The organism is Microbulbifer variabilis (assembly GCF_052467165.1).
The window spans coordinates 2,501-117,843 of the sequence record NZ_CP174301.1 but is presented as its reverse complement, the minus strand read 5'-3'; the positions used below and the strand labels follow the sequence as shown (position 1 = coordinate 117,843).

The window sequence follows — 115,343 nt, the reverse complement described above, 5'->3', positions numbered from 1 at the left end:
CAAAGTCACCAATTGGTTTTGCCGCAATCAGCATAACAATTACCGCTAAGACAATAGCAATTGCCATAATGGAGATTTCATCCACCAGCCCCACCGCAGTAATTACTGAGTCGAGAGAGAAAACTATATCAAGTATTGCAATCTGTAGCAGGACCATACCAAAACCGGCTGTGCCCAAGCTTGACGCATCGGTTTCGGCACCCTCCAAGCTATTGTGTATTTCATGGGTGGCCTTACCAATCAAGAACAATCCACCCCCAACCAGAATGATGTCACGCCCGGAAATTTCCACTCCAAACGCACTAAATAGTGGCTCCACCAAGCCCATAATCCAGACAATAGAAAATAACAACCCCAGGCGGGTCACCATAGCAAGGGTCAGACCAATAAAACGGGCTGGTTCCCGCTGTTTGGGCGGTAAGCGCCCGACAAGAATGGAAATAAAAATAATATTGTCGATGCCCAATACGATTTCCAACGCTGCCAGTGTAGCCAGCGCAACCCAGGCCTCCGGGTTACTTACCCACTCGAACATGAAGCAATCCTTATTTGTGATTATTGTTGTTCTGCAGTAACACCCTGAGAAAATATTAAACTGCACTGGTCTACCTGAACACGCATTCTGCTGCGTGATGCAAAAGCTATTTTATTCCCCCTCACGTAACCAAGCCATGGCATCGGCTTCATTTTCAAAGACCTTGTATTCCCCTCCGATAAACCAGCTTCCTACCTTGCCTGCTACCTTCATCCAGCGCTTGTCTGAAATCACTGCAATTCGATTGAACTGGCGCCCATGGGCCATTCCCAGCTTGAAGTCATCCCAGGCGGCTCGCGGTTCCCAACCCTGTAACTCACTGGCATCCATTAAGCAATCGATTTTTGGATGCTCAACCCCCTCAAGAGCCGAGTTGAGCATCGGCACCATCGTCTGGTAATCCTCGTGGGTCAGCTTTCCGCGCGCTCGTAGGGTAAGAAAAAAATGGTTGCCGTTCTGCTCCAGACCAATCGAAATACCATGGGGTTGGTCACTCATAAGCTCCCCTTCTCTGCTTGGAGTCAATTTTTAAATTACCAGAGTCAAGCCTAAGTAAATAATGGTAGTAGCCTCTAGAGACTGATTTCTTCATACCTCTTTTCCTGGAGATCCATTTCCAAGAAAATCACAGAGTGATCTTGCTCCGATAAAACGGGCACGCCCCTCTCCGGCCTTCAAATTCTCTAAAACTAAGTCCATTAACGGTTATGATGACGAGAGTAAGCTTGCTATTGGCAGGCGTGGTACCGGAATTTTTTTGCTAATAAATCGGAGTGATACATGAATATCAATAACACCATTCATTTCTACCGTCCCTCACCTAGTTTACGCCCCTCCAATAAACCAAAGGCTTCACGATAGAGGTTAATCGCTCTCTCCAGATCGTCTGTATCAATATTGACTTGTACTACTTAGGTGAATCCATCTCCCGGCCCAAATTCCGACAATTCAACCCGCTACCGGTCGGGTCTTGCCACATTGCCAGCAATAATCGAATGCCGCACCATTTTCCTCCCCACACTGTGGACAAGGCCAGCTTGTTTGTTCTGCCTCTGCATCCTTTAATAGCTGGCATGCACGCTCGTAATCTCGATCCCGCTCCAACCAGAGTTCTGGCCAGGCCTGATTTGGTGCCAACTCCCCAGATGCCCCCTGGGCATATTCATTTTTCAGCTTTACTGGAATACCTGCCACCTCAAGCCGACTCTTAGCCAGCTCCACCAGCAGGCGATTTTCATGGGTATAAATTAATTTCATAACAGTAGAGGCCGCTAAAACGGCCCCCAGAGTAACCCCGCCAGACGGCTGAGCCAAATTAAAATAACCTGCTACTCCACAACTTCAAATGCACAGTTCACGACCTGACAGTACTCTTCGTGGGGCACAGTAATAATTTCCAAAACAGAGCCCAGGGAATTTAGAGCAGCCCTACCATTCACCAAAACCCGGCCAGAGCGACTGGCAATATACTCAAGCACAGTGCGCCCCCTGGCATTCCTGTATACCGCCAGGCGCTGGCCCTTTTCCACCACATCACCATGTCTAACGAATAATTGTACCCAGTCATTCGCACGGACACGCATGGGGCCGGAACCTGCTTGGTTCGCATATACCCGCTCAATACTGACTAGCCCCGTAACTTCTCCAGCGAGAGGGGCCTCCGCTGCCCATAAATGTGTCAGTCCGCTAACAGCCAGAATAACGATCAACAGGCAGACTCTTTTCAATACGATGCTCCTACACCTAGTTAACTCCACGGGCTCTGACCCACGCTATTACGCATGTCGTCAAAGCCTTTTTGAAAAGGACGATAATTTAGGTATAGCTGACTGGATAATTCACGCCAGAGTTAGCGTGGATGGGAAAAAGAAGAAATAAAAAAGGGCCGCAGTTAGTGGCCCTTTTCAAAATCTGTGCTACTGGAACCCTGCCAGATGGAACCTAGCCCAGATCAATCCAAGTGGATTTCAGTTCACAGTACTTATCCAACGCATGCAGCGATTTGTCACGGCCATTACCTGACTGCTTAAAACCGCCGAAGGGCACGGTGATATCCCCGCCAAAGTAATTGTTGACCCACACAGAGCCCGCATAGATCTCACGGGCCATACGATGAGCCCGGCCCAGGTTATTGGTCCAGATTCCCGCTGCCAGACCGTAAATGGAGTCATTAGCAATAGCGAGCGCTTCCTCTTCGCTCTCAAACTCAATAACCGACAAAACCGGTCCAAAGATTTCCTCGCGGGCGATCGTCATATCGCCGGTCACACCGCGGAATACGGTGGGCTCGTAGTAATAACCACCGGCCACCTCGTCCACTGGTTTGCCGCCACATACCAGTTGGGCGCCCTGCTCCAAGCCTTTAGCGACATAAAATTCAACAGTATCGAACTGGCTGCGATCGATCAGTGCGCCCATTGCGGTATTTGGATCTTGAGGATGGCCAGGCTTAAAGCGTTCGGCGGCCTTACTCACTTTTTGAATGAACTCATCGGCGATGCTTTTTTCCACAAGCAGACGTGAGCCGGCGGTACAGGTTTCCCCCTGGTTGTAGAAAATAGCCAGCGCTGCAGCACCGGCAGCCTTATCCAGGTCTGCATCGGCGAAGACAATATTTGGGCTCTTTCCGCCCAGCTCCAAGAAAGTGCGCTTCAGGTTTGACTGACCGGAATATTCAGTGAGTGTCTTACCCACTTCAGTGGAACCAGTAAAGGTGAGGCAATCGATATCCATATGCAGGCCCAACGCCTTACCCAAGCTGCTGCCCGGCCCCGGCAACACATTCAGTACGCCATCAGGGAGACCCGCTTCCTTGGCCAGACAAGCCAATTTAATTGCAGTCAGCGGAGTATTGGAGGCCGGCTTCAGGATCACACTGTTACCGGTGGCCAGGGCTGGCCCCAACTTCCAAGCGGTCGTAGACAGTGGGAAATTCCAAGGCACAATTGCCGCCACCACCCCCAGGGGCATACGAGTTACCAGGCCAAGCTCGTCGGGGCCTGTGGGGGCGACTTCATCGTAGATCTTGTCGATAGCCTCACCACTCCAACGAATAGTGGTAGCTGCTCCGGGAACATCTACAGCTATGGTGTCGCCAATGGGTTTGCCTGCGTCCAGGCTTTCCAGCAAGGCAATTTCCAGCAAGTGCTCTTCGATCAATTCAGCGAAGCGCACCATGATTTTCTTGCGCTGCATCGGCGGCATTTTTGACCAGACACCGGAGCTAAACGCCTCGCGCGCCACACGCACCGCGTGGTCCGCATCTTCAGGGCCACAACTGGCTATCTGGGCAAGCTCTTCGCCATTAGCAGGGTTGTAGGTGGCACGGGTTTCACCGGAGAGGGCGTCTACATAATGCCCGTTGATAAAGGCTCGACCCTCGATCTTCAGTGAGGCCGCCAGGGCCTGCCATTCCTGCAGGTTTTCGGGGATTTTATTTTGCGCTGACATGGCACACCTCGTTTGGGACAGAAAATTTATCTGGGTTATATCGAAAATGTGATCACAAATCAAAGGGGATAATGGGCCTGGGGCCAGTCTTCCTTCAAATTGCGCTCACAGATCAGTGTGGTGAAGAGTAAAGCAGCTGAATGTAAGCAGCCTTTGGAGCTATGCCACCTGGGTTTCCACCTGCAGCCAGTCATCCTGTAACTGCATCATCAACTTGTCACCGTGCTGCAACTCACCAACTCCCGCGGGAGTACCAGTCAGAACGATATCGCCAGGTTCTAGGGTAAAGAAACTGCTGATATAGGCCACCAGATCGAGAATCGGAGTGAGCATATGCTCGGTCTTGCCCCGTTGGCGCAACTCACCATTTAGCCACAGGGAGTAACTGAGCTTGTCCCAATCCGGCAGCCAGTCCAGTTTTACAAATGGTGAAAGAGGACAGGAATTATCAAAGCCCTTGGCCTTCTCCCAGGGGTGTCCCGCCTTTTTGAGCGTCGCCTGCAAATCGCGCAGGGTTAGGTCCAATGAGAGGCCCAGCCCCGCGATTGCAGGCGATACTTCTACAGCATTGGCATTACACAACCTCTCACCAATCAGCAGCGACAACTCGCCTTCAAAATGACAGCTGCCACGCCCAACCGGCATATGAATAGGTTGGGTCATATCCACCGCTGCGGTAGCTGGCTTGATAAAAAGCAGCGGTTCATCTGGTACCGGATTATTGAGTTCTGCAGCGTGGTCTGCATAGTTACGCCCTATACAAACGATCTTTCCAAGCCGGAATGGGACATTGGTGCCACAGGTAAATTGGTGCTGATACATAAATAAACCAGATAGTTAGGATAGGTATTTCGAATAAAACGATATAACCAGCATGTGCTATGATCGCGCCTTCGCCTGTCTCCCGACACCCGAAGAAGTGACCCAACCGGAATAAACGCACCAGTTATTGCGTTACTCGCACTCAGTGAAGAGATAGTTTATGGCTCCGCACAATACCGATCAAAAAAAGTCCCTGCAAAAAGACAAAATTCGCATCCTGCTGCTGGAAGGCGTACATCAGTCGGCCATCGACCTGCTCGCCTCCCGTGGCTACACCAACGTGGAGTTCCTGAAAACTTCACTGCCCGAAGACCAGTTGGTTGAGAGGATCGCGGATGCCCACTTTATCGGTATTCGCTCGCGAACCCAGCTAACCCGTAAGGTACTGGAACATGCCTCCAAACTGATTGCGATCGGCTGCTTTTGTATCGGTACCAACCAAGTTGACTTAAAAGCGGCCACCGAGCTGGGTATCGCCGTATTTAATGCACCCTATTCCAACACCCGCAGTGTGGCAGAGCTGATCATCGCCGAGACGATCTTTATGCTACGCGGTATTCCAGAGAAAAATGCCATGTGCCATCGCGGCGGATGGCTCAAGTCCGCGGTTGGTTCCTTCGAAGCCCGTGGTAAAACCCTCGGGATTATCGGTTATGGTGCCATTGGCTCGCAGGTGTCGGTCATGGCAGAGGCCATCGGTATGCGAGTGAAATTTTATGATGTCGTCACCAAGTTGCCGTTGGGTAACGCCAGCCAGGTAGGCTCTTTGGGGGAATTGCTGCGCGAGTCCGATGTGGTTTCCCTGCATGTACCAGAGCTCCCCTCTACCAAAATGATGATGGGGGCTGCGCAAATCGCACAAATGAAGCCCGGCGCCATCCTGCTAAACGCCTCTCGCGGTACCGTGGTGGATATTGAAGCCCTGGCTGAAGCCCTCAACAGCAAGCACCTGGCCGGTGCCGCCATAGACGTATTCCCAGTAGAGCCCCGTGGCAATGACGATGAATTCCTCTCTCCGCTACGCGGTATCGACAATGCCCTGCTGACTCCCCACGTGGGCGGCTCCACCATGGAGGCCCAGGAGAATATCGGCACCGAGGTAGCGGAAAAGCTGGCACACTATTCCGATAACGGTACCACCACCAGCTCGGTCAACTTCCCTGAAGTGGCACTGCCGGGACATGTAGGCACTCACCGCCTACTGCATATTCATAAGAATGTGCCCGGTATAATGAGCGCGATCAACCAGGTATTTTCAGAGAATGCGATCAATATCTCCGCGCAGTTCCTGCAAACCAACGAAACCCTGGGCTACGTGGTTATCGACGTCGATGCAGAGTACTCCGACTTAGCCTTGGAAAAGCTGAAGAATATCCCCGGTACCCTGCGCTGCCGCGTACTCTTTTAACATCTGCCCCAGCCCCCACAGTTCCTGCGGGGGCTTGGTATCCGCATAGCTTGAACCCGCCTACCACCTGTCTCTCAACGCCTTCAATTGACCGATAAAGGGATTGATCCCCACTGGCGGACACTTCTACAATAGAAGCCTCTATTCTGTTGGTTCGGCCTCTCACGAAACCCCTCGTGTATCCAGGTCTAACCCGATTTTTCGTTCTTCCACAGCAGGTGTCCCCTTGCGCAACAACGATACCGCCACTACCGGCTTGCTTGCCGGCATTGCCGCCTTTCTCATTTGGGGGCTGGCCCCAATTTACTTCAACCAGCTGCAAGGTATTCCCGCGGCTGAAATCCTCGCGCACCGCAGTATCTGGTCCCTTGCACTGGCGCTGCTGATTATGCTGCTGCTAGGCAAGCTTCCCGATCTCGTCCACACTCTGCGCGATGGTAAGAAAATGCGGGGGTTAGCTCTCACCACAGCGCTGATTAGCGGTAACTGGCTGGTATTTATCTGGGCCATTAACAATGGACACCTGCTGGAAAGCAGCCTCGGCTACTATATCAACCCCTTGATCAATATTGTCCTGGGTGTCTTATTCTTGGGAGAAAAATTGCGACGGCTGCAGTGGTTGGCGGTAGCGCTTGCAGCCATGGGGATTGTCCATGAGCTTTGGCAGTTCGGCCGCGTGCCGGTTATCGCCTTATTCCTGGCTGGATCTTTCGCCCTCTATGGCCTTGCACGTAAACGTGCACCGGTGGAGAGCCTTACCGGACTAGCTATAGAGACCCTGTATATGTTGCCGGTAGCGCTGATCTACCTGCTTTGGAGTGCCAGTCCCACCAGCAACCTGTTAAATAACGGCTGGGAACTGAATAGTCTGCTGTTGTTAGCCGGCCCCGTCACCCTGGTGCCACTGCTGCTTTTCACTATTGCAGCACGCAGGCTGAATCTTTCCACTGTGGGGTTCCTGCAATATATTGGGCCGTCACTAATGCTGGTGGTCGCCACCCAAATACTTGGTGAGCCATTTAGCGAGGGCAAGCTGACTACCTTTATGTTTGTGTGGCTGGGCCTTGCACTTTACTCAATTGACGCACTGGCACAGAGGCGCAAACTCCATTTACAGGGCAAGGCCACACTCTAGAGAGTGAGTGCGAGCAAGTTTCCCCACCGAAGTGTGTGAAAATGGCGGCTACCGATAAGGACTAAATGCCGCCATACAGCAAAGCCCAAACCTTTCGGCCTGCAAGCTGCCTCTACCGAGCCGGCAGCAATTACTCACTGTACTGACTGCGACGCTGGTCTGGACCCTATTGCTTGGACTCTACTGGGGAAGTACTTATGGAGAGATACTTATGGAGAGATACTTATGGAGAGGCACTTATGCGGAGTTACTGGTGCGTGCCAGCAGCTCGGCACTGGCAACACTCCTGTTTTTTACCTGTTGGAATACTGACCCAAAAAGTTACCCCAATCACTGGCCCGCTGGGCCATTCAGGTTATTGGAGTTTATCCATTCCCTTAGCCCTGCTCGCGGTCTATATAGGCACTACTGAGGAAGAGGCCCTCATTTTGGCAAAACCACAACCAGCATCTGAGGTTTCTTGTCATTATGGTAACCAGCAAGCTGTTTGCTCTCTGGATCGCCATGTCGGCCTTACTGCGCCAGCAGGATATAAAACTACGTGAACAAGCCAGGCAATTTGAACGTGAGAGGGGCGCCCTGGAGCGATAGACATTGGATAGCCGGTTGCGATTGTTACAATCCCAGGTAACACTGCACTTTCTTTTTAATACTCTCGCCAATATTCGCAAGCTATAAGAGTCAGCTTCTCCCCGGGTACCGGCACTGCTAGATAGCTTGATCAGCTATCTGCGCGCAACTATTCCACAACTGGATTCAATCAAGAGCGGTCCCTACTACAGACTTGCTGGGCCCTTATGAAAATACGCATGCCCGATCGTCTGCAATTTTCCATAGTTACCGATAATAAGGTGCATCAACTACCCTGCCCGCCCCTGGCATTATTGGCCCTAGTAGAAAAAGAATAAAAGATTTCTGAAGTGCTTACTTAAATACCGTTAGAGAATATTGCGAATCCGCTGGATCCCAAACCATTCACACAGGTGCATCGCTCAGTGGTTAAGACACCCTGCCTGCCTGGCGGTGCGTACCAGCGGCAAATTGTTCTTAATTGATGCAGGAGAAGGCGCCGCTGCTCGTATAGGGCAGTTAGATTTAAATCTCGCCCAAGTAGACCCCATATTTATCACCCACTGGCACTCCGATCATTTTGGTGGGCTTGCAATGGTAATCAATGAGTCCTGGTTTGTAGGAGCTAATTCACCTATTAATGTATATGGCCCTTATGGTATCTATAATACTATGGAGGGCATCAGGAAAAGTTTTGGGCCCGATATATTATTCAGGTCATCCAATCGACAGGGAATTCTAGACCCCATATTAGCAGTCGCTACACCACATTTAGTAAACATTGCTGGGGAACAGACAGAAATTGTTCGGGATATTTGGCACCATGGAAATACTTACGTTTCTGTTTTCGCCGTACATCATGAACCGGTATTTCCCGCTTTCGGTTATGAAATCCGATTCGGCCCCTGCAAGGTAATTGTTACCGGGGATACCCATGTATTTGATACACTGGAATCAATCGAGCGCGATGCTGATCTTCTCATCTCCGAAGCGTTAAGTTATGAATAGTACATCAGTAAACTTAAGCAAACCGGGAATAATCGCAGGGCTCGCCTACGCTATGAGAAAGCCGATCAAATCATCCATTACCATTCTAATACACTGGATATTGCCAAAATGGCAACTAAATCCGGGGTTAAATCCATCGCTCTCACCCACCTTATACCTCCCCCAGTGACCGAAGAAGATAAAAAGGGGTTTGTCACCGGTATGAGCAAATACTACTCTGGTCTAATCAGGGTAATGGATGATCTGGACGAAATAGTACTATCCGATAGTGGCCGCGGCCAAGGCAGAGTAGAGTACCTTTCAGATGAAAATTAAATCAGGTCAACAAGAGCTCACCATCACTCGGGCAACCATTCCTCCGGGTGAAAGAATGCCTGTTCACAAGCACCCCATTCTAAATGGCGTCTATATTGAAAAAGGGACTCTTACCATAGGACTTCCAGGCCAAAAAGAAACACTTACCCTGGGAGATGGGAAGGCATTTATAGAGATAACAGATAAATGGCATTATGGTCGCAATGACGGAAATATACCGGTTACTATTATCTTATCTTATTCAGACCCTGAAGGTGAGCCCACAACTATCTTTAAAATTCCGGATGATAAGAGAGACTAAACCTGTAAATTCTAAACCAAGTAGAAGGGGGAGTTTCAGTCAATTTATTCACTTCGAAAATATCCATACTATAACCAACCGCTGCCATATTTAAGGTAAGCGATTGGTTATATCAGCTGGAAAGTTTCATTCTACCCGATGGATCGCACAAATCTTGTTACCATCTGGGTCACGCAAGTAGGCAATATAAAGCGTTCCTGCCACCCCCTCTCTTACTCCCGGTGGATCCTCACAACGAACACCCCCATTTTCGAGCCCAGCCGAATGCCAAGCATCAGTCTGCTCAACACTAGTAGCAGTAAAACCTATAGTCCCGCCATTTGCATGACTAGCCGACTCACCATTGATGGGCTTGGAGATAGCAAAAACCCCAGTCTTAGTGAAATAAAAGCAACGCCCCTTCTCATCAATGATCCCAGGCTTATGGCCTAGTACTCCCAAAATTGCATCATAAAAAGCCTTGGCTTTCTGCATATCATTGGTACCAACCATAACATGACTAAACATTGCGCCCTCCTGTTTCTTACTAAGTGGCAAAGTCTTAGGCCGTATATATTTACAATTTATGTGCTGGAAAACAATAACCAAATCTACCGAAAAAACCTAACCCCTAAGTAGAATTGTCATTTATTTCTACCAATTAGCGGCCAACGCTTTATCCCTGTATATCGCCATCCATACCCCTAAATTTAGCTTCCTTGCATCTACTTAATTCAAGCGGCTAGAGGCAAAGTTTTTACTTCCACCAGAACCAAACTGTAAAAAACATTTACCACCCTAATTTTTAACATCTTAAAATTATTAACGGACTAAATTTAACCCCTTGGAAATTAGACAGGAGAAAACTCCATACAACCACCATAAGCAAGGATTTTCCCTATAGCAAACATAGTCACCTTCACATTGAAATAATATTTCCCATCAAGCTCATACTCCACAGCAAATATTCTGGGACTAATTATTTTTGGCAGTGGAATACCAAAAATTCTTGTTTTTATAAATTCATAGGCCAATGTCCCACCTACCTCTACAGGGTAGAAATACATCCGTAAAGGCCCCATCTGTTCAACCAGCAAGTCTCCAGTGGATGCAAACTTAGAGTTCAATATTAATCCATCGAAATTACGCATCCACAAAATACCATCCGAAGTGTGGTGGCACTCTACACGAAGTGGACAACTGTGATTTTGTTTCGGAAACCTGAAAAGGGTGCAAATAAAATGCGCAAGTAGTCTCCCTCTCTCAACATTCACCTCCCCCTCAATTACTTTTTTTCCAGTATGAAGTTCTTTAATAAGTGGAGAAAGCCTATCGTAGGAAGGTCCCATTTTCTTTGAAAGAATATTTGTCATTACTATTACTTAGCAAGTCGATTAAAATTCTACTCAATAGAAAATTATTAGCTTTTTAAATACACAGTCGTGGCGGGTAATAATTGGCTAAAAATCTAAGCTAAAAGTCTCTAGAGTAATCTATTGATTCAACCAGTCATCCAGTGCCGCCAATATCTGGTGTCGATAAGGCTGGGTCTCATTGATCATTTGATGACGGGCCCCACGAATCAACACTCGATGGCAGTGGGGGAATCGGTCCCGGATTGCACGCATATCGTAGCGCCAATCAACAGTTCCATCTCCCGTACCCTGGACTACAAGAATCTTACGGGGGTTACGTGCAGTTTTGGGAAATGTTCTTATCCAGTCCACCATAGCACCAAGCCAACACATGGAGATCACCTGTGACTGCAGAGGATCGCGTAGTGCCTGGCGTCGAGAGAACTCCGCATCATGGGTATTGATATTAAACTCACGACTTGGCTCACTGATAAACAGGCGTCCTAAATAATACTTCCACTTTACAAAGTGCCAATTTGCAGGGCGCACAAGGGGAGCCAGCAGAAAAACTTTATCCAATGGCTGCCGACGACTGTACTGCAAATGTGCTAGTAAGGCCGCACCACCAGTGCTCTGCCCCAAGGCATGCCAAGGCTTGGGTAATTTCCCCTCAGCTACAGATAAAAGCTGATCAAATACCTGGCGATATTGTAAAAAAGTCTGGATAGCTACTCGCTCTCCGCTAGAGAGGCCATGGCCGGGAAAATCAAATATTACCACATTCAGATTTCGCTCAAGCCCGAAGCGAATGGCGGGCCCATAAATGCCAGTGTGATCAAAATAACCATGGCAAATAAATAAGGTGCCACGAGGGTTCTCAACTAACCAATACTGGGACACCAACTCAAAACCGGCGGCATTGAAAGTGCCAACTCCAGTTTTATGGGCAAGGGGAAAGTGTAAATCGTAAAAATTTCGGTAATCCTGCATTTCCGTCAGCAATGGTGCCGCATCATTGGCAAAGTCTAGGTGCGGCAACTTTTGACGCAGCGCCGTATAGTCCGGGCGCTTAATCACCGGGCTGCTTTCGTAGGTGCTGATGTCTTGCAAGGTTTCCATTGGACTAATGGTACTGCATTTTTGCCGGGGTGGAAGTGATGCTGTGAACGGACAGGGAGCTTAAATGCAAAAAGGCGGGCTTTAGGCCCGCCTTTCATCGCCTTCAGAGAGAGTAACTGCTTACTTAATTTGCGGTTCCAACTCACCGACAGCATAGCGTTGGCTCATAGCATCAAGGCTCAGCGGGCGAATCTTGCTTGCCTGGCCAGCGGTACCGAAAGCTTCATAACGCGCTACGCAAATGTCTTTCATCGCCTGCAAAGCGGCTTTGTAGAATTTACGTGGATCGAACTCGGATGGGTTCTCAGCCAGGAAGCGGCGGGTCGCACCGGTAGAAGCGAGACGTAAGTCGGTATCAATGTTGACCTTGCGTACGCCGTATTTGATGCCTTCACAAATCTGTTCAACCGGCACGCCGTAAGTTTCAGGGATTTCACCACCAAACTCATTGATCACCGCCAGCCATTCCTGGGGTACAGAAGAGGAGCCATGCATCACCAAATGGGTACCCGGGATACGCGCATGGATTTCCTTGATTCGATCGATAGCGAGAATATCCCCTGTGGGCGGACGAGTGAACTTATAAGCACCGTGGCTGGTACCACAGGCAATTGCCAGGGCATCCACTTTGGTTTTTTGCACAAAATCTGCCGCTTCTTCTGGATCAGTCAACAGCTGGTCATGAGACAGTTTACCTTCAGCACCGACACCGTCCTCTTCACCCGCCATACCGGTTTCCAGGGAACCCAGACAGCCCAACTCACCTTCAACAGAAACACCGCAAGCATGAGCCATATCAACCGCACGCTGTGTAACATCGACGTTGTATTCATATGAAGCTGGAGTTTTGCCATCTTCGCGCAGGGAACCGTCCATCATTACAGAGCTGAAGCCCAACTGGATAGAACGCTGACAAACTGCCGGGCTGGTACCGTGGTCTTGGTGCATTACCACCGGGATTTCCGGGAACTCTTCAATAGCGGCCAGGATCAAGTGGCGCAAGAAGGGTGCGCCAGCATATTTGCGCGCACCGGCAGAAGCCTGAACGATCACCGGAGAGTCGGTCTCTTTGGCCGCCTCCATAATCGCACGCATTTGCTCCAGGTTATTGACGTTAAATGCAGGTACGCCGTAACCGTGCTCAGCGGCATGGTCCAGCAATTGGCGCAGGCTGATAAGAGCCATAGTTAATTCCTTTCTCGTCTACTCGTAGTAATTTTAATTTTTTGCTTTTATCACCCACCGGTTAACTCAGGCAGGCATTATTCCGGTTTATCTCAGTCGTCAGCACGTGACTCAAGTATCGCCACTGCCGGAAGCTTCTTACCTTCTACATACTCCAGGAAGGCACCGCCGCCAGTGGAGATATAAGACACCTTATCGGCAATACCGTATTTATCCACTGCAGCCAATGTGTCACCACCACCGGCGATGGAGAAGGCACTGCTATCGGCGATGGCCTTGGACAAGTGCTCGGTACCAGCACCGAACTGGTCAAATTCGAACACACCTACGGGGCCGTTCCAAATAATCGTCTTGGCATCTTTAAGGATCTCTGCCAGCTTTCCAGAGGACTGGGGACCGATATCAAAGATCATATCGTCCTCAGCTACGGCATCGGCAGACTTCGTCTCAGCAGCAGCTGCTTCGCTAAACTCTTTGCCGGTGACAACATCCACAGGAACAGGGATATCGCACTTTTGCATCAGAGTTTTGGCTGTACCCACCAAATCATGCTCACATAGGGATTTACCTACTGGTTTACCGCTGGCAGCAAGGAAAGTATTGGCTATACCGCCACCAACAATCAGCTGGTCCACCTTGTCAGCCAAACTCTCCAGCACTGTGAGTTTGGTCGATACCTTGGAGCCACCAACGATTGCTACCAATGGGCGCGCCGGCTCGGCCAGGGTCTTTTCCAAGGCATCTAATTCAGCAGCAAGAAGGGGACCAGCGCATGCAATCGGGGCAAACTTGGCAACTCCGTGGGTAGAGGCTTGGGCACGGTGGGCAGTGCCAAATGCATCCATAACAAAGACATCGCACAAAGCAGCATAAGCTTTGGCCAGCTCTTCACTGTCTTTCTTTTCACCCTCGTTAAAACGCACATTTTCCAACAGTGCGACCTCACCATCAGCCAGCTCAACACCTTCCCGCCACTCCTTGATCAGGGCCACTTTACGATCCAGCAGTTGACCAAGATGGGCGGCAACCGGGGCCAGGGAAAACTCCTCTGCATACTCGCCCTCAGTCGGGCGTCCAAGGTGAGACATCAGTAACACTTTGGCGCCAGCATCAATAGCGGCCTGGATCGTCGGGAGTGCCGCACGGATCCGAGCATCAGAAGTCACCTGACCGTCTTTTACAGGTACATTCAAGTCCTCGCGTATAAGTAGGCGCTTACCCGCCAGGTCCAGATCTGTCATCAGTTTGACCGCCATTCGCCAATCCTCTCCTACTTCGATTAACTGAAAATATGGGCGCGGAGTATATCAACAGCACTCCACCGTTGCCGACAGGAAAACCCGTAAAAGCGCCGTTAATTCACCAAGAATTCTGGCTTGGAGAGGTGCTGGTACAGTCTCCCGGTTCATAACAGGTAAAGACTCAGCCCATATCGATGCAATCCAGGGCATAAAAAACTCAAAAGGCTCTCTGATGCAGACACCATACGCCAAATAGGGCCGCTCGAAACGATGAGCTTGATGCACAACCCATACTCCGAGGTGTATCTAGTCAGGGGAAGTCAGCCAGCCCATTTTACCCTGCTGATTTGCCAAATCCTTTGCTGAATGGCCAAACTCAACTCTCGACTAACTAGTCAGATCTAGGGTCAAAGAACTTGTCGAGCAGTAACTAAATTATTGATACATCAATACTTTTCGCTTGGTAACGGTCCCGCTAGAATCGCTGCCCCCTAAAGCACTACTACACAAGATCCAGCCTGTGGTACGCCACCGGCGGAGAAACTATGGAGATCCAATAGGTATGGAACGATCGGACAGTGATATTGTTTTCCAAAGTTATGGACGTTGCTGTAATAACGAACAATTCTTTGTCGACTTTTACGACCGCTTCATGGGTAGCTCTGCTGATATTCGCAATCTGTTTGTCAATACCGATATGAAGACGCAACGACACCTGCTACGCAATGGCATTATGCAGCTTGTCCTCTATTCCCGTGGAATGTCAGACACCAAACTGCGCGCACTGGGAAAAAGTCATGATCGCGATGGCTACAATATTCGCCCTGAGTGGTATCGGTTATGGCTGGATGCATTGATAGCTACACTGCGCCAACATGACAACGACTTTTCCCCGGAAGTTGAAGCCGCATGGAACCGGGCAATAACACCGGGTATCGATATCATCCGTCAAGCATACTAATACCGGTTTTCTAGCCAATCAAAGTATCTACTTTTCTACTACCAACCCACCAGGTTTGCCAACTCCCCCTCGAATAGATATAAAATCCTAATCGGAAGCCCCTTGCCATATGCAGGGGGTGGGGAGTGAACCAATTGGTTTGGCCCCTCCCAAAGATCATCACCAGAATAAAATATAAATAATAATTTCTGGTTTATTATTTCTAGAGCAGCCAATCTCACTAGTTCTCCACCATTGTTGGCAGCCACTTAGGATGATTCGACAAGGAAATTTCTATGAAAATTGTACGAAAGTACAGTGTGCCTTTAGCGTTATCACTTGCGATATCTGCTTGTGGTGAAGCCCCGAAAAATAATGAAAGTGCTCAATCCAAAGTTGAGTCAAGCATTACTGTGCCTAAGAGCACAATTACCCCCTTATATATCAAATATGAAAAATTTACCTTACCGAATGGCCTGCGCGTTATTGTTCATGAGGACCGAAAAGCACCGATTGTATCCGTGGGTGTCTGGTACCATGTAGGGTCTAAAGATGAAAAACCCGGGCGCACCGGTTTTGCCCACCTATTCGAACATTTAATGTTTAACGGCTCAGAAAATTACAACGACGAATACTTCAAACCTTTTGAGCTAGCAGGTGCTACCGGTATGAACGGTACCACTTGGCTAGACCGTACCAACTACTTTGAAACAGTACCAAGTAATGCCCTGGATATGGCTCTATGGATGGAGTCTGACCGTATGGGCCACTTGCTCGGAGTAATCACCCAGGAAAAACTTGACGAACAGCGCGGTGTGGTTCAAAACGAAAAACGCCAAGGGCAAAATCAACCTTATGGCAAAGTTTGGGAACGTATGCAAAAAGCAATATACCCAGCTGGCCACCCCTATTCCTGGACCACTATCGGCTCTATGGAAGACCTAAATGCGGCTACCCTGGATGATGTCCATGAATGGTTTAAGCAATATTACGGCGCAGCTAACACTGTACTGGTATTAGCCGGGGATATTGATGTCGAAACAGCTAAAGAAAAGGCCAGTAAATATTTTGGTGATATTCCTTCTGGCCCGCCATTAATCAAAAAGAAAGCGTGGATCGCTAAACGAGATCAGTCTAGCCGCGAGCAGATGTTTGATCGCGTTGCTCAACCGCGACTCTATAAGGTCTGGAATACACCTAACCTTGCTCATGAAGATGCCAATGCAATTGCACTTGCAGCAGCGGTACTTGGTGATGGGAAAAACTCACGGCTGTATAAACGATTGGTATACCAAGATCAAATTGCCACCGATGTCAGTGTTGGGGTACATGAGTTTGAACTGTCCTCAATTTTCCCAATTACTGCAAATGCAAAGCCCGGTATAGAGCTCTCAACAATTGAAAAAGCCATAGATGAAGAGTTGCAGCGCTTCCTAAAAGAGGGCCCGACTCCAGAAGAGCTGTCCCGCATTAATATGAGCGAGTACGCATCCTTCGCTCGCAACTTGGAACAGATAGGGGGCTGGAGTGGCAAAGGAGTTATTCTTGCACGCGGTGAACTCTATTTAAACAATCCCAATGCCTACCTAGAAGCACTGGGAGAAAAACAAAAAATCACTCCACAGCAGGTTCAGGTTGCCGCGCAAAAGTGGCTTTCTAGTGGCGACTACAATTTAGAAGTCCACCCATTCCCTGAATACACAACCGCAGAGACTGGCGCAGATAGGTCCAAGTTGCCTGAAACCGGCGACTTCCCCAGTGTCCCATTCCCCAAGTTGCAAACAGCCGAACTTCCCAACGGGCTCAAAATAGTGTTGGCTGAGCGTGACTCAGTACCAGTCGTAGACATGCGCCTTCAATTTGATGCCGGCTATGCCGCAGATCAAGGTAGTAAGCTTGGTACATCAAGTTATGCGATGTCTATGTTAAAAGAGGGTACAGGCAAACTAAACGCACTTGAAATCAGTGCAAAAGAGGAAATCCTTGGAGCACGTATTAGCTCATATGCAGCTATCGACACTTCAACTATTCGCTTGAATGCATTAAAAGTAAATATTGATGATTCCATGGATTTATTCGCCGACATAGTAATGAACCCAGCTTTCTCTGATGATGAAATTGAGAGAAAACGCACCCGCTGGATTGCTTCTATCCAGCAAGAGAAAACTCGCCCAATGGAAATGGCTCTACGTAGCCTGCCGCCGCTTCTCTATGGTAAAGATCACGCCTACAGCGCACCACTCACAGGCTCCGGTACAGAGGATTCGATCACGTCACTGAACCGGGATGACTTATTGAATTACCATCAAACCTGGTTACGCCCGGATAATGCCACTTTGATCGTTGTGGGTGATATTACTCTGGATGAATTAACCCAAAAGATGGAGCGGCACTTTGCTGATTGGCGCGCACCAGAAAACCCATTACCAGAGAAAAATCTATCTCAAACTGCACACCCAGAAAAATCTAGTATTTATATTATCGATAAACCTGGAGCCGAGCAGACAATTATCATTGGTGGCCTATTGGCCCCCTCTGAAAAAATAGCAGAACGCGAAGCGTTGCATGTGATGAATGATATCTTTGGTGGCACATTTACCGCACGTCTCAACATGAATTTGCGTGAAGACAAGCACTGGGCCTATGGTGCCTACTCCTTTATGACTGGCGCTAAGGGGCAGCAACCACTGATGGTTTACGCACCGGTCCAAACGGACAAAACCAGCGAGTCTCTCAAAGAACTTCAGAAGGAACTTTACGCTTATATCGGCGATAACCCTGCACGTGAGAAAGAACTTGAAAAGGTTAAAAGCAAGCGGGTAAATGAATTACCCGGGCGCTTTGAAACTATTAGAGCTGTATCTGGTGAGATTGTTAGTATAGTTACTTATGATCGCCCCTTGGATTACATGGATAGCTATGCAGCTAAAATTCGCGGTGTAGACCTTGAATCTGTACATAACCTTGCCAAGCAAACAATTAAACCAGATCAATTTACCTGGGTGATTGTTGGAGACAAGGAAAAGATAGAAAATGGTATTCGAGAACTTGACATTGGTCCAATTACCGAACTAGATAGTGATGGGATGCCTAAACTAAAGTAAGCAATTAGTATTAAAAATTAATTCAGACAGTCAGACTCCTGATTTAGAGGGGTCTGATTGCGTTAACAGCCCACCTCAAAGTAATCCATTCCCCCATAAGTTACCACTTCCTATAAGCCAATATACATAACGTTTTAGAACAAATAAATCTCAATGAATCTGGCGTCAAATCTCAATTTTTACTTTCAAGGAAAATTAAATTCAGAAAGTGTTGTTTTTTATTTCTCAAATAGGAAAAGGTTGTTATTTTCATAACTGGGAGGGGCGGGATTTACTTTCTTAAAGGATTTTACCCTTCCACTAAAAAAATAAATTCTGTTAAAGGAGTGACAAATGAAAAAACCCCTTCCAGCACTTGCCAGCAGCGTCCTGGCTTTATCCTTAGCAACCTCCGCTATAGCCGAAGAAAAACGCTATATCGTCACATTTAAAGACGGTAAAGAAGAAACGGTTAGGTCTCTGGTAAAAGAAAATGGCGGCCGTAAGGCTTTGGAATTAAACCGGCACAATGCCATGGCTGCTCATCTACCTGCCGAAGCTGTAATGGCCCTACGCAGAAATCCAAATATTGCATTTATTGAGGAAGACATGAAGCGTTATGCTTTATCCCAGGAAACCCCTTACGGTATTCCTATGGTACAAGCAGACCAGCTTACTGACCTACAGGCAGGTAATCGTACAGTCTGTATTATTGACTCAGGCTACGACCTGGTACACGAGGATCTCTCTGGCAACGCGGTGAATGGTACCAATGATCCCGAAGGTACAGGTAACTGGTACGAAGACCAGAGTGGTCACGGCACACATGTGGCAGGCACTATCGCCGCTATGAATAACGACTCAGGTGTTGTAGGTGTTTTACCTAGTAGTAATATCAATCTACATATCGTTAAAGTTTTTGGGGCTGATGGCTGGGCCTATTCCTCTTCACTAATCGCCGCCGCAGAGGTATGTGCAGAGAATGGTGCAAACGTTATTAATATGAGCCTAGGCGGCGATAGACCCAATTTCTTTGAAAGACGTGGCTTTGACAGCCTCAACAAACGCGGCATTTTGTCTGTTGCTGCTGCAGGTAATGATGGAAATACTCGTCATAGCTACCCGGCATCCTATAGCTCAGTAGTTTCTGTAGCTGCAATCGACAGTAACAAGCAAATTGCTGGTTTTTCCCAACAGACCAATCAAGTTGAGCTTGCTGGCCCAGGGGTACAGGTTTTATCCTCTATTCCTACAGGTAGCGGCCAGGCTGCCTCACTAGAAGTATCTGGTGTTGAAGTAGAAGCTGCAGCTATGACAGGCACTCCCATTGCCACTATCAGCGGCGCGCTAGAGAGTTGTGGCACTGCCGAATCAGCTTGCATCAGTGCAGCAGGTAAAATCTGTCTGATTCAGCGCGGCAATATTAGCTTTGCTGAAAAAGTCCTTAATTGCGAAGCTGGTGGAGGTATTGGAGCCGTCATCTACAACAATGAACCAGGGCTGCTATTTGGCACTCATGGAGGAGTTGAGACCCACATTCCTTCGGTGGGAATCTCTGACGCTGATGGGGCTGCACTGCTAACACAACTGGGGGCGAGCGCTACTATCGAAACCGAAGCGATGGACTATGCCTATTTTAATGGTACCTCCATGGCAACTCCCCATGTGGCCGGTGTTGCGGCTCTTGTTTGGAGCCACTTCCCAAGCTGTAGTAACTCCGAAATCCGTGCCGCGCTATGGGCAACAGCGGAGGATCTGGGTGAGTCCGGTCGGGACAATGCTTATGGCTATGGCTTGGTACAAGCCAAGGCAGCTTATAATTATTTACAAGCGAATGGTTGCGCTGGATCAATTTAATCTCGTCTAAAAATCTCAAAAAAAAAGAGGGGGACTACTTCCCCCTCTATTCCGATCGTTAAAATATTTTCTAGAGTTTAAGAATTTTAAAATTTGGAGATTAGCCACCTTCAAACAACCACATTAAAACGCAAAAACTTAGCAACCTATTTTCTTACATGCCAATAAGATACAGACGTAAAAATAAAAATGGTTTTTAGCAAAAAAATTAACACACCTCTATTCTTTGCATAAGTATATAAAATGCATTTATAACTGAAAGATATAGACACTTAACCAAGCTTTATATTTTATAGAAAAAACTTACGGACTGGAAAATAAGAATCAAAACATTGCTACGAATGAAAAACCGATATCCGCAACACCTAAAGATCTATCATGAGATTAATTATAAAAACAAGTAAGCACTTATTAACTCAACAGTAAAAGCTAGCGACTAGACGAATCAAACAGCAACTATCTCAATTATTTTTTCCAGAAAACCAAATTCAGTTTTTCACTTTGCAATACATTCATAAGCTGGCATACAATCACTTCACCAAAAACTAATATTTTTCTGAACCTCCAAAGATAAAAATAATTCTCACACAGATTAAATCATCGAGAAAATAACTAAAATAATTACTCATTCAGGAGCAAATAATGGAGAACATTGTATCACTGGTCGCTACAAGCGTACTGACTATAGCCATAGCAAATCACGCGAATGCCGAAGACAAACGCTATATTATTACCTTTAAGCAAGGTAAAGGTGAAACAGTAAAGTCCCAAATGCGTGCGCGAGGTGGACGCAAAGCCCTGGATATTCGCAGGCAAAATGCCATGGCAGCACACCTTCCTGAGAAAGCACTGCAAGCCTTGCGAAAAAACCCAAATATCGAATTCATCGAGGAAGATGTCAAACGGTACCCAATGTCCCAGCAAGTACCCTTTGGCATACCCATGGTACAAGCAGATCAGCTCGGGGATACCCAAGCCGGCAACCGAACCGTCTGTATCATTGACTCTGGCTACGATATAGCGCATGAAGACCTTTCCGGTAATGCGGTAACCGGTAGTAGCGATCCAAGTGGCGCCGGGAACTGGTATGAAGATCAAAGTGGTCACGGCACTCATGTCGCCGGCACTATTGCAGCAATGAATAATGACACGGGTGTTGTTGGTGTCATGCCAAGCAGTAACATCAATCTTCACATTGTCAAAGTGTTTGGTGGTGATGGCTGGGCCTATTCATCCTCCCTGATGGCTGCAGCGGAAGTTTGTGCGGACAACGGTGCTAACGTTATTAATATGAGCCTTGGTGGAGAGCGATTTAATTTCTTCGAAAGGCGTACATTCAATAGCCTGAACAGCCGTGGTATTTTATCTGTTGCAGCAGCGGGCAATGACGGAAATACGCAGCACTCCTACCCTGCCTCTTATGATTCTGTAGTTTCTGTTGGCGCACTCGACAGCAATAAAGAGATCTGGGCATCATCCCAGCAAACCAACCAGGTAGAGCTCTCCGCACCTGGAGTACAGGTCCTCTCTTCAGTTCCGACCGGCACCGGAAGAGCCTCCTCTTTGAACGTGGCAGGTGTTGAGATCGAGGCTGCACCTATTTCAGGCTCCCCCTTGGGCGATATTACAGGTGCACTCGAAAATTGCGACACCGGTGAATCTGCCTGTAATAGCGCTTCAGGTAAGATATGTTTGATTGAGCGCGGTAATATCAGTTTTGCAGACAAAGTATTGAACTGTGAGGCCGGCGGTGGTATTGCCGCGGTGATCTACAATAATGAAGCCGGTTTACTCTCCAGCGCAACTCTGGGTGAAACCGTCACCAACATCCCATCTATAGGCATCTCTGATAGCGATGGCAACGCCCTACTGGGACAACTCGGAGCCAGCGCTAGTTTGGCTAACCAAGCCAGTGATTACGAGTACTTCAATGGCACTTCTATGGCAACTCCTCACGTAGCGGGTGTTGCCGCTCTTGTTTGGAGCCACTTTCCCAGCTGTAGTAATACCGAGATACGTACAGCCCTGACTGCAACTGCAGAAGATCTGGGGGACTCCGGTCGCGATAATGCTTATGGCTATGGATTAGTACAAGCCAAGGCGGCTTACGACTACTTGGCAACGAATGGCTGTACTGGTGCAATCTAGCTTAAAGCAATAAGCTCAGGAAATTGGAGAGAGGGGCAGCCCTCTCTCTAACAGACCAACAATAATTTCAACTTTAGAAAAACCCTATTATTTAATACTTTGAATCTATATTTTTAACAGCCCCTTCCGATAGAATTTTTTTACTAACCAGCTGCAACAAAATCCCAATACATTTTTCCCGAATGGTGTCCCTAATAATACGAACTGCAGGTGTAATTGTTTGCCTGCCAGGGCAAACAAGCCATAATTCGGTAGACTTAGGTAAATAGTTGGCCATCAAAGGGACCACTTTTCCATCCAGTAAATCTGAAGACATATCCAGGCAGGATTTTATCGCCAGCCCCTTACCCGCTACACACCAGCGGCGAACCAAATCCCCATCATTGGAAGAGCAATTACCGCTCATTTGTACCTTGAATATCTTTTCTTTATGAGAAAATTCCCATTTATTATGAATGATCCCGTGTAATTGATAGAAAAGACCATTATGGCTAGTAAGATCCCGGGGATGCTTAGGGATACTCTGCCGATCCAAATAATTGGGAGCTGCACACAGTAAGCGCGGCACATCACAAATTTTGAAACCATAAAGGTTTGCATCCCCCGGTGGCCCATAACGCAGGGCGATATCCACAGGGTCACGATAAAAGTCCACTTGGCTATCGCTGATATTCACTTTCAAGTTTATCCCCGGGTGCCTGTCCTGAAATTCATCAAGCCAGGGCGAAACCAGATTACGCCCAAAATCCGAGGAAACACCAATGCGCAGGTCACCGCTAACTTCCGCACTGCCCTCCTTTAGATCTTGTTTGGCCAGATCAAGCATCAACAATGCTTCCTCACACTTCGGAATAAAGCGCTCTCCTGCGCCCGAAAGCCTCAGCTGCCGCGTCGTCCGAATAAACAAGTCTGCCCCCAGGGCATTCTCGACACGCTTAACTGCTGCGCTCGCCGTTGCCGTAAGCATATCGAGGCTTGCCGCAGCGGCAGTAATACTGCGAAATTCAGCTACTTTAAGTATGACTTTTAAGTCTTCAATCAGCATATTATCAATTATTTTTTGATAAAGATTCAAAGATTGTAGCGTTTTCAAAAAGTAAAGCTACTTCTAAAATACACTCACTTCATCAATACAGCCGTAGTAGTCCGAGGCAAAACAAGGCCTCTGAAGAGGTATTTGTATTGATATCAGGTAAAAACGATTGATAAAGATGGGGCTGCACTTAAGCAAGCAACCATTATAAACTTTTAATCAAGAGGATTTCGGAGCTACATCATGAGCAGACTAACAATAGTTGCCAATATTAAAGCCAAAGCTGATCAGGTTGACCTGGTAAAATCTGAGCTTTTAAAGCTGATCAATACCACACGAACAGAAGAAGGTTGTGTGAATTACAATTTACACCAGGATAACGACAATCCTGCTCATTTTCTTTTTTATGAAAACTGGCAAAGCCGCGATCTGTGGCAAACCCATATGAACAACACCCACTTACAGGAGTATATGGCTGCCACAAAAGGTGCTGTAGAAGAATTTACCCTGAATGAAATGACAGAAATAGATAATTAACAAAAAACTTCAGAATATATGGCACCGAGAATAACTTGGTGCCACTTTTACAATCTTTTATCTATACTCTTAGAGCAACTTTGAAGATTAACTCGTGCCAACTGATAGAGAGCCAATCATAATTAATTAGCTAATTACCAGATCACTTATTTCCTGCCACCCGCTTTACCTGATCACTAAATACAGCATGCTGTAACCCAATCGTTCCCAGGGCTTCAACCGGCAAGAAAACCTTGTTGTTGGATGCCGCCATCTTATCCAGGACCTCCAGGGTCCGATAGGAGAGATATTTGTCAGTCACTGACTTAGCCAATAAATCATTTACTTCTTTCTGTCCGATCGCCTTCTCGCGGGCAATAGCTCGATTCATTTTCTCTCGCTCCAAATCCCGCTCCATTTGTATCTTCTGGATCTCAAACTGAGCCTTCTCCTGCTCAATCAATTCACGTCGTTCTGCTGCTCGCTCCTTGGCTTGGGTAATCACTTTGGGAAACTGTACATCAGCAATACCTAGGCGTTTAACGACAATTGGAGTGCCCTCCAATGCTTTAGAGACTTCATTGAAAAGCTCGTGGCTGAGAGATTCCCGGCTGGAAGCGATCTCATTAATAGAGTACTTGGCTACAACTGCACGTATCACATCTCTAATTACCGGTTGGGCATAGGTACCATATACATGGTTAACTGAAATGTTGCCATTCACTGGTGGAATTCGATCAAAAACATGATCAATCGCTGCATTATTAATAGCCCCGGTCATGCGGATATCAAAGCTCATATTGAGTTGATCTTTGGGCATAAAAACCTTGAATTTTTCCACATGCCCAAAATCTGCAATTGTCATGGTGACAAGCCTGTCGCAGTAAAAAATGCAAATATCTAAGCGAAACTTGGAAGGGGGTACCACCTCTGGTTTATAACCATTCTTAGTAAGAATTTTACCCACATGTGCTGGAGGTACCTCAACTCGATCCGCGCATGCCGCCAGAAGCAGCAATGATGCTATTAGTCCCAGTACAGATAAGTAACGCATATTTATTCCAAAAACACATCAACAAAATAATTAAGATATTGCAATCAGATAAAAACAGCAAGACGCACTAGAAAACAAAAATATGATATTATCCATCAAAATAGAAATATGGGTCAGTCCCATTTTGATTTGGTACGCTATAAAATTACTGTTTACTTGGTGGGCAAATGCAGCTGGAATTTATCACTGCCACTTTTTTTAATCTTGGCATAAATCTGATCTACACCTTACTCGCGCTATTTATCGGCATTGCCGCGCTAATTACTATCGATAAGAAACTCTTGCGTACCGTAGATATAGAGGGTGAACTCAAGAATGGTAATATCGCTGTATCCATTTTCGCTTCTACAATTTTAATCTTTGTGGCCATCATCATCTCCTTTGGCCTGAAAGGGTAGGAGAAAGCTCCATGCGCAAGTGGATAGCTCCGCTATTGATTGTTTCAACACTGTTAATGTTGCCGGAGGTGTTACGCAATACAGTGCAGGGCCAGAAGATAAAAGGTGTTCCAGGTGAGCCACTTGCCTCTAATGGTAGAACTTATGGTGTAAATACCAGCCTTATTGAGGATCGCCAGTATGGGGTTGTAAAGGTTACTGGGACCAGCTACCCGCTGGCAGAAGAGACAATCCAGAAAGTAGTCGCCAGGCGAACACTGGAAGAAAGCGCCCATGTTTCCATTTGGAACTGGCAGGGACTCGAAGCGGTAACTGCATCAGCCAGGGGCCTGGATCAGCAACACCACTTTGCCAACAGTTACCTCGTGGGTTTTAAACCCTTTAAAACCCGACAACTATGGGTACCCCTGTATACGCTGGCTATGAATAAACAATACCAGTATGACCATCAACAATACGCCGGACTGTCTGATATCTGGCAGACATCCCGCCAGGCCTATTACCAGAAACGCGGAGACTGTGAAGACCATGCCATTTTACTCGCCGACTGGCTGATTGAATTGGGTGTGGATGCAAGGGTAGCGCTGGGTACCCACAATGGCCAGGGGCATGCCTGGGTGGTTGCCATCGTAGATGGCCAGGAGTATCTACTGGAGGCAACCAGCAAGCGCCGTCAGACCAGCTGGCAGGCAATGCCATTGGCTGCTTTGGCGGAAGGTTATGAAGTGGAATTTCAATTCAACCGCAACTTCTTCTGGGCAAAGAAAACCACAGCCCCCACCCGAAAATATCGCGGCAATCACTGGATCAGGAAATCTCAGTTTGTACGTAGTTGAGAAGTGAGAAATAAAAGCCCCCCAATGAGTATTGGGGGGCTTTTTCAAACACTTTTTTATTTCCCACTATCTCAATTAAATTGGCGAACCCGGTGGCATCGCCTTGATATCTTCAGCTTTTACTTCCAGCTCACCACGCATAAAAGCCTCGATACGTTTTGCCTGGAAATAGTAGTGGGCACTGTATCCTTGCGGATCCTCACCAAAGAGCTTTTTCTGACCCAGAGCCTGCTGAAAAGTGGCCAGCTCAAGCTGGGCCTTGGCTCGCACAGATTCGGCTGCTTTCCTGTCACTGGCAAGCAACATTAAGCGCTGTATATAGACATGGTTCACTCGCTGGTGAATAACTGCCTGCAGGCCCGAATACTGCTCACTCTGCAGTGCCATAGAAGTGAGCTGATTCAACACCTGTGTAAAGCCTGGAATTTCGCTGCTACGGGCGCTTTGCTGATTCATTCGCGCAGCCCGCTGAGGATCCATAAGAATTGAGAGGGTATGGCCAGCTGCCGCTTCACCGAGTGCCACCGTATCAAAGGCAACACCGGTATAAGAAGGGAAGCTCTCCGCAGTGCGCTCATAGCCATAAGATTTGGGCGGAATTAATTGTAATACCTGCTCCGGCAATGCCAGGAACTCAGGGGAGAGAGTCCCCAGTAAAGTATCAATAGCCTGCTGCTGACGCTCTGCCGGCACCAGGGTATAGCTATTTTGTTCAGCATCGTTATAGAGGTAATCGTAATCCAGGCCACCAATCAATTTACCCACGGCTTCTGCCTGATAGCGATGCCCGTAATAAACCGGCACCAGTGTTTCCTCCAGATCAGAGCGGGGAGCAGATTTCGGATTGGCTGCAGTAGAAAAGTTGTTCAGGGCATGGCGGCGCAACTCCACCATACGGTCAAACTCAACCAGTGGATCATTACCATTATCCCAAAGATGGGATACCGCATGCGCATTGTTGATTGCACGGGAATCCGGATCTGAAATAAAGCGCAATTTTTGCTCCTTCGCCTCTCGGATCACTGAATCCAGGAAATCCTGTTCATCTTTGCCAGTGCCATAACCATAGCGAACTGCCAGCTTATCCCAAACACCGATTCCAGTGGCATAAGCCTTATCCAAATCCATATCAGTGTGTACCAGAGACACCAATGGTGCCGGGTAGTCCATCACCGATGCACGCCCCTTAGTGCTGGCAGCAAAGTTGTGAGCCAAACCCAGCGTATGGCCAACCTCGTGGGCAGACAACTGACGTATACGCGCCAGAGCCATGGCCTTGAGGGCCTCCGTATCTGCAGATTCGCCGACATAGGGTTGCAGTAACCCCTGGGCTATCAGGAAGTCCTGGCGCACACGCAAAGAGCCCAGGGTGACATTGCCTTTGAGAATCTCTCCGCTACGAGGATCAAAAACCGAGTACCCATAAGACCAGCCTCGGGTAGAGCGGTGCACCCAATTGATGACGTTGTAGCGTACATCCAACGGATCTACATCCTCGGGCAAAATCTCGACCCGGAAAGCATCTTTATAGCCCGCCGCGGTAAAGGCCTGATTCCACCAGCTCGCACCTTCGACGAGAGCACTGCGCACGGGCTCTGGCACCCCCGAATCCACGTAGTACACAATCGGTTCGACTACCTCATTACTACCCGGCTTCTTCTCCAGGCGATGACGATAGATAAAGCGCTGGTCCAAGGGTTGGTCAATAGCGCTGGCGTAATCCCGATATGCAAAGGGAAAGTAGCCACTACGGCTATGGAATTGGCGAGGTTGGTATTTCTTGTCCGGCAATTCAATCAACGAAATATGTTGGCGCAGGGTTACCAGGGTTGGAGTTGGTACCACTTCGCGCAGATATTTACCTGGTTTGGCACCGGTAAAAGTCAGCTGCACTTCAAATTCGCTGTTTTTGGGAAAATTCTTTGTGCGCGGAAGGTAAACGGCGGACTTTGACTTATCCACAGAGTAATTACCCTGCTCAGCCTGCCGGAGGCGCACAGCAATACCATGCTGATCGCTCAGCAGGAAAGGGGTAAAGTCAATCAGAACACCATCACTGCCCTGTGCCATCACCTCAAAGCCCCACAGCACCGAGGAGGCAAAAGCCTCCTCCACTGCACGACGCTCGGCAGGATTACTAGAGGTGGCACGATAGCGGGCATTTAGCTGGTGCAGCAGCACCTTGTTGCCAACTCGCTGGAATTTTACCAGGCGGCTCTCGCCAATCTGGTTGCGATCCAGTCCTACCGGGTTCGAACCAAGCCCCTGGGCCAAGCCAGTGAGGAGTAAAAACTCGCGCTCAAACTCCTCCACTTGTAACAGTACACGACCAGTACTTACATCCCAATAGAAGTCATGATATCCACCGTATTTACGCATATCCGCTGTGTAATCGACAATATCCTTCGCCTGTACAGTTGTGCCACACAACACCAGATACAATGCCACCAAGAGCCTACCTAACGACATTTCCTACCCCCATTTTTATTGAATTTTATAGCGTGCCTCTGCGGCGACACAGCGGACACCTGGACCGCCGGCAAGGTTATCACTTAATTCCAAAGCGATAACTCCCAATATCGCTTGAAAATCAATCAGATAATTTTTTCAGCTTACCGCATCTGTTCCCCACAGAAGCAGCGTCAAAGGGTGAAAGGTTAAATAACAGAGGCACTTGATATGTGGAAACCGCTCGCAATCTCGGCTCTTATCGGTCTGGGCACAGCTGCCCAGGCGCATGACAAAATTGAAATCCATACCGATGACTGCAATGTATCACTGGACTACTCAGTAAGTGTCGGCCCAGATTTCTTTATAGTGACGCCGGAGGATGACGACCAGCAGCTGGTGTACTTCAACTCTCCAGATCGGCTTCTGGTGGATGGCAATCAAACCTCTCTCACTCCCCAGCAGCAACTCCTGATGCAGGAATACCGGCAACAGTTGCATGTGGCCGGGCGTGATACCCTGTTGATTACCCTGGAGGCGGTAGATATCGCCATGAATGGCTTATCCATCGCAATTACCGCCCTAGCAGGCCCAGATCACCCGGATACCCTGGAACTCCAGCAGTTTTCTGCAGACCTGTTGCAGCGTACCGAAGAGCGCTTAAACCGCGAAGGAGAAATATACCAGCTGGGAGCTTCCGAAATCGGAAATTTTGTCGACGAGACTATTTCAACGGAATTTGAACCTCGTATAGAACGATTGGCCAAGGAGTCCGCTGGAACCATTGCCTGGCATGCCCTGAAAGCGGTATTTACCGGGGGTCATAGCATCGAAGAACAAGTGACAAAAGACGCAGAACGAATGGTAGAACAGCGTGCAGATGTGATTGAGCACAAAGCAGAACAACTTTGCACGTCACTGGAGACTATCGATCAATTAGAGACAGAAATACATAAAGCTATCCCAGCTCTAAGTAACTACGATTTGGTGCAGACAAAATAAGCTCCATCCCCCAACTGGGCCGCTCTGCGGCCTTTTTTATCTATTACAAATCCTATCGATTGCCTTTTAAAGGAAAGCTAACCCTTATCAAGTGATAAAGCAATTGAAATTATATTTCAAAATATAACCCCAAAAGCCTCATAACCTTAGCCCAACTAATATTCTTGTTCTTTAGCTAGCGAATTTTCATTTCAAGAGGTGGTGAAAATTAGGGGTACTAAAGATATTTTAGCTAGCAAGGCTTTAAAACTGCAACAGTTACCAGTGTACGCTTTCTCGGCAGCTATTCTCAGCCATAGGGAAAAGTTAATGTAAGTAAAAAAGGGATTTTTTAGCCAAATACCAACTCGATTGAAAGCTTCAAAATCTTGCAAACGATTAAAGTGGGTTATGATAAGAAATCAGAAAGTCGAATATTCTGCAAATAGATACACATTGAATAATTCATTAGAATCAAAAATAGTTTCTTATACAACAAGCAGCCAATACCCTATAGTAAAGTAATTTTTATCCAGTAGAATTTATAAGAAAGTCTTGATTCAGGATTCCACAGTAAAAAGGCACAAACAATATTCGGCTAGTATAATTTCCAATCAATCATGAATTGAGAGCTTGAACTCGACCACATATTGGCTTCCCCCAGCTCTCAAATCAAATTATTTTTACTCTTTACTAATTTTAATTAGCACTTACATCTAAATAGGCGGGTAAGCCTTCTTGACCAGCATGGTCTATCGCAATAATTTTATATCGATAATTAGCACCCTGCTCCACATCAGAATCCTTATAGGATAATTGACGTGTTTTATCTATAAGCTCCTCGCCACGAAAGATCTTATAGTGAAGTACGCCACCATTTTTGATGGTTTCATTCCAGGATAATTTTACCTGCTTATCAGAAACTGTATATTTAAACCCTGTAACTTGAGCGGGCGGTGGATGGTTACCAAAAGTACAGGGTACTATATCCCTACCTAAGCCGTCGGTACATTGATCAACATACTTATCTCTCTTTTTCGAGGCATTCCAGTTTGTTGACTTTCCACCAGTACACATATTGTCAACACAGAAAGGAATATCATAATTAATACAGGTTCTACAAGTATCAAAACCATAGTTATCAGTGAAAGGTATCTCAGCCTGATTCAACGCAGGGAAATAATTACAGACTAAAACATGTGCGCCATCATTGTAGGCAGGGTTATTGGAGCCTATAACACTATCGCACTCTGCCACAGCACAGCCTACATAACGAGTTTCCCCATGACATACTTGGGCCCAATGCCCGCAGGTGTCATCGTGACATCGCATCGCATCCCAGTCATAAGCGTGGCTTTCAGCATACCAGGATTTAACTGATCCGCCCCAATGGTCAGCATCATATTGCGACGCTGGTGGGTTAGATATGTAAATTGAAACATTTTCTCCAATTGCAATATTACCAACAGGAAGAACGAAAGAAACTTCGTCTTTAACTTTCTCAAAAGCCTCTCGAATACCAGCAGCTCCATTTAAGTGACCAAAGTAACAAGCTGATGCTCTTTCTTTCGCCACTTTAGCCAAGGCATTATCCCAGAAAAGAGTCTGCATATTACCGGCGCTTTTGGGGGCATTGTCCCCCTCGCCGGCCTCACCCTTAGCACATCTCTCACGATACTCATTATGGGTATCCAGCATTACACGCTTCTGTTCCACTGAGAACTCAAAGGATCCATTGCCATTAGGATCAACAGTAACAACAGAAAAAACAACGGATTGTTCTGCACCATCAGTTAATGTGAAAGTGATGGTATCTGTGACTGCATCCCCCGCACTGAGACTATGTGCTTTGTCATTTAGGGTATATTCCCAGTCACCAACACCGGTAATCCTAAAATCACCGTAATTCCCAGCACTGCTACTCTCAACAAATCCCGGGGTATTGCCGTCGACATCTATGATTGTCAGAGTACCCTTGGCATCTGCACTGCTCCCCACGAGCAAAGTGGCAAGAGGGGATTCGGGGCTAAAAGTGTAAGCATCATCAGCACCTGTCACCTGAATAGTAATTAATGTAATGTCATCACCTGTTCCAACACCAACCATAAATTCATCAATTGCCAATTCATCAGCACTCAAGGGGTCAGCCAGGCCCGCATCCAGGGTATAGCTCCAGGTACCATCAAGAGAAACATCAAGCAGACCGTATTTTCCCCATTCATTAAGCTTTTCAAAAGTTTGCTCGGCATCAACACTATCAATCAACTTGCCAGAGGTAGAAGTCTCATTATCCTCGCTAACGCTACCTTCACCACCACTAATGGGATCGGGATCGGGATCGGGATCGGGATCGGGATCGGGATCGGGATCGGGCGTGCCGCCGCCATTACTACCAATGATGCCAGGATTATTATCTTTCTCACTATCAGAACCACCTCCGCCGCCCCCGCAGGCAGTCAAGAGAACGGACAAACAGATAGCTGTTATTAGCTTGAAGGAATCATTCATATCAGCCCCAATAACCTGTTGTATTTTTTAGAAAATTGGGGCGAATTATAGAGGGGCGTTTTCGGCATTCTGTGAAGCATGGCATATATTTTATAGCAGCCTAATCAGAAACCATCTGATCGTGCAGAAAGCTGTTTAATTAATGAAAATATAATTTTTTATTCATTTATTCTTATCAGGACTTGATTTTCAAAAAGCAAACAAAGCGCTCACCTTAAAGTTAACTACATGAATATTAAAAGCAATTTATACTCAAAAGATCAGATGTTTACTGGCCTCTATTAGATAAACAACCCAAATACGATTTCAATCTACCATCAAAATAAAAAATGAACTCAAGACAGGCATCCACTGAATTTTTAGTTGGTTTCTAATTCAACACAAATCATTGCAACCCTTTAATAAATTTAATTGCATCATCAGCACTGATTTTTGCATTTTCAACATGGGCCATATGCCCGATATTTTCATAAGTTATCAATTGGCTGCCAGGTATTTTGTCTGAAAAATAACGACCCACTTCCAAGGGAATAATTTGATCATCTGCGCCCCAAATGAATAGAGTGGGAGTTTTGATATTTTCAAGACCATTAAGCGGTTGAAAATTTACACTGGCATTAGCCACCAAATTAAGAGCTGTTCCCCGGTTTTTTTCATAACGGGAAAGTAGGTATATGCGCTCTACCAATGTCTCTGACAAAGCGTGCGGATCGTAAAACATCTTGGAGTGCAGTATTCTACGTATCAGACCACGGCTACCCAGATGTGAGACCAAGTGTCGCCCCCAGTGACTGATAACAAAACGAGCCATACCGGTTGGCATCTCCAGTCCCTTATCACACCTATAGCCTCCAGGCGACACAAGGATTGCAGCCTCAACAGTGTCTGGATGTTCGATCAGATAACGTAAAACACTATTGCCTCCGAACGAGTGACCAATCATCACGAACTTCTCGAGTTTCATTGCCTCGATAAATTCCGCAATAAAATCAGCAAAATGCTTTGGTGTATAAGTTCCGCCCGGAAGAGGGTCAGTCAAGCCGTGTCCGGGTAAGTCCACCAGAATTAAATGATAATCTTCAGAGAGAATCTTAACCCAATCATTCCAGGCACTAAGCGAATCCCCACCACCGTGAAAGCATAAAAGTACCGGATGTCCCTCTGGTCCTATTTCTCGATAATTTACTGAGAATCCATTTTCCAGTGATAACTGATTAAAGGAGTATTCGGATAACTCATTTCGGCTCAGGCTGGGACTAAAAAATGCCATCCAGACAAGCCAGATCAAAATCAACAGGAGTATCAGAACAAGCCAGAATATCATAGTTCGCTAGGGCCTCCCTGGCCCGCAACAGTGCAATCTATATACAGAAAAACCATGTCAGATGGAATGTCAAAAGGAGATTTTTAGTGCTATCTTAGTCATCTTAAATAAAGTCGTCTGCCCTGTATTTCATCTGGAGCCAAACATAATCTCCAAGGCCCCCAGATAACCTCAAATCCATATCGTGTTGATCTATTTCTACAGTTCCTATCTATAGCTATAGTTCTTTATATAAGAATAGACCGCAGGCTGGGATAAGCTTCCTTATCGCTTTGGGAGATCAGGCGAACTCCATTAGAAGTTCCATTTTGCGCCTATAGTCTCCCTGGTTACCTCGCGAATGGACTCCAGTGATAAGGCAATATCCCTCTTATTTATTGCCCATGAAGAGACACTAAGGCGCAGTGCCAATTTTCCCTGCCAGACTGTGGTGGCAAACCAACATACTCCCTCATCTTATATTCTTTGCACGATACGATGCATGTCGTCCTCACCTCCAATTGTGGCCACAACCTGATTCAAAACGACATCATTGAGCAGCTCATAACCCATTTCCATTAATCCTTGTGCCAAATGTTGAGCATAGGAACAGCAGCGCTCAACCAGATCTCCCACACGATTACTTCCCATCTCCCGGATCGCAGCCCAAACCTCAACACCGCGCGCACGGCGAAAAGATTCCGGTACCATATCCTTGGGCGGTGGTTCTGTACCAGCTTGTAAGTAAGGCGCCCGAGTTGTCATAACCCGGTTTACAGCCCCTGCATCACGACAAATTGCCACGCCACAATCGTATGGCGTGTTCAGCCACTTGTGACCATACACCGCCCATGAATCCGCCAGTTCGATATCGGCGGTCAAATTAGCTTTAGCAGGAGAAGCCGCCGCTCATAAAGCAAAAGCGCCATCCATATGTATCCAGGCTACAGCTTCACGAGAAGGACTGACTCACCTTTCACGAATTTTTGATAGATACTCTTCAGCACATTGAATTGCCTAAGATAAAGCATTTAGGGATTCTTGGTTATCAGTAGTTTTATTGCTATCCATACTATCGTCACACAGTATTTCAATAATTTTCTTCGGCTATTTTTAGCATACGAAGAAAAACTGCAATTGAGTACTTATATAATCCAGTACTTGTAGAAAAGGATGGGAACTTTAAAAAAGATAAGAGTGGACAGAAAAGCTAAAGATAATTTTTGCAGACAAAGTCCCAGGTTTGCTCATAAAGTAACTGATGACCGCTGGGGTTTGCGTGAAGACCATCCTCAGAAAGTAGCTTATACAGTGGCCTGTTACGCCATAATTTATCGAAATCCAATATTGGAATCATTTCTATAGCCGCCACTTCTCTCACAACCTGAGTATAAAGCTTGGCATCAGATCTAAAAAAATAGCTATCACTATTGTGAAAGGGCGTAGTCCGGAGTTCATCAAACGGAATACCGGTCATTACAAAGGTTGGAGCGATCATTTTGGAGGTTTGCAAAAGCTGCAACATAGCTTGGCGATATGAGTCCAGAGCTACGGCAGTCTCTTCCATTACTCCTCCTACCCGGCAGATATCATTGAACCCGGGATATATTCCAATTAAATGGGGCCTCCTCAGAGGCAGCTCGTGGGAAGCCCTAACAATAAGCGAGGCCACCGCCTCACCAAACACACCGAGAGAATAAACAAGATTCTTGGGGTTTAAATCTTCAAAGCGAAGGCGAAATCTCTGTACAAAACCACCCAGTTCTGAATCTCCTCTTCCATAGACAGAACTGGAACCAATAAAGATAATTTTTCTAGGTATCTTTCTCGCCATATAAGCCACAAAACTGACTCTATGTTTTAATTTGTTGTCCGCATCACATAATGCTCCAGAATTACTCTGTGGGCACATTTAGCATATGAAAAGATAATGTCAAAACGCAAAGAAACCAAGAGTATGAAAACACCGAAAAAACAATCATATGCTTTGAGCTATATGATATGAATTTTAAGTGATTGAGAAAAATGATATCAATGGAAAAAGAGGCCCCATACTTAATACATTTAAATGGTGATGAAGTTCTATTTAAATGTCACACTTAGTTGAGGGCCTTTAATATCAGATACGTACCGTCCAGAACAGGCGGATTACATTGGCTGAAAAGCTATAGGCAGGTTCACTTCCCGGAGTAATAGCCGTACTATCACCATGCACCGTAACATCGAGGAAATCCTCGTAGTCAAACAGGATATGATCCCAATATAAGTTTATAGTATTCCTGCGATTTAGCAGGGACCAGCGTTGTGGCAATTCATAAGATACACCTACGCCTAGTGCTAGCGTGGTATAGTTACTCAATTCTTTGTCACGTGCTCGGAAATTGGTAGCATTCGAATAGGGAAACAAGTCGCTATAAAAATCAGCGCTGGTTTGCTGGTAATAGCGTATCTTACCTTCAAGGATCCATTCATCCTGCTCTTCCAGCGGGTGAGTGTAACGAAACTCGACATTATCCGCAGTTATTCCCCAGCTATCCGCATAACGGCGATACTCACCTTTTATTGATGCACGGTAAGGTAATCGATATTTTAACCTAATAGCTGCCGCATCACTATTTCTGGTCCTTGGATAGTTTTCAGGTTGATAACTAAATCCCTGTGAAACTGTTGGATCAAGAAAACGCACCGTTCTGTAAGGATTATTAAGATAACCTTCATCGGTGACCGTCTCTACGCTTAATTCAGCAATTAATTTTTGTGTAAGAATCTGATTCCAGCTCACCCCATAGCGACGGTGTTGGGCTTCATCAGAAAAATACTCATCATCATTGCGAAATACTTCATCACTACCATAGCTGACACGCAGATCAATAGTACTCAAGTCTCCAAAGAATCCCTGACTAATACCAAAGCCAACTGTTTGCGCCTCATAATCACTCTCCGAGCTATTGGTATAGCCGAAATTAATGGTGGTTTTATCCACCAAATAGTCCACCCCGAGAGAGTACTGATCACGCCTTTCAGTATATTCACTAGCAGTTGCCTCAACATCAATTGAGGCCCCGGAAATCATATCCACATAGTAATTTGCGGAAAAGGAGACATTGTTGCCAATATTTTTACGAATCAACACCGAGGGGCCATCTATGGTAACCCCCCCGCCACTATAGGCATGATACAGGTTATCAGCTCGCTCCTCAGGTAACACAGCAGCAGAAGCATAAACGGGGAAAATTAACCCTAAAGCAAGGCAATAACGCAACAATTTAGTTACAACCACATCCGCCTCCACTACCACCTTCCGCTCCCCTAGCCGCTTCCCGGGCTTCATACACATGGTTCATGTAGCTGGCGGCAACTGGATCTCTCTCAAAACCCATAATTGGATCCGCCAGGTACTGACGCTCGTAAGGAGCCACCCAGGGCGTTACTGTGCAACCACTGAATAGCGATACCGCCAACAGCGGCAACAAGTAGCGCAACATGATATTACTCCCGGATTAATTCCTTAATGATTTTCTTATATGCCGCTTCATCGCCATCACGATAGCCTTTATGGATATGACGAACATTCCCATCTCGATCTATAAAAACCGTGCTCGGCATAGCGTCAATACCATACATTTTGCTCACCTCACTGGTACTATCGAATAAAATGGGGAAATCCACCGGTATTTTTCCCAATAACTTCTCTGCATCAGATCGGTGTGCATCCACATTTACACCCCAGACTTGGAATCCAGCCGCGGAATAACGCTCGTGCAACTGGTCCAGCAAAGGCATCTCCTGACGGCAGGGCCCACACCAGGATGCCCAGAAATTCAGCATAATCACCTCACCACGCTGCTCCGCCAAACGCAGGTTCGCACCTTGATTAGAAGCTAAAGTAAAGTCTTTAGAAGGCTCAGAAGCACTGGCGCCTGTCGAAAATACAAGCAGCGCAAATACAGCAACAATTCGTAACATATAAAAAATCCTTATTGTTAATTTTTAAAACAATCAGAAAAATACAGTAAGTCCCAATTGGGTAGACAGGTTATGAGTAGTTTGCGCCTCACCAAATAATTCGTGTTCAAATACGTGATCACGCACATCAAAGCGTAATGCCAACCAATCATTTGCCAATAAGCGCACTCCGGCACCGAAGTTATAAGTAAAGTGCTCTTCATCGGCAAAAGAGGTATTACCGGCACCACTCACCAGATAAAAATCAGTATTAAATGCCCAGTCATCAGAAATAAAGTATTCCCCTTGAAAAATATTCCAACCTAAAGAAAAGTTGTAATAGCTCAGCTCCCGTTGTTCATCGGTCAACAAAGGAGCGGCACCACTTAAACGCTCAAAGCTGGATTCACCCAACTCAGTCTGCGCATAAGTGCCCTCCATAAAGAAATCTTCAGTAATATGGTAAGAAACTGACGTGCCATAGAGGGCATTGGAGCCAAAATCTTCTACATTGATAACCCCGGCAAAGACACCCAGTTCAATATTCTCACTGTCTATCAGTGCATCACGTACCTCGCGACGCTCCAAATCTGGAGAGACAATATCTGTTATAACTTCCTCACCTTGTTGGGCAACACAGGCATGAGCACTGAATAGTGCGGATAGGGTTGCTGTGCCTACAGATATACGTCGAAACCAAGTTTCCACTCGACTATCTCCTGATTATTTTCCCGCGAGGTGAGCAGGTAGTGATTCGTGTATTCCGCCTTAACGGCAAAGCGGCGCGATAGATAAGTTTTTATCCCTATGCCCGCCAGCATTACTGTGTCCTGGCGATCTTCAGTTGCGATAATAGTTGCGTTGGGTGATGTGATATTCAGGCCGGCACCAAGCAAAAAATAAGGAGATAGTCGCCAGCGTGGGAACGGCTGGTGTAGTACTGCCATTTGATACACTTGGCTATCAGAAAATTTACCAACTGCTTGAGTAGCACGCAATTCAGTAGCCAAATTAGAGGTAAACTGGTAGCCGAGTGTTGTTCCCAAGGAGTTGGCACCTGCAAAATCGCCGTAGGAAAAACCCAAATAAAAGTAACCCGCTTCCACATCCCTGAAATCTGGCAGGGGAACCCGTACCAACTCACCCTCCTCACCATAAATTTCCTGCAGATCCGCAACTCGTACCCAACCGGTTTTATTGCGCGACGCCACTACTTTTACCCAGTCGGTACGGCGCTTAAGCAGCCAGATTTTTTCACCATATTCAGCTACATGAAAAATCGGATAGCCTCGGCCAGGCCCTCGATAAATATTGATAAACGCATTACCAACGGTAACCCGTTCAGCGTCATCAGGTATATCGCCCATCACATCAATAGCAACGGGAATTATCGGCTCCGGGTTTTCTTCTTCTGCCGGGAATTCCTCAGGCACCTTTCCCGAAGATATTTCCACCTCCACACCCTCGACCACTTGCGCCACTTCACTCCCTTCTGCAAACGCGAAAATTGAAAGTAAGTTGGCTCCCAATAGTAGAGAGAAAATAAAAAAGTATTTCTTAATAATGGACATGGATCAGTCAGCCGGTGCAGCAAAAGGATCGTTATAGTACTGAGCGCCGATATCCAACCATTCAGCAATCAGGCGTAATTCTGCCGGCTGCAAGTAACCTGCGTGCGCCCCCCCGGAGGAGAACACTGTGAAAAACGTACTTTCTGCTGCAGTATCAGCCAGAACTGAAGTACTTGTTACAACGACCATCACCGGAATAGGATCACCATTGGCATCAAGTATTAAATTGCCATCTTCATCAGTTTCAAATACCGGATTACCCTGATTATCCGTCTCCTGTCTCAGCCGCGGAGTTAAAATTCCATCGACAAGATCCAAGATAGGACTATCAACCAGCAGTTCGGCATAGGAGGTAAACCAAGCATCGTTCACAATGGATGCACTGGCGGTCAGATCCAGTTGCGCAGCAGGAACTCGCGTAGCGCCAGCGGCATCTACTGGTGAGTGACAGGCAGTACAGGTGTTATCACTAATCACCGTGCCGACATTATCTACAACTTGGCGTGGCAGCTCCCAGATTGGCTGGATATGCTGTTCGTAGTGAATAACACTACGACAACTGCTATCCCAATTATCCAGGCAGGCCAGCGGTGCAGGGATTTCAGTCAATAAATCAGCGTAAGCCAGAGAAACATCAGTATCTTTGGCACGAACTGCTGGATCGGTCCACACGTCAGAAAACTGTACGTCTCCCGTTAATCCAGCCTCTCCAATAACCCGAGCCAATAACTGCGCCATGGTTTCACCCATTTCCGCTTGTAGCGCAGGCTCAGTATTAGCGAAAGGCGCCGCAGAGGTTGGTGCCCCACTCCAGGCAGATTCCAGCTGCATATCCACGCGACCATGAGCATTTTCACTCTCACTGGTATGGCAGCCCACACAGCTGCGTACCTCACCGGACCGTAACTGCAACCAGTTATTGTGCTGCTCAAAAATTCTCCTGCCCTCGGCATCTACCACTGAAATTGCAAAGGGAATATCGGCAGGTATTTTGACTCGTACCGAACCATCCGGTTGGATAGGCGTATACCCCAGGATTTCGCGCATACCCTGGCTACGGTTACGACCAAATGCCGAGCCATCAAAATCCAGAATGTCATCATCTGGAATCGCTACAGCTTTTACAATACGCAGGAAACGCGCGGGACGTTCATCAGCGCTGGTCAAAGCCGGATCAGCGAGCACTTCTATTCCGGCTATATCCTCACCATCAAAATCGTAGACGCTACGGATATCCAAAATACCCGCAGATTCCTGCACCAGATCGCCATCCACATCCACCCCGGGAATTGGGTCAGGAATATAAGCTGGCTCTGTACGGGGCTCCAGAGTCACCCCCTCGGAGATCATTATGCCTTCTTCTGCGACAATAATTGGCAATTGGGTACCGGCCTCATAATCATAGATCCACAAGCCGTAAAGAGGATCAGCTAATACCAGCTCCTCTTCACCCTCCAAACTTTCCGGACAAGGACGCAGCAGCTCCGTCTCTTCCTCCACAATGCGACATTCGCTCCAAGATACCAACAGTCTGCTGGTACCATCGTAGAAAGGCCAAGCTGTGGAGAATGTGCCATGAGGAGAGAGTGTCCCATCAGTAACAACCTCAGCAAATGAGACAGAGGACTGACCAACCAGCTCACCCTCACCACCGGCTTCACTGTAGGCTTCGCTGTAATTTACCCCATCGATAGCTACCAGATCGCCACCGTAACTTATTCCTGTGGGCGAACGCAGGTTTACCAGTAAACGTCCATCTGGCATCTCACGCGGCCTGGAGAAAGTGGCAGTAGAATTTTCGGTGCCGGTTTCCTGGCTGTGATAACCATAATGGAAAGACAGATCACTACCATCTGGTTTAATGGTATAGAGACTTAAACGGTCTACACCGGCGGCATTATCCCAGCGATTAAACAGGATACGCCCATTGTTCAGTACTGTGGGATTAAGATCGTGGCTTTGATTGAAAGAGATCTGACGAATATCACTGCCATCTGCCTCCATCACATGTAAAACAAAAGCAGGCTCATCCTGATCATCTGTCAAAGCAGAAAATTGCGGCTTGTTATCATCCAATAACAAAGCGCGGGCACGACGTTGGCGACTAGATGAAAATACAATACGCCCATCTGGCAGAAAAGCCGGGGCAACATCCTGCCCTTCCTCAGCAATAAGGTCGGACTGTATGACTCTTTTCAGCTCTTTGGTCTCAAGGTCATATAACCAAATATTCCAGGTGGGCTGCTCATCGTCATCAACATTCTCCAATTCAGGTGCGCGCATTGCGAATATCAGGCGCTGCCCATCGGCGGAGGTATTCAAATCTTTAACATCGTAATCGCCGATAAAAATCTCTGCGGTAATTACCGTCTCAGCAGCACTCGCTGTAGCGCGATCCTTCAGAACCAGCTCAGCACCGGGGAAAAAATCCTGGGGTTGGTATACGCTGTCTGGCTCCAGAGCCCCTTCATCATCCTTATTAAGTTGACGACGCACAAAGGCAATAGGGTAATCCACCACTACTGGATCTTCCGCCTGTTCTCCACCACTTGAGGAGTTGCCACCACCACTACAAGCGGCCACGAACAGCAATAGTGGCACTGCACGCAAAAATTTCATTATTTTTTATCCACCCGGCATAGGCACCAGCAATATGCCGGTAATATTTGCTGAAGGCCCTACATTATTTTGTGTGCGGTTTTTACCGCTAAGGGTAATTCTCGCAAGTTGCGCACAAAAAGTTTGCCAACTGGGACGCAAATATTGAAAGTCATTCTGACAGTGTTGAAATTCGCTTTTAGTATGCCTTGCTATACCCCACTGACCCCATCAATAAAATAATCCAATGAAAAATAATTCGTCTCGAGCGCATGTGATCCAGCTCACAGTGGTAGGCGCAATAATCGGGGCCGGCCTTTGGAGTGGCTCCGCTCTCGCTGCTTCCCAGGATCAGGCCCTACAAATTCACAGCCGTATCACCGGCACAATTCCCTCTGAAAGTGTATTACTGGATATGGCTGAGGATATTGCTAATGGCAATCCTACTAGCGCTGCCTATACAGCCATGCAACACGAAGATTTTTACAATGTGACCCTGAAAAATCTCGCCACACCCTGGACTAACGAAGAGCAGGATGTGTTTGCGCCATTAAACGATTACAGCGCAACCGTTATCGGTATGGTGCGGGACGATATGGATTTTCGCCAATTGTTGTCGGCAAATATCCTGTATACCGGGAATGTTTCCGGACTGCCGGGTTACAGCACCAGTAATAACGATCACTATGAAGCTCTTGAAGCTGGAGGTTATTCCCTAAAAGATAATCTCGCACAACAGAGCCAGTCTTCTCTCAATGGACTTCCTGCCGATGCCACCGCAGGGGTGATCACAAGTCGCGCCGCAGCAAAAGCCTTTTTTAGTGCTGGCACCAACCGCGCCATGTTCCGTTTTACCATGCTCAACCACATGTGTCGGGATATGGAGCAGGTGCAAGACAGCACACGTCCACCAGATCGGGTTCGCCAGGATGTGAGTCGCAGCCCCGGAGGTGACAGTCGGGTATTCCAGAACAACTGCGTTAGCTGTCACAGCGGAATGGACCCTATGGCCCAAGCGTTCGCCTACTACGATTATGTCTACGATGCGGACAATGATCCGGAGGGGGATAACGGAGCACTCGACTACAACACCGCAGGGGATACAGATCCCGAAACCGGCAGTCGTGTGAAAGCCAAAAACCATATTAATGCAGCAAACTTTCCCCACGGATACCAGCTTCCCGACGATCGCTGGGACAACTATTGGCGTGAGGGGCCCAATCTTCACCTTGGGTGGAGTAGCGCCCTCCCCGGTAGCGGTAACGGAGCAAAATCTCTCGGTGAGGAGTTGGCCAACAGCCGTGCTTTCGCCACCTGCCAAGTCACCAAAGTTTTTCGCCAGGTGTGCTTACGTGAGCCCGAAGATGCCAGTGATCGCGCACGCATAGAATCCATCACTGACGATTTCAGCAGCTCCGGTTACAAACTGAAGCAGGTGTACGCCGATGCTGCAGTTTATTGCGCGGGGGACTAATAACAATGAAAACTTTAAAGAGCCTGCAAATATCAACCCTTTTATACACAGCGGCATTTGTTGTCGCTTGTAGTGGCGGCAGTGGCCAGGACACAGAGGAACAGCCAAATACCAACCAGTCCGATAATGGCGTCAACTATTCAGGGCCAGCACCTGAAACTGATGACGTCAATCAGTACAAGCGCTATATCTGGGATAACCTGGTCGCACAGAATCGCTGTGGTAGTTGCCATATTGAAGGTGCACAGAGCCCTCATTTCGTACGCGGTGACGATATTAATGCAGCCTACGATGACGGGCGCGAACTGGTAAACCTAAGCCTACCGGAAGAGTCGCGCCTGGTGACCAAAGTGGGCGGCGGACACAACTGTTGGCTTTCCAGCGACGACGCCTGCGCTGAAATTATTACCAATTATATTGAAGAGTGGGCCCAAGCCAGCGGCGGCCTCAGTAATACAGTCACACTAACCCCTCCTATAGAACGCGATGTGGGCGCGAGCAAGAGCTTCCCGGTCTCAAGTAGTAACTTCGGTACTACCGTTTACCCGGTATTACGTAACTACTGTGCCAGCTGCCACAGTGAGGATGCCGCACTCGCACAAAAACCTTACTTTGCCAGCTCCGATGTCGACCTCGCCTATGAGTCAGCAAAGAGCAAGATGAATCTGGATACCCCTGCGGATTCACGCTTCTCCGTGCGCCTGGGAAGTGAATTCCACAATTGCTGGGATGACTGCTCCGATAACGAAGCGGAAATGACTGCAGCCATCCAAGCCTTTGCGGACAGCATCGCACCTACCCAGGTAAACCAGGACTGGGTTATCAGTAAGGCTCTGCGCCTCACCGATGGCATTGTCGCCAGCAGTGGTGGACGCGTGGAAAATAATGCGATTGCCCTGTACGAATTTAAAACCGGCAGCGGCACTACGGCCTATGACACCTCCGGCGTAAACCCGGCTATTGATTTAGCTCTTTCAGGCGATGTGGAGTGGATTGAGTCCTGGGGTTTGCAGCTGAAAGGTGGTAAAGCCCAGGGGGCGACAGCGACCAGCCGCAAGTTATACGAAACCCTCACCGCCACCGGCGAATATTCCATTGAGGTTTGGGCCGCACCGGCCAATGTAACCCAGGAAGGTCCCGCACGTCTGGTGACCTATTCCGGCGGTGACGATATTCGCAACTTCACCCTAGGCCAGGCGCAGTACAGTTACACATTCCAGAACCGCAGCGACAGTACCGATGCGGACGGTATGCCAGCTCTGATGACTGATGATGCCGACCAGCAAGTACAGGCGAGTTTGCAGCACGTGGTCGCCACTTTTGACCCGATCAACGGCCGCAAACTCTTTGTAAACGGCGCTGATACCGGGGAGATGGACCCCACCGAAGCGGGACTCTTGAGCACTTGGGACGACACCTTTGCCCTAGCTGTTGGTAGTGAAGTAAGTAACGGAAATAGCTGGCAGGGCTCTATACGCATGCTGGCAATTCACTCTCGCGCGCTCTCTGCCGAGGACGTTGCCACCAACTATGAAGTAGGTGTGGGAGAGAAATACTTCCTGTTATTTAAAGTTGAAGAGCACACCGGCATCGCCGAGAGCTACGTGATGTTTACCGTTCAGCAGTTCGATAACTACGCCTATCTGTTCAGTGAACCTACTTTTATCAGCCTGGACGAAAGCGTAGATCCGAAAGGTATCGCTATCGAAGGCATGCGTATTGGTATTAATGGTCGCGAAGCGGAAGTGGGCCAGTCCTGGGCCGAGTTCTCCACAGAAATTGATGATAGCTATGTACCGCTCCAAGGCCAGCAACTGTCCAGATTGGGCACCATTATCACCCTTGATAAAGGCCCACTATCGGACGAGTTCTTTCTCACTTTTGAGCGTATCGGCAACGCCAGCTTTACTCGTGTAGAGCCCACCCCTGCAGCGCCACCGGAACCGGCAGACCTCGAGGCTCAACCACGTATTGGCCTGCGCCGCTTCGAGCAGATTAATGCCAGCCTGTCTCGCGCTACCGGTATTTCCAGCGCCCACCCGGATGTGATGGAAACCTGGGAAACCGTGAAGCGCCAGCTTCCAGTCTCCAGTGACATCACCGGATTCCTGGCGGCTCAGCAAATGGGTATCACCCAGCTTGCTGTGAAGTACTGCAGCACCCTGGTGGATTCCAATGAGCGCAGCAGCTATTTCCCTGGTTTTGATTTTAGCGCTTCCGCTGGTACTGCTTTCGACAGCGCCGACAAACGAGCACTGGTGATTAATCCATTAATGGAGAGCCTGCTGGGCCACGAAATGAACTGGCACGACGGCAGCCACTCACAGCTGTCTAGCGCACCAGATCTAAGCACCGTGGAAGCGGAATTAAACAGCCTGATCAACACCATGACCGCCTGTGGCAATGGATGTGAAGCGGGGCGGACCGAGACCACGGTCAAGGCCGTATGCGCAGCCGCCATGGGCAGCGCCATGATCCTGATTCACTGATTAAAAAAACGGGCTGTCGCCCAGGTACGGTTTTAAACGCTGTACCTGGGAGGATCAATCACAGCCTAGACCAGATTGTCGAAAGAGAATTTTTAACAATCTGCTAAAAATTCAAAAAATAATTTACCGGCACATCGGATAAAAAATCCGGAAAGACTATGAGCAAGAAAAAATATTTTGAGCTGGACCAGCCCCTACGCCACCCGGACCACCACCGCCCGGTAACCCGTCGTGATTTTCTAGCCCAGGGCTTCCGCGCGGGCATGGCGACAGTATTAGGTGGCTCGGTATTCAGTATGTTTGCCAACCCGCATAACGCCCACGCAGCTCTGTCCTCCGATCTGGAAGACCTGCGCAAGAGTAACGGCGGCCCCTGTGATGTAAGCGCTTTCGGCGCCGGTAAAATTCCGTTTATCTGTTTCGACCTCGCCGGTGGAGCCAATATCGCCGGCTCCAATGTATTGGTAGGCAAACAGGGTGGCCAGATGGATTTTCTCGGCACGGCCGGCTACAACAAGCAGGGTTTGCCGGGCGATATGATCCCCTCTGCCGGAGAAGGGTTTGTTAACAACGACCTGGGCCTCGCCTTCCATAGCGACAGCGGTTTGCTACGCGGAATTTTGGAAAAAGTGGGCTCTGGCACTGCCGCGGCTACCAACGGTGCAGTAATCCCGGCGCGCTCGGAAAACGATACCGGCAACAACCCCCACAACCCCATGTACGGTATCAATCAGGCCGGCGCCAACGGTTCCCTGTTGGCCCTGATCGGCTCCCGCTCCAGTGATTCCGGTGGTAACTCCATGTCTCCGTCGGCAATGATCAATCCAGAGGTACGCCCCACCAAAGTGGACAGGCCTTCTGATGTTACCGGCCTCGTGGATGTGGGCGATCTGGTGGGACTGCTCAGCCAGGAAGACACGGTTGCAGTGATGGAATCCATGTACCGTATTTCTGATGCCAAGCTGGGTAAGGTAAACACCCGCGTGGGGGCCGATGCCATTATCAAGGACATGGTGCGCTGCGGTTATATGAAGAGCGCCGATCTGGCGGACCGCTTCGGTAATCCCGCCGATCTGAACCCCGAAGCCGATCCTGATATTGTCGGTCCCTCCGGCATTTTTACCAGCGCTGAACTGAGTGGGGATGGGGAATTCCGCAAAACTGCCTCAGCAATGAAACTTGTGGTGAATGGCTATGCCGGTGCCGGCACTATCACCATGGGTGGCTACGACTACCATACCGGCGACCGTGCCACCGGCGAGATGCGCGACCTGCGTGCCGGCCGCTGTATTGGCGCCTGCCTGGAGTATGCTGCACGTCGCAACCAGCCACTGATGATTTATGTCTTCAGCGATGGTTCGGTATTCTCCAACGGAATGATCGACGACTCTGTCGAAGGTCGTGGCAAGGGGGTGTGGACCGGAGACGATCAGCAAACCGCTGCTTCCTTCTTCCTGGTATACAACCCTGCGGGGCGTCCGCAATTACTCGGTGGTAGCGCCGATGAACAGGCAAGGCACCAGCAGCTGGGTTATATGCGTTCCTCCGGGGATGTGGAAACGTCCTCAAGCCCCGCCGCCAACAACGTCAACCTATTGGTAGAAACTGTAGTGTTGAACTACCTGGCCCTACATGGTGAACAAGGTAATTTTGCCAGCCTATTCCCCAATCATGGGCTCGGTAACAGTACTCTCATGGACAGCCTGACCGCTTTTGCCCCCATAAGATAATGTGATGCCGAGATGTTGCGTTTTATTCGATCTCTCCTGTTTGGTGGTGCCGCCCTTTGTGCGGCACCGGTATTGGCCGAGTGGCACTATGCCGAGCGTGCAATCATGGGCACTGAAGTCCGCCTTCAGCTCTGGCACGAGAATGCCAGTGAGGCTGAATACCTGATCGAAGAGGTGATGACGGAATTCCATCGTCTGGATAACCAGTTGTCACCTTACAAAGCAGAAAGTGAACTATCCCTCGTCAATCGCGAGGCAGGTAGAATAGCGGTCAATATTTCCGATGAGCTGCTTTCTCTGGTGGATAAGTCTCTCTGGTTCAGCCACCTGACCGATGGAGCCTTTGATATCAGCTACGCTACTCTCGGCAAACACTATGATTTTCGCAACGGGAAACAGGCAGACTCCGCCCTTACCGATTCTCTAATCGAGGCGCTGAACTACCGCCACTTATATTTGAATAAAAAGTCCAAAACCCTGCGCTTTGGTCACAGCGAAACAAAAATTGACCTGGGTGGAATTGCCAAGGGGTATGCTGTGGATAAAGCCATTCAAATTCTCGAACAGGCTGAAGTCTGCTGTGCCAGTGTCAGCGCCGGTGGCGATGCACGTATGCTAGGCGATAAACGCGGCGAACCTTGGCTGGTAGGCATTCGTCACCCACGAGAAAAAAGCAAAAGTGCCGCAGTAATTCCCCTGCGTGACATTGCCATTTCAACTTCCGGTGACTACGAGCGCTTTTTTATCGATGAACAGCAAGAGCGTATTCATCATATTTTCAATCCAAATACCGGGAAACCCGCAGATACAGCAGTTGGAGACAGCGATAAGTTAATCAGTGTCAGTATTATCGGCCCAAGGGGTTTTGATACCGATCCACTTTCCACTAGCGTATTTGTCCTGGGTAAGAAAAAGGGACTGGCGCTCATTGATCGCCTGCCCCAATTTGAAGCAGTGGTTATCGACAGTAACAAACGTCTTTTCTTCAGTCAGGGACTGGCAAACCCACAATAATCGTTTCAACGTCGTAAAAAATTTGCCAACGGGATCACACCAGATAGCTGCGCCCCTGACATAATTTGCGCCCATTACACAATAAAGCCAAAAGCAAGCGAAAGGCCTTCCATGGGACGCGTTCTCCAGTTGTTTATTTTCTCACTCGCTCTCTTCACAGGCGCAGCGTCTCAGGCTCAGCAAGAGTCTTTTTCCGCTGAAAAGCTGGAAAATCTAAAGCGCGATGTTATTAAGTTAAACCGGGATTTGTTAATCCTGGAAGAGGACCTGCTCTACCCCGCACAAAGCCAAGTGGCTTTTTATGTTTCTGTGGATATCGGTCACTATTTTCAGTTGGACGCTGTTAAATTACATATCGACAATAAACTCACAGCTAGCCACCTGTATACCGATCATCAGCGCAGTGCCCTTGTGCGCGGTGGTATCCAACCCCTACACAAAGGCAACCTAAAATCTGGTAACTACACCATTTCCGCTTTCTTCACCGGTCTTGGACCAGAGGGACGCGAGTATAAGCGGGGCGCGACTCTAGAGTTGGAAAAGACCGATGAGCCCGTTGTTATCGAATTGCGCATCTCAGATAAAACCGGCAAACAACAGCCGGACTTTGAACTCGTTCAATGGCCCACGCCCTGATTACCCATGAGCTACCGGCCCCTCTCCCGCATAATATCCCTCAGTGTCGCTTTGCTAGGTGTCAGTTTGCCTGCTTATGGCACCGAGACCGAAGTTACCTCGGAAGAAATACCGCCTCAGGAAAAGACGCAATCCGAAGACAAAAAGTATCGCCAAGCTCAGGATATGTCCTACGGGGCAACCCTGTATGAGTACTTTCAAGGCAATAATTTCGATGCCCTCAGCACCCTGCTTGTCGCCAAGCAACGTGATTCAATTAAAGTTCACCGCGACAGTGCCGCATTGATCGAAGGGGGAATCAGCCTCAGTTTTGGTCTGCATCGACACGCTGCCGAACTTTTCGAGCTACAGCTTCATACCGGCAATCAAAATACAGATCCCAAACTTCGCCAGGCTGCCTGGCTGAAGCTGGCAGAGCTGAACTATTTGCAGGGTGACTTTTCCTTGGCGGCAAAAAATCTGGAAAAGTCTGGAGCCATAGATTCCTCCACCCTTCCCCTTAACCTGGCCTTGCGCAGTGAAGAAATCTCCACAGCCCAGGAATTCCTTAAAAGAGCCGATCTGCCGCTGTCAGAGCGCCTACTCGGACACATCAATCTAGGCGCAGCCTTAGCCCGAAGAGGAGAGTTAGTTGCCGCCGCCGAGGAATATCGCTTCGCAAGCACACTGGCGACTGAGCAGGATGAACCCTCAGAGGATATCCTGATACTCGCGGACAAAGCGCATGTCGGCGCTGGCTACGCTATGGCATTGTCAGAGCAGTTTTCCCAGGCCCAAGCTGAATTTTCCCAAGTGCGCCTGCACACCCCCTGGGCAACCAAAGCTCTGCTCGGGCTCGCTTGGTCTTCGATCAACAGCGAGCAATACCAGGAGGGGGTAGATGCCCTGCGTTTTTTATTGGCAGAACACCAACACAGTCCCGCCGCACGGGAGGCAAGGGTCGCCCTGCCCTATGCCTATGAAAAGCAGGCTGAACGCAATAAAGCTCTAAGCGCCTATAGTGATGCAGCCACATATTTCGAGAGCACATTGCAGCAGCTGCAGCACTTACAGCGGAAGCTGTCTTCAGAACCGCTGGCGGATGCCAGCCAATTTAGTCAGTCACAACGCTACGGCTGGCTACAACTGGCTCAAGCCGCACCCTTACTGCGGGACAACCAGCATTTTCTCTTACCCATTTTACAGAGCGATCAATTCCAACTGCGCCTGTCGGAGCTGCGCGACCTGCAGCAGATGGATAGGGTACTCAATGACTGGTCACAAAAAATTCCACAATTGCATTCATTGATCGAAGAGCGTCACCAAAGGCGCTCCGGCATCATCGGGCAGTACCAGAGCGCAGAGTTTGACCAGCAACTGCAAATCGCCAAGCAACACTACCGCAATCTCAACGATGCCCTGGCCCAAATAGAAGGGGAGCGTGACGCACTGACTCTGCTCGAAGCTACCAGCAACGGGGAGGGTGGAAATAACAGTGAGATATTCGAGATGCTGGAGATACTCCAGGGCGCTGAGCATCGCTATCAACTACTGCGCAGTAACGGTAAGGGGTCCGACTACCAGGGCGAGACCCTGGCTAAAGCCCGTGGCATTTTATTATGGCAAGCCAGCGAACAGTATCATCACCGCTTGTGGCAACAGCGCAAAACTCTGCAACTACTCGAATCCAGCTTACGCGATGGTGAGAAGCAACTAGGTAAAACCTCTGTAGAAGTGGGCCGCGCACCGCAATTGACCCAGCTAACAGAGCGCCTGGCTAGCACTGCGGCGCAATTATCCGGCCAACGCGCAGCCATAGCCGAAACGGCTTCAAAGGTTGAGGCTGCCCTACGCCGGGATATTATTGCTGAGCTGGAGCGAGAGCAGTCGCGGATTCACAGTTACCAAGCCCACACCCGCCTCGCTATCGCGCGCTTACAGGATGCCTCCATGCTAGAGGCCGCCAGCCAGCCTCCGCCAAAAAACCCTGAGAAAAATACTCAGGTGGAAACGCAAGATGGCGAAAATACTCACGAAAAAGGCAATGCCACAGTAGAGAAAATAACTGAGGAAAAGACCGCAGAAGCTCTATTGCCCGATAATGAAGGGGGGCAGAGTGAATAGGTTTGGTTCCAGAAGCTTTTCCCTGCGTCTGCTCACTGCCGCTATCTGCTGTATCAGTACCGCCTGCAGCAATCAGTCCGCACTGACACTTGCAGATCTGCCCACGGCCACGGCTGCTTCCACTGAAGAACCTGTATCAACTCCCCCTGAGTTGATATCGGTTGATCTCGCCACTCTCGTGCAGAGCTATCAACAAGCACTGGCCAGCCAGCCAGACCCGCAGATTCGCGCACAGATTCGTTTGCGCCTGGCCGATCTGGAAATGGAGCGACTGGAGCAACATCAGGCGGATAACCCGGAAGTTTCAGTCGGTTTTGCCAGTGCGGTGCAGCACTACCAGACACTCGCCAAAGAGAGCCCCCGAGACGACTATATTCTCTATCGTCTGGCGCGAGCTCGTGCTATGGATGGCGAAATGCCAGGCGCACTGCAAGCACTGGAGCGCATCGCCCAGGGCGCACCTGAGTCACCGTTTATAGGGGAGGTTTTATTCCGCCGAGGCGAAGCGGCTTTCAATCGCAAGGAATATTCGGCAGCGGCACGGGACTTCCGCGCATTGCTGGAGAAGGGCGAAAGTCCATTTTCCGATAATGCCCGCTATATGCTCGCCTGGTCAGAGTTTAAATCCAGCGATTACCGCCGTTCCACGGAGATATTTCTCGAGTCTCTGGATATTCTGCAGCAGCGTGCCAGCGAAGCAGAGTTACCTCTGGGCCAGAAGCGCCTGCGCGAGGATAGCCTTCGTGGCCTGGCCCTGAATTTTAGTTACCTGGGCGGTGCCGAAGCTATCGAGTCCTTTAATCCCGATGGCAAACCACGAGGTTATCAGCACCTGCTGTACAGCGCTCTGGGCAATTGGTATCGAGAGAAAGAGTTATTCCGCAACAGCGCGGATACCTACCTGGCTTTTGTTAAGCACTACCCCAATAGCACTGAAGCGCCATCATTACATTTGCAAGCTATTGAAACACTGCAAAATGGCGGCTTACACGATGAGGTGCTTCCAACCAAGCGGGAATTTGTACAACGCTATGGTATTCGCAGTGAGTATTGGCAGCAGGCAGAGACAAGTCAGCGCGAAGCCCTGGCACAATCACTGCGCCCCTGGCTTGAGGAGTTAGCCCAATTTGACCACGCGCGCGCACAGGAACTTGCTCAGCTAGCAAGCAAGGCACCGGCTAATAAAAGTAAACAAAAACAGCAGCTAAAAGCTCAGTCTCGCAAAGCTTACCTAGCGGCAGCGGAACTCTACCGGCAGTTTTCACAGACTTTTCCACAGGACCCCCGCACTCCACCAATGGTCTTCCTGATGGCCGAATGTCTCGAGCAGGCTGGCGACTACGCTGGAGCCTGGCGCGCATACAGCCAGGTAGCCTGGGAATACCAAGACAAGAAGCATGGTGCGGAGGCTGGTTATGCAGCCATTCTTAGCTCGGCACAAGTGCATAAAGAAACACCGGACCAGGATGCCGAGCAAAAAATCCTGTGGCTGGATCGCAACATTGAGGCCAGCCTTAAATTTGCCCAGAGCTGGCCACAGGATAAAAGAGCCTTACCAGTACAACTATCTGCCGCAGATAAGCTGCTACAACAGTCACGTTTTGCCGAGGCTATTGCCGCCGCACAAGCTGCAGATCAGTGGCAGCCACCAGCGAATAAGGCTCAGCAATTAAATATCGCGATGATCCTGGCTCACAGTCACTTTTCATTGAAAGATTATATGGCTGCGGAAGAAGCTTATACCCGTGCGCTGAATATACAGCCTAAGGACAGCCATTTGCGCGAGGACACACGCAAGCAACTTCAACTTTCCATCTATCGGCAGGCAGAGTTGGCACTTGCGCAACCAGCACTCACCGAGGATGGCAGAGAGATTCCCAGTGAGGAGGCGTTGCGCCACCTGCTGCGAATCAGGGAGAGTGGACGCAGCGAAATTGCAGCCACCGCCCAGTATGACGCGATCAATTACCTGATGGAATTACAGCAGTGGCAGCGTGCCAGTGCTGAACTTGCAGACTTCCGGAGTTTCTATCCTGCACATCAGCTGGCACCTACCCTCGCCGCCAAGGCGGTAGTTATTTTTGAAGCCTTGAAAATGCCTGCCGCTGCGGCCGGCGAATTACTGCAACTTGCACAAAATGACCCCGACCGAGAAGTACGTCGCCAATCCTTATTCCTCGCGGCGGAAAGCCTGCAAAAAGCAGGTGAGCATCAAGGTGCCATTGAGAGTTACCGTAACTACAACAAGCTCTGGCCAAAGCCTGTTGAACAACGTCTGGAAGCGCAATATCAGTTAGTGCAACTGTACGCGCAAACCAATCAACCTAATAAACAGAATTATTGGCTACAGCAATTAGCAAAAAATTCAGAAAAATCCCCTCGGGGCCGCTACCTGTCCGCCTATTCCCAAAGCGCATTGGCAGAGCAGAGCTATGAAAAATTCGCTTCATTAAAATTGCACTTGCCGCTAAAAACCAGTCTCGCCAATAAAAAGCGCGCGATGAAAACCACCGTGGCCGATTATCGCAAGGTTCTCGAGCTGGAAATTGCGGAATTCACCACCCAGGCCAATTTCCGTTTAGCTGAAGTTTATCGACAGCTCAGCCATGACCTGATGGAATCTCAACGCCCCAAAAACCTGAATGATCTTGAGTTGGAGCAGTACGAAATCCTACTGGAAGAGCAGGCCTTCCCCTTCGAGGAAAAGGCTATAGAGCTGCATCAGGCCAATATTCAGCGCACCAGTGATGGAATTTACGACGACTGGGTCAAACGTAGTTTTGCCTCACTCGGCGAACTGTTACCCGCACGCTACAAAAAACCGGAAGCAACCCTGGAGTGGAGCCATGCACTGCATTGATTTGCGCAATTGCCCCAGTGGTATTTTTCGCCTCACAGCAACACTACTGATTCTGGCGACACTCAGCGCCTGTGGCAGCCTTCCACTTGGTAAAAATGCTCAACAGAAGGACGCCTCAATTGAGCATGTAATTACCGAAAACCCCTATTTGGCGGATGCCAAGCGGGTTCCCAAAGAGGCCAGCGTCGCTATGGCTCAGGCACACGAGAGCTTTAACAACGGAGATAGCTCAACCGCAGTGCAGCAGCTACAGCAGGTCATTGAACGCTGGCCAGAGCTCTCTGGCCCCTGGCTAAACCTCGGGATAGTACAGCAGAAAAGTGAACAGGCCGAGAATGCGGAAAATAGCTTTCGCAAGGCGATTGAGGTCAATGACGGTAATGTATTTGCCTGGAATCAGTTGGCTGCACTACTACGCGACGCTGGCCGTTTCGAAGAGGCCGAACAGTGCTACCTGCAGGCGCTGAACCTTTGGCCCGACTTTAGCGATGCGCACCGCAATCTGGGTATTCTCTATGACCTCTATCTAAACAGGCCGGAAGAGGCATTACAGCAATACCGTTTGGCCCAGAGCAGTCGAGAACAAGAAGACAAATTACTCGGCGCTTGGATACTGGAACTGGAGCGTAGACTCTGATGCGAGATAAATTAATCATTCTAATGTCCGTAATATGCACCTGCTTCACCGCCCGTGCCGAAGAAATCACCACATTGGAATCCACGGTAATCGGCAGCCAGGAACAGCCCAAGGTGCTGTATATCATCCCTTGGAAGCAAGCCGACAGCCTGCAGCGCCTTGATAGTTCTCTGGCTCAAAATTTTAATACCGTTTTCAAGCACCAGGAGTTCTCAGAATTGAAACGGGAAATTCAACTGCTCAGTACCAAGCCGGTTATTGAAGCAAAAAATGAATAGAAAAAATAATAATACTCATCAAGCACCACAAACTAATGTAATCGTGCTTTTTTGCTGAAACTCAGCACTCCAGTGGAGCAGGGATAAGCCACCACAGGTATTTCACTTATCAGTAGATGATTGTCGAGCCCTCATCAGGCCCCACAATATTCATCAGTATCATGTCCGATGTCCATGGAATGGCCGTTTGGCAAAAAAATATCGCTAATTAAACACTTACTTCTGTGGAGACACTCATCATGGAATTTACTCAGGCGTTATTGCGCTTTTTCCAGACTGGCGGCCCTTTTATGTACCCTATTGCCCTGGTGCTGGTTATCGGCCTCGCCATGGTAGTGGAACGCTGGATTTTTCTTTCCCGCGCTAAGAGCGCCAATCGCCGCGCTTATCTGCAGGTATTACCACTGCTACAAAAACGCAGTTACCAGAATGTATTACAACTGGCCCGGGACAACGATGCTGCGATGGGTCGCATTGCCGCCGCCGGTATTAATACCCTGCAATTCGCCAAGCGCGAGGAAAATATTGCATTGGCAATCGAAGAGGGCATCCTCGAAGCAGTACCGCGCCTGGAAAAGCGCACCAACTACCTGGCTACCCTGGCCAATATTGCTACCCTACTCGGTTTGTTAGGCACCATTATGGGCCTTATCGCAGCATTCACCGCTGTAGCCGCTGCCGACCCTGCGGAAAAAGCCACTATGTTGTCTACCAGCATCTCCGTAGCAATGAATACCACCGCATTCGGGCTTATCTCAGCAATTCCCCTTCTGCTATTTAATTCCATGCTACAAAACAAGACCAATGAAATTGTAGATAGCCTGCAGATGGCCGGAGTAAAGTTCCTAAACCTGTTGACTATGGGCCGCCCACAAAAAACGGAACAGCAGCGCGCAGTGAATGCCTGAGGGCTCTCGCCATGTTGAAATTAAATATTCGTCGCCGTGGACACGAGGAAGCAGAGCTGGACATCACCTCTTTTATGAGCCTGATGACTATCCTGGTTCCTGTACTACTGCTCAATATGGTGTTTTCCCATATTTCAGTTTTAAAACTCAATCTTCCTGGCATCAGTGATGGAAGCAGTAGTGCAACTGAACAGGAAAATCGACAGTTGGAACTGGTATTACGCACCGCACATGTTGATATCAATTACCCGGCCGGGCAACTAGTCAGGCGAGTGGAGAATACCGATGGTGAACCAGATATGGAAACTGTTTCCCTGATACTGCAGCAGATAAAGCGTAACTTAAGGGAAAAATCCATCGAGAAAGACGACTTGGTCATTCTTTCGGAAAAAGGTACATCCTATAAAACCCTGGTGGCAGCAATGGATACCGCACGCAGTTATCGAGCAGTAGTTGCCGCATCAGTCGTCGATGCCGAGTTGTTCCCACAGATTTCCCTGGGCGATGCCCCCCAGCAAACAACCGTAGCGGGGAAATAAAATGATGCTTAACGCAGCCGCCAAATTACAGGAGCGGCGTCAGCGACAGAAACAACAGCAATCGAAGCTCAATCTGGTTTCTCTAATGGACATTTTCACCATCCTGGTATTTTTCCTGTTGGTGAACTCCACTAGCGATGTACAGGTTTTGCAAACAGACAAAACCATCAAGCTACCCAAGTCCACTTCCCAGCAAAAGCCGGAGGTCACTACGGTTGTGAGGGTCAATAACCAGCAACTATTCGTTGGTGATCGCATGATCGTGGGCATTAATAATATTGATGCTGGTAAGGAAAATATTGAACCCCTCTTGAAGGAACTGGAGTACCGCGCCGAACGCGCCGGTGAACTCAGCGACGAGCAAAAGCAAAGGGGACGCTCGGTCACCATTATGGGCGACGAGCAGGTTCCCTATGAGTTACTCAAACAGATTATGCAGACCTGCGCCCAGGCAGATTACCGCGATATCTCTTTTGCTGTAGAGCAGACAGCACCAATAGATCCTGCGGGGGTGGAAAGCTGATATGAGCACTGCAACCAGCCGCTATGCCCCCTGGCAACTACAGGAAACCCTGTTGCCCTGGTCTGCTTCCAACCAGGAAGACCAGCGCTTTGTAAAATTCCTGCGTGCAGGGCTTATTGTCTTCGCCGTTTGTGGTTCCGTCATTACCTTTGCTCCAGTGCCGGAGCTGACCAGAGAACAGGCAGAACGAGTGCCACCACAACTGGCCAAGGTTATCCTGGAGAAGAAGGAACTCCCAAAGCCTAAGCCCAAACCCAAGGCCAAACCGAAGCCTGAGGAAAAAAAGCCTGAGGCAGAGAAGCCCAAAGAAAAACCGGAACCAAAAAAAGTCGAGAAGGAAAAGCCGAAACCGGCTCCCAAACCCGAGCCCAGCAAAGTAGAGGCACCCCCTGTTGCCACTATACAAAAGGCGCGGGAAAAAGCGGCGAGCAGCGGCATCAACGCCCTGGCCGACGATCTATTGGATATGCGTGAGAGTTTTAACACGGGTGAGGTTACCCGCGGTCAGCTCAGTGCCGGTAACGCCACTGCCGCACAAACACAGCGCAATATGATCAGCGACAAATCCAAAACTTCGAGCGGCGGTGTCAGGGCCGGGAGCATCAGCACTGACACGGGAGGCGTCTCACTGGCGGGCCGACAAACCACCCGGGTTGAGCAGGCCCAGGCGAAGGGCTCCGCCAAGCAGGCAGCCAGGAGAGTCAGGGGTGAGAAGTTGGCGCGAACCGACAATGCCATTCGCGGCATAATGGAGGCCAACAAGGCGGCAATCAATGCGATCTACGATCGTGCCTTACGCCGTGATCCCACCCTGCAGGGTAAAATTACCGTGCAGCTGGTCATTGAAGCAAACGGCACTATTTCGTCCATCAAGTTGATAGAGAGTGAGCTGGACAACCCCGCCCTGGAGCGCAAGCTGCTGGCGAGAATCCGTATGATTAACTTTGGTGCTGCAGATGTTAAAGCCACAACCCGCAATTACTCTATCGACTTCCTGCCATCCTGATCGGGATTATGGATAAATGACATTGGCACAGCGCAGCAAACCTTTAAAGCTTGTCCGCTGTGCCAATTTCTCTTACGCACTGATTAATTCAAATCTGCAGCGTATTGTCGCAGTAGATGTAGAGGTACTATCTTCAGAGCTTTCACATGGGTACGCTGTAAAAAAACTCTCGGTGCCCTATCCTGCTGCTGGGCCTCCAACCAGCGGGCGGCGCACAGGCACCAGCGATCTCCCGGAGCCAATCCCGGAAACCCGTACTCCTCAATCGGTGTACTCAGGTCGTTGCCACGGCTGCGGGAAAACGCCAAGAACTCATCATTCACTTCCACTCAAACCGTGTGGGAGCCTTGATCCTCTTTACAGGTGTTGCAGCAGCCATCGCGAAAAAAACCGGTCGTCGGCTCCAGGCTACAAGGAACTAAGGGGTCACCGAATACATTAACCGAGCTGTCCATTTCCATAATTAACCCTCCCGGCCCTGGTCACTGATTAGTTCGATATCCACCAACTGCCAGTGCAGCCCATTGCGCTGCATAAGCACACGTAATTCGGCGCGATCGTTCTCGCCATACTCGGCACTCAGGTGATTGATATCAGTAAAGCGCCAGCTCATGCGTTGCCAGCTACTATTGGAAGTGCCACCTGTTTCCTGGTCATTTTCCAGGACAGGGGCAGCCTCTTGCTGAGAATCCTGGGCGAACAGCTCCCGCTCAAAAGCCTGCAAGTCCTCACCACCACGCAGTAATCTGGCAACACCTTCCGGGGTAATAAACTGTTGCAGCAATGGCCCCATAAAGAAATTGGCCCCAGCAGTCACTAGTTCATCAAATTCCTGTGGTATCGAATTGCCAATGGAGGAGCGCAGCTGACTTTGCAGGCGAAGCTTTAAATTGTCACGTAATACCGGAAAATCCACATAGCGTTCCAAGGTATCAATACTCTCTCGCCTTGTCTCAGGCTCATCTGCCACAGCCATCTGAGCTGCCCGCTGCAGCTGTTCGAGCGCATAAAAGGGCAACATCACGTAACCCGCAATCAGCAGCACCAGTACCACAGCCCCAGACCACAGTGTTTTCTTCATTATCACCTTCCTCTCAACCTATAAGTCGATTTTATGCTGAGAAAGGTTCATCACCTAATCCGCCACTGTGCTGGCGTGGCATTGTTCCCACATCGCGCCTGTGAGATATTCGCATCCAAGACTCTGCACGCCTACAAAATAAACCTTTAATGAGGACAATATAAGGATGAGTGATATCTACAAAGCTCCCGAGGCCGAGCTTGCTGGAGAGGGTGGAACTGGCGACTCTGGATCACTTGAGAAAGGCATTGCCGGGGATTATTCATTTTCTATTGGTGAAGCCATCAGCGAGGGCTGGCAGCTATCGAAAGGCAAGAAGCGCACAGTATGGTTTGCCATTATTCTCTATGTCATCGCAATTGCTGCAATCAGTTTTGTTGCCGGCCTTCTTACTGGTTACCCGGCATTTGATCCAGTAGAGGCCGGCAACGCTTCTCTCTCATCAACAATCATTTATAACCTGATCACTGCAATTGTAGGGGTTCCTCTGGTTGTGGGGATGATGATGGTGGGCATCAAGATCGCTCGTAAAGAAGAGACCTCTGGTACCGAAGTCTTCGCCCACTTCGACAAAATAGTGCCCTTGTGTGTGACTTACATCATCATGAGTATCCTGATGGCTATAGGTTTCCTTTTGCTGGTGATTCCGGGAATTTATCTGGCTGTTGCCTACATGATGGCTCTCCCCCTGGTAATAGATCAAAATCTGGGGCCCTGGAAAGCTCTGGAAGCCTCCCGCAAAGCCATTACTAAAAACTGGTTTGCTTTTTTAGGTTTCTTTATCGTATTGCTTCTTATCTACCTTGCGGGTGGTCTGGCACTGTTGATAGGTCTGATCTGGGCTATACCGCTGGCTTCTATTGCATACGGCGTCGCCTATCGTAAAGTCTTTGGCGGCCCCCAAGGGACATAATCCATTCGACCTGACAGGAGCGGTGGCTTGCTGGATACCACCTACAACGTCGAAACCCCCGAGGGAATCGACTTGCGTGCACGGGCCGCGGGGCCCGTGCCGCGAATTCTCGCCTTTGCGGTGGATTTGTTTTATCGCACATTGATACTGGCTGGGCTCGGTATAGCCCTGGCCTTTGCCGATACGGCAGGCATTGGTATCTGGCTCGTTTGCTCCTTCCTGTTGGAGTGGTTCTACCCGGTATTTTTTGAAGTGCTGCGCGGCGGTCAGACACCGGGGAAAAAAGCCTTTGGTCTGATAGTGGTAAACGACAACCTGACCCCTATTTCCTGGGGCGCCTCCATAGTGCGCAACCTGCTGCGCTTTGCTGATTTTCTCCCCTTTGCCTATGCTACCGGTGTTATCGCCATGACGATTGGGCGACACTTCCAACGCCTCGGCGACTTGGCTGCGGGCACCCTGGTTGTCTACCGGGAAGAGGACAAGGCACCCATAGCCCTGCCGGACAGCTCACCTGTGCCGCCACCACGCAACCTAAAACAACAAGATCAACGGGCCCTGGTCAGCCTGTTGGAACGCCACAATGACCTCAGTGAAGCCCGCCAACAGGAGCTCGCCAATTTACTCGAACCCATTACCCATAAGAGGGATGGCGCCGCGCTGGGTTATCTGCGCTCAGTAGGCAGTTGGCTATTGGGTGGCAGGGGCTAACGATTTATGCGACAGAGAGACTTCGAAAACCGCTATCGCGATAGCTGGGTGCAATTGGAAACCTGGTTAAAAAGCAGTGGCAAAAATACTGATGCAGCCACACTGGACCTACCCGCAGCCTATCGCGATTTATGCCAACAGCTGGCGGTGGCCAAGGAGCGACAATACTCCAACCGTCTAATTGACCACCTCAACCAGCTGGTAATGGCAGCCCATCACCAGGTCTACCGCCAGCAGACCCTGCGTCGCAAAGGCTGGCTGCACTACTTACTGTCGGGCTTCCCCCAGGCAGTGCGCGCCAACGGCCGAGTCGTAGCACTGGCCAGTGCCCTGTTCCTGCTGCCAGCACTGGTAATGGGCATCGGCACCTACAATAACGACGCACTGATTTATGCAGTGATGTCACCGGGGGACGTGTTATCCCTGGAGTCCATGTACGATCCAGGCAACCGCGTGCTGGGTCGCGAGCGTGGCTCCGACACCGATCTGGCCATGTTCGGTTTTTATATCAAGAACAATATCGGTATTGCTTTCCGCACTTTTGCCGGTGGCATCCTGTTCGGCCTCGGCTCCATTTTTTTCCTGGTTTTCAACGGTGTCTATCTCGGCGCGGTTTTCGGCCACATAACGCGGGTCGGCTTTGTCTCCACTTTTTATCCTTTTGTGATCGGCCACGGCGCCTTTGAACTAACCGCCATAGTCCTGGCCGGTGCCGCCGGTCTGCTTCTCGGCCGATCGCTGGTAGACCCAGGGCAACACCGTCGTGCTGTAGCCCTGCGCCTGGCCAGTATCGAGGCAATGAAAATCATGTATGGCACCTTCTTGATGCTGGTCATTGCCGCCTTCCTCGAGGCCTTTTGGTCATCCAGTACGGCGACTCCGATCAGTATCAAGCTGGGTGTCGGCGGCCTGCTGTGGTTACTGGTTTTTGCTTACTTCACCCTGGCTGGGCGCAGGGAGGAAAACAATGCAGGTTAAAAACCTGGCTGTGCAGGCGCGCCTACGGTCTCAGTGGGAATCCATCGACCTGGGGACGGCGCTGGCGAGAAAATATTGGCTGCCTTTATTCCTGGTGTGGCTGCTACCGGCCGCCCTGTTAATGGGTGCACTGGCAATGCTATTTCCCGGTGCTCCCGGTTGGTCGATGTTTGCTGTGTGGTGGCTTAAACCGGTTTTCGATCGCCTGCCTTTGTTTATGATCAGCCGCGCCCTATTCGGCTCACCGATATCGGCCTCGGCCGCTCTCAAACAGTTTTTCACGCAGAACCGTCACGACTGGCTGCTTTGGATTACCCTGCGCCGCCTGAGCCCAACCCGCTCTTTTGATCTGCCAGTCACCGTATTAGAGCAATCCAGTGGCAAAGCGCGTAGCACCCGTATCAGCATGTTGCACCGCAAGCATTCCAGCGCCGCCACCTGGCTGACGTTGACTGGTGTCCACCTGGAGGGGTTCTTCCTGGTGGCTGCATTTATCCTAATCTACCTGTTTATTCCCGAGCAGATAGCGGCCAACATCAATTGGCAGCCGATATTTAGAGGCGAAACTCTGGGGCTGGAGTGGATCTCTAACGTGCTCTACCTGTTTATCATGGCAGCGGTAGCTCCGTTTTACATCGTCTCGGGTTTCTGTCTTTATATAGGCCGGCGTATTGAACTTGAGGGCTGGGATATTGAAATCCAGTTCCGCGATTTGGTTCAGCGCCACCAGCGCGAACATCGGCCGCGTCAACGCGGCATTACCGGAAACTCGGCCGCATTACTCCTGGTTTTTACGCTCTCCTTCGGCTTCCTGGCTTCAGCACCGGATATAAAGGCAGACGCATTGGAGACACCTCAGCAAGCGCAACAGCACATCGATGAGATTCTCGCAGGCGAGGATTTTCACCGGGTGGAGGAGATCAGTGGCTGGCGCCTGAAGGAGAGGGAAAGCAGGGAACAGAAAATTCCCGAGTGGCTGATTGAATTTATTGAGTGGTTGTTAAACCGCTCTCCTGATGACGACAATGCCTCCACTTCCAGCTGGGGCCCTACTATTGCCCGTATCATCGAGATCCTGTTATGGATTGGTGTAATCGCAGGGGTGATCTACCTGGGCTGGCGCCATCACGACACCATCCTGAAGAATCTGCGCTGGCAGCGCAAACCCAAGCCAAAAGCCGCCGTGCCAGAAACCCTGTTCGGACTCGATGTACGCCAGTCGAGCCTGCCCGACGATGTGTGCGCAGAAGTGCTGCGCCTGTGGCAGACAGGGGAACAGCGAGCTGGCCTCGGTCTACTGTATCGAGCCACCCTGTCCCACTTGATTGAGGATTTCCAGTTTCACTTTGGCGATCATCTCACCGAAGCAGAATGTGCCCAGCTGGTACACCGGCGCCAGAGCGAGCCCGCGGAAGACCTGCCTTCAGTGACGGCTCCACTGAGCCAGTTTGTACAACAGCTCACCAGCGATTGGCAGCAACTGGCCTATGCCCACCGTAGTCCGGTCGATGCTCGGATGAGCGCATTGTGCCAGGAATGGCAAGAGGTATTCCGCAATGACAGTTAAACGTCTGTTGATCGGTATCCCACTGCTACTCTGTGCGCTGATGGTATGGGGGTTTTTAACGCTTTTTGAGCGCTACACCGAAGAGCGGGACCGCGGTTGGGCCCCGGAGGCGAGGCGCAACTGGTTCCTGGCAGCGGAGCAGTACCTGGCAGCTTTAGGATTGGAGCCTCGCCAGGCGGAAAACATTTCCGTATTGAATGAACTCTCCCCGGACGCCACCCTATTTATCTCCGATTCATCCCAGGTATACAACCCACAACGAGTGGATGAGCTGCTGGATTGGGTGAGTAGTGGCGGCCATGCCATTGTAGTGGCACGCACGGAGGGTTTTGATTTTGAGGAGCAGCGCAGCGAGGAGCGCGACTGGCTACTGGAGGCATTGGATGTCTCCATCATGGAGGGGCATGGGGAGTACTTCTTCGACAACCCTCTACAACAGCTGCTCGGAGAGGACGCAGAGCTGAGCCCTGAACAGAGCCCTGGCGAAGCCATGCGCGAATACAACCGCAGAATTGACGAAGGCGATTTCCCAGAAGAGAAAAAAGCTGAGACCAGTGGAAAGAAACCCCGCAATCCGGATGTAGGGCCGGAAGACCTGGTCAATCTACCCACAGATAATAGTGGCGAGATCCAATTGCATTTTAATGCCAGCCACCTGCTCTATCACCCAGGGCTGGACGACAATACTGTCGCGGGGGCACCGGTATTCTGGGCCAGGGTGTGGCGCGACGACGAGGCTGTGCCCTTTATACAATTCGAGCGTGGCCGCGGAGTTATTACCCTGCTGACTGACAGCGAAATCTGGCAATCTCACCGTATAGGACACTTCGATCACGCCTATTTCCTACAACTGTTAGCAGGTAATGGGGAATTTGTCTTCCTGACCCGCCCGCGCTTTGATTCTCTCAGTTACCTGGCGCGCAAGTATGCCGCAGAGTTTTTCCTCGCCGGTGCCCTGGCCCTGCTCGGTTGGCTGTTATTGCGCGCGCGCCGCTTTGGCCCCCTGCAACCGGCACCGGAAACCGCGCGTCGGTCCCTGCTGGAACATATCTCTGCCTGTGGCCACTATTACTGGCGCCATGATCGCTGCGAACAGCTATTGCGCGGTCGGCGCGCTGAACTTTTACGCCTCCTAAGGGCCACTGATGCCGATTCCACGGACCGGCACAAACTGGCTGTGAGACTCAGTGCCGCTACGGACCTAAGCGAACACAAAATCATCGCCAGCTTGTGGGGCTCACCGGCTACCAGCGAAGAAATTTTTACTGAACAAATGCGCAATCTGCAGCGAATCGAGGCAGCCCTATGAGCGATACTACCCTTCAACCAGAACAGCAAACCCACCGCGACACGCCTGACTGGCAGGCCGCCTCAGCCCAACTGCAGTTACTGCGCAACAATATCAATCGCCTGCTGATTGGCCAGGAACAAGTCGTTGACCAGGTATTGGTGGCCCTGCTGGCTTCCGGCCATGTACTGTTGGAGGGCGTGCCCGGCCTCGGTAAAACCCTATTGGTACGTACCCTGGCCAACTGTTTTGGCGGCAGTTTCCGCCGTATTCAGTTCACCCCAGACCTGATGCCAGCGGACGTCACCGGCCACGCCATGTACAACATGGGCGAGAGTCGCTTCGAAGTGCGCCGCGGCCCGGTCTTCACCAATCTGCTGCTGGCAGACGAAATCAACCGCGCGCCGGCCAAAACCCAGGCGGCTCTGCTCGAGGTGATGCAGGAGAAACAGGTCACTATCGACGGCACAGCGCTGCCTGTCCCCAGCCCCTTTATGGTGCTCGCCACACAGAACCCTATCGAGCAGGAGGGCACCTACCCTCTGCCAGAGGCGGAACTCGACCGTTTTCTGCTCAAGGTCCTGATCGATTACCCCAGCCTGGAGGCGGAGCTGCGACTGGCTGCTGCTGCCAGTAGTGGGCGTATAGAACAGCGCCTGCAGGAAAAGCCGACCGGTGAAATAACCATCGAGCAGCTGCAGCAACTACAAACACTGGTCCCCCAGATAGCCTTGGACCAGCAAGTACTGGACTATGCAGTGCGGTTGGTTCGTGCCACACGGGAGGCCACCCAGCTGCGCAGCCCAGCGGGCCCAAGAGCGAGCATTGGCTTGTTACAAGCGGCCCGCGCCAGCGCCCTGTTGCAGGGACGCGAGTTCGTTCTGCCCGACGATATCAAGGCGATGGCAATTCCGGTAATGCGCCACCGTGTCAGCTTATCCCCGGATATGGAGATCGATGGTGAAACCGCTGACAGCGCCCTGACGCAGATTGTCGATAGTGTCGAGGCGCCTCGGCTGTGACCCAAAGTGCTGCCGCCACAGAGGCACAAACTGCCCCAATTCAGCATGGTCATCCGGGACCCAGCCAACGCCTGGTGAAACTCCTCAGTTACTGGTGCCTGGCCGCTCTGGTGATCAGTATTGCGCGCATCTGGATACCCGCAGCAGTGGCACTTATCGAGACAGCTTGGTGGACAGGCGGGACCCTGCTGATCGGTGCTGCACTTTTGGACTTCCTTACCGGCCGCAGAATCACCGGGCTTGAGGGCGAACGCCGGCTGCCAAATAACCTGGCCCTTGGCGTGCGCAACAGCGCACGCTTGAAATTGCGCAACAACGGCCCGCGTACTTTACAACTCTCCGTCTGTGACAGCGTGCCACAACAACTGGCAACTACTGGTCTACCGCGGAGGGCAAAGTTACAGCCGGAACAGGAGGTCTCTGTTGAATACTCCCTGGTACCGCATCGCCGTGGTAGTGCCAATTTCGGTCGGATAGAGATCCTCGCTGATTCCCCTTGGGGCCTGTGGCAAACCCGACTATGGCTGGGTCGAGAGCAGTCAGTAAAGGTTTACCCCAACTTTCTCGGTATCTCCTCATTGCAGGCCCTTTCCACAGAGCAGACCCTGCGTATGCTCGGTTTGCACCAGCAACAGCGCCGTGGAGAGGGCATGGACTTTCGCCAATTGCGTGAATACCGCCAGGGTGACAGCCAACGCCAGGTGGATTGGCGGGCCAGCTCACGCCTGCGCAAGTTGATCAGTCGCGAATATCAGGACGAGCGCGACCAGGAAATTATCTATATGCTCGACTGCGGTCGACGTATGCGCGCCAAAGACGGGGGGCTGAGTCATTTCGACCACGCATTGAACGGTTTATTATTGTCCGCCTATGTGGCAATTAAGCAGGGAGATGCTGTTGGTCTGCACGCCTTCGCCGCAGGCCAAGACAGCTCTGGGGGGCAGCTGCCACCAGTCAAAGGGGAAAACGCGATCAATCTGCTGCTGAATAATGTCTACGATCTGCACTCCGGAACCGGTAGTGCCGACTACAGCGGCGCAGCCCAACAGCTCCTGACCAAACACAAGCGTCGCTCACTGGTTATCCTGATCACCAACTTGCGCGATGAAGACAGTGTGGAGCTACTTGCCGCAGTGCGGCTTCTCACCCGTAATCACCTTGTGATGGTGGCAAGTTTAAGGGAAACCGCTGTGGACCGCCTTGCCCAAAAACCTATCGAAGACTTTTCCGGAGCTATAAAAGGGGCCGCTGCACAGGATTTCTTGCACCGACGCGCTCACCTGCTTCAACAGTTACAGGCCTGCAATGTACTGGTTGTAGATTCACGCCCGGAGCTTCTCCACCAAGCCTTGGTGGAAGCCTATTGGTGCCTTAAGCGTAGCGGCAAAATCTAATCGGTAACCCTTTGGGGAAATTTTCCGGCCTGAGACAAGTAGCGCCAGTTAAGGGATAATAGCGATGTACTAAAAACAACAATTCCCAAACGCAGGGAGCGTAACACAAACATGTCCCGGCTCACTATCGACCAACTCGACCGCGCAGAGGTAAAAACCTCCCCTTATCCTCATTTCTACCTGGAGCGATCTCTGGCCTCTGACGATGCTACTGCTCTTATCAAAGAGTTCCCATCATTACAAAAGGGCGGTAGCTTCAATATCGCAGATGTGGAGGCCTCGGATCGCCTGCGCCATTTTATCCAACAGTTCGACAGCGCCAAGATACGAAAAATACTTGGGGAAAAGTTCGATCTGGATCTTTCTGATAAACCCATGATGGCAACCCTGCGAGGATATTCCCGAGCAAAGGACGGACGGATTCATACAGATTCGAAGAGTAAATTAATTACTGTGCTTATTTACCTTAACGAGGAATGGCCATCGCCCACCGGGCGACTGCGTATTCTACGCAATGGGGATGATATGGAGGACTATACCGATGAGCTGATCCCTGGCCCGGGTTCTCTACTGGCTTTCAAGGTGACAGACAATTGCTGGCACGGCTACCCAAGCTATGAGGGCAAGCGGCAGTCAATCCAAATCAACTTCCTTACCGGCGATAGAGCAAAAAACAAGCACCAGTTTTTCCATGGAATCAGTGCAAAATTGAAATCCATATTTCGCTAATTTAGCAAAAACATTTTTATGAACTGATAAATATCAAGTCAAAGGATAAAAACGGCGATAACATTATTTATCCGGTGATGGAATTTTCCTCTCCAGCAGGAAAACCTGTTGCCACTTGGCACCGGGAAACTAAAATAGATCCCGGCAAATCACAGATCCGCTATTTATGAGCCGTAAGCGCACCCTTCAAAGCTGTCCGCGCCTGTCCCGATGGCAGACGTTGTTGCTTTTATTGGTATTTCTCAGCGTTCGCGGCTTGGTACCGGCTGGATTTATGCCAGCTGCTTTTGCAGCTGGTACGCCCTATGGCCTGTGCCATGGAGATAGTCGCAGCGCCTTGCTTTTAAATGCGCTGGCTACCCCACCTACCCTTGAGCACCATCACAATCACCAGGCTGAACACAGTAGTGGCCATAATCACGATGCGTTGACCGCGCATTCGTTTGCCGACAATCACTGTAATTTTTCCGCCGCTGCTACTGTTGCCAGTGTCCCAGTAGCAGACTTGGATTTATTTTCTGAAGGGCAAACACCTCGCACTTCAACCCCCGGCTTCAACTTAGTTTCTGCCGTCGCCTACACTTTACCCCTTATTCGTGCCCCTCCCCGGCCATCCATTATTTAAATATTTTTCGACTGTTTATGTCGTAATTTTCTGAGGCTCCGTAATTCATAACCACTGCTTGTCAGTATGTGGCTTTGACCTGCGTCCGCACATATAGCCTCAGAGGAAAAGGAGCTCCAGCTGGCCCTATTTGCCAGCAGGGAGAAACCCGCACTCACCTGAAAAATGGGTGCGCCAATGCCTGTGCTCACGATGCAGGCAAATGATGGATAGATCAGAATGCAAAAAGTGATTAAAACCAAGCCTCTCAAGAAAAAAACTGCAGAGAAATTATCCGATGGATTTCACCTGCCTACTCCGCTCGCACTTGCGATTTTTGCCAGTTGTGCCTACCCAAGCAGTCTGTTTGCCAGTGAGACAACTGAGAGCAAGGGTGAGGAAATGGAGCAGATGGTTGTTACTGGGGTAAAAACTGAGCTGCCCTTAAACCTGGTGACAGATCCGAAAAAACCGCGTCAGCCATTACCTGCTAATGATGGTGCCGATTATCTGAAAACCATTCCCGGATTTACTGTAGTGCGCAAAGGCGGAACCAGTGGCGATCCATTGCTTCGCGGCATGGGTGGCTCAAGACTGGGGATGCTATTGGATGGTGAATCCATGATGGGAGGCTGCCCTGGCCGTATGGACCCCCCTACTGCTTATATATTTCCCGAGAGTCTCGATGAAATCGAAGTAGTAAAGGGACCACAAACTGTCTTACACGGTCCCGGTAACTCCGCGGGGGTAGTGCTGTTCAAGCAATTGCAGGAACGCCCCACAAAAAATGAATGGGATATGCACGCGAGTCTGCTCGCCGGCAATGCTGAGAGAAAGGATGGGCTATTCGATATCGCCTATAAAACTCCACAGTTCTCTCTACGTGGGTCAAGCTCTTCAGCCTCTGCTGACGATTATGAAGATGGCGATGGTAACAAAGTGCATTCCAATTATGAGCGATGGAGCGGCAAGGTAAACCTTGCCTGGACTCCTGATAACGATACCCGCCTGGAATTTGACAGCGCTTTCAGCGATGCCGAGGCAGCCTATGCCGACCGTGGCGTGGATGGCAGTAAATTTGCGCGTGAGAATTATAAAGCCAAATACCGCCACAGTAATATCGGCGATCTGTTGAATGCCGTCGAAGTGCAGGTGTATTACAACTATATCGACCACATAATGGATAATTACAGTCTGCGTGAACCCTCGGGAATGACTGCTAACCCCATCGCGATGAATTTAGACAGCGAAACACTGGGAGGCAAAGTAAGCCTACAACTTACCCCTGTAGAAAATATCGAACTGGCTACTGGGCTGGACATGTGGAAAAACCGTCACCGTGGTCGTATGAGCATGAACCAGGCGAGGCTCGATTACCGCCAACTCAACTGGGATGCGGATGCGGAATTTTCCCAGCTGGGCATTTTTTCCGAAGCCAGTTGGCAGTTTGCTCCCGATCAACGCTGGATCGCCGGTGCCAGACTGGATGATTGGGAGGTGAAAGATCTACGAGAGACCATCTCGGTCTCTATGATGTCCAAAGTAGATAACCCGACCGCTGGAGAGAGTCGCTCCGAGCAGCTACGTAGCGGTTTTATACGCTACGAATTGGCGCTGCCGAGTGCCCCCAACAGTTCTACCACTCTTTATGCCGGACTCGGATACAGTGAGCGTTTCCCGGATTACTGGGAAATATTCGCCCGAGAAGGAGAAAACTCCTACAGTGCGCTCGATATTAATTCGGAAAAAACCACCCAATTGGATATCGGATATATTTATCGTAGCGAAAAGCTATCCGCCAGTATATCTACCTTCACCAGTGACATTCGAGATTATCTACTGGTCCAAAACGATTATCAGAAAGCAGCTGTACCCATGGGGATGGGTGACATGACTTCTATGAGTAGTGATATGGACATGGGGGAAAGCACAGATATCCGTACCACTGCTGTAGTCCGTAATGTGCAAGCCCGCACCTGGGGGCTGGAGCTGGATGCCAGTTACCAGCTGAGTGAAAACTGGCGCACGGAGTTAACCCTTACATCTGTACGCGGCGCCAACGACACAGACAAAACCACCCTGGCCCAACTTCCACCATTGGAAACCCGCCTGGGCCTGCATTATGAGCAGCCCCAATGGTCTGCTGGCGTATTGTGGCGGGCCATATCCAGTCAGGATCGCGTGGATATCGGCAAAGGCAATATTATCGGCCAGGATTTTGGCACAACGGATTCTGCCGATGTTCTCTCTATTAATGCAGGATGGCGGCCCGGTAACAGTTTGCTGATCACTACCGGTATCGACAACCTACTGGACGAAACCTACGCGGAGCATGTCAGCCGTGCCGGTGCAGAAATTCCCAACTTTCCACAGATATCAAGGGTAAATGAGCCTGGTCGTACTTTTTGGCTAAAGGCAGTTTATCGAATCTGAGATTCGGGGCTCCTTGTGAGCCCCATCTCTCTACCTGATGTTTGCAAAGCCAGTCACATGATTACGACTTAATACAGGTGGAAAAGAGGAAAATAGCAGCCGGCATTAAGTTATTGATAAGGTATTGCAAAAACGAATAAATTTATTGTTTTAAAAACGATAGGAAAAGTTCAAAGTCAACGTGCGCAGGTGTCCTAAATTTACTCTGTAAACAGAACCAATATCGTTATAGTTGTACTCCAGTGAAGTATCAAAATCCTGGGTCCACATAAAACGGTAACCAACCCCTAGATTCCAGAAGGTATCACTGCCACTGGCATCGATGACATGATAATAATAACCATCGTAATACCATTCATCATACCGATCCCCAAAGTGCCATTTGTCTTCATGGTGATACCAGTAACCATATTTGCGCACATCATTTAGATCAATATCTGCATAATTCCAGCCCGCCATCCAATAGAGGCATTGCACATAGCAGTTCAGGGTGAAATCAATCTTAAAATTAAGCCCAATTTGGCTGATATCCACATGGTTATCATCGAAGCGTGAGGCACGTAGTTCTACCTGCCATACCCCCACTGCCGGAGTAATACCAACGCTGGCATATCCAAAGAAATCCCTGTCACTATTGAGTTGCAGCTCTCCAGAGCCCAGTCCCAAGGTGCCAATAACCCGGTACTCCCCAGATTCAATTCCATCGAAGGGGTTGTTCCACTCTACCGCACTGGCTAAAGGGGCAAGCAGCATGGATAGAAAACACAGAACCACTCTCATTACCACCATCCTTGTAAGGCATCCCCGATACAAGCGCATAGTAAAAATCTATGCACTTTCGACATCAATAATGGCCCAAATGCCACCGGCAAAAGCCGGGTTTTCCTTCAGACTGTCCATCTCCTGAGGCTTGGGCACCGGTTCTCCTGCTCGACGCAGCTCCTCAAGGCGCTGAAAGATAGTCTCCGCCATTTTCTGCAAAGCGCCATCAAGAGTTTCGGCATAGCAATGACAATGCGGAAGGTCTGGCGCTATGGCACCAAAGCCGGCGTATTCAATATTGTGAAGCACAACCGGATAGCGCATTGGAAATTACTCTTATGCATTAACTTTCCAAAGCGTAGACGGGTTTCTATTGCATGGAGTTTTTTTGGTAATAGAAATCAACGATTTTTTCAGAAAAATTTCTGGCTGTTTTTCCGTACAAAAACTGAGAGGACTAAGGAAATAATTCCACTATCAAGCCTCCATGAAACCCCTTACAGGAAAAATAAAACAAGATTTCCAGAAATCTATCCAGTACTTTTTTATGACTACCAAGGGAGTTTATAAAGGGGAAACTATTGATAAATATTGCCCGGTCGAAAGTGCAAATATGTCACTAAGGGGATTTTAGCAGTTTGAAATCAACGTAATATTCAACGGGGCATACGCCCCAGTAAGGCTCGGCGGAAAAAAACCATGCCATTGTAGGTTCGTTTCAGTAAACCCTGAGTTTCAGAAAATCCATCCTCAAGTGTTTCTGAGCGACGCTGTAACCAATCAATTTCCTGCTCCAGTTGCCGTCGTAGACAGCGTATATCATTAATTTGGCTAACCGCCGATTTCACCTGGTTGGACATGATGACGGCCTTTTTGAAATTGCGCACTTACGCATAAATATTCTGGAAGCGCCCCGCTACAGAAACGCGGGGCAAAGCAAGATTAGTTCACCGAGGATTCACTCGCGAGTAGTTCCTGCCAGTCAAAAGATTTATCTCCAATGACATAAAAGAACGGGTTAAGCAGGGAGTCCTTGCTGTTGTAGCGCAAAAGCTGAAATTGCTCGTCAATCACAGTGCCACCAGCGGCCTCAACTACAGCCTGCGCCGCTGCGGTATCCCACTCACAAGTTGGAGCCAGACGCGGATAGAGGTCCGCTGCGCCCTCTGCCACTAGGCACAATTTCAGGGAGCTGCCCATATTTTTGCAAGCCACTGTTCCCAGCTTGGCCTCTATACGCTCCACTAACTGATCCACGGCGCCAGCACCATGGCTGCGACTGGCAACCAGTTCAACTGCCTCACCAGCATCCAGGCGCGGTTTCAGCGGCCGTACATGGATTTCTGATTCGCCCGACTCGGTGCGTTTGAAGGCTCCCGAATCCTTGCAACCGGCATAGGTAATTTCCAAAACCGGCACGTGCACCACCCCCAGAATTGGCTCACCATTTTCAATTAAAGCCACATTTACCGTGAATTCTCCAGTACGGCGAATAAACTCTTTGGTGCCATCCAGAGGGTCGACAATCCAGTAACGTTGCCATTGGCTGCGCTCTGCAAAAGAAGGCATTTCCTGTTCTTCAGATAGTACTGGCACACCCTCGATCAGCCCTGCCAATGCCGGGGCCAGTATTTTGTGCGCAGCGAGATCAGCTGCAGTAACCGGTGAATCATCCGCCTTGGTGTCGATCTCCAGTTCAGCATTGCTGTGGTAAACCTCTAAAATCGCCTCACCGGCGCGTTTGCAGCTTTCAATCACCTGCTCCAATAATGCCTTATTCATTAAAAAAACTTCCTATTTTCAGTGACCGCCATAATAGGGTTTCAGGCGGAAAACAAATCTTTTACTGAAAGGTAGCGCTCCCCGCTATCGTAACTGAACACCAGTACCCGGCTACCCGGAGCAAACTCGCCCTCACGCTTTTTCACTGCGGCCAGGCTGGCGCCGGAAGAAATACCAATGAAAATTCCTTCCTTCACCGCACATTGACGCGCCATTTCAAAGCTGTCTTCCTCACTCACGAGAACAGTGCCATCGAGTACTTCGGTATTGAGCACCTCCGGAATAAAACCAGCGCCAATGCCCTGCAAGCGGTGTAAACCTTTCTCGCCACCGCTGATTACCGGTGACTTTTCCGGTTCGACCGCAAAAACCTGCAATTTGGGGAAACTCTCCTTCAGGACTTCACCACAACCGGTAATATGACCACCAGTACCAACACCGGTAATCAGGTAATCCAAACCTTCGGGAAAGTCTTCCAGGATTTCTTTCGCAGTGGTACTCCTGTGCACCTGAGCATTTGCGCGGTTGCGGAATTGCTGTGGCATCCAGCTATGTTGATGCTGGGATAAAAGCTCCTCAGCTTTGGCAATAGCGCCTCCCATACCCTGCTCCTTGGGCGTCAGGACCAGCTCAGCCCCCATCGCTTTCATTACCTGGCGGCGCTCCAAAGACATGGACTCAGGCATGGTAAGGATCAGACGATACCCTTTTACTGCTGCCACCATCGCGAGACCTATACCGGTATTGCCTGAAGTGGGTTCGATAATAACGCCGCCAGGCTGCAAAATACCGCGGCGTTCTGCATCCTCAATCATCGCCAGGGCAATACGATCCTTAATACTGCTCCCCGGATTAAAGCGCTCCACTTTCATCCACACCTCAATATCGGGGCGGAACATATGGTTAATTCTTACATGTGGGGTATTGCCGATGGTTTCCAGAATATTGGCTGCCTTCATCGATGAAGCTCTCCGTTAATGACGTCCACGGCATACAAACCAACCTGCCGGGACAATAAATGTCAGTTCGCGAATATTAACCCAGATGCTGCGCATCCTGAGATTTCACAGGTAAAAATCCAAGACTGCTGAAAAGCTGTTAGATTCCCTCCGGGGATTACATCGGATAACAATAAACAGATCTCAAAGAGTACCGCTATGACCATCAATGCCACTACCACCTCACCGTCAGAGTATCTGTCTCCGGCCACATTCATCCTTTGCGCAGCCCTCTTTATGCTGCTAGAAGGTTTAGGGGTTCAGGGCCTGTGGATGGCTTCGCTGAAAGCCCTGCCTATTGCGATACTCGGTCTCATGGCACTGCGCCATCTGGGTGGGCTCACCCGCCGTCTAACCCTCGTGGCCCTGTCCTTTTCCGCCCTGGGCGATGTGCTGCTGGAAATGGATTTTCATAATCAGTTTGTCTTTGGCCTTGGGGCTTTCTTATTAGCGCAACTGGTCTATGCCGCAAACTTCCTGCGCTTTGCGAACTTCCGTAACAGGCGCAGCCTGCTGCGTATTGTGCCAGTAATCCTTGCAGCGGTATTGTTGGCACAACTGATTCTTCCAGCTACGGGAGAGCTGGCGCCGGCGGTATTGGTTTATTTGCTTGCAATCGTCGCTATGGCTCTCGCAGCCGCAGCTCACCGTGGGCACTCTGGCCTGCTGTTCACTGGGGCACTTGTTTTTCTGTTGTCCGATACACTGATCGCCCTGAATAAGTTCATCACGCCGCTACCCTTTGCCGATACGGCAATCATGCTTACCTATTACAGTGCGCAACTTGCCATCCTGTACGGAGTCCGTCGGGCGCAGGCATAATAGGCCCTGTCATTGGGAGGAGACGCAAGCCAGCTACACTTTGGCTTCCCGCCCTCACCATAAGGAGGTAGACAGGCCGCATGCTCGACTGGCGAAGTATCAATACCGTATTACTGGATATGGACGGCACCCTGCTGGATTTGCACTACGATAACCACTTTTGGCTCGACCATCTGCCAAAGCGCTATGCGCAGGTACACGGTCTGGACCCAAAGCAGGCACAGCTAAAGCTTGAGAAGGAGATCGATGCACACCGCGGCACTCTCGAGTGGTACTGCCTGGACTTCTGGGCTGAAGCGTTGCAGCTGGATATCCTGGCCATACTGCGTGAGATTGAAGGACGTATTGCCCTGCGCCCTCACACAGAGGCCTTCCTACAGGGCCTGCAACAGCTTCAAAAACCCACCTTCCTCGTCACCAATGCGCACCGCCTGGGGCTCGACCATAAGCTGGAGATCACCGGAATCGGCCGCTGGTTTGACGATATTATTTCCTCCCATGACTATGGACATGCCAAGGAAAGCGAGCACTTTTGGCACGCCCTGCGCAAAGAGGTGGGATTTGATCCCGAGCGCACTCTCTTCGTGGATGACAACCAAAGTGTGTTGGCTGCGGCACAGGATTATGGCATCGCCAACCTGCTATGCATTCGCCAGCCGGATAGCCGGGGCCCCAGGCGGGAAGTAACCGACTTCCCGGCCATCCATCACTTCGATGAAATAATGGCCCTGGAGACAGGCGCCACTCATACCGGCCAGGGATAAAGCAACACCCTGGCAACGCACTCAGTAAAATTTCGGATTAAATGGAAAAAGTACGTATCGACAAGTGGCTCTGGGCCGCACGTTTCTTCAAGACCCGCAGTATCGCCAAGCAAGCTATCGATGGGGGCAAGGTGCACGCCGATGGCCAGCGAGTCAAAGCCAGTAAGGAAGTCTCCGTTGGAGCCGTCCTGAGTATTCGCCAGGGCTGGGACCAGCTTGAGGTCGAAGTTATCGCACTATCCGACCAGCGTCGCAGCGCCGACATCGCCCGCACCCTTTACCGCGAGACCGATGAAAGTATCGACCGACGTGAACGCGAGCGCAGCGAGCGCCAGGCAGCCAATGCGGGTATCCAGCGTGAACGCCCCAATAAGAAGCAGCGCCGCCAGATTCACCGTTTCCTGCGTGAGCAGAAGTAGGCCCAAATAATCAATGTGGTGAAAATTCCGCCATCATTTTTTATAGCTGCTACACTGGCCCAACTTAACCCGATAGAAAACAGCCATGATGAAACGACTGATCGCCATCTCCCTGCTGCTTCTGCTCGGTATGCAGACCGCTGCCGCAGACAGCCGCGAACACGAACAACTAAAACGCTCAATCATCAAGATTTACACCACTGCCGCTGCCCCGGATTACTTTAATCCCTGGGCCCTGTTAAACCCCAAGCAGCTATCCGGTTCCGGTGCAGTTATCCGCGATCAACAGATCCTCACTAACGCCCATGTCGTGGCCAATGGCAGTTTTATCCAGGTGCAGCGCCATGGGGATGCGAAGAAATTCCGCGCACGAGTAAAGTTTGTCTCCCACGACGCCGATCTTGCACTGCTGACAGTGGACGATGAAAGCTTCTTTACCGATACCCGCCCCCTAACACTGGGCAAGCTGCCAGATCTGCAGGAGGAAGTGACTGCCTATGGTTATCCCATCGGTGGTAAATCCCTATCGATTACCCGCGGTGTGCTATCCAGGGTAGAGCACCAGTATTACGCCCACGCAGAAAGTTACCTGATGGCCGGCCAGATCGATGCCGCCATCAACCCCGGCAATAGCGGCGGTCCAGTCATTTCCAATGGCCGTATTGTCGGTGTGGCCATGCAGACCAACCAAAGCGCCGAAAACCTGGGCTACTTCGTACCCCCAAGCGTGATTGCCCATGTGCTCGAAGATGCGAAAGATGGCGTTCATCAGGGCTTTCCAGAGCTGGGAGTAGTTACCCAAAGCCTCGAGAGCCCCTCCATGAAAAAAGCCGCCGGTCTCAGTGAAGATCAGGATGGCGCCATGGTAGTAAAGGTATTCAGTGATGCCCCGGTGGCGGAAGTGTTGAAACCTGGCGATGTGCTGCTGGAAGTGGATGGCTTCAAGGTGGCCGCCGATCGCACAGTAGAGTGGCGTGAAAATCAGCGCACCAACTACCACTATGCCGTAGACCGTCACCACGTGGGAGACGCACTGCCTGTGCGCTTTTCCCGAAACGGCGAGGAGCAAACCGCTCAAGTGACTCTGGCGGCTGCCCCCCCTTCCCGTGCACTGGTACTCAGTGAGCAATTCGACCAACAGCCGCGCTACTACATTTTTGGTGGTGTGGTATTCGTGCCCCTTAATATGAATTTGATCAAGCGCTGGGGGAACAACTGGCACTCCAAGGCCCCTATTGATTACCTTTATGCGCGCAACCAATGGAGCGAGGAAAACCGTCGCGAGCTGGTGGTAGCCCTTAAGGTACTGCCCGCTAATGTCAATTTGGGTTACCACGACTGGAAGAACTGGATTATTGACTCGGTGAATGGTCACAGCGTCGCTGACTTCGACGAATTCGCCCAATTAATGGAAACCAATAAATCCGACTTCGTGGAGCTGCGAGATCGCTCCGGCTACCGCATGGTACTGGATGCCGCAGAGGCCCAGGAACAAGAGCCGCTGATCCTACAGACCTATCATATCCCCCAGCGACACTCGCAAGGGCTGTTCAGCCAGCTGGCCAATAAAGAAAAATAAGGCCCTTACCTGGGCCAGGGAGATACAGTGAAGCCGCTAAGAGGAACCTTTCTATTTACTGTCTGGCTCGGCGGCATGCTAATAGCTGCCGCTGTGAGCTCTGCAGAACTCTACCGCTGGGTAGATGAGGATGGGCGAGTGCACTTCAGTGACCGTGCCCCCGCAGCGGGCAAGGCCGAGAATATCTCCGGTAAACTGGGGCCCATCAACTCAGCCGAAGCCACACGGAAACGGGAAAGTCTGTTCAACCCCAGTTCAGCCAGTATTGACCGGGAGTACGAACAGCGCCAACAGAAGGAACAGCAAGCCCGCCAGCAGGAAATGGAGCAGCTTTGCGCCAAGGCGCGCCAGCGCCTGGCGACCCTCAACGGACGAGTTGCCTTTATTGACAAAAATGGTAAAGAAGTACACGTTACGGGGCTCGAGCGCCAGGAAATGGCCAAAAAGCTCCAGCGCCAGATCGCCAGTCGTTGTGGCTGAGCACTTTTCAGGCTATCGCATTCAGCCGGTATTCCCTGTACCGGCGCCATAATTGCCCAGGCCAGCTACCATTTAGGGATATCCACCTCTAAAATCCCGCGGTTTAAACACCGAGGCACTCGATCTATGTCCGATCAGCTGGAACGCTTTATCTTCTCCAAACACGATATTCGCGGGCAGATGGTGACCCTAACTGAATCCTATCGCGAAGTGCTGGAGCACAACCCCCTACCGGCACCGGTAGCGCGTCTGCTGGGTGAATTCCTGGCCGCAGCCTGCCTGCTTTCAACCACTCTTAAATTCGATGGTGTACTCAGCATACAAGCCCGTGGAGAAGGGGATTTACCTTTGATCATGGCTGAATGTACCCACCACAGCGACTTGCGGGGTATCGCCCGAGTGGCCGAAGATGCACAGATTGACGATGACGCAACCCTGGGCCAAATGATCGGCAGCCGCGGCGCGCTCGCTATTACTCTGGAACCTAAACGGGGTGAACGCTACCAGGGCGTAGTGCCCATGGAAAAAGAGAACCTGGCTGGGTGCCTGGAAGACTACTTTACCCAGTCGGAACAACTGGATACCCGCTTCTGGCTGGAATGCGATGGCAGCAGTGTTGGCGGCATTATGCTGCAGGTGTTGCCAGGCAATAATGCCGCTAGTGCAGAGGAAAACCGCGATGCCTGGGAAACCGCTCTGCACCTTGCCGATACGGTAACTGATAAAGAGCTGTTTACAGTTCCCCACGAGGAACTGATTCACCGCCTGTTTCATCAGTTGGAGCCGGCCACCCTGGGTACCGACAGCATCCGCTTCAAGTGCAGCTGTTCACGGGAGCGCAGCGCGAGGGCATTGATGTCCCTGGGTGCCGAGGACGTTTTCAAACTATTGGATGAGCAGAACGGCGAGATTGTTTCAGATTGTCAGTTTTGCAATGCCCAATACCGCTTCGATCGCGACCAGATTGAATCCCTTCTAAACGCCCCCCCCCACACTCTGCACTGAGTGGGCTGCCCGGGCGGGGGCTCCATCCCCCGCCAATTACTATCTACAAAATAGGGTTATTAGCACCACCATTATTCACAAAACAAATTCTACAAGAATAACCCATACATAAAACTGATGAATGATTGCTAAATTTATGGTGACAGCGCTGTCAAAGAGTAAAAAATGACCGTCTTTGCTATCCGCTTATTTTGAATTTTGCCATAATGCGCCCCCCAAATTTTGCCTGGCTGCCTAATACTTGGGCAGCCCTAATATTTTTACTATCCAACATTCACGGGTAATCGACGAATGGCACAGATCGACGACACCGCGCTGGTTTTCAAGAACCTATCGCCAGCACAATTGGTAGAGCAGGCTCTTACGCGCGGCGAGGGCAAATTATCTGACACAGGCGCGCTGGTCACTGAAACCGGCGCCCGTACCGGCCGTTCCCCAGCGGACCGCTTCGTTGTGGAAGAGCCCTCCACCGCCGACAGCATCGCCTGGGGCAATGTGAACCGCCCCTTTCCGCAGGATAAATTCGATGCCCTGTGGGACCGTGTAGAGGCATTTGTCTCCGGTGGTGACAGCTTCGTGCAACAGCTCCATGTTGGCCAGGACGAAGATCACTACCTGCCGGTTGTCGTAACCACCCAGACCGCGTGGCACAACCTGTTCGGCCGCAACATGTTTATCCGCGCTGAGAAGTACAACCCCAAGGGCAAGGAAGAATGGCGCATCCTGCACGCACCGAACTTCGTGTGTGAGCCTGAGCGCGACGGCACCAACTCTGAGGGCTGTGTAATTATCAACTTTGGCCAGCGCAAAGTTCTGCTGGCTGGCATGCGCTACGCCGGTGAAATGAAGAAGGCAATGTTCTCCGTTCAGAACTTCCTCCTGCCGGAAAAAGACGTAATGCCCATGCACTGCGCTGCCAACGTTGGTGAAGACGGCGACACCTGCCTGTTCTTTGGCCTGTCCGGCACCGGTAAGACCACCCTATCCGCCGACCCGGAACGCTACCTGATTGGCGACGATGAGCACGGCTGGACCAAGGGTGCAGTATTCAATATGGAAGGTGGTTGCTACGCGAAAACCATCGACCTGAGCCAGAAGAATGAGCCGGTAATCTGGGATGCCATTCGTTTCGGGGCCATCGTTGAGAACGTGGTAACCAACGAACACGGCACTGCTGACTACTGCGACACCAGCCTCACCGAAAATGGCCGCTGCTCCTACCCACTGGAACACGTGGAAATGCGCCAGCTGGAGAACCGCGCCGGAGAGCCGAAAAATGTAATCTTCCTCACCTGTGACGTATCCGGTGTATTGCCCCCGGTATCCATCCTCTCCAAAGAGGCTGCGGCATACCACTTCCTATCTGGTTACACCGCGCGCGTGGGCTCTACCGAGCTAGGTGCAGAAGCCGGTATTCACCCGACCTTCTCCACCTGCTTCGGCGCACCTTTTATGCCGCGCGCTCCTCGCGAGTACGCCGACCTGCTGATGAAGCGCATCGAGGACTTCGGCTCCAAGGTTTACCTGGTCAATACTGGCTGGACTGGTGGTTCAGGCAATAATGGCAAACGTTTCCCGATCCCAGTAACCCGCGCAGTAGTTGCCGCTATCCAGAACGGCGCGCTACAAGGCACCGCCACCGAGCACCTGGAAACCCTGAACCTGGACATTCCTTTGGAAGTACCGGGTGTAGACAAAGCCTACCTGAACCCACGCGAAGCCTGGGATGACAAGGCAGCCTACGACGACCAGGCCGGCAAGCTGGCCAAACTTTTTGCCGAAAACATTGAGAAATTCAATGTGAACGATGAAGTGAAGAACGCCGGTCCCAAGGCCTAAGTTCCACTTCCCAGAACACTCCACAACGATATCAAATCGCTGAGGAGTCTAAAAAGCCCCAAGGCCGCAAGGCCTCGGGGCTTTTTTATGCACAGTTCAGCCCACCCTACGCAACTGCCCCGCCGAATTTTGCGGCTATAGTGTTTAAACAAACGCCGACGATTTGGGCGCCTGCGGATCGAAGCCCCGCTTCGCAGTACAGCTCCAGGAGCAGAAGTCTCAGCTCATGTCCGCTGACAAATTTTTGATACGTTTCAACATACTGTACCCATACCGGCCGCCCGGTCGCAGGGTTAACCGGGTGGTGGTTGTATTCCTGACACTGCTGCTGGCTTCAATATTGCTGATACTGTGGCTTTTTCTCTACCAAAAGTCCCTGGATAAGCCCTATGTGGAGATAAGGGGCCATCGTGTTGCCAGCGCAGATAATTTTGATGGATTCCTGCGCTACGGCGACAACCGGGAACGGGTACAGGCTCTCAGTCGCTACCTGGCGAGCCGGGGTATAGCAAATGTTGTCCCGGTAAGTAGCTTGCTACGCCAGGGCGGCGGATGGATAGAATTGAGAGAACCTCCTTTTGCTATTCCACCCCAAAGCGAGTGGCACAACATAGTCAAAACTTTGACACTACTGCGGGATCAGATCATTCCTCTAATTGGCTCTGTAGATGTGGTCGCAGGATTTCGCAGTGACGCTTATAACCGCAAGCTGGAACACAGTGACAAGGCCCATCATCGAGACTTTTGTGCCCTGGACCTGATCCCCAAATCGAATATCAGTCACCGGGAGCTAGTGGAGGAATTGCGCGCCCTTCACGCGCGCCTCGGCCCGGAGAGCAATTTCGGCCTCGGCCTCAGCGATGGAGTGCGCTTCCATATCGACACCTGCGGCTATCGCATCTGGTAATTGGCGGAGATGCCCATGGATATTCAAGACAACAAAGCTACCGAAACCAATAGCCCGCGTCGCCGATTACTGCTGCTTGCTGCCATTCTCATCGCAGCCATTATTACCGTATTACTTTTTACTTCAGAGAAAACACGGGAGCTCGGCGAGCGTTTAATCAGCCCCATCGATTTACTACCATTACCAGAAATCCCCGATATTTATGATATTCAGGGGTATCCAGCGGCATCTGAGCGGCTCTTCAGCCGCTTTCTTAAACAGGAAGACAACAATATCCTGTTTTCCAAGCTGAAAGATTTCCTGCGCATTAATCAGGTAGACCAGGTTGTGCCCCCGTTTGAATTGTTGCGCCAAGGCAGCGATTGGCAGGATCTGGATGAACCGCCATTTGCCATTCCCCCGGTAGGAAACTGGGGAACCATGGTATACACCCTGCGGGCAGTGCAGCGTGAAATCGTTCCAATTATCGGCCCCGTCACCGTAGTCTCCGGTTGGCGCACCACCAGCTATAACAGTAAGGCCGGCGGCTCCAGGGGCAGCAAGCACCTGCACTTTTGTGGACTGGATATAGTTCCGCAGAAAAAGTTCTCTCGCGAGCAACTGGTACCGGTACTGAAGAATATCCATAAGTACAACGGCCAACAGTGGAATATGGGCCTGGGCATCTATAAAGGTATTCGCTTTCATGTGGACACCTGCGGTTACAGGCGCTGGTAAATCCCTCTTGCTTCTGCTTAGATAGAGCGCAAGTAAGGCGCCCGATACCACAGGGCTTTTGCAGAAGCAGAGGAAGTTCCCGTGCAGGAAAAATTGGAAAGGCGCTCGTTTATCCTTTCACTTCTATTGGTTTCAGTAGCCTTCCTGCTACTTGTAAAACCTTTTTTCACACCGATTTTCTGGGCTTGTGCCATCGCCCTGATCTTTTACCCGGTATACCGCCTTCTGATGCAGCGTTTTCCAAACTCGCCCAATTCCATGGCGCTGCTGACCCTGTTCATGTGTATTGTGCTGCTGGTGATACCGGTACTGGTGGTGGCCACTTCTTTTATCAATGAGGCGGTAACGCTTTATCACAAAGTACAAAACGGTGAGATTGATATTTCCAAATCTCTGGAACAGGTGCGCAGCGCCTTCCCACGGGTCAACGATATGCTTGAGAGCATAGGAGTGGACATTGAGGAGGCCAAGCAGCGCCTACTCGGCGGAGTAATGAATGCGGGCAGCTTTGTCGCCAGAAATGCTATCGAGGTGGGCCAAAACACTGTTAACTTTTTTGTCATGCTGGGTCTGATGCTCTATCTCACCTTCTTTTTAATCCGCGATGGTGAGCGGCTAGTTAACCTGATAATACACGCGCTTCCCCTCGGCGATGAGCGCGAGCACCTGCTTCTGGCCAAGTTTGCCGAGGTCACCCGTGCAACCATCAAGGGCAACCTGGTGGTCGCCATTACCCAAGGCACCCTGGGCGGTATTATTTTCTGGGTCCTAGACCTACCTGCACCGCTTTTGTGGGGGGTCCTGATGACACTGTTATCACTGCTACCAGCAGTAGGTGCAGCATTGATCTGGTTCCCCGCATCCATTTACCTATACGGGGTAGGGGAACCCATTAAAGCCACTATATTGCTCGCCTACGGATTTACTGTGATCAGCCTGGTAGACAATATACTGCGCCCGATTTTAGTTGGGCGGGATACCAAGCTGCCAGACTATCTGGTGCTGTTTTCCACTGTGGGCGGCCTGTTTATGTTTGGTGTCAGCGGCTTTGCCATAGGCCCGCTACTCGCCGCGCTGTTCATCGCCTTTTGGGAAATTTTTATGCGGGAGTTTGTGCACCCGGAAGATATGCTGATGCCACCCAGACCTGATAGCGAGTAAAACTCACCTGGACTCTTTAACGCTCTGTGGGAGCCTGAGACTCCCTTTGACGTAGCGCTTTCAGGCGCTGGTTGAGATCACTCATCGGCGCCTGGTCAACCAGTAACACCCCCTGGTTGGCCCTGTCTAAATCGGCGATCAGCAAAATCACCGTGGCAAAAGTGAGAGCCAGTGCCAGTACCACCTGCACCGAACCACCGCGGCTGATCCCCAGCTGGTAACCAATCGCCAGCATGGCCAGTATTGTCATAAAGTACAGCGCCAGCCACAGGGGGGCGGGAATACGATACTGCAGGCCCACCACCACCCTTGCGCGATGCAAGTCCATCAGGGTGTTTACCGGATCGGAAAATTGGCGCAGGTAATCCGCATTGTAACCCTGGGCAATATGGCTCTGTACCAGTTGCCACAGCTGCCGCTGAATTTCCTCACTGCGTTTGATATCAGCAGAGCTTACCGGTGTAGAGGGATCAAAATCACGCAGATCCACATATTCCGCAAGCAATCCACGGGCGCGCTCACGTTTCGTTTTCTCAAGAAAGTCCGCATTCAGGTAGGCCGCCAGGATAGTATTAACCTCCTGCAACAACAGAGCCTTGCGCTCATTAAAGCGGTCCGCGGTCATATTGAAGGTAAACGCTAAAACAAATGCCACCAAACCAAGCGTTGCCGCAACAGCACTGCCAATCGACGACTCACCAGCAACGCTCTCTCTTCTCTGGCGCCTATGCCCCCAGAATACCCCTAACGCCAAAGCGCAGAGAACCAGTGCCACTGTAATCAGATATATCAGGGGCAATGGCAGCAAATAGAAAATATTACCCGAGTGCATAAGAGTCCCCACAGACTGAGGAAAGTCTGGCCCAGCGGGGTATCACTGGCCAGTTTTTCCAGGCTCTCTGCAGGGCTAAAGAAGTGGCGTATTTATAATGAACCTACTAGTTTGTACCATATGGCAGCGGTAGCATAGGCGCAACATATCCGAGAGCAAACATACTATGAAATACTGGATTACCCTGGTTTTAACTACGCTGATCAGCCTGCCATTGATGGCCCTTGAGGTTGGTGACAGAGCACCGGACTTCTCTCTTCAAGGATCAGACGGCAATACACACAGACTCGCTGAACACAAAAATAGAAATGCAGTAGTAATCGCCTGGTATCCACGTGCCTTTACCAAGGGCTGCACGATAGAGTGCAAATCACTGGCAAAAAATGGACACAAGATTCGCAAGTTCAATGCTGCCTACTTTATGGCAAGCACCGATGATATTGATGAAAACACACGCTTCGCTAAGCACAATGAAGCCGACTTCCCTCTCCTGAGCGATCCTTCAGGTGAAGTCGCCAAGGCTTACGGTGTGCTAGTTCCAATGATCAATATTGCCCGGCGTATTACTGTCTATATCGGTAAGGATGGGAAAGTCCTGAAAATTGATAAAGACGTTAACCCTGCCACCAGTGCAGAGGATATTGCCAGAAACCTGGCCAAACTAGGCATAGAAAAGAGTGAGCCCTAAAAATATTAATAAATCTGGCCCGAAGCACTCAGGGCCAGATTTATCCGACTCAACTTAATTTATTACATCATTCTATTACGAAAGAAATGCCAAAGCAGCACTTCTCCCCCTCAAAATCCCCAAGCCACTTGCAAACACTTAACGTAGCCTCACCTCGACTGGATTTAATTACGTGCTCTAGTAAATAATCCGGCTCACCGGAAGCAAAGACGCGCTTATCCGCCTCTCGCAGAGCTTGAGCATTTTCCGCCCAAGTTAGTTGAGCGTCGGTTTTTCCCACTACATCCTCACCGGCCAACTCGCAAATTTTGCGATTACCCCAAATATATTTTTCATCTTGATCTTTCACCCAAAAAAGAAACGGCACATTATCAACAACTCTAAGCTCTTCAGCGTTCATAGAACTCCATCTCCAGCCACTACATTCATATTTGAACTGCATTAATAAATGCAAGTGTAAAAGCCAAAGGAGGTTTTGCCTTTATCATTCATTGAGTATTAACATGAAAATTCTTATTTCATCTTTGTCAGAAATAGCCGGAGGCACAAAAATAGTTCTTAATTGCCGCTAATCTCCAGCTCTTTTAATTTTCTTGTCAGGGTATTTCGTCCCCAACCAAGTAAATCTGCGGCATCACGCTTGCGCCCGGCCGTATGCTTTAAAGCAATCTCGATCAGGGCACGCTCAAATGCGGGAACTGCCTCACTGAGTATTTCGCGCCGCCCGGATGACAGGGCCTGATCAGCCCAAATACGTAGGGCTTTTTGCCAGTCCAGTGGGGTTTCGCTCTCCTGCCCTTGTTGGTGCAGTTCCTGGGGCAAGTCTTCGATATGTACTTCACGGCCAGAGGCCATAACGGTAATCCAGCGACAAGTATTTTCGAGCTGCCGTACATTTCCAGGCCAATCCAAACCTGACAGGTAACCCTCTGTTTCCTTAGTCAGGATTTTTGGTTCCACCCCGAGGTCTTTTGCGGCAGCATTGAAGAAGTGACGCACCAGCCTTGGGATATCTTCACGGCGATCGGCCAACCTTGGAATATGAATGCGGATTACATTCAAGCGATGAAATAGGTCTTCGCGGAATTTATGCTGCAGTACCAGCTCCTCAAGGTTTTGATGGGTGGCGGCAATAATCCGCACATCCACTTTTACCGGAGTGTGTCCGCCAACCCGATAAAACTCCCCATCCGCCAATACTCGCAGAAGCCGCGTCTGGGTTTCTGCCGGCATATCACCAATTTCATCCAGGAAAAGGGTACCGCCATTGGCCTGCTCAAAACGCCCGGCACGCTGGGAGCTGGCCCCGGTAAAAGCGCCTTTCTCATGCCCAAACAATTCAGACTCCATCAAGTCTTTCGGAATCGCGGCCATATTCAGGGCGATAAAGGGTTTTTCCCTTCGTGGACTGTGATTGTGCAACGCCTGAGCCACCAGTTCCTTACCAGTGCCAGACTCACCATTGATTAATACAGTGATATTTGAGTGAGAGAGCCTGCCGATCGCACGGAAAACTTCCTGCATCGCCGGCGCTTCACCAATGATTTCTTTATTCTCGGTGCCATTATCCTGTTCAATGCGCTCTTCCTGCGCCTGCTCACTGGCGTGCACCAGGGCGCGGCGTGTAACCGCTACAGCCTCATCAATATCAAAAGGCTTAGGCAGATATTCAAAGGCACCGCCCTGATAGGCGGCGACAGCACTATCCAGATCCGAGTGAGCAGTCATAATAATTATCGGCATGTTTGGACGTTCCGCCTGGAAGCGCTGAAGCAACTTGAATCCATCGGAGCCCGGCATACGAATATCGCTAATCACCACGTCCGGTGAATCGCTGTAAAAATCATCCAGGGCACGATCGCCACTCTCGTAGCATTGGGTTTCTATCCCCTCCCGAGAAAGCGCCCGCTCCAGCACCCAGCGGATAGATCTGTCGTCGTCAATTATCCAAACGCGATTACTCATTCTCTAGGTTCCTGTATTGGCTAATTCGATAGTCAACGGCAAATAGATCTGGAATACCGTGCGACCGGGACGGCTGTCACACTTAATTAGGCCGCGATGCTGACTGATAATGTTCTGTGATATGGATAGCCCTAAGCCGGAGCCCTCCGCGCGCCCTGATATCATCGGGAAGAAGATCCGCTCACGGATCTCCTCGGGAATACCGGGACCGTTATCTTCAATTTCGATACGGCATACCAGTGGACAATTGCGACGACCAATTGTGAATTGGCGCTGGACCCGTGTGCGCAATACCATCTCCCCACTGGCGAGACCGATACTCTCATTTATCGATTGCATCGCATTGCGGGCGATGTTCAGCAGTGCCTGGATCAACTGTTCGCGATCCGCTGGTACATCCGGGATAGAGGGGTCGTAATCCCTGCGGATACTCAGTTCACCATCACATTCCACCTCTAGAAGCTGTGCCACTCGCTCCAGGATTTCATGGACATTGGTCTCCGCCAGTTTCACCGGCTGACGCGGTCCCAACAAGCGGTCCACCAAATTGCGCAGGCGGTCCACCTCCTCAATGATGATCTGTGTGTACTCTTCCAGAGAGGCATCTGGTAACTCTCTCTGAAGCAGTTGTGCCGCACCGCGGATACCGCCGAGGGGGTTCTTCACTTCATGTGCCATGCCCCGCACCAGGTTACGCGCAGTTTCCTGGGTACTGAGCAATGCATCTTCACGTGCAATGCGCAGCAGGCGATCCATAGGTTGCACCTCAAGCAGCAAAACACCTAGCTCTGGGACAGGACTCACCGAGTAATCCACAGTGCGCGTATCCAGGTTGTGCAGACGCCAACGAGCGCGGCGCACCGTATATTTTTCACAACTGACCAGCGCATCACGCATGGCTTTTTGCGCAGCTGCAGATTCTCGCACGACCTCTTCCAACGGCAATCCGCTGACCCTTGCACTGGATGCCGCCAGCAAATCCTCGGCCGCATTGTTCAAGTAACAGAGTGATAACGTGTCATCCAGCACCATAACGGCTGAAGTGAGACTGTCTAACAGCTGGCGCAGCTGGCGATCATTGAGCATTCAGTGGTTTCCGGTTCTCTGCGGCGGCCGGGGTAGGGTTAGCACCCGGCGCGATAAGCCCTTGTATCTAGCCAGTGCAAAAAGCAAACCAAAATGGCGCACAGGGCTATTCAGGCCCACATTGGTTGCTTCTGATGGGCATTTACAGTGCGCAATCGATAGGATTTGCCTAATCACCCCCAAGAGCATTGGAGCTGCACAGCTCAGCCAGGAGAATGCACCACAATGGTGCGAAGGTCAAAATTTAATCAGCCTGGGGAGGGAAAGGCGGGCTGTGAATTGTTAGCGGAGACCCGCTGACGCCCTTGACGATAGCGGTAATACAAACCAATCAGGGCTGAGACTGGGCCAAACTGGGCCCAAGTGACACTTTGGTTGACTGAGGTGCCCGAAGGATAGAGCTATCCGATTGGGCAACGCTGGGGCGCTGCACATAAACAGTAATGACTTTTGATTGGGCCAGAATGCGCCCACTGGCATCGATAAGTACCGCCTGCACACTGTGACTACCGCGCTCCAGCGCTGAGATATCCAAGCTGGAGCCGGTTGAATTGCCGCGCCAGGGTTGACCATCCACCACCGCATAAAAGCTGGCACCCTTTGGATATGACGGTTGCACATCCACTTGTAGCGGAATAAAACGCTGTCCCGGGGGGATAGTTGCGCCATCCAGGGGGCTCACAATCTGGATTGACATCGGCCCTGCGTAGCTCTCTTTGCCGCCGTCATCCTCTACATCATCTTTAGGGGATAGCTTGCGTGAAGGCAGAGGGCGAGGCAGGGTGATAGGCTGGACATTGATTGGGGCCAGCTCTACCTTTTGCGCCTCACCACTGGCTGGTGGAGTATCACTGAAAGTCACGCGCCCGTCGGGGCCGACAGTCTTGTAGATAGCACCGGAGCTGCTGCCACCATCGGTACCGGCAAAAGCCATCAGGGGGGCGACAAGGAAAAGTGCCTGAAACGATCTCAAAAATCCCATAACGTGATCGACCGCGACGCGGACGCTCCTTTTCTCTTGCCCCAGTCGGGGCCTCAATTGAATGGGGCAACTGCTTCTCAAAGTACCAGATTCGCAGTCGGTAGAATCAACCTCCCCAATAGACAGTTTACCCGCAATAAAAAAGCCCGCACCAGGACGGCGCGGGCTTTTCGCGAACAACTCGGCGGCACCAGTGTGATGCCGTTCGCTATTACACGGAGTAGTACATGTCAAACTCAACCGGGTGAGTAGTCATGTTCAGGCGCTCTACTTCTTCGCGCTTCAATTCAATGTAAGCGTCGATTGCATCATTGGTGAAAACACCACCCTCGGTCAGGAAGTCACGATCCTTATCCAGGGCGTCCAACGCTCCTTCCAAACTGGCAGCTACGGTGGGGTACTCGGCCAGCTCTTCCGGGGGCAGATCGTACAGATCCTTATCGGCGGCATCTCCGGGATGAATCTTGTTCTTGATACCATCTAGACCTGCCATCAGCAAGGCAGCAAACGCCAGGTAAGGGTTGGCAGTCGGATCCGGGAAGCGCGTCTCGATACGCTTGCCTTTAGGCGATGTTACGTAAGGAATACGGATGGAAGCGGAGCGGTTGCGCGCAGAGTAGGCCAGGATAACCGGCGCCTCAAAGCCCGGTACCAGACGCTTATAGGAGTTAGTAGACGCGTTACAAATCGCGTTCAGGGCGCGCGCGTGCTTCACAATACCACCGATGTAGTAGAGAGCAGCCTCAGACAGACCCGCGTAAGCATCGCCGGCAAACTGGTTTACGCCATCCTTGGTGAAGGACTGGTGCACATGCATACCGGAGCCATTATCGCCAACAAGGGGCTTGGGCATAAAGGTTGCGGTCTTGCCGTAGGCGTGCGCTACATTATGTACGGCATACTTAAGAATCTGAACCTCATCCGCTTTCTTGGTCAGAGTGTTGGCTGCAACACCAATCTCACACTGACCGGCAGTGCCTACCTCGTGGTGATGTACTTCCACCTGTAGCCCCATTTGCTCCATAGCGGAACACATTGCGGCACGCACATCGTGAAGGGAATCAACCGGAGGAACGGGGAAATAGCCGCCCTTCACACCAGGACGGTGGCCGATATTGCCCTCACTGAAGTTATGACCGGAGGACCAAGCCGCTTCTTCGGAATTGATTTTGTAAAAGGCGCCGCCCATTTCGGCACCCCAAGTGATATCGTCAAATACGAAGAACTCGGGCTCTGGGCCAAATAGCGCGGTGTCACCCAGACCTGTGGACTTCAGGTATTCCTCGGCGCGCATTGCGATGGAGCGCGGATCGCGCTCGTAGCCCTGACCGGTGACCGGGTCTACGATATTACAGCGAATAATAACGGTGCTCTCATCGGTGAAGGGATCGAGGAAAGCCGTCTCGTCATCCGGCATCAGGATCATGTCGGATTCATTAATGCCCTTCCAGCCGGCGATGGAGGAACCATCAAACATCTTGCCTTCTTCGAAGAACTCTCCGTCAATTTCCGATACGGGGATGGAAACGTGTTGCTCTTTACCCTTGGTATCGGTGAAGCGCAGGTCCACCCATTTTGCTTCACTCTCATTAATCAAACCGAGCGTTTTCGCTGACATTGCTGTCCTCCAGGTCTTGAAAAGTAATTGGTCGCTATGCCTTTGCTGCCGGCATTCACTCTTTACCTGGCGTGAAATAAAGCAAGGAGTGTGCCAAATTAGGGCAACTGCATCGCTGCGGCGGTTGGCGCCGGTGCGGTCGGCAGCTTTGGGCCGACTGGGGCAGGATAAATGCATTGTGGCCGAGCGGCCACAGAAAAGCGCACCATAATGACGCAACTTTATCCCAGTATCGCCCGGTAACGGTGCACAACCAAGTTGCCTCCGGCTAGTTTATAATGCCGCACCTTCTATCAACATGCGGTACCCGACGGATTCCCATGCACTTTGTCGTCAAGTTTTTCCCCGAGATCACCATTAAGAGCAACCCTGTGCGCAAACGTATGTCGCGCCAGCTCAAGGACAACCTACAGCGCCTGCTGCGTCAGCTGGACGACCGTATCCAGGTGCGCAAGGACTGGGAAAAGATCGATGTGATCGCCCCGGACGCTGTAGCACACCTGGGCGACCGAATTGAGGAAGTTCTTTCCCACACCCCCGGTATCGCTAACTTCTCCCGTGTACGCCAGTTTCCACTGGGCGATCTGCACGATATGTATGAAAAGACTTTCTCTGTATGGGGCCCGGCCCTGAAGGGTAAGACTTTTTGTGTGCGGGTAAAACGCACCGGCAAGCACGATTTCCAGTCCCTGGATGTTGAGCAGTATGTGGGCGGTGGCCTCAACAAAAATACCGAAGCGGCTGGAGTGAAGCTGAAGAACCCCGATATCACGGTGAAATTGGAAATTCGCCACGACAAGCTCAATGTGATTGAGGAACAGCACCCCGGTCTCGGCGGCTTCCCCCTGGGAACCCAGGACCCAGTCCTTTCATTGGTATCCGGTGGCTTCGATTCCACCGTGGCCAGCTACCTGACCATGAAGCGTGGTATCCGCACCCACTTCCTGTTCTTCAACCTCGGCGGACGCCAGCACGAGCTGGGCGTTAAGGAAGTCGCCTATTACCTGTGGAATAAATATGGCGCATCCCACCGGGTGCGCTTTGTCACTGTGCCATTCGACGAGGTGGTAGCGGAAATCCTCGAACGCGTCGACGATTCCCATATGGGTGTAATCCTCAAACGCATGATGCTGCGCGCTGCCAGTGTAATCGCCAAGGAACTGGAGGTGGACGCGGTGGTGACTGGTGAAGCTATTGCCCAGGTATCCAGCCAGACCCTGAAAAACCTGGCAGTAATCGATAGCGTCACCGATACCCTGGTGCTGCGCCCACTGATCACCTCCGATAAAACCGACATTATCCGCACCTCTCGGGAGATCGGCACAGAGGAATTTGCCGCGAATATGCCCGAATACTGCGGTGTGATTTCAGTAAAACCCACCACACGCGCAAAAATCGAGAAAGTGGAATCCGAAGAGAACCGCTTTGATTTTACCGTCCTTGATCGTGCTATCAGCAATCGCTCTATTCAAAATATCGATGAAGTGATTGAAGAAGTAGACGGACAGGCACCTGAAGTTGAGATTCGCGAAGAGCCCGGTAATGCGGTGATAATCGATATTCGCCACCCGGATGAAGAGGAAATGGACCCGCTGGAACTTGAGGGCTGTGAAGTACAGACTATCCCCTTCTACCGTCTGAATAACGGCTTCGCTCAACTGGACCAGGAGCGCGAATACCTGCTCTACTGCGCCCGTGGTGTCATGAGCCGCTTGCACGCCTCCCACCTGATGGATGAGGGATACCGCAACGTGGGCGTGTTGCGCCCACAGATCCCCCACAGGCCGGAAAGCATCAAGAAATAATTCCCGGGCGCGGACAGCCCCGCTATCCGCGCTCCCCTCTTACCCCCTCAAGCCGACACTTCCACAGTGGGCGGTGATTTTTTACTCAAAATCACTCCCAATTGTCATGCGCCCCCCCTATAATCGCCGCCTTTGGCCGGAATGCTGCTGTAGAAACCCCGCAGGCCCCCGCCCCGATTTACCAAGATTTAACGCCCAGAGGCCCCCAGTGATAGAGAATCTGCGCAATATTGCGATTATCGCCCACGTAGACCACGGCAAAACCACCCTGGTGGACAAGCTGCTGTCCCAATCCGGCACTCTCGACCGTCGCGATGAAGGCGCCGAGCGGGTTATGGATTCCAACGACCAGGAAAAAGAACGCGGTATTACTATCCTCGCCAAGAACACCGCCATCCGGTGGAATGACTACCGCATCAACATCGTCGATACCCCAGGACACGCCGACTTTGGTGGTGAGGTAGAGCGTGTACTCTCTATGGTGGACTCGGTACTACTGCTGGTTGATGCAGTGGACGGCCCAATGCCACAGACACGCTTCGTAACCCAGAAAGCGTTCGAGCAGGGTCTGAACCCTATTGTCGTCATCAACAAAATTGACCGCCCTGGCGCGCGCCCCGACTGGGTGATGGACCAGGTATTCGACCTGTTCGACAGCCTTGGCGCCACCGATGAGCAGCTGGACTTCCCGGTTGTCTACGCCTCCGCCCTCAACGGTATTGCCGGCCTCGACGATACCGACCTGGCCGACGATATGACGCCGCTGTTCCAGATGATTGTGGACAAGGTAGAGCCGCCCAGGGTAGACCCCAAAGGCGCCTTCCAGATGCAGATTTCGGCCCTGGATTATTCCAGCTACGTGGGCGTTATCGGCGTAGGCCGCATTACCCGCGGCACTCTGACCCCCAACCAACAGATACTGGTACTGGACCGCGACGGCAACTCCCGCAAAGCCAAGGTTCTACAGGTTATGGGCTACCTGGGCCTGGAGCGCACAGAGGTTGAGCAGGCCAGTGCTGGCGACATCGTATGTATCACCGGTGTGGGCGAACTGAATATCTCCGATACCCTGTGCGACCCGGAAACCCCGGAAGCCCTACCCGCCCTGAGCGTGGATGAACCCACCGTGAGTATGACCTTCCAGGTGAATGACTCTCCCTTTGCCGGCCAGGACGGCAAGTTCGTCACCTCACGCAATATCAAGGAACGCCTGGACCAGGAACTGATCCACAATGTAGCCCTGCGCGTGGAACAAGGCGATTCCCCGGACAAATTCCGCGTATCCGGCCGCGGAGAATTGCACCTGTCAGTGCTGATCGAAACTATGCGCCGTGAAGGCTTCGAGCTGGGAGTCTCCCGCCCGGAAGTGGTTCAGAAAGAAGTAGACGGTGAAATCCATGAGCCCTACGAAGAAGTGGTGATCGACGTTGAAGACCAACACCAGGGCCCGATTATGGAAGAGCTGGGACTGCGCAAGGCTGAGCTCACCAATATGGAGCCGGACGGCAAAGGACGTGTGCGCCTGACCTTTATTGTACCTTCACGCGGCATGATCGGTTTCCGCAACCAGTTCCTGACCCTGACCAGCGGCTCGGGCATCATGACCAGTATTTTCGACCACTACGGCCCGGTAAAACAGGGTGAAGTGGCCAAGCGCATCAACGGCGTACTGGTCTCCATGGTCAATGGCAAGACGCTGGCCTACGCCCTGTTTGCCCTGCAGGATCGCGGACGCCTGTTCCTCGGCCACGGCGAAGATATTTACGAAGGCCAGGTTATCGGTATCCACTCTCGCGGCAACGATCTGGTGGTCAACCCCACCAAAGGCAAGCAGCTCACCAATATCCGCGCTGCCGGCACCGATGAAGCCCTGACCCTGACTCCGCCCATTCGCCACACTCTGGAGCAGGCGCTGGAGTTTATCGAAGAGGATGAGCTAGTTGAGGTAACCCCCAACCATATCCGCATACGCAAAAAAATCCTTCAGGAAAACATGCGCAAGCGTGCGAAGAAATAACAGGTATTCTCTTCAGCATAAAAAGGGCCCTGATAGGGCCCTTTTTATTTTTACTCTTGAAGCCAAGCCTGCGCTGGAAATTTAAGCAACCTCGAAAAAATTCTTTATTCGGATAGGCAGTGTTTATTGCCATTTATTTTTCACCAGCACTTAAATTTTTACCTGGAAAATTGCCCCTGTGCATAACCCCAATCAATACTATTGTTATTTTTTTGCTCACATCATAAAAATTAATTCTTGAATCATTTTAAGAGCTCACCATATTGCCCTCAATGTCGTAGAAACTGATTTTATCTTGAAATAAGTAGTTTACTTTTTTGCTTCTTCACTTTCCTTGCACAAATTATCGAGAAAAATTATCTAATTTCAGCGCTTGTCCTAGCTTCATTCGGAACTTTTATCCCCCAATTTTTTCCAATTTCTCAACTATAAAGTTCACTTCTAAAATACTTGGTTTCATCATCACCAAGGCTCTTGGTAGGTCATCGTCATGTTTTCTTCTCTGCAATCTCAGGAACGAATAGGGATATTGGAGGGATGTCGCAATGCTTAAAAAAGTAGTAACGCTTGCCACGGCACTCACTTTAACCGTCAATATCAATGCTCAGGAGATCAAACGTATTTCGGCCTATTGGGCCAACTGGGAGTATTGGGCCGATTCCTCCTTCACCCACGACAATGTGGATTTCTCCAAACTGGCCCATGTGCAATACGCCTTTGCCTAGAATGACGAAGAAGGCACCATCTACTTCACAGATCCCCATGTCTTCTACGGACTGGGGGCCCAGTCTTTCTCCAGCGGTGCAGGCAATGGATGTACCTCATATAGACAAAAACTCCAAGTAAGCCCCCCATGAAAGCTTTCGTTACCACAGCTCTCCAACTACGGTATATCAGATATTCACTGTTTTGCAGCGTAATACCTAATCTCCATGCCTTTGTACCTGAAGGATCTAAACATCACATACTCACCTTAATTTGTTTCACATATCAGCAAGCAGTATTTACTTTGCATATCCAATTTAAGTCTAGACATATATCCTCGTCACTCATTTCTATCATATTTTTTACAAAGGCAAGCTCATTAGTAAATTCCAATAATAAAAAATTTTAGAGCTTAAATTGAATATCTGCACTCCGATAGATAGGACTCATTATTCAGCAAGTAAAAATCTGAGAGTTTTTATTCTCGCTAAGATTCCATGCACTTTTAATGTGACCAGGGTCAAAATATATTCCCAGATAAAAACTCGAGACGGCCTCCAGAATCCTAAGATGACGACAATTGCCACAACCGAACTCAATAAGCGCTGAGCGCTCTTCGACCGACTCTTGCAGGCAACGGTTTTCCTCATCAAGATATTCACCGATGTTTAAGTATTTATACACTTTTTGAGCTATATCATCGATTTTATAGGGATCAATCTTAAGCCTTATAAAAAATCACATTGAGCACACCCCAGTCACCTTCTATCCCAAGCTACTAAGTTCAGCGTCAATTATTTTATTACCTTAAAAAACGTCGCAACCCTGTATCGGGATGACAATCCTTGTAAGCGGCCCGCCCCTTACCAGGAGGCACTACGGCTACTTCGTGGCTCAGCAGCAATTGCATTCCAGGAGAAAATCGATTCGCATATTGCTGTGCGGAGGCGTAGATAGCCTTATGAGTGGAGTGATGGTGCACCCAGTTTTCAAGGTCTTTTAAGGAGGCAAACCAGGCAATTGTTTCAGTATCTGGTCTACCCGGTGCCGGCTGCTCATCACTTAACAGTCGAGCACTGAGACAACGCGACTGAACCGGATGTTTATTCAAGTAGTTTACTCCCTGTTCATATTTCTGACGCAGAGATTTTTGGTAGGCATTCCGTTCTTCAGGGCTGGCAGCAGAATAGCCCTGTACCGTGCGAATCATACATAAATTACCGGGCAGGAATATTTCCTTGTCCGATCGCTCTGCGGCAGGTAGCAACTGTAAGCTTTGTAATTGGCCTGGAAGCCCACTATTTTCTGCAGCGCTTATTCGATCCCGCATCGCACCCCAGTAGGCATGATCATGCTGATCACAAGTATCAAAGTGGCGAAAGATCCCCCAGTCAGCTTCAGGTGTAGAGGCAGAAACCTCGAAATGAGTACGTGGAGCCGTCAATGCCTCATACCATGATCCCGATTTGCCCCGAACTACCCCCTGCAAATCAGTAAAACCTTCCCTCAACCAAGTCATCATGGACTCTTCACAGGACCAGTAGGCAATCGCAATATCGTTATACGCACCCCAAGCATCAATGTGACCTGCCCGCTCATAGTGCATTAGGCCTCGGGTATTGGACAGAGATTCAGTCAATAGCTGAAATAGTGAATCGTCCCGATGGCCACCAACAAACTGTAAGGCAACTTGGCACTGTACATATCGGGAAGTCGGCGGAAGATTCAGTTCCCAGGCTGGATATGGAGGCACAAAATTTTTTGGACGATTTTTCAAACTGACAGATCCCTTTCACAATTTCTCTGTGAATGAAAAATCCCTGTGGATGAGCTTTCCTACTGTCATATTCCAGATTCGTTTTATCAGTAAGAGAAATATGCCCTCCCCAGGCGACATTTCAATACCTTTACTTACAACCATAAAAGCGATGAAAAGTATACTTAGGAGCTGAGGCCTCTTTCATCGTTTTCAGCGAATACTCTAGCCACCTGCTTACTGGCACCATCGTACATTAATAATGTTTGATTAATTCACACGGTGAAGAAACGCCGCTCAACCCGTTTCCACTCTCCGAGGGCAGCGGGAGAGTGCAGGCAAACAGTAAGTTGATCAAACTGACTGGAATATTCATTAAGAACTTCCAGGGCTTCATGCGCGGCAATTGCATGGGGAAAACGGTTGGTGCCGGCACCCAATGCCGGAAAGAGAATATGTTTTAAACCTTTTTTCCCCGCCAAGCTCAATACACTTTCATAACAGTAGCGGAGCTGCTTAATCGCTTGAGCCCCCCATTGATCACCACTGCTCCACTGTGGAGTAACAGTGTGAAGCAAATAATCTACCGGCATATGGAAAGCATCGGTGATACGCGCCTCCCCCACTGTACATTCCGGTTGTTTTTTACACTGCAGCTCGAGATCTTTACCTCCCAGAGCAAAAACCTGGGCAGAGAGCCCTCGACCGCAAATAAGATGTTTATGTGCAGGACACACAAGTGCATCCCCGCGCAATGTCAGAATATCGCCCCAAGTCAGAATAATTTGTGTCACAGTTTCTCAGTTCTAAAGTTTGGTTTACAGATACTGTAGCTTGCTACTTTGGTCGGTGAACGAATCCTCCTATACTCAGCGCTGCTTCACTCCCCGATGAATATAGTGACGCTACCTGGCGCTTTATCGCCAGCAGAAAGCCTCAGCCTGAAGAGCAATCGAGATAATTATGATTCCAGGGTATAACCAACATAATCCCGCACTGGTCTCACCGGTGGAGGAATTGGAACGTATAGATTTGCGTCGTCGTATCATGGCATCTTCCTATATGCTGATATTTGCCATGGCAGTAACGGGAGCCATGGCAGTCATTGCACTGACAGCAGCCGATATCCTTCAGGCCATCACCCTCTCTGCAGCGGCAGTAGTAATCCTGTTTTCCTATGTGACAATCAATGTAATGGGTCCCAGTGAGAAGACGCCTCTCCTGGTAGGTATCCTGTTGTTAGTACTCTATTTTTATTTGCTGTTATCCGGCGGAGTAAATAATACCGGTTTGATGTGGGCGGTAATGCTGGTACCTGGCTTTATCAATCTATACGGTTACAAGACCGGTACCGCCGCACTCATCGCCATTGGCATAGTTACAGCCACTGTCCTTTTCTACCCAGATTTTCCAGGCCTTACCGCCAAATATGATACCGCCTACCGCGCGCGCTTTATCGCCGTTTTTGGTGCTCTCACGGCACTGACAGCACTACTCGACAGCAGTCGCCATCACACCCAACAATTGCTGGAAAAATTAACCGGGGAGCTGGAGAAAAACGCCTCCACCGATACCCTAACCGGCCTCGCCAATCGCCGTGAGGCCTATCGTGCTATCCACGATATGGAGCGCCGTAACAAGGAGTTGCGTGACCGGTATGTGATCCTGATTGGCGATCTGGACAACTTTAAAGCGATTAACGATACCCATGGACATGCTTTTGGCGATCGTATTTTACAGGATGTAGCCAAGATCCTTCGGGACAATACTCGTACAGAGGATATTGTGGCACGCTGGGGGGGTGAGGAGTTCCTGCTGCTGCTACCCAATACCGACGTACGTGGTGGCAGCGTATTGGCGGAAAAATTGCGGCGAAAGGTAGAGGCCCTTAGCCGTCGCTATGTACAGTCAGTGAAAGTCTCTATCAGCTTCGGCCTGGTTGAAGGCAGCAGTACTGGCAGCCCTCACAACCAATTACTGGCTGAAGCCGATAAACGCATGTATCGAGCCAAGAACAGTGGCCGCAACCGGGTAGTGGCCGCCTGAGAACGATACCTCTCAGCTGATGATATCTCGCAGGAAAAAACCGACTGCCAGGGCTAGCAGGGCCGCACCCCCACCAAACACCAGTGTCTTGACGCCCGCTGCCAGTACCCGCTGTGAGAACACCAGCCCCTTACAAAGGCCAATGGCAAAAAAAGTGCAAGCAGCCAAAGCGGCACTGCTATAGAACTGCTCAGAGGTTTCCAGCGGACGGATAAGATAGGGAAGTAACGGGACTGCGCCCACACCAATAAAGGCCAGAAAGGTCACTATCGCAGAGCCAAGGGGCCTTCGTGCCGAGCGACTAATGCCGTACTCTTCCGCCAACATGGTATCAATCCACAGCTGGCGATTGGCGGTGATAGTTGCGACAACCTCATCCAACACCTGCCCTTGGAAGCCCTTGCGCTGAAAAATCTGGCGGATCTCCTCTCGCTCTCCCTCCGGCACCAAATCAATATGTTGGCGTTCCGTGCGGGCAGCCGCCGCTGCCTGATCCCGCTCTACACTCACTGCCTCGTAGTTACTAACCGCCATACTAAATCCATCAGCGATCAGATTGGCAAAGCCCATGACCAACACCACCGACTCAGTGAATCCAGCACCAAAAGCGCCTGCAACTATCGCAAAGGTGGTAACACAACCATCGATAGCCCCGAGGACAAAATCCGACACTCTCTGGGACCTGGGCTCCTTACCCAGGCGGGCGTGAATTCGCTCGGGGCGGTGTTCTTCGAGCAGTGCGCGACGGGATTGTTTAGATTTCTCCTCCCTGCCTTTCATACTCGTAGCGCCTCCCTACCAATTGCTTTATTTCACGATAAAACTACTCCTATCGACACCGGTATTCCCGGTCCTTGCATCATAGGCGTAAACCAATATTTCGTAGGCGCCGGGTAAATCGGTGGGAAAAGGCGCACTGAAGGTATTCATGGTGTCCTGGATTTTCAGCGGAACTGTAGCGAATTTCCGACCATCCCTCTTTACCAGGGCAGTAACCTCTATCTTGCTACCATCCCACAGACCACCATCCGTAAGGGAGCAGCCGCACATCATCACTACATTAGCGCGTATTTCGAATGGGCTCTTATCCAGGCCGGTATAGAGGTGAGTCTGTGGACTGAGCAAGTCCACTACCATACCCGGTATCTCCACGACCAAGCCTTCACCGCTGATAGGTTTGCCTGGCACAAGCCAAGTCTGTGTTTGTGCTACCACACGAGCCTGCTTCTTAATGTAAGGGGCCAGTACTTCTACAGTAAGAAATACCGGTTCACTGATATCCAGCGCAGCAGTAAAATGCGCAGCTCCCCCGGCGATAGGAGCATAACGTTCGCGTGGTGTCTTCATGATCTTGCCGGTATCACCGGTACTGCCCTGGGTAAGCCCCTTGGCCAGGATTTCTCCGGTATCCGCCTCACGGATAATCACCATAGCCCCCCCGATTGAGGAGCCAATAAATTTGGCATCTTTGGCCTTGGCTCGCACAGTAATTTCAGTTGAGGTCACTTCAGCCCACAGATTAGTGGTAAAAAACTGCACTACTAAGGCACACACTAAAATAACGATTCTTCTCACCTCTAAACTCCTTTTATTCGCCACTGATGACAATGTAAGCTCCAAAAACCACTATGGCCCACAATAAGGCCCCTACTCCTAACCACAAAAAATTCAACGGCGTTAGTTTTGCATTTACTTTGCCCGAGATATCACCACTGAGAGTATTTGCTGCCTTCTGTCCCTCAAAGAGAGGCCAAACCGTCAGAGGCAATAACGCCGGACTAAAAATATCAATCAAAGAGAATTCATCAGAAAGATACGAAATTCTATCGATAATTGAGCCCAGAATCGCAAGAACTATATAAATCGCAGCCATCAGTTTAGGGCGCCATTTATATTCTATTTCTGCCTCTTCTAAGTGGCTCTGTATTTTAATAAAAAGTGAATGGGTAAAAAATATTGAAAAAATCGCACGCATAACAGGCCATAAGCTTTCACCACTTGCGCGCTTGTATTCCCTCCATTGTCGATAAAACCAGTAGACAGAATACAGCCCCATAGTGCCAAGGTTCATCACCCAAAATTTAGCGCTGGACACTACGTAGAAATCAAATTCCTCCGTGAACTCTGTATGTAATTCAGCCTCTGGTGCGCTGTAAATATTTGTATCCATTAAAAACTCCCCAAACCCCAAACGAAGGAAAACTAAGGTTTACCCCCTTCCATTAGTAAACGATTATCAGATGAGAACACACAAAAAAGCCGGGCATAGCCCGGCTTTTTTGCTGCTAGCAGTATCTATTAAGCGCGCTTAACTGACTCCACCCAGGCAGCTACACGGCTTTCCAGAACCGGTACCGGTAAGGCGCCGCCACTCAGAACGGTATCGTGGAAACCGCGGATATCGAACTTATCGCCCAATTGCTCTTCAGCCTGCTTACGCAACTCCTGGATCTTCAACATACCAATTTTGTAAGCGGTAGCCTGGCCTGGCCATACCAGATAGCGACGCACTTCAGAGCGTACAGCTGTTTCGGGTATTGCGGAGTTTTCCAGGAAATACTCTACAGCTTGCTCTTCGCTCCAGCCCTTGGCGTGCATACCGGTATCCACTACCAGTCGGATAGCGCGCCACATCTCGGCGGTCAGGTGGCCAAACAGGTTGTAGGGGTCCTCGAAAGCACCCATTTCCTTGGCCAACTTCTCTGAGTAAAGCGCCCAGCCCTCTACGTATACAGTAAAGTGCGCCTGGGTGCGGAACTGTGGGATACCCTCAAGCTCTTGGGCGATGGAAATCTGCATGTGATGGCCGGGGTTGCCCTCATGGTATGCCACCGTCTCCATATCGGTGGTAGAGTAGGCACTCATATCGGAAAGGTGCGCATAGTAGATGCCCGGACGTGAGCCGTCTGGAGTGCCCGGGTAATAGTGCTGAGCACCACCATCCTGCTCTCGGAAGGATTCCACCCGCTTAACCACCAGCTCGGCCTTAGGCAGCAAGCCGAAGTATTCCGGCAGTTTCTTGGTGATATTGTCGAGAAAAGCCGTGGAGTCATCCAGGTAACCCTGGCGGCCTTCGTCGGTATTAGGGTAGTAAAACTGACCATCTTCACGGATAAAGGTGAAGAATTCCTGCAGGTTGCCCTCGAAGCCCACCTGCTTCTTGATGGTCTCCATCTCGCTGCGGATGCGCGCTACTTCCTTGAGGCCAATACTGTGGATTTCATCGGCGGTCAGGCTGGTAGTGGTGGTATTTGCCAGACGCTGGTTGTAGTAGGCCATACCGTTCGGCAGGCTGCTGGCACCCTGGGGCTCCGCGGAAGCCTTCTGCACATCTTTCTTCAACCAGGCGATCAGATTTTCATAAGCGGGCAGGAACTCACTTTCCAAAGCCTTGCGAGCATTGTCCGTCAGCTTATCAGCCTGCTTCTGGTCAATCTTACCGGCTTCGAGCAACTCAGCAATCTTGCCCTTGGCACCGGCCCACAGGGGGGCGTCCTCACCATCGGAGAAGGGGGCACCGTCGATCAGCTTGCTGGACTGCTCTATCGCACCCTCGTAAGCGAAGCGCGGCGGACGGATACCCTCTTTAGAGGACTGTTCTGCGCGCTCACGTAACTGGTTGATAGCGCGGGAAATGCCGCCGATACGGGCGATATACGCCTGCATGTCCTCAATATTGTCCACCTTGTGGAAGTTCAGCAGGAAGTTTGGCAGTTGGGACTGTACGCCGCCCATCTGTTCAAAAATATAACCGTGGCGCTTAAAGGGCTCGGCGGCTTTGGCCTGCTCGAACTGGTAGATCCAGATATCGTAGGAAGTTTTCCCCTCCTGGCTGAGCTTTTCGTAGTCAAAATTCTTCTTGAGTTCCGCAACGGCCTTTTCCTTCCAGGCCAGCTGGCGCGCCTCGGCGGCTTCGCTCATATCGTCGATCTGGTCGTACTGCTCCTTGCGGCCGAGATAGGATAACTGCATGGGACTGAACTGCAGCTGCTCTTCATAGCGCGCATCCAGCCACTCCGTCAGGCGCTTGGTCTCAGCCACCGCATCAACGGCTACAGGGGCTTCGGCAACGGCACTTTGAGCTTTGTCGGCATTCGCTCCTGCCTGAGCGGCCTTATCGCCCTGACAGCCCGCGAGGATAGCGACAGCCATCAGGCTGGGGATCAAAGGGTTGTTCAGCTTAATCGGCATTTTCCTATCTCGGTCAAAAGTTGTACAAAAAAACGCCGCTAACTTTGACACGAAATCTTTGAACTGTCGATTCAGGCTCTTTCAAACGCCATATCTGTGCGTTGAGCCGTGGGAGAAGAGGTTATTTCACCCCAGTAAAAGGCGTTATCCAGGTCCCGTGTTAGCGCCCCGCGAATTCGCGGGACGACTCTTGCTCCTGGACACATCCTCTCGCAGTATTCGCAGCTCTCTCTGGGGAAAGGGAATTGTTAATCCAGCCTCTTCCAGCGCCGGCTTAAGGCGCTCCATCAGCTCCCAGTAAACACTCCAGTACTGGTCAGTTCCAGTCCAGGCTCGCAACTGCAGGTCCACAGAACTATCGGCCAATGCACGCACCATATAACTGGGTTCCGGTTTAGCGAGAATTCGAGGCTCCTGCTCTACCAGCTTACGCAACACTTCCAAACCCGCCTCTATATCATCCCCATAAGCGATACTCGCCACTATCTCAATACGGCGGGTCTTGTTATGGCTGAAGTTAGTAAGTACCCGCCCCCAGATCACGCTGTTGGGCACACTGACATGCAGGCCGTCTGGGGTATCCAGCTCGGTAGTGAAGAAGCCTACCTCACGCACGGTTCCCAGAGTCTGCTCGAATTGAATGACATCACCCACACGGAATGGACGGAGCCCCAACAGGATAAATCCTGCGGCAATATTCTGAAGGGTATCTTTTAGCGCAAATCCCACTGCCAACCCAGTGGCGCCGAGCAGGGCGATTAGGCTGGTGGTGTTGATACCAAAGATATCCAGTACCACCAGCGCTCCAACAATATAAATCGCCCAGGTGGTGATATTTCGCAACACCGGCACCAGGGTGGCATCGAGGCGACTGGGGAGGCGCTCAATGGCACGGCGGACCAAGTGCACCGCAACCAGAGTCAACGCAATCACCAATAAAGCGGCCCCCAGGCGCAGAAGGCCGGTGATCGCCAGGGGCCAGTATTCTGTAACCAGATTATCCGGGTTCATGGGCGCCTTCCTGGTGAGCGTGGCGCACTCACCCCCTGCTGTTATCCCCCTACAAAAGCCCCGCACCCTCCGCCTCGTTTACACAGCGTTGGTGGGCGGGGCAGGATTGCAGGTGATCGTTCACCATTCCTGTTGCCTGCATATGGGCATACATAATGGTAGAGCCTACGAAACTGAAACCGGCTTTTTTTAGCGCTTTGCTCATAGCATCAGATTCTACCGTACTGGCAGGTACCTGCTTGAGGGAGGCCGGACGATTCACTATGACGCGGCCATCAGTAAATTGCCACAGGAACTCCGATAGGGATTGCCCCTTTTCTCGCAAAGCCAGGGTGGCGCGAGCATTTTTTACTGCGGACTCCACTTTCAGGCGATTGCGAATAATGCCCGGATCCAGTAGTAACTTTTCCACTTTTTTGGGTGTATAGCGCGCGATTTTTCCCACATCGAAATCATCAAACAAGCGGCGGTAATTTTCCCTTTTATTCAAAACTGTAATCCAGGAAAGTCCGGCCTGGGCACCTTCCAACAATAGGAATTCGAACAGGGTTTTATCATCTGTAACCGGACGCCCCCACTCCTCGTCATGGTATTGCTGATACAATGGCGTTGACAGACACCAACCGCAGCGCTTCTCCTCCATTATCGACTCCTAAAAAATTGCCATTAATACAAAAAAACCAAAAATCGGGAGATAAATCATTGGATACTGGCGTTTGGTAGATACAGAGGTGGGGCGCTAATGGGCGCCCGAGAAAAAGTAATACTGAATTAATTGCAGAACCAGTAATAAGGCGACCAAAATAAAAATAATATTACCGCGATTCACTTTGACTCCAATAAATTTTGCTGTACTAACCAATCGCGACATTCGCATAACATAGTATCCAATGCCACCTGTGATTGATAATCGAGTTCGCGTTCTGCCTTGGAGCTGCTGGCTACAACCCGGCGTGTAACCAGGGTAGCCTTTTCCGGGGTAATGACCGGCTCATTGCCGCTCACTCGCGACCAGAGATCAGAAAACCAGGCAATAGACTGAATAACAAAGGCGGGAGTAGTACGCTTGGGCACAGGCTTGTGTAACAACTCGGCTATTTTTCCGAAAAATTCCAGGAAGCTCGCGTCAGTACCAGCGAGAATATAATTTTCTCCGCAGCGACCCTTTTCCACTGCATTAATATGTGCCCGCGCTACAGCGCCAGCATGGCAAAAAGAACCCCAACCAGGAGGCACTCCCGGTAACTGGTTTTTATCTATCAGAAAAAAAGTCTGAGCCCAACTGGAAGTATCGTATTTACCCACAATTGCACAGGGATTGAGAAATACCGCATCAAGCCCCTGATCAATTTCCTTGCGTACGGCAATTTCCTCTCGCTTCTTGGTATATAAGTAATGATGACGAGGATCATCGGCCAGTTTTGCACTCTCCTCCGTGATCTTATCTTTGTGGTAGCCGTAGGCAGAAATAGAGCTGGTGACTACCATACGCCCTACATTTTTTTCCCTAGCCACTTTAGCAATATTTGCTGAACCCTCGACATTGTCTCTCCATTGCTGGACATTGCCACCGCGCCACATACTGGTGTTAGCAGCCATATGGAACAGAGCATCGACACTGTCCGGGATAGCCGAGCGAAGAGAGTCGAGGTCTTCCAACGAGGCCTCTACCAGTTCCGCCCCCATAGAGCGCAACATATCCGTATTTGAGGTTCGCCGGTGCATGGCGGTCACCCGCCAGCCATCGTCAACCAGCTGCTCCACCAGATTGGCACCGAGGAAGCCACTGCCCCCGGTTACAAACGCATGTTTCATAAATCCACCGGATGATTAGTTATCGTTATTCATACCCAGTGATGCTCTCTGCAGAAACCGCCACCCTCCGGAAGGGCAAACCGGCTGGCGGTACCGCTGCTCCGGCAGAGCGGGCCGCACACCCAATCCTTCAGTGATACGACCCCAGAAATTCATCCAACTTTTCTTTAATACCGGGAGCCTCAATAAATGGCCTCGGTATCGTTTATGTCGGATTAATTGGAAAGATTACTCGATTTTCATACCGAGCTGGTAGGCGAGGAAGCTCCACTGATTAGCAAAGTCTTCCACCTGCATCCATATCGGTTTGCCTGCGCCGTGCCCCGCCCGGGTCTCCACCGCGAGCCATACAGGTTTATTACAGCCCTGGTCCCTCTGCAGGGCGGCAGCAAACTTGTAGCTATGCCAGGGCACCACTCGATCATCGCGATCGGCAGTGGTAATCAGAGTGGCTGGATAGCAGGTACCCCTGCGGGTATTGTGCACTGGAGAGTAAGCGTGCAACGCTTTAAATTCCTCACGATTTTCACTCAAGCCATAGTCGCTTGACCACTGACGCGCATTGGCGGAAGCCGTATGATAGCGCAGCATATCGAGTACACCCACCACAGGTAATGCCGCAGCAAACAGGTCTGGGCGCTGCACTAGAGTCGCACCCGCAAGCAGTCCACCGTTGGAGCGGCCACTGATACCCAGTTTCTCTGGAGAGGTAACTTTTTCCTCAATCAGCCACTCAGCTGCGGCAATAAAGTCATCGAATACATTTTGCTTTTGGGTTTTGGTGCCCGCTTGATGCCAGGCATTGCCGTACTCACTACCACCGCGCAAGTTGGCCAGTGCCAGGGTACCGCCCATATCCAGCCAGCCCACAAAGCGATTGTAGAAGCGTGGCAACTGAGCGGAGTTGAAACCACCATAACCATACAGCAGCGTAGGGTTGGAGCCATCGCGTTTCATGCCCTTCTTATGCACCAGGAATAAAGGTACGCGGGTGCCGTCTTTGCTTTTATAGAAATGCTGGCTCACGGTTAAGCCAGAGAAATCTGTCGCGTATTTCGGCCGCTTGAACAACTTGGTTTCACCAGTCTGCACATTCAGGTGGTAAATGCTCGGCGGGGTTATAAAATTGGAGAAGGAATAAAAGGTCTCCACTTCATCCGGCTCGCCGTAAAAGCCCTTCACGGAACCCACACCGGGTAGCTTCAGCTCGTACTGTTTCTTGCCGTTGGTATCGGTCACCAATACCCGCGACTTGGCGTCTTCCAGGTAATGAAGTACGAAGCGATCGCCGATATAGCTGGCACTCTGCAGGGCACTGTTTGTTTCCGGCACCAGGTCACGCCAGTTCTTGCGTTGCGGCCTATTCAGGTCGATAGCGATCACACGCCCCAGTGGTGCTCCCGCGCTGGTCTCAAAAAAGAAAGTGCTCCCCTTATTGCCAAGATACTGGTACAGACCATCCCAGTCATCCAGCAGCTTGACGACCTTGCCACTTTTATCGCGCAAGTCGCGATAGTAGAAGCCGTTGGAGTCATAGCCATCGAAGATACCGAATAACAGGTAGTTCCCATCGTCACTTACCGCTGCTCCAGGGTTGCGGGTGGGATGATCCGTAATTTGGTATATCAACTGGTCTTGCTTCTGAGCATCCCCCAGGCGGTGAAAATAGACTGCTACCTGCTTGCTATCATCTGCAGTGCCATCCTTGTTGAACGGGTAGCGGCTATAGTAAAAACCAGACTCATCCGGAGCCCAACTGGTATCACTAAACTTGATACCGGTCAGCTGCTCCTCCAAGTCCTTGCCTGTCTCAAGATCGCGAATACGATAGTCGGTCCAGTCAGTCCCACCATCAGAGATACCGTAAGCCAGGTATCGGCCCTTTGGACTGACTTTGAGGCGTTTGGCTGCAATAGTGCCATCCTCGCTCAGGCTGCGCGGGTCCAGCATTGGCTTGCCGTCCTGGGCAAGCTCTGGGGTGCGGTAGAAAATATTCTGGTCCCAGTCACCGTTGTTATAGTCGTAATAGTAACTGTCACCTTTCTTATAGGGCACGCCATATCGCTCATAGCGCCACAGTTCCGTAAGGCGGTCATTGATCTTCTGCCAACCAGGTAAATCCTTCAGACGCGGCAGAGCATGCTCATTTTGGGCCTTAACCCACTCTTTAACCTCTTTGTTGGACATGTCCTCCATCCAACGATAGGGGTCTGCCACCTCGACACCGAAGTATTCATCCACATGTTCGACGGCTTTACTCTTTGGGTAATTGTCTGCCGCCTGCACACTAGCCGCTGTGGTCAAGGCTCCAGCCAGGAGCGCTATTAACCGTTTCCTCATACCGTATTCTCGGTTTCTCTACGTTAGCCAGTCCGCTAATCTAGGCCATTTACTCACAAGGTTCCATAGAGACAAAGAGTTCTGAGATGAAAGGATTGATCCAGCGGGTTAGCCACGCCCGTGTAAATGTGGCTGGAAAGTCAGTGGGAGCTATCGACAATGGATTGCTGCTTCTGTTGGGCATAGAGGAAAAAGATGGTCATGAGAGCGCGGACAAATTACTGAATAAGGTACTGAATTACCGAGTTTTTTCTGATGAAAATGGACGTATGAACCTGAATGTCCAGCAGGCCGGTGGTGGTTTACTGGTTGTCAGTCAATTTACCCTGGTGGCCGAAACTGACCGCGGCTTGCGTCCCAGCTTCAGCCGAGGCGCCAGCCCCCAGCAAGCCGAGGCTCTGTATGATTACTTCGTCAAACGCGCAAAGTCCCAGTTTTCTCCTGTAGCCAGCGGTGTTTTCGCCGCAGATATGCAGGTTTCCCTGCTGAATGACGGCCCGGTTACTTTTATGCTGGAAATATAATTTGCAGCATCACCACTGGGTTTCCGGCAATTACCAGCCTGTAAATTATCGATTACCTAATTGATTCCAGGGCTGTAGTGGAACTTGCTTTAATTCACATTTAGGGAAAAGATTAAATCTCTTATCATTACGGTGGTATAAATCATAACCTGGGGAGAAATTTTCGTATGCTTTTGAAGAGAATGCGTATTCTCTTTATCATCGCGCCTGACAGCAGGGCCTGGGTGAATTTACCTAACCGCTTATCAAAGTAGGTAAATTCAGCTTATTTAGTTAAAGTTGGTAACTATGCAAATCTCTGTAACAAAAAATATTCTCCTCAAACCCCTCACAGATGGAGATGCGCAGGAAATCCATTTACTTATTGAACAAAATCGTTCCCTGTTGGCGAAATATCTCTACTGGGTAGAGTCAATAAAGGATCTATCCAGCACCAGGGGATATCTTCGTCAACGTATTTACAGTAATAATACCGGAGCTGCCTGGTATAAAATTATCGTTGAAGGAAAAATTTCAGGCATTTTTGGTATTAAAGAGGTAAACCCCCAAAAGCAATACGCCGAAATCGGATACTGGCTCTCCGCCCACTGCCAGGGCCGAGGCGTTATGACGAGAGTAGTAGAAAAAATATGTGCGCATCTAAAAAATAGTCAGGGTATTCAGCAGCTTGGTATTCAGTGCCTCTCTGAAAATAAAGCGAGCATCGCCATAGCTAAGCGGGCTGGCGGGATCCACACTGATACAGTTGCCAACTATTATACTATTGATGGCAAAGTCCAAGATCTCAAAATCTATACTGTAGCCCTTTAGGCAACACTTAAGGGGAGAGCTCTAAGACAGCAGGCCCAGAACAAACTAAGTATTTGCGCCGCTAGTCTTATTGCGACTTGGTCTTTACCGGGCTCCACTCCAAACCATCCGCTCCCTGCCCGGCCCTGAATATCCTTCCAACAGACCAATCCTCAGTGTCTATCTCTACTACCTTGCCATCTCTTTGAGATCCCGCAAATAGGAATTTCCCATCTGGAGAAAATAGTAGAGAAGCGGGCTCACGGGCACCTACAGCACCCACGTCAATTGCCTTGATCTCTTTCCGTGTCGCAGCATCATAGATCAGTATCCTATGTCCCTGTAGGTCAGCCACAGCGACTAACTTCCCATCCGGATTAAAGCGGATCCGAATAGGTAAGTAGCCTACATCCAAGGTCTCCTTCCTCTTGAGGCTACCAGTGTCGTAGATAAAAATATTTTCCGACTGATTGTTTCCTATCCATAACTCCTTACCATCGGGGCTGACCCAAACTGCCTCTGGTCCCTCACCGGCAGGAAGAGTGGTTTTCAGGTTCATTGACTCTGTATCGATAACACTAAAAGTATCAGAGCCGCGACTGGTGACATAAGCGGTTTTGCTATCCGGTGATAGAGCCAATAAATGGCTGCCTATCTGATCTGTTGAAACAGATCCAATTACTTTTCCCGATGAAACATCAACTTTAATAACATCATTGGTTTCTTCTGTTGTGACAATCACATTGTTACTTTCGCCCAACCAGGCAATACCATGGGGACCCATATGCGGGCTTATTTTGATGACACTAATGCGCCTGCCCGTTGCCACATCAAAAACATTTAATTCCTCACCTACATAGCCGTCCTCAAGATAGGAAACCACTACTGCCTTGCTCTTATCGGGAGAAAGAATCATTTCATGAGGTGCGCCCCCCGTTTCCCGCCGTTTTATTTCCTGGCCATTCTCTAGGTCTATAAAGCTGACTGTACCTTCATATTTATTGCCTACAATCAGCGTACTTGCATTAGAGGCTCCAACCCCTGCAAACAGACTAGCCAGCAAACAAGCGAATACTATTTTCATCAAGAGACCTCAAACTTTAACGAGCCCAGAACTCGGCAAACCAAAATTATCCGCTTCGAAGAACTATAAATATGATTATCTTGAACAAGGACACAAACGAGTCTCTAGTGGCGTCAACTTCCCTTTAAGGATAGGCGTTAACTTCAGTATCAAATAAAGACAAACTCTAGAACTATTCTTCATAAAAAATCTTACCAACAGAATCCATGGATAGACCTGTGCATAACTCCGGGATATCCACTTTCAGGCCTCTGTTTCCATAGGGGGCCTTTTAATGGGTAAAAAAACACCACTGATTCTAGGGTGATTTCCACAGGTCGGCCGTTATTAACAGAATGGCTGGATAGACTTGTGTATAACTGTGGTATATCCGCTGCCAGCCTTACAGTTGTGTGACATTGCGCGAGCGCACAAAAAATCACCGGCTTTTTCGTTGGTATTTTTGTGTCACTTTTATCCCTGTCAGGCCCTTTTTTACAGCGGAGATAATTTCTTTATTGGGAAGATTTTTTCCGGGAAGACTACTAGTAGCACTGCGGTAAATTATTTGGGAATGCCCTTCCAGGGAAGGTTGCAGTAAAAAATAGCTGGGCGCTCAATTTTTTTTCAGGAGAGAAAGCCGCGAGGAGAACTCTTTATTTACAGCCGCGTAAACGTGTTCGACTTTTTACCGGGGTTTTTCCTGAGTAAATTTTTCAGCAGGATTTTGAGAGTAAAACCTGACTGGGTTATTCATTACTTTTCAGGGTTTCTTTGTCCAGGGTTTCTTTGTCACATTATTTTCTTAGTTTTTATTTTTAGCTTTTCTTTTTTAATTTTTCTTCGTTTCATCTTTGCTTCTTTTTATTTTTAACTTCTTTTTATCATTAACTTCCAAGTTTTTGCTTTTCTTCTTTACGGCTCTTCACGGGTATTTTTTTACACATAAAAAAAGGGCCACCCAATGGGTGGCCCTTTCGGATTAGAAGCCTGACGATGACCTACTCTCACATGGGGAAGCCCCACACTACCATCGGCGATGTTGCGTTTCACTTCTGAGTTCGGCAAGGGATCAGGTGGTTCCACAACTCTATTGTCGTCAGGCAAACTGGCTTGGGTTGGCGCTGGTCTTATAAGCAATGTGCTTGGCCTGCCGCGTTATCGCTGTTTGCCTCGGTCATGTTGTTGACCGGCGATAACCCCAAATAAGTCGGTAAAACAATCTGTAGTAATACACCGCAAGCGATCGTATGTCTCTAACTCACAATCCGCTAGCTTAGCTAGTCGTTAGTAACCATCTCTGTTGTATGGTCAAGCCGCACGGGCAATTAGTACTGGTTAGCTCAACGCCTCACAACGCTTCCACACCCAGCCTATCAACGTGGTAGTCTTCCACGGCCCTTTAGGGGAATCAAGTTCCCAGGGAGATCTTATCTTGAAGGAGGCTTCCCGCTTAGATGCTTTCAGCGGTTATCCCGTCCGAACATAGCTACCCGGCAATGCCACTGGCGTGACAACCGGAACACCAGAGGTTCGTTCACTCCGGTCCTCTCGTACTAGGAGCAACTCTTCTCAAATCTCCAACGCCCACGGCAGATAGGGACCGAACTGTCTCACGACGTTCTAAACCCAGCTCGCGTACCACTTTAAATGGCGAACAGCCATACCCTTGGGACCGGCTTCAGCCCCAGGATGTGATGAGCCGACATCGAGGTGCCAAACACCGCCGTCGATGTGAACTCTTGGGCGGTATCAGCCTGTTATCCCCGGAGTACCTTTTATCCGTTGAGCGACGACCCTTCCATACAGAATCGCCGGATCACTATGACCTACTTTCGTACCTGCTCGACATGTCTGTCTCGCAGTCAAGCGCACTTATACCATTATGCTCATTGCATGATTTCCGACCATGCTGAGTGCACCTTCGTACTCCTCCGTTACTCTTTGGGAGGAGACCGCCCCAGTCAAACTACCCACCATACACTGTCCTCGATCCGGATAACGGACCAGAGTTAGAACCTCAAACATACCAGGGTGGTATTTCAAGGACGGCTCCACAACAACTAGCGTCGCTGCTTCAAAGCCTCCCACCTATCCTACACAAATAGGCTCAAAGTTCAGTGCAAAGCTGTAGTAAAGGTTCACGGGGTCTTTCCGTCTAGCCGCGGGTACACTGCATCTTAACAGCGATTTCAATTTCACTGAGTCTCTGGTGGAGACAGCGTGGCCATCGTTACGCCATTCGTGCAGGTCGGAACTTACCCGACAAGGAATTTCGCTACCTTAGGACCGTTATAGTTACGGCCGCCGTTTACCGGGGCTTCGATCAAGAGCTTCGCCGAAGCTAACCCCATCAATTAACCTTCCGGCACCGGGCAGGCGTCACACCCTATACGTCCACTTACGTGTTTGCAGAGTGCTATGTTTTTAATAAACAGTCGCAGCCACCTGGTCACTTCGACCGGCCTCAGCTTAGGGAGCAAGTCCCATCACCAAAACCGGCGTACCTTCTCCCGAAGTTACGGTACCATTTTGCCTAGTTCCTTCACCAGAGTTCTCTCAAGCGCCTTGGTATTCTCTACCTGACCACCTGTGTCGGTTTAGAGTACGGTTCACTATTGCCTGAAGCTTAGAAGTTTTTCCTGGAAGCAGGGCATCAACCACTTCGTCTCTAAAAGAGACTCGTCATCAGTTCTCAGCCTTAGGGACCCGGATTTGCCTAAGTCCCCAGCCTACAACCTTAAACATGGACAACCAATCGCCATGCTGGCCTAGCCTTCTCCGTCACTCCATCGCAGCAATAGCGAGTACAGGAATATTAACCTGTTTTCCATCGACTACGGCTTTCGCCCTCGCCTTAGGGGCCGACTAACCCTGTCCCGATTAGCGTTGGACAGGAACCCTTGGTCTTCCGGCGGGGAGGTTTTTCACCTCCCTTATCGTTACTCATGTCAGCATTCGCACTTGTGATACCTCCAGCAGACCTCCCGATCCACCTTCAACGGCTTACACAACGCTCCTCTACCATGCCCGAAGGCATCCGCAGCTTCGGTTACCAATTTAGCCCCGGTATATCTTCCGCGCAGGCCGACTCGACTAGTGAGCTATTACGCTTTCTTTAAAGGATGGCTGCTTCTAAGCCAACCTCCTAGCTGTCTGGGCCTTCCCACATCGTTTCCCACTTAATTGGTATTTGGGACCTTAGCTGGCGGTCTGGGTTGTTTCCCTTTCCACGACGGACGTTAGCACCCGCCGTGTGTCTCCCGCGATTGCACTCCTCGGTATTCGGAGTTTGCATGGGGTTGGTAAGTCGGGATGACCCCCTAGCCCAAACAGTGCTCTACCCCCGAGGGTGAGACGCGAGGCGCTACCTAAATAGCTTTCGAGGAGAACCAGCTATCTCCCGGCTTGATTAGCCTTTCACTCCGATCCACAGGTCATCCCCTAATTTTTCAACATTAGTGGGTTCGGTCCTCCAGTTGATGTTACTCAACCTTCAACCTGCCCATGGATAGATCGCCGGGTTTCGGGTCTATTGCCTGCAACTAAACGCCCTATTAAGACTCGATTTCTCTACGGCTCCCCTAAGCGGTTAACCTTGCTACAGACAATAAGTCGCTGACCCATTATACAAAAGGTACGCAGTCACCCCGAAGGGCTCCTACTGCTTGTACGTATACGGTTTCAGGTTCTATTTCACTCCCCTCTCCGGGGTTCTTTTCGCCTTTCCCTCACGGTACTGGTTCACTATCGGTCAGCTGGGAGTATTTAGCCTTGGAGGATGGTCCCCCCATATTCAGTCAAGATAACACGTGTCCCGACCTACTCGATTTCACTCTAAATGCCTTTTCGTGTACGGGGCTATCACCCTGTATCGCGGTACTTTCCAGAACCTTCCACTAAAACATAAAGAGCTTAAGGGCTAATCCCCGTTCGCTCGCCGCTACTAAGGGAATCTCGGTTGATTTCTTTTCCTCCGGGTACTTAGATGTTTCAGTTCCCCGGGTTCGCCTCCATAACCTATGAATTCAGTTATGGATACTCCTAAAAGGAGTGGGTTTCCCCATTCGGACATTCTAGGATCAAAGCTTGTGTGCCAGCTCCCCTAGACTTTTCGCAGGCTCCTACGTCCTTCATCGCCTCCAGCTGCCAAGGCATCCACCGTATACGCTTAGTCGCTTGACCATACAACACAAACGACTACTAACGACTTTAACATCCAGACTCAACAATAAATCATTGGCCCGGACGCCGGATTGTGTGCTTGAGAGACACACAATATTGATGTTGAGTATTGTTAGTACTCAACCTCGCCT

At 50.2% G+C, this 115,343-nt stretch carries 102 protein-coding genes, 2 rRNA genes and 2 pseudogenes (1 of these 106 cut by a window edge); 55 read left to right on the top strand and 51 right to left on the bottom strand.

Going from position 1 to position 115,343, the window contains the following annotated elements:
• The 6 genes from ACJJIP_RS00545 to ACJJIP_RS00520 form a co-directional block, all read right to left on the bottom strand.
• Window positions 1-535: the 5' portion of a TerC family protein gene (locus tag ACJJIP_RS00545; protein ID WP_020414207.1), read on the bottom strand. It extends 227 nt beyond the left edge of the window; the window shows 535 of its 762 coding nt (coding positions 1-535); it begins with the start codon at window positions 533-535; the stop codon falls past the left edge of the window.
• A gap of 111 nt (window positions 536-646) precedes the next feature.
• Window positions 647-1,033, bottom strand: a complete 387-nt coding sequence (locus tag ACJJIP_RS00540; RefSeq protein ID WP_020414206.1) for a SpoIIAA family protein — start codon at window positions 1,031-1,033, stop codon at window positions 647-649.
• A 450-nt stretch (window positions 1,034-1,483) separates the two neighbouring features.
• The gene (locus tag ACJJIP_RS00535; protein WP_026305182.1) at window positions 1,484-1,792 is read right to left on the bottom strand and encodes a putative signal transducing protein; all 309 of its coding nucleotides are present in this window, start codon (window positions 1,790-1,792) and stop codon (window positions 1,484-1,486) included.
• Window positions 1,793-1,863: 71 nt separating this feature from the next.
• Complete coding sequence (locus tag ACJJIP_RS00530; protein WP_444946013.1) at window positions 1,864-2,262, bottom strand: hypothetical protein; 399 nt, start codon at window positions 2,260-2,262, stop codon at window positions 1,864-1,866.
• A gap of 214 nt (window positions 2,263-2,476) precedes the next feature.
• Entirely contained in the window at window positions 2,477-3,985 is a 1,509-nt protein-coding gene (locus ACJJIP_RS00525) for an aldehyde dehydrogenase (protein WP_444946012.1), read from the bottom strand.
• 159 nt (window positions 3,986-4,144) lie between these two features.
• Window positions 4,145-4,807 carry a fumarylacetoacetate hydrolase family protein gene (locus ACJJIP_RS00520; protein ID WP_444946011.1) on the bottom strand — a complete coding sequence of 221 codons (663 nt, stop codon included), beginning with the start codon at window positions 4,805-4,807 and terminating at the stop codon, window positions 4,145-4,147.
• Between the two features lie 160 nt (window positions 4,808-4,967).
• Between ACJJIP_RS00520 and serA the strand changes: the two genes are divergently transcribed.
• The 7 genes from serA to ACJJIP_RS00485 all read left to right on the top strand — a co-directional run bounded on the left by serA (window position 4,968) and on the right by ACJJIP_RS00485 (window position 9,544).
• Window positions 4,968-6,215 (top strand): phosphoglycerate dehydrogenase, encoded by a 1,248-nt coding sequence (gene serA / locus ACJJIP_RS00515; protein ID WP_020414201.1) that lies wholly within the window; start codon window positions 4,968-4,970, stop codon window positions 6,213-6,215.
• A gap of 226 nt (window positions 6,216-6,441) precedes the next feature.
• Complete coding sequence (rarD, locus tag ACJJIP_RS00510) at window positions 6,442-7,350, top strand: EamA family transporter RarD (RefSeq protein WP_282952215.1); 909 nt, start codon at window positions 6,442-6,444, stop codon at window positions 7,348-7,350.
• Between the two features lie 468 nt (window positions 7,351-7,818).
• Window positions 7,819-7,941, top strand: a complete 123-nt coding sequence (locus ACJJIP_RS00505) for a hypothetical protein (RefSeq protein WP_444902502.1) — start codon at window positions 7,819-7,821, stop codon at window positions 7,939-7,941.
• A 3-nt stretch (window positions 7,942-7,944) separates the two neighbouring features.
• Window positions 7,945-8,028, top strand: a complete 84-nt coding sequence (locus ACJJIP_RS00500; protein WP_157533628.1) for a histidine kinase — start codon at window positions 7,945-7,947, stop codon at window positions 8,026-8,028.
• 270 nt (window positions 8,029-8,298) lie between these two features.
• Window positions 8,299-8,928: an MBL fold metallo-hydrolase gene (locus tag ACJJIP_RS00495; protein WP_444946010.1), complete on the top strand. Its 630-nt coding sequence runs from the start codon at window positions 8,299-8,301 to the stop codon at window positions 8,926-8,928.
• 108 nt (window positions 8,929-9,036) lie between these two features.
• Entirely contained in the window at window positions 9,037-9,243 is a 207-nt protein-coding gene (locus ACJJIP_RS00490; protein WP_444946009.1) for a hypothetical protein, read from the top strand.
• Complete coding sequence (locus tag ACJJIP_RS00485; protein ID WP_444946008.1) at window positions 9,233-9,544, top strand: cupin domain-containing protein; 312 nt, start codon at window positions 9,233-9,235, stop codon at window positions 9,542-9,544. The genes ACJJIP_RS00490 and ACJJIP_RS00485 overlap by 11 nt, the downstream gene beginning before the upstream one ends.
• Before the next feature lie 126 nt (window positions 9,545-9,670).
• Here the strand turns inward: ACJJIP_RS00485 and ACJJIP_RS00480 are convergent, their stop codons facing one another.
• The 5 genes from ACJJIP_RS00480 to ACJJIP_RS00460 all read right to left on the bottom strand — a co-directional run bounded on the left by ACJJIP_RS00480 (window position 9,671) and on the right by ACJJIP_RS00460 (window position 14,438).
• Entirely contained in the window at window positions 9,671-10,051 is a 381-nt protein-coding gene (locus tag ACJJIP_RS00480) for a VOC family protein (protein WP_444946007.1), read from the bottom strand.
• A gap of 323 nt (window positions 10,052-10,374) precedes the next feature.
• Window positions 10,375-10,896 carry a DUF4166 domain-containing protein gene (locus ACJJIP_RS00475; protein ID WP_444946006.1) on the bottom strand — a complete coding sequence of 174 codons (522 nt, stop codon included), beginning with the start codon at window positions 10,894-10,896 and terminating at the stop codon, window positions 10,375-10,377.
• Window positions 10,897-11,016: 120 nt separating this feature from the next.
• Window positions 11,017-11,997, bottom strand: coding sequence for an alpha/beta hydrolase (locus tag ACJJIP_RS00470; protein ID WP_020414193.1), 981 nt, complete (start codon window positions 11,995-11,997; stop codon window positions 11,017-11,019).
• 120 nt (window positions 11,998-12,117) lie between these two features.
• Window positions 12,118-13,182 carry a class II fructose-bisphosphate aldolase gene (gene fba / locus ACJJIP_RS00465; RefSeq protein WP_020414192.1) on the bottom strand — a complete coding sequence of 355 codons (1,065 nt, stop codon included), beginning with the start codon at window positions 13,180-13,182 and terminating at the stop codon, window positions 12,118-12,120.
• A gap of 92 nt (window positions 13,183-13,274) precedes the next feature.
• Window positions 13,275-14,438, bottom strand: a complete 1,164-nt coding sequence (locus ACJJIP_RS00460; RefSeq protein WP_353375513.1) for a phosphoglycerate kinase — start codon at window positions 14,436-14,438, stop codon at window positions 13,275-13,277.
• Window positions 14,439-14,985: 547 nt separating this feature from the next.
• Here ACJJIP_RS00460 and ACJJIP_RS00455 point away from each other — a divergent pair.
• The 4 genes from ACJJIP_RS00455 (at window position 14,986) to ACJJIP_RS00440 (ending at window position 22,451) form a co-directional block, all read left to right on the top strand.
• Window positions 14,986-15,384 (top strand): globin, encoded by a 399-nt coding sequence (locus tag ACJJIP_RS00455; RefSeq protein ID WP_444946005.1) that lies wholly within the window; start codon window positions 14,986-14,988, stop codon window positions 15,382-15,384.
• 275 nt (window positions 15,385-15,659) lie between these two features.
• Window positions 15,660-18,467: a M16 family metallopeptidase gene (locus ACJJIP_RS00450; RefSeq protein WP_444946004.1), complete on the top strand. Its 2,808-nt coding sequence runs from the start codon at window positions 15,660-15,662 to the stop codon at window positions 18,465-18,467.
• Between the two features lie 333 nt (window positions 18,468-18,800).
• Window positions 18,801-20,303, top strand: a complete 1,503-nt coding sequence (locus ACJJIP_RS00445; protein ID WP_444946003.1) for a S8 family serine peptidase — start codon at window positions 18,801-18,803, stop codon at window positions 20,301-20,303.
• A 642-nt stretch (window positions 20,304-20,945) separates the two neighbouring features.
• The gene (locus ACJJIP_RS00440; protein WP_444946002.1) at window positions 20,946-22,451 is read left to right on the top strand and encodes a S8 family serine peptidase; all 1,506 of its coding nucleotides are present in this window, start codon (window positions 20,946-20,948) and stop codon (window positions 22,449-22,451) included.
• Window positions 22,452-22,542: 91 nt separating this feature from the next.
• On the opposite strand, the gene ACJJIP_RS00435 is transcribed toward ACJJIP_RS00440, so the two are convergent.
• Window positions 22,543-23,496: a LysR family transcriptional regulator gene (locus tag ACJJIP_RS00435; protein WP_444946001.1), complete on the bottom strand. Its 954-nt coding sequence runs from the start codon at window positions 23,494-23,496 to the stop codon at window positions 22,543-22,545.
• A gap of 231 nt (window positions 23,497-23,727) precedes the next feature.
• On the opposite strand from ACJJIP_RS00435, the gene ACJJIP_RS00430 reads away from it, so the two are divergent.
• On the top strand, window positions 23,728-24,021 hold the full coding sequence (locus tag ACJJIP_RS00430) for a putative quinol monooxygenase (protein WP_020414184.1): 294 nt from the start codon (window positions 23,728-23,730) through the stop codon (window positions 24,019-24,021).
• A gap of 142 nt (window positions 24,022-24,163) precedes the next feature.
• On the opposite strand, the gene ACJJIP_RS00425 is transcribed toward ACJJIP_RS00430, so the two are convergent.
• Window positions 24,164-24,865, bottom strand: a complete 702-nt coding sequence (locus tag ACJJIP_RS00425; RefSeq protein WP_282952205.1) for an SPFH domain-containing protein — start codon at window positions 24,863-24,865, stop codon at window positions 24,164-24,166.
• Window positions 24,866-25,221: 356 nt separating this feature from the next.
• Between ACJJIP_RS00425 and ACJJIP_RS00420 the strand changes: the two genes are divergently transcribed.
• Window positions 25,222-25,452 carry a DUF350 domain-containing protein gene (locus tag ACJJIP_RS00420; RefSeq protein ID WP_143730198.1) on the top strand — a complete coding sequence of 77 codons (231 nt, stop codon included), beginning with the start codon at window positions 25,222-25,224 and terminating at the stop codon, window positions 25,450-25,452.
• Window positions 25,453-25,463: 11 nt separating this feature from the next.
• Window positions 25,464-26,288 carry a transglutaminase domain-containing protein gene (locus ACJJIP_RS00415; RefSeq protein WP_020414181.1) on the top strand — a complete coding sequence of 275 codons (825 nt, stop codon included), beginning with the start codon at window positions 25,464-25,466 and terminating at the stop codon, window positions 26,286-26,288.
• 75 nt (window positions 26,289-26,363) lie between these two features.
• Here ACJJIP_RS00415 and ACJJIP_RS00410 read toward each other — a convergent pair whose 3' ends face one another.
• Window positions 26,364-28,757 (bottom strand): zinc-dependent metalloprotease, encoded by a 2,394-nt coding sequence (locus ACJJIP_RS00410; protein ID WP_444946000.1) that lies wholly within the window; start codon window positions 28,755-28,757, stop codon window positions 26,364-26,366.
• A gap of 210 nt (window positions 28,758-28,967) precedes the next feature.
• On the opposite strand from ACJJIP_RS00410, the gene ACJJIP_RS00405 reads away from it, so the two are divergent.
• Entirely contained in the window at window positions 28,968-29,738 is a 771-nt protein-coding gene (locus ACJJIP_RS00405) for a DUF2884 family protein (protein WP_282952203.1), read from the top strand.
• Window positions 29,739-30,416: 678 nt separating this feature from the next.
• Here ACJJIP_RS00405 and ACJJIP_RS00400 read toward each other — a convergent pair.
• The 10 genes and pseudogenes from ACJJIP_RS00400 to ACJJIP_RS00355 all read right to left on the bottom strand — a co-directional run bounded on the left by ACJJIP_RS00400 (window position 30,417) and on the right by ACJJIP_RS00355 (window position 41,663).
• Window positions 30,417-32,225, bottom strand: coding sequence for a VCBS domain-containing protein (locus ACJJIP_RS00400; RefSeq protein ID WP_444945999.1), 1,809 nt, complete (start codon window positions 32,223-32,225; stop codon window positions 30,417-30,419).
• Between the two features lie 385 nt (window positions 32,226-32,610).
• On the bottom strand, window positions 32,611-33,495 hold the full coding sequence (locus tag ACJJIP_RS00395; RefSeq protein ID WP_444945998.1) for an alpha/beta fold hydrolase: 885 nt from the start codon (window positions 33,493-33,495) through the stop codon (window positions 32,611-32,613).
• A gap of 510 nt (window positions 33,496-34,005) precedes the next feature.
• Window positions 34,006-34,416, bottom strand: a pseudogene (locus ACJJIP_RS00390) (pyridoxal-dependent decarboxylase); the annotation flags it as partial.
• A 322-nt stretch (window positions 34,417-34,738) separates the two neighbouring features.
• Window positions 34,739-35,362: a GDSL-type esterase/lipase family protein gene (locus ACJJIP_RS00385; protein WP_444945997.1), complete on the bottom strand. Its 624-nt coding sequence runs from the start codon at window positions 35,360-35,362 to the stop codon at window positions 34,739-34,741.
• Window positions 35,363-35,647: 285 nt separating this feature from the next.
• A complete protein-coding gene (locus ACJJIP_RS00380) occupies window positions 35,648-36,808 on the bottom strand; it encodes a DUF3570 domain-containing protein (RefSeq protein WP_353375500.1) in 1,161 nt (386 codons plus the stop codon).
• The gene (locus ACJJIP_RS00375) at window positions 36,795-37,013 is read right to left on the bottom strand and encodes a DUF4266 domain-containing protein (RefSeq protein ID WP_020414172.1); all 219 of its coding nucleotides are present in this window, start codon (window positions 37,011-37,013) and stop codon (window positions 36,795-36,797) included. Before ACJJIP_RS00375 ends, ACJJIP_RS00380 begins: the two co-directional genes overlap by 14 nt.
• A gap of 4 nt (window positions 37,014-37,017) precedes the next feature.
• On the bottom strand, window positions 37,018-37,494 hold the full coding sequence (locus tag ACJJIP_RS00370; protein ID WP_020414171.1) for a TlpA family protein disulfide reductase: 477 nt from the start codon (window positions 37,492-37,494) through the stop codon (window positions 37,018-37,020).
• Between the two features lie 33 nt (window positions 37,495-37,527).
• Window positions 37,528-38,181: an outer membrane beta-barrel domain-containing protein gene (locus tag ACJJIP_RS00365; RefSeq protein WP_020414170.1), complete on the bottom strand. Its 654-nt coding sequence runs from the start codon at window positions 38,179-38,181 to the stop codon at window positions 37,528-37,530.
• The gene (locus ACJJIP_RS00360; protein WP_444945996.1) at window positions 38,151-39,044 is read right to left on the bottom strand and encodes an outer membrane beta-barrel protein; all 894 of its coding nucleotides are present in this window, start codon (window positions 39,042-39,044) and stop codon (window positions 38,151-38,153) included. The genes ACJJIP_RS00365 and ACJJIP_RS00360 overlap by 31 nt, the downstream gene beginning before the upstream one ends.
• 3 nt (window positions 39,045-39,047) lie before the next feature.
• Window positions 39,048-41,663: an HzsA-related protein gene (locus ACJJIP_RS00355; protein WP_444945995.1), complete on the bottom strand. Its 2,616-nt coding sequence runs from the start codon at window positions 41,661-41,663 to the stop codon at window positions 39,048-39,050.
• Window positions 41,664-41,889: 226 nt separating this feature from the next.
• Between ACJJIP_RS00355 and ACJJIP_RS00350 the strand changes: the two genes are divergently transcribed.
• The 13 genes from ACJJIP_RS00350 (at window position 41,890) to ACJJIP_RS00290 (ending at window position 57,839) form a co-directional block, all read left to right on the top strand.
• Complete coding sequence (locus tag ACJJIP_RS00350) at window positions 41,890-43,116, top strand: hypothetical protein (RefSeq protein WP_051089521.1); 1,227 nt, start codon at window positions 41,890-41,892, stop codon at window positions 43,114-43,116.
• Window positions 43,117-43,121: 5 nt separating this feature from the next.
• Entirely contained in the window at window positions 43,122-45,605 is a 2,484-nt protein-coding gene (locus ACJJIP_RS00345) for a LamG domain-containing protein (protein ID WP_020414166.1), read from the top strand.
• A 158-nt stretch (window positions 45,606-45,763) separates the two neighbouring features.
• Window positions 45,764-47,335, top strand: coding sequence for a hypothetical protein (locus ACJJIP_RS00340; protein WP_020414165.1), 1,572 nt, complete (start codon window positions 45,764-45,766; stop codon window positions 47,333-47,335).
• 12 nt (window positions 47,336-47,347) lie between these two features.
• Window positions 47,348-48,349 carry an FAD:protein FMN transferase gene (locus ACJJIP_RS00335; protein WP_444945994.1) on the top strand — a complete coding sequence of 334 codons (1,002 nt, stop codon included), beginning with the start codon at window positions 47,348-47,350 and terminating at the stop codon, window positions 48,347-48,349.
• A 111-nt stretch (window positions 48,350-48,460) separates the two neighbouring features.
• On the top strand, window positions 48,461-48,985 hold the full coding sequence (locus ACJJIP_RS00330; RefSeq protein ID WP_020414163.1) for a hypothetical protein: 525 nt from the start codon (window positions 48,461-48,463) through the stop codon (window positions 48,983-48,985).
• Window positions 48,986-48,991: 6 nt separating this feature from the next.
• A complete protein-coding gene (locus ACJJIP_RS00325) occupies window positions 48,992-51,088 on the top strand; it encodes a tetratricopeptide repeat protein (RefSeq protein WP_444945993.1) in 2,097 nt (698 codons plus the stop codon).
• Entirely contained in the window at window positions 51,081-53,948 is a 2,868-nt protein-coding gene (locus ACJJIP_RS00320) for a tetratricopeptide repeat protein (RefSeq protein ID WP_444945992.1), read from the top strand. Before ACJJIP_RS00325 ends, ACJJIP_RS00320 begins: the two co-directional genes overlap by 8 nt.
• Window positions 53,935-54,585, top strand: a complete 651-nt coding sequence (locus ACJJIP_RS00315) for a tetratricopeptide repeat protein (RefSeq protein WP_020414160.1) — start codon at window positions 53,935-53,937, stop codon at window positions 54,583-54,585. The genes ACJJIP_RS00320 and ACJJIP_RS00315 overlap by 14 nt, the downstream gene beginning before the upstream one ends.
• Window positions 54,585-54,863, top strand: a complete 279-nt coding sequence (locus ACJJIP_RS00310) for a hypothetical protein (protein ID WP_444945991.1) — start codon at window positions 54,585-54,587, stop codon at window positions 54,861-54,863. The genes ACJJIP_RS00315 and ACJJIP_RS00310 overlap by 1 nt, the downstream gene beginning before the upstream one ends.
• Window positions 54,864-55,102: 239 nt before the next feature.
• Window positions 55,103-55,771 carry a MotA/TolQ/ExbB proton channel family protein gene (locus tag ACJJIP_RS00305; protein WP_252083686.1) on the top strand — a complete coding sequence of 223 codons (669 nt, stop codon included), beginning with the start codon at window positions 55,103-55,105 and terminating at the stop codon, window positions 55,769-55,771.
• 11 nt (window positions 55,772-55,782) lie between these two features.
• Window positions 55,783-56,310, top strand: coding sequence for an ExbD/TolR family protein (locus ACJJIP_RS00300; RefSeq protein WP_020414157.1), 528 nt, complete (start codon window positions 55,783-55,785; stop codon window positions 56,308-56,310).
• A 1-nt stretch (window position 56,311) separates the two neighbouring features.
• Window positions 56,312-56,833 (top strand): ExbD/TolR family protein, encoded by a 522-nt coding sequence (locus ACJJIP_RS00295; protein ID WP_444945990.1) that lies wholly within the window; start codon window positions 56,312-56,314, stop codon window positions 56,831-56,833.
• Between the two features lies 1 nt (window position 56,834).
• On the top strand, window positions 56,835-57,839 hold the full coding sequence (locus ACJJIP_RS00290) for an AgmX/PglI C-terminal domain-containing protein (protein WP_020414155.1): 1,005 nt from the start codon (window positions 56,835-56,837) through the stop codon (window positions 57,837-57,839).
• A gap of 83 nt (window positions 57,840-57,922) precedes the next feature.
• On the opposite strand, the pseudogene ACJJIP_RS00285 reads toward ACJJIP_RS00290, so the two are convergent.
• Window positions 57,923-58,294, bottom strand: a pseudogene (locus tag ACJJIP_RS00285) (DUF2237 family protein).
• 8 nt (window positions 58,295-58,302) lie between these two features.
• Window positions 58,303-58,920 (bottom strand): DUF2939 domain-containing protein, encoded by a 618-nt coding sequence (locus ACJJIP_RS00280; protein WP_282952190.1) that lies wholly within the window; start codon window positions 58,918-58,920, stop codon window positions 58,303-58,305.
• Between the two features lie 166 nt (window positions 58,921-59,086).
• On the opposite strand from ACJJIP_RS00280, the gene ACJJIP_RS00275 reads away from it, so the two are divergent.
• The 10 genes from ACJJIP_RS00275 to ACJJIP_RS00230 all read left to right on the top strand — a co-directional run bounded on the left by ACJJIP_RS00275 (window position 59,087) and on the right by ACJJIP_RS00230 (window position 70,559).
• Entirely contained in the window at window positions 59,087-59,833 is a 747-nt protein-coding gene (locus ACJJIP_RS00275) for a hypothetical protein (RefSeq protein ID WP_020414152.1), read from the top strand.
• A gap of 27 nt (window positions 59,834-59,860) precedes the next feature.
• Window positions 59,861-60,544 (top strand): RDD family protein, encoded by a 684-nt coding sequence (locus ACJJIP_RS00270; protein ID WP_282952188.1) that lies wholly within the window; start codon window positions 59,861-59,863, stop codon window positions 60,542-60,544.
• A gap of 6 nt (window positions 60,545-60,550) precedes the next feature.
• Entirely contained in the window at window positions 60,551-61,522 is a 972-nt protein-coding gene (locus ACJJIP_RS00265) for a stage II sporulation protein M (RefSeq protein ID WP_353375490.1), read from the top strand.
• Window positions 61,512-63,089, top strand: a complete 1,578-nt coding sequence (locus tag ACJJIP_RS00260; RefSeq protein WP_444945989.1) for a DUF4129 domain-containing protein — start codon at window positions 61,512-61,514, stop codon at window positions 63,087-63,089. Before ACJJIP_RS00265 ends, ACJJIP_RS00260 begins: the two co-directional genes overlap by 11 nt.
• Window positions 63,079-64,398, top strand: a complete 1,320-nt coding sequence (locus tag ACJJIP_RS00255; protein ID WP_353375488.1) for a DUF4350 domain-containing protein — start codon at window positions 63,079-63,081, stop codon at window positions 64,396-64,398. The genes ACJJIP_RS00260 and ACJJIP_RS00255 overlap by 11 nt, the downstream gene beginning before the upstream one ends.
• Window positions 64,395-65,399 carry an AAA family ATPase gene (locus ACJJIP_RS00250; protein ID WP_020414147.1) on the top strand — a complete coding sequence of 335 codons (1,005 nt, stop codon included), beginning with the start codon at window positions 64,395-64,397 and terminating at the stop codon, window positions 65,397-65,399. The genes ACJJIP_RS00255 and ACJJIP_RS00250 overlap by 4 nt, the downstream gene beginning before the upstream one ends.
• Window positions 65,396-66,793, top strand: a complete 1,398-nt coding sequence (locus ACJJIP_RS00245) for a DUF58 domain-containing protein (RefSeq protein ID WP_444945988.1) — start codon at window positions 65,396-65,398, stop codon at window positions 66,791-66,793. The genes ACJJIP_RS00250 and ACJJIP_RS00245 overlap by 4 nt, the downstream gene beginning before the upstream one ends.
• 111 nt (window positions 66,794-66,904) lie before the next feature.
• The gene (locus ACJJIP_RS00240) at window positions 66,905-67,522 is read left to right on the top strand and encodes a 2OG-Fe(II) oxygenase (protein ID WP_020414145.1); all 618 of its coding nucleotides are present in this window, start codon (window positions 66,905-66,907) and stop codon (window positions 67,520-67,522) included.
• 166 nt (window positions 67,523-67,688) lie between these two features.
• Window positions 67,689-68,147 carry a hypothetical protein gene (locus ACJJIP_RS00235; protein ID WP_157533568.1) on the top strand — a complete coding sequence of 153 codons (459 nt, stop codon included), beginning with the start codon at window positions 67,689-67,691 and terminating at the stop codon, window positions 68,145-68,147.
• Window positions 68,148-68,366: 219 nt separating this feature from the next.
• Window positions 68,367-70,559, top strand: coding sequence for a TonB-dependent copper receptor (locus ACJJIP_RS00230; RefSeq protein WP_444945987.1), 2,193 nt, complete (start codon window positions 68,367-68,369; stop codon window positions 70,557-70,559).
• A 150-nt stretch (window positions 70,560-70,709) separates the two neighbouring features.
• Here the strand turns inward: ACJJIP_RS00230 and ACJJIP_RS00225 are convergent, their stop codons facing one another.
• The 5 genes from ACJJIP_RS00225 to cysK form a co-directional block, all read right to left on the bottom strand.
• Window positions 70,710-71,339, bottom strand: coding sequence for an outer membrane beta-barrel protein (locus ACJJIP_RS00225; RefSeq protein WP_245556707.1), 630 nt, complete (start codon window positions 71,337-71,339; stop codon window positions 70,710-70,712).
• Between the two features lie 48 nt (window positions 71,340-71,387).
• Window positions 71,388-71,645, bottom strand: coding sequence for a type II toxin-antitoxin system HicB family antitoxin (locus ACJJIP_RS00220; RefSeq protein ID WP_020414141.1), 258 nt, complete (start codon window positions 71,643-71,645; stop codon window positions 71,388-71,390).
• Window positions 71,646-71,977: 332 nt separating this feature from the next.
• A complete protein-coding gene (locus ACJJIP_RS00215) occupies window positions 71,978-72,181 on the bottom strand; it encodes a hypothetical protein (protein ID WP_444945986.1) in 204 nt (67 codons plus the stop codon).
• Window positions 72,182-72,263: 82 nt separating this feature from the next.
• A complete protein-coding gene (gene cysQ, locus ACJJIP_RS00210; RefSeq protein ID WP_444945985.1) occupies window positions 72,264-73,103 on the bottom strand; it encodes a 3'(2'),5'-bisphosphate nucleotidase CysQ in 840 nt (279 codons plus the stop codon).
• A gap of 41 nt (window positions 73,104-73,144) precedes the next feature.
• The gene (gene cysK / locus ACJJIP_RS00205) at window positions 73,145-74,062 is read right to left on the bottom strand and encodes a cysteine synthase A (RefSeq protein WP_020414138.1); all 918 of its coding nucleotides are present in this window, start codon (window positions 74,060-74,062) and stop codon (window positions 73,145-73,147) included.
• Window positions 74,063-74,260: 198 nt separating this feature from the next.
• Between cysK and ACJJIP_RS00200 the strand changes: the two genes are divergently transcribed.
• The 10 genes from ACJJIP_RS00200 (at window position 74,261) to ACJJIP_RS00155 (ending at window position 83,794) form a co-directional block, all read left to right on the top strand.
• Window positions 74,261-74,923 (top strand): lysoplasmalogenase, encoded by a 663-nt coding sequence (locus ACJJIP_RS00200; protein WP_444945984.1) that lies wholly within the window; start codon window positions 74,261-74,263, stop codon window positions 74,921-74,923.
• 80 nt (window positions 74,924-75,003) lie between these two features.
• Window positions 75,004-75,687: a GMP/IMP nucleotidase gene (gene yrfG, locus ACJJIP_RS00195; protein ID WP_444945983.1), complete on the top strand. Its 684-nt coding sequence runs from the start codon at window positions 75,004-75,006 to the stop codon at window positions 75,685-75,687.
• Window positions 75,688-75,728: 41 nt separating this feature from the next.
• Window positions 75,729-76,106 (top strand): Hsp15 family ribosome-associated heat shock protein, encoded by a 378-nt coding sequence (locus ACJJIP_RS00190; RefSeq protein WP_020414135.1) that lies wholly within the window; start codon window positions 75,729-75,731, stop codon window positions 76,104-76,106.
• 85 nt (window positions 76,107-76,191) lie between these two features.
• Window positions 76,192-77,685, top strand: coding sequence for a S1C family serine protease (locus ACJJIP_RS00185; RefSeq protein ID WP_020414134.1), 1,494 nt, complete (start codon window positions 76,192-76,194; stop codon window positions 77,683-77,685).
• Between the two features lie 27 nt (window positions 77,686-77,712).
• On the top strand, window positions 77,713-78,165 hold the full coding sequence (locus ACJJIP_RS00180) for a DUF4124 domain-containing protein (RefSeq protein WP_157533564.1): 453 nt from the start codon (window positions 77,713-77,715) through the stop codon (window positions 78,163-78,165).
• A 126-nt stretch (window positions 78,166-78,291) separates the two neighbouring features.
• Window positions 78,292-79,170, top strand: a complete 879-nt coding sequence (hslO, locus tag ACJJIP_RS00175) for an Hsp33 family molecular chaperone HslO (RefSeq protein ID WP_353375481.1) — start codon at window positions 78,292-78,294, stop codon at window positions 79,168-79,170.
• Between the two features lie 291 nt (window positions 79,171-79,461).
• Window positions 79,462-81,009, top strand: coding sequence for a phosphoenolpyruvate carboxykinase (locus tag ACJJIP_RS00170; protein ID WP_020414131.1), 1,548 nt, complete (start codon window positions 79,462-79,464; stop codon window positions 81,007-81,009).
• 226 nt (window positions 81,010-81,235) lie between these two features.
• Window positions 81,236-81,916 (top strand): hypothetical protein, encoded by a 681-nt coding sequence (locus ACJJIP_RS00165; RefSeq protein WP_020414130.1) that lies wholly within the window; start codon window positions 81,236-81,238, stop codon window positions 81,914-81,916.
• A 15-nt stretch (window positions 81,917-81,931) separates the two neighbouring features.
• Window positions 81,932-82,633 (top strand): D-Ala-D-Ala carboxypeptidase family metallohydrolase, encoded by a 702-nt coding sequence (locus ACJJIP_RS00160; RefSeq protein WP_020414129.1) that lies wholly within the window; start codon window positions 81,932-81,934, stop codon window positions 82,631-82,633.
• Between the two features lie 81 nt (window positions 82,634-82,714).
• Entirely contained in the window at window positions 82,715-83,794 is a 1,080-nt protein-coding gene (locus ACJJIP_RS00155; RefSeq protein WP_020414128.1) for an AI-2E family transporter, read from the top strand.
• Between the two features lie 16 nt (window positions 83,795-83,810).
• Here the strand turns inward: ACJJIP_RS00155 and ACJJIP_RS00150 are convergent, their stop codons facing one another.
• The gene (locus tag ACJJIP_RS00150; protein WP_020414127.1) at window positions 83,811-84,626 is read right to left on the bottom strand and encodes a bestrophin-like domain; all 816 of its coding nucleotides are present in this window, start codon (window positions 84,624-84,626) and stop codon (window positions 83,811-83,813) included.
• 166 nt (window positions 84,627-84,792) lie between these two features.
• Here ACJJIP_RS00150 and ACJJIP_RS00145 point away from each other — a divergent pair, with 166 nt between their 5' ends.
• On the top strand, window positions 84,793-85,314 hold the full coding sequence (locus ACJJIP_RS00145) for a peroxiredoxin (RefSeq protein ID WP_020414126.1): 522 nt from the start codon (window positions 84,793-84,795) through the stop codon (window positions 85,312-85,314).
• A 67-nt stretch (window positions 85,315-85,381) separates the two neighbouring features.
• On the opposite strand, the gene ACJJIP_RS00140 is transcribed toward ACJJIP_RS00145, so the two are convergent.
• From ACJJIP_RS00140 to glnA, 5 genes are all read right to left on the bottom strand, one after another.
• Window positions 85,382-85,714 (bottom strand): PAS domain-containing protein, encoded by a 333-nt coding sequence (locus ACJJIP_RS00140; RefSeq protein ID WP_020414125.1) that lies wholly within the window; start codon window positions 85,712-85,714, stop codon window positions 85,382-85,384.
• Window positions 85,715-85,872: 158 nt separating this feature from the next.
• Window positions 85,873-87,279 carry a nitrogen regulation protein NR(I) gene (gene ntrC, locus ACJJIP_RS00135; RefSeq protein ID WP_020414124.1) on the bottom strand — a complete coding sequence of 469 codons (1,407 nt, stop codon included), beginning with the start codon at window positions 87,277-87,279 and terminating at the stop codon, window positions 85,873-85,875.
• A gap of 3 nt (window positions 87,280-87,282) precedes the next feature.
• Complete coding sequence (gene glnL / locus ACJJIP_RS00130; RefSeq protein ID WP_282952169.1) at window positions 87,283-88,365, bottom strand: nitrogen regulation protein NR(II); 1,083 nt, start codon at window positions 88,363-88,365, stop codon at window positions 87,283-87,285.
• A gap of 331 nt (window positions 88,366-88,696) precedes the next feature.
• A complete protein-coding gene (locus ACJJIP_RS00125; RefSeq protein WP_444945982.1) occupies window positions 88,697-89,347 on the bottom strand; it encodes a DUF4124 domain-containing protein in 651 nt (216 codons plus the stop codon).
• Between the two features lie 211 nt (window positions 89,348-89,558).
• Window positions 89,559-90,965, bottom strand: a complete 1,407-nt coding sequence (gene glnA / locus ACJJIP_RS00120; RefSeq protein ID WP_020414121.1) for a glutamate--ammonia ligase — start codon at window positions 90,963-90,965, stop codon at window positions 89,559-89,561.
• Window positions 90,966-91,285: 320 nt separating this feature from the next.
• Between glnA and thiI the strand changes: the two genes are divergently transcribed.
• From thiI to ACJJIP_RS00105, 3 genes are all read left to right on the top strand, one after another.
• Complete coding sequence (gene thiI / locus ACJJIP_RS00115) at window positions 91,286-92,770, top strand: tRNA uracil 4-sulfurtransferase ThiI (RefSeq protein ID WP_020414120.1); 1,485 nt, start codon at window positions 91,286-91,288, stop codon at window positions 92,768-92,770.
• Between the two features lie 208 nt (window positions 92,771-92,978).
• A complete protein-coding gene (gene typA, locus ACJJIP_RS00110) occupies window positions 92,979-94,787 on the top strand; it encodes a translational GTPase TypA (protein WP_020414119.1) in 1,809 nt (602 codons plus the stop codon).
• A gap of 545 nt (window positions 94,788-95,332) precedes the next feature.
• Window positions 95,333-95,512, top strand: a complete 180-nt coding sequence (locus ACJJIP_RS00105; RefSeq protein WP_353375478.1) for a hypothetical protein — start codon at window positions 95,333-95,335, stop codon at window positions 95,510-95,512.
• Between the two features lie 782 nt (window positions 95,513-96,294).
• On the opposite strand, the gene ACJJIP_RS00100 is transcribed toward ACJJIP_RS00105, so the two are convergent.
• Window positions 96,295-97,269 (bottom strand): phenylacetaldoxime dehydratase family protein, encoded by a 975-nt coding sequence (locus ACJJIP_RS00100; protein WP_444945981.1) that lies wholly within the window; start codon window positions 97,267-97,269, stop codon window positions 96,295-96,297.
• A gap of 254 nt (window positions 97,270-97,523) precedes the next feature.
• A complete protein-coding gene (locus ACJJIP_RS00095; protein WP_282952166.1) occupies window positions 97,524-98,042 on the bottom strand; it encodes a macro domain-containing protein in 519 nt (172 codons plus the stop codon).
• A gap of 169 nt (window positions 98,043-98,211) precedes the next feature.
• On the opposite strand from ACJJIP_RS00095, the gene ACJJIP_RS00090 reads away from it, so the two are divergent.
• Window positions 98,212-99,294: a GGDEF domain-containing protein gene (locus ACJJIP_RS00090; protein WP_020414114.1), complete on the top strand. Its 1,083-nt coding sequence runs from the start codon at window positions 98,212-98,214 to the stop codon at window positions 99,292-99,294.
• Window positions 99,295-99,306: 12 nt separating this feature from the next.
• Here ACJJIP_RS00090 and ACJJIP_RS00085 read toward each other — a convergent pair whose 3' ends face one another.
• From ACJJIP_RS00085 to ACJJIP_RS00045, 9 genes are all read right to left on the bottom strand, one after another.
• Entirely contained in the window at window positions 99,307-100,074 is a 768-nt protein-coding gene (locus ACJJIP_RS00085; RefSeq protein ID WP_353375476.1) for a VIT1/CCC1 transporter family protein, read from the bottom strand.
• A 27-nt stretch (window positions 100,075-100,101) separates the two neighbouring features.
• On the bottom strand, window positions 100,102-100,869 hold the full coding sequence (locus ACJJIP_RS00080; RefSeq protein WP_282952163.1) for a hypothetical protein: 768 nt from the start codon (window positions 100,867-100,869) through the stop codon (window positions 100,102-100,104).
• A gap of 13 nt (window positions 100,870-100,882) precedes the next feature.
• A complete protein-coding gene (locus tag ACJJIP_RS00075) occupies window positions 100,883-101,464 on the bottom strand; it encodes a hypothetical protein (RefSeq protein WP_020414111.1) in 582 nt (193 codons plus the stop codon).
• A gap of 128 nt (window positions 101,465-101,592) precedes the next feature.
• Window positions 101,593-103,485 carry a DUF885 domain-containing protein gene (locus ACJJIP_RS00070; protein ID WP_020414110.1) on the bottom strand — a complete coding sequence of 631 codons (1,893 nt, stop codon included), beginning with the start codon at window positions 103,483-103,485 and terminating at the stop codon, window positions 101,593-101,595.
• Between the two features lie 144 nt (window positions 103,486-103,629).
• Window positions 103,630-104,496 carry a mechanosensitive ion channel family protein gene (locus tag ACJJIP_RS00065; RefSeq protein WP_020414109.1) on the bottom strand — a complete coding sequence of 289 codons (867 nt, stop codon included), beginning with the start codon at window positions 104,494-104,496 and terminating at the stop codon, window positions 103,630-103,632.
• Window positions 104,497-104,545: 49 nt separating this feature from the next.
• A complete protein-coding gene (locus ACJJIP_RS00060) occupies window positions 104,546-105,139 on the bottom strand; it encodes a DNA-3-methyladenine glycosylase I (RefSeq protein ID WP_020414108.1) in 594 nt (197 codons plus the stop codon).
• Between the two features lie 182 nt (window positions 105,140-105,321).
• Complete coding sequence (locus ACJJIP_RS00055; protein ID WP_020414106.1) at window positions 105,322-106,311, bottom strand: SDR family oxidoreductase; 990 nt, start codon at window positions 106,309-106,311, stop codon at window positions 105,322-105,324.
• 15 nt (window positions 106,312-106,326) lie between these two features.
• Window positions 106,327-106,467, bottom strand: coding sequence for a hypothetical protein (locus ACJJIP_RS00050; RefSeq protein ID WP_444945980.1), 141 nt, complete (start codon window positions 106,465-106,467; stop codon window positions 106,327-106,329).
• 72 nt (window positions 106,468-106,539) lie between these two features.
• The gene (locus tag ACJJIP_RS00045; RefSeq protein WP_444945979.1) at window positions 106,540-108,651 is read right to left on the bottom strand and encodes a prolyl oligopeptidase family serine peptidase; all 2,112 of its coding nucleotides are present in this window, start codon (window positions 108,649-108,651) and stop codon (window positions 106,540-106,542) included.
• A gap of 86 nt (window positions 108,652-108,737) precedes the next feature.
• Between ACJJIP_RS00045 and dtd the strand changes: the two genes are divergently transcribed.
• Both dtd and ACJJIP_RS00035 read left to right on the top strand, forming a co-directional pair.
• Window positions 108,738-109,175 carry a D-aminoacyl-tRNA deacylase gene (gene dtd / locus ACJJIP_RS00040; protein ID WP_282952156.1) on the top strand — a complete coding sequence of 146 codons (438 nt, stop codon included), beginning with the start codon at window positions 108,738-108,740 and terminating at the stop codon, window positions 109,173-109,175.
• 288 nt (window positions 109,176-109,463) lie between these two features.
• Window positions 109,464-109,985, top strand: coding sequence for a GNAT family N-acetyltransferase (locus ACJJIP_RS00035; RefSeq protein WP_444945978.1), 522 nt, complete (start codon window positions 109,464-109,466; stop codon window positions 109,983-109,985).
• Window positions 109,986-110,052: 67 nt separating this feature from the next.
• Here the strand turns inward: ACJJIP_RS00035 and ACJJIP_RS00030 are convergent, their stop codons facing one another.
• From ACJJIP_RS00030 to ACJJIP_RS00020, 3 genes are all read right to left on the bottom strand, one after another.
• A complete protein-coding gene (locus ACJJIP_RS00030; RefSeq protein WP_353375473.1) occupies window positions 110,053-111,048 on the bottom strand; it encodes a YncE family protein in 996 nt (331 codons plus the stop codon).
• Window positions 111,049-112,015: 967 nt separating this feature from the next.
• A 5S ribosomal RNA gene (gene rrf / locus ACJJIP_RS00025) occupies window positions 112,016-112,131 on the bottom strand.
• 203 nt (window positions 112,132-112,334) lie between these two features.
• Window positions 112,335-115,212 (bottom strand): 23S ribosomal RNA (locus ACJJIP_RS00020).
• Window positions 115,213-115,343 lie beyond the last annotated feature (131 nt).

Coding starts and splice junctions, on each gene's coding strand:
- ACJJIP_RS00190 (WP_020414135.1), top strand. CDS start 75,729: ATGGAAAAAGTACGTATCGACAAGTGGCTCTGGGCCGCACGTTTCTTC.
- ACJJIP_RS00240 (WP_020414145.1), top strand. CDS start 66,905: ATGTCCCGGCTCACTATCGACCAACTCGACCGCGCAGAGGTAAAAACC.
- ACJJIP_RS00400 (WP_444945999.1), bottom strand. CDS start 32,225: ATGAATGATTCCTTCAAGCTAATAACAGCTATCTGTTTGTCCGTTCTC.
- ACJJIP_RS00255 (WP_353375488.1), top strand. CDS start 63,079: ATGACAGTTAAACGTCTGTTGATCGGTATCCCACTGCTACTCTGTGCG.
- serA (WP_020414201.1), top strand. CDS start 4,968: ATGGCTCCGCACAATACCGATCAAAAAAAGTCCCTGCAAAAAGACAAA.
- ACJJIP_RS00360 (WP_444945996.1), bottom strand. CDS start 39,044: ATGTCCATTATTAAGAAATACTTTTTTATTTTCTCTCTACTATTGGGA.
- ACJJIP_RS00055 (WP_020414106.1), bottom strand. CDS start 106,311: ATGAAACATGCGTTTGTAACCGGGGGCAGTGGCTTCCTCGGTGCCAAT.
- ACJJIP_RS00035 (WP_444945978.1), top strand. CDS start 109,464: ATGCAAATCTCTGTAACAAAAAATATTCTCCTCAAACCCCTCACAGAT.
- ACJJIP_RS00090 (WP_020414114.1), top strand. CDS start 98,212: ATGATTCCAGGGTATAACCAACATAATCCCGCACTGGTCTCACCGGTG.
- ACJJIP_RS00085 (WP_353375476.1), bottom strand. CDS start 100,074: ATGAAAGGCAGGGAGGAGAAATCTAAACAATCCCGTCGCGCACTGCTC.
- ACJJIP_RS00525 (WP_444946012.1), bottom strand. CDS start 3,985: ATGTCAGCGCAAAATAAAATCCCCGAAAACCTGCAGGAATGGCAGGCC.
- ACJJIP_RS00150 (WP_020414127.1), bottom strand. CDS start 84,626: ATGCACTCGGGTAATATTTTCTATTTGCTGCCATTGCCCCTGATATAT.
- ACJJIP_RS00440 (WP_444946002.1), top strand. CDS start 20,946: ATGGAGAACATTGTATCACTGGTCGCTACAAGCGTACTGACTATAGCC.
- ACJJIP_RS00405 (WP_282952203.1), top strand. CDS start 28,968: ATGTGGAAACCGCTCGCAATCTCGGCTCTTATCGGTCTGGGCACAGCT.
- ACJJIP_RS00200 (WP_444945984.1), top strand. CDS start 74,261: ATGACCATCAATGCCACTACCACCTCACCGTCAGAGTATCTGTCTCCG.
- ACJJIP_RS00475 (WP_444946006.1), bottom strand. CDS start 10,896: ATGACAAATATTCTTTCAAAGAAAATGGGACCTTCCTACGATAGGCTT.
- ACJJIP_RS00450 (WP_444946004.1), top strand. CDS start 15,660: ATGAAAATTGTACGAAAGTACAGTGTGCCTTTAGCGTTATCACTTGCG.
- ACJJIP_RS00480 (WP_444946007.1), bottom strand. CDS start 10,051: ATGTTTAGTCATGTTATGGTTGGTACCAATGATATGCAGAAAGCCAAG.
- ACJJIP_RS00105 (WP_353375478.1), top strand. CDS start 95,333: ATGCTTAAAAAAGTAGTAACGCTTGCCACGGCACTCACTTTAACCGTC.
- ACJJIP_RS00315 (WP_020414160.1), top strand. CDS start 53,935: ATGCACTGCATTGATTTGCGCAATTGCCCCAGTGGTATTTTTCGCCTC.
- ACJJIP_RS00060 (WP_020414108.1), bottom strand. CDS start 105,139: ATGGAGGAGAAGCGCTGCGGTTGGTGTCTGTCAACGCCATTGTATCAG.
- glnL (WP_282952169.1), bottom strand. CDS start 88,365: ATGCTCAATGATCGCCAGCTGCGCCAGCTGTTAGACAGTCTCACTTCA.
- ACJJIP_RS00165 (WP_020414130.1), top strand. CDS start 81,236: ATGTCCGCTGACAAATTTTTGATACGTTTCAACATACTGTACCCATAC.
- hslO (WP_353375481.1), top strand. CDS start 78,292: ATGTCCGATCAGCTGGAACGCTTTATCTTCTCCAAACACGATATTCGC.
- ACJJIP_RS00355 (WP_444945995.1), bottom strand. CDS start 41,663: ATGAAATTTTTGCGTGCAGTGCCACTATTGCTGTTCGTGGCCGCTTGT.
- ACJJIP_RS00350 (WP_051089521.1), top strand. CDS start 41,890: ATGAAAAATAATTCGTCTCGAGCGCATGTGATCCAGCTCACAGTGGTA.
- thiI (WP_020414120.1), top strand. CDS start 91,286: ATGCACTTTGTCGTCAAGTTTTTCCCCGAGATCACCATTAAGAGCAAC.
- ACJJIP_RS00540 (WP_020414206.1), bottom strand. CDS start 1,033: ATGAGTGACCAACCCCATGGTATTTCGATTGGTCTGGAGCAGAACGGC.
- ACJJIP_RS00435 (WP_444946001.1), bottom strand. CDS start 23,496: ATGCTGATTGAAGACTTAAAAGTCATACTTAAAGTAGCTGAATTTCGC.
- ACJJIP_RS00280 (WP_282952190.1), bottom strand. CDS start 58,920: ATGAAGAAAACACTGTGGTCTGGGGCTGTGGTACTGGTGCTGCTGATT.
- ACJJIP_RS00185 (WP_020414134.1), top strand. CDS start 76,192: ATGATGAAACGACTGATCGCCATCTCCCTGCTGCTTCTGCTCGGTATG.
- yrfG (WP_444945983.1), top strand. CDS start 75,004: ATGCTCGACTGGCGAAGTATCAATACCGTATTACTGGATATGGACGGC.
- ACJJIP_RS00505 (WP_444902502.1), top strand. CDS start 7,819: ATGGTAACCAGCAAGCTGTTTGCTCTCTGGATCGCCATGTCGGCCTTA.
- ACJJIP_RS00295 (WP_444945990.1), top strand. CDS start 56,312: ATGATGCTTAACGCAGCCGCCAAATTACAGGAGCGGCGTCAGCGACAG.
- ACJJIP_RS00045 (WP_444945979.1), bottom strand. CDS start 108,651: ATGAGGAAACGGTTAATAGCGCTCCTGGCTGGAGCCTTGACCACAGCG.
- ACJJIP_RS00305 (WP_252083686.1), top strand. CDS start 55,103: ATGGAATTTACTCAGGCGTTATTGCGCTTTTTCCAGACTGGCGGCCCT.
- ACJJIP_RS00455 (WP_444946005.1), top strand. CDS start 14,986: ATGGAACGATCGGACAGTGATATTGTTTTCCAAAGTTATGGACGTTGC.
- ACJJIP_RS00370 (WP_020414171.1), bottom strand. CDS start 37,494: ATGTTACGAATTGTTGCTGTATTTGCGCTGCTTGTATTTTCGACAGGC.
- ACJJIP_RS00445 (WP_444946003.1), top strand. CDS start 18,801: ATGAAAAAACCCCTTCCAGCACTTGCCAGCAGCGTCCTGGCTTTATCC.
- ACJJIP_RS00330 (WP_020414163.1), top strand. CDS start 48,461: ATGGGACGCGTTCTCCAGTTGTTTATTTTCTCACTCGCTCTCTTCACA.
- ACJJIP_RS00050 (WP_444945980.1), bottom strand. CDS start 106,467: ATGAATTTCTGGGGTCGTATCACTGAAGGATTGGGTGTGCGGCCCGCT.
- ACJJIP_RS00140 (WP_020414125.1), bottom strand. CDS start 85,714: ATGAACGCTGAAGAGCTTAGAGTTGTTGATAATGTGCCGTTTCTTTTT.
- ACJJIP_RS00215 (WP_444945986.1), bottom strand. CDS start 72,181: ATGTCCAACCAGGTGAAATCGGCGGTTAGCCAAATTAATGATATACGC.
- ACJJIP_RS00170 (WP_020414131.1), top strand. CDS start 79,462: ATGGCACAGATCGACGACACCGCGCTGGTTTTCAAGAACCTATCGCCA.
- cysK (WP_020414138.1), bottom strand. CDS start 74,062: ATGAAGGCAGCCAATATTCTGGAAACCATCGGCAATACCCCACATGTA.
- ACJJIP_RS00375 (WP_020414172.1), bottom strand. CDS start 37,013: ATGTTGCGCTACTTGTTGCCGCTGTTGGCGGTATCGCTATTCAGTGGT.
- fba (WP_020414192.1), bottom strand. CDS start 13,182: ATGGCTCTTATCAGCCTGCGCCAATTGCTGGACCATGCCGCTGAGCAC.
- ACJJIP_RS00485 (WP_444946008.1), top strand. CDS start 9,233: ATGAAAATTAAATCAGGTCAACAAGAGCTCACCATCACTCGGGCAACC.
- ACJJIP_RS00385 (WP_444945997.1), bottom strand. CDS start 35,362: ATGGCGAGAAAGATACCTAGAAAAATTATCTTTATTGGTTCCAGTTCT.
- ACJJIP_RS00145 (WP_020414126.1), top strand. CDS start 84,793: ATGAAATACTGGATTACCCTGGTTTTAACTACGCTGATCAGCCTGCCA.
- ACJJIP_RS00275 (WP_020414152.1), top strand. CDS start 59,087: ATGAGTGATATCTACAAAGCTCCCGAGGCCGAGCTTGCTGGAGAGGGT.
- ACJJIP_RS00125 (WP_444945982.1), bottom strand. CDS start 89,347: ATGGGATTTTTGAGATCGTTTCAGGCACTTTTCCTTGTCGCCCCCCTG.
- ACJJIP_RS00235 (WP_157533568.1), top strand. CDS start 67,689: ATGAGCCGTAAGCGCACCCTTCAAAGCTGTCCGCGCCTGTCCCGATGG.
- ACJJIP_RS00230 (WP_444945987.1), top strand. CDS start 68,367: ATGCAAAAAGTGATTAAAACCAAGCCTCTCAAGAAAAAAACTGCAGAG.
- glnA (WP_020414121.1), bottom strand. CDS start 90,965: ATGTCAGCGAAAACGCTCGGTTTGATTAATGAGAGTGAAGCAAAATGG.
- dtd (WP_282952156.1), top strand. CDS start 108,738: ATGAAAGGATTGATCCAGCGGGTTAGCCACGCCCGTGTAAATGTGGCT.
- ACJJIP_RS00065 (WP_020414109.1), bottom strand. CDS start 104,496: ATGAACCCGGATAATCTGGTTACAGAATACTGGCCCCTGGCGATCACC.
- ACJJIP_RS00520 (WP_444946011.1), bottom strand. CDS start 4,807: ATGTATCAGCACCAATTTACCTGTGGCACCAATGTCCCATTCCGGCTT.
- ACJJIP_RS00310 (WP_444945991.1), top strand. CDS start 54,585: ATGCGAGATAAATTAATCATTCTAATGTCCGTAATATGCACCTGCTTC.
- ACJJIP_RS00490 (WP_444946009.1), top strand. CDS start 9,037: ATGGCAACTAAATCCGGGGTTAAATCCATCGCTCTCACCCACCTTATA.
- ACJJIP_RS00410 (WP_444946000.1), bottom strand. CDS start 28,757: ATGTCGTTAGGTAGGCTCTTGGTGGCATTGTATCTGGTGTTGTGTGGC.
- ACJJIP_RS00220 (WP_020414141.1), bottom strand. CDS start 71,645: ATGCGCTATCCGGTTGTGCTTCACAATATTGAATACGCCGGCTTTGGT.
- ACJJIP_RS00430 (WP_020414184.1), top strand. CDS start 23,728: ATGAGCAGACTAACAATAGTTGCCAATATTAAAGCCAAAGCTGATCAG.
- ACJJIP_RS00420 (WP_143730198.1), top strand. CDS start 25,222: ATGCAGCTGGAATTTATCACTGCCACTTTTTTTAATCTTGGCATAAAT.
- ACJJIP_RS00260 (WP_444945989.1), top strand. CDS start 61,512: ATGCAGGTTAAAAACCTGGCTGTGCAGGCGCGCCTACGGTCTCAGTGG.
- ACJJIP_RS00415 (WP_020414181.1), top strand. CDS start 25,464: ATGCGCAAGTGGATAGCTCCGCTATTGATTGTTTCAACACTGTTAATG.
- ACJJIP_RS00250 (WP_020414147.1), top strand. CDS start 64,395: ATGAGCGATACTACCCTTCAACCAGAACAGCAAACCCACCGCGACACG.
- ACJJIP_RS00425 (WP_282952205.1), bottom strand. CDS start 24,865: ATGACAATTGCAGATTTTGGGCATGTGGAAAAATTCAAGGTTTTTATG.
- ntrC (WP_020414124.1), bottom strand. CDS start 87,279: ATGAGTAATCGCGTTTGGATAATTGACGACGACAGATCTATCCGCTGG.
- cysQ (WP_444945985.1), bottom strand. CDS start 73,103: ATGAATAAGGCATTATTGGAGCAGGTGATTGAAAGCTGCAAACGCGCC.
- ACJJIP_RS00225 (WP_245556707.1), bottom strand. CDS start 71,339: ATGAGAGTGGTTCTGTGTTTTCTATCCATGCTGCTTGCCCCTTTAGCC.
- ACJJIP_RS00345 (WP_020414166.1), top strand. CDS start 43,122: ATGAAAACTTTAAAGAGCCTGCAAATATCAACCCTTTTATACACAGCG.
- ACJJIP_RS00265 (WP_353375490.1), top strand. CDS start 60,551: ATGCGACAGAGAGACTTCGAAAACCGCTATCGCGATAGCTGGGTGCAA.
- ACJJIP_RS00470 (WP_020414193.1), bottom strand. CDS start 11,997: ATGGAAACCTTGCAAGACATCAGCACCTACGAAAGCAGCCCGGTGATT.
- ACJJIP_RS00325 (WP_444945993.1), top strand. CDS start 48,992: ATGAGCTACCGGCCCCTCTCCCGCATAATATCCCTCAGTGTCGCTTTG.
- ACJJIP_RS00075 (WP_020414111.1), bottom strand. CDS start 101,464: ATGGATACAAATATTTACAGCGCACCAGAGGCTGAATTACATACAGAG.
- ACJJIP_RS00340 (WP_020414165.1), top strand. CDS start 45,764: ATGAGCAAGAAAAAATATTTTGAGCTGGACCAGCCCCTACGCCACCCG.
- ACJJIP_RS00535 (WP_026305182.1), bottom strand. CDS start 1,792: ATGAAATTAATTTATACCCATGAAAATCGCCTGCTGGTGGAGCTGGCT.
- ACJJIP_RS00070 (WP_020414110.1), bottom strand. CDS start 103,485: ATGCCGATTAAGCTGAACAACCCTTTGATCCCCAGCCTGATGGCTGTC.
- ACJJIP_RS00030 (WP_353375473.1), bottom strand. CDS start 111,048: ATGAAAATAGTATTCGCTTGTTTGCTGGCTAGTCTGTTTGCAGGGGTT.
- ACJJIP_RS00290 (WP_020414155.1), top strand. CDS start 56,835: ATGAGCACTGCAACCAGCCGCTATGCCCCCTGGCAACTACAGGAAACC.
- ACJJIP_RS00160 (WP_020414129.1), top strand. CDS start 81,932: ATGGATATTCAAGACAACAAAGCTACCGAAACCAATAGCCCGCGTCGC.
- ACJJIP_RS00300 (WP_020414157.1), top strand. CDS start 55,783: ATGTTGAAATTAAATATTCGTCGCCGTGGACACGAGGAAGCAGAGCTG.
- ACJJIP_RS00460 (WP_353375513.1), bottom strand. CDS start 14,438: ATGGCGGTCAAACTGATGACAGATCTGGACCTGGCGGGTAAGCGCCTA.
- ACJJIP_RS00335 (WP_444945994.1), top strand. CDS start 47,348: ATGTTGCGTTTTATTCGATCTCTCCTGTTTGGTGGTGCCGCCCTTTGT.
- ACJJIP_RS00395 (WP_444945998.1), bottom strand. CDS start 33,495: ATGGCATTTTTTAGTCCCAGCCTGAGCCGAAATGAGTTATCCGAATAC.